At 66.6% G+C, this 115,343-nt stretch carries 91 protein-coding genes, 1 tRNA gene and 17 pseudogenes (2 of these 109 running past the window's edge); 50 read left to right on the plus strand and 59 right to left on the minus strand.

Annotation, left to right across the window (positions count from 1 at the left end):
* From MKCMC460_RS16655 to dop, 10 genes and pseudogenes are all read right to left on the minus strand, one after another.
* Nucleotides 1–1,234: the start of an RNA helicase gene (locus tag MKCMC460_RS16655; RefSeq protein WP_238304582.1), read on the minus strand. It extends 1,520 nt beyond the left edge of the window; 1,234 of the gene's 2,754 nt are visible here — the first part of the coding sequence; it begins with the start codon at nt 1,232–1,234; its stop codon lies off the left edge, out of view.
* A gap of 222 nt (nt 1,235–1,456) precedes the next feature.
* Nucleotides 1,457–2,410: a twin-arginine translocase subunit TatC gene (gene tatC, locus MKCMC460_RS16660; protein ID WP_236983101.1), complete on the minus strand. Its 954-nt coding sequence runs from the start codon at nt 2,408–2,410 to the stop codon at nt 1,457–1,459.
* 20 nt (nt 2,411–2,430) lie between these two features.
* Nucleotides 2,431–2,682, minus strand: a complete 252-nt coding sequence (gene tatA, locus MKCMC460_RS16665; RefSeq protein ID WP_236983097.1) for a Sec-independent protein translocase subunit TatA — start codon at nt 2,680–2,682, stop codon at nt 2,431–2,433.
* A 91-nt stretch (nt 2,683–2,773) separates the two neighbouring features.
* Nucleotides 2,774–3,741 (minus strand): annotated as a pseudogene (locus MKCMC460_RS16670) (helix-turn-helix transcriptional regulator).
* Nucleotides 3,738–4,748: a YafY family protein gene (locus MKCMC460_RS16675; protein ID WP_236983087.1), complete on the minus strand. Its 1,011-nt coding sequence runs from the start codon at nt 4,746–4,748 to the stop codon at nt 3,738–3,740. Before MKCMC460_RS16675 ends, MKCMC460_RS16670 begins: the two are co-directional and overlap by 4 nt.
* 60 nt (nt 4,749–4,808) lie before the next feature.
* Nucleotides 4,809–6,167, minus strand: a complete 1,359-nt coding sequence (gene pafA, locus MKCMC460_RS16680; protein ID WP_236983085.1) for a Pup--protein ligase — start codon at nt 6,165–6,167, stop codon at nt 4,809–4,811.
* 124 nt (nt 6,168–6,291) lie between these two features.
* The gene (gene prcA / locus MKCMC460_RS16685; protein WP_236983083.1) at nt 6,292–7,077 is read right to left on the minus strand and encodes a proteasome subunit alpha; all 786 of its coding nucleotides are present in this window, start codon (nt 7,075–7,077) and stop codon (nt 6,292–6,294) included.
* The gene (prcB, locus tag MKCMC460_RS16690) at nt 7,074–7,940 is read right to left on the minus strand and encodes a proteasome subunit beta (RefSeq protein ID WP_236983081.1); all 867 of its coding nucleotides are present in this window, start codon (nt 7,938–7,940) and stop codon (nt 7,074–7,076) included. The genes prcA and prcB overlap by 4 nt, the downstream gene beginning before the upstream one ends.
* Nucleotides 7,937–8,131 (minus strand): ubiquitin-like protein Pup, encoded by a 195-nt coding sequence (locus tag MKCMC460_RS16695; protein ID WP_065049939.1) that lies wholly within the window; start codon nt 8,129–8,131, stop codon nt 7,937–7,939. Before MKCMC460_RS16695 ends, prcB begins: the two co-directional genes overlap by 4 nt.
* A gap of 114 nt (nt 8,132–8,245) precedes the next feature.
* Nucleotides 8,246–9,742, minus strand: coding sequence for a pup deamidase/depupylase (gene dop, locus MKCMC460_RS16700; RefSeq protein WP_238304583.1), 1,497 nt, complete (start codon nt 9,740–9,742; stop codon nt 8,246–8,248).
* Between dop and MKCMC460_RS31800 the strand changes: the two genes are divergently transcribed.
* Entirely contained in the window at nt 9,737–10,108 is a 372-nt protein-coding gene (locus tag MKCMC460_RS31800; protein WP_370652842.1) for a papain-like cysteine protease family protein, read from the plus strand. The genes dop and MKCMC460_RS31800 overlap by 6 nt on opposite strands.
* Nucleotides 10,109–10,369: 261 nt before the next feature.
* Nucleotides 10,370–11,011: a hypothetical protein gene (locus MKCMC460_RS16705; RefSeq protein ID WP_370652843.1), complete on the plus strand. Its 642-nt coding sequence runs from the start codon at nt 10,370–10,372 to the stop codon at nt 11,009–11,011.
* Between the two features lie 116 nt (nt 11,012–11,127).
* Here the strand turns inward: MKCMC460_RS16705 and arc are convergent, their stop codons facing one another.
* Nucleotides 11,128–12,957, minus strand: coding sequence for a proteasome ATPase (gene arc / locus MKCMC460_RS16710; RefSeq protein WP_236983077.1), 1,830 nt, complete (start codon nt 12,955–12,957; stop codon nt 11,128–11,130).
* 273 nt (nt 12,958–13,230) lie between these two features.
* On the opposite strand from arc, the gene MKCMC460_RS16715 reads away from it, so the two are divergent.
* Both MKCMC460_RS16715 and MKCMC460_RS16720 read left to right on the plus strand, forming a co-directional pair.
* Complete coding sequence (locus tag MKCMC460_RS16715; RefSeq protein ID WP_236983070.1) at nt 13,231–13,842, plus strand: hypothetical protein; 612 nt, start codon at nt 13,231–13,233, stop codon at nt 13,840–13,842.
* Nucleotides 13,842–14,135: a DUF503 domain-containing protein gene (locus MKCMC460_RS16720; RefSeq protein ID WP_236983068.1), complete on the plus strand. Its 294-nt coding sequence runs from the start codon at nt 13,842–13,844 to the stop codon at nt 14,133–14,135. Before MKCMC460_RS16715 ends, MKCMC460_RS16720 begins: the two co-directional genes overlap by 1 nt.
* Here the strand turns inward: MKCMC460_RS16720 and trmI are convergent, their stop codons facing one another.
* The gene (gene trmI / locus MKCMC460_RS16725; RefSeq protein WP_236983066.1) at nt 14,136–14,978 is read right to left on the minus strand and encodes a tRNA (adenine(58)-N(1))-methyltransferase TrmI; all 843 of its coding nucleotides are present in this window, start codon (nt 14,976–14,978) and stop codon (nt 14,136–14,138) included. It lies immediately after the preceding gene.
* Nucleotides 14,979–15,050: 72 nt separating this feature from the next.
* Here trmI and MKCMC460_RS16730 point away from each other — a divergent pair, with 72 nt between their 5' ends.
* Together MKCMC460_RS16730 and MKCMC460_RS16735 are read left to right on the plus strand one after the other, a co-directional pair.
* On the plus strand, nt 15,051–15,911 hold the full coding sequence (locus tag MKCMC460_RS16730) for a RecB family exonuclease (RefSeq protein WP_236983064.1): 861 nt from the start codon (nt 15,051–15,053) through the stop codon (nt 15,909–15,911).
* Between the two features lie 198 nt (nt 15,912–16,109).
* Nucleotides 16,110–16,847 (plus strand): hypothetical protein, encoded by a 738-nt coding sequence (locus MKCMC460_RS16735; protein ID WP_236983062.1) that lies wholly within the window; start codon nt 16,110–16,112, stop codon nt 16,845–16,847.
* A 133-nt stretch (nt 16,848–16,980) separates the two neighbouring features.
* Here the strand turns inward: MKCMC460_RS16735 and MKCMC460_RS16740 are convergent, their stop codons facing one another.
* From MKCMC460_RS16740 to MKCMC460_RS16750, 3 genes are all read right to left on the minus strand, one after another.
* Nucleotides 16,981–17,463 (minus strand): glycine zipper 2TM domain-containing protein, encoded by a 483-nt coding sequence (locus MKCMC460_RS16740; RefSeq protein WP_236983060.1) that lies wholly within the window; start codon nt 17,461–17,463, stop codon nt 16,981–16,983.
* Nucleotides 17,464–17,573: 110 nt separating this feature from the next.
* A complete protein-coding gene (gene hisG / locus MKCMC460_RS16745; RefSeq protein ID WP_236983052.1) occupies nt 17,574–18,425 on the minus strand; it encodes an ATP phosphoribosyltransferase in 852 nt (283 codons plus the stop codon).
* A 2-nt stretch (nt 18,426–18,427) separates the two neighbouring features.
* A complete protein-coding gene (locus tag MKCMC460_RS16750) occupies nt 18,428–18,709 on the minus strand; it encodes a phosphoribosyl-ATP diphosphatase (protein WP_236983050.1) in 282 nt (93 codons plus the stop codon).
* A 122-nt stretch (nt 18,710–18,831) separates the two neighbouring features.
* Here MKCMC460_RS16750 and MKCMC460_RS16755 point away from each other — a divergent pair, with 122 nt between their 5' ends.
* A complete protein-coding gene (locus MKCMC460_RS16755; RefSeq protein WP_238304584.1) occupies nt 18,832–20,271 on the plus strand; it encodes a PPE family protein in 1,440 nt (479 codons plus the stop codon).
* A gap of 18 nt (nt 20,272–20,289) precedes the next feature.
* Here the strand turns inward: MKCMC460_RS16755 and metH are convergent, their stop codons facing one another.
* A complete protein-coding gene (gene metH, locus MKCMC460_RS16760) occupies nt 20,290–24,048 on the minus strand; it encodes a methionine synthase (protein ID WP_238304585.1) in 3,759 nt (1,252 codons plus the stop codon).
* Nucleotides 24,049–24,471: 423 nt separating this feature from the next.
* On the opposite strand from metH, the gene MKCMC460_RS16765 reads away from it, so the two are divergent.
* On the plus strand, nt 24,472–25,323 hold the full coding sequence (locus MKCMC460_RS16765) for a PAC2 family protein (protein ID WP_236984077.1): 852 nt from the start codon (nt 24,472–24,474) through the stop codon (nt 25,321–25,323).
* On the opposite strand, the gene MKCMC460_RS16770 is transcribed toward MKCMC460_RS16765, so the two are convergent.
* From MKCMC460_RS16770 to MKCMC460_RS16810, 9 genes are all read right to left on the minus strand, one after another.
* On the minus strand, nt 25,320–26,498 hold the full coding sequence (locus MKCMC460_RS16770) for an FAD-dependent monooxygenase (RefSeq protein WP_236983048.1): 1,179 nt from the start codon (nt 26,496–26,498) through the stop codon (nt 25,320–25,322). The genes MKCMC460_RS16765 and MKCMC460_RS16770 overlap by 4 nt on opposite strands.
* Before the next feature lie 4 nt (nt 26,499–26,502).
* The gene (locus tag MKCMC460_RS16775; RefSeq protein ID WP_236983046.1) at nt 26,503–27,405 is read right to left on the minus strand and encodes an SDR family oxidoreductase; all 903 of its coding nucleotides are present in this window, start codon (nt 27,403–27,405) and stop codon (nt 26,503–26,505) included.
* A gap of 24 nt (nt 27,406–27,429) precedes the next feature.
* Nucleotides 27,430–28,665, minus strand: a complete 1,236-nt coding sequence (gene mshC, locus MKCMC460_RS16780; RefSeq protein WP_236983044.1) for a cysteine--1-D-myo-inosityl 2-amino-2-deoxy-alpha-D-glucopyranoside ligase — start codon at nt 28,663–28,665, stop codon at nt 27,430–27,432.
* Between the two features lie 148 nt (nt 28,666–28,813).
* Entirely contained in the window at nt 28,814–29,608 is a 795-nt protein-coding gene (locus tag MKCMC460_RS16785) for a 3'(2'),5'-bisphosphate nucleotidase CysQ (protein ID WP_236983042.1), read from the minus strand.
* 31 nt (nt 29,609–29,639) lie between these two features.
* Nucleotides 29,640–30,455: an SCO1664 family protein gene (locus tag MKCMC460_RS16790; protein ID WP_236983040.1), complete on the minus strand. Its 816-nt coding sequence runs from the start codon at nt 30,453–30,455 to the stop codon at nt 29,640–29,642.
* Nucleotides 30,439–31,026, minus strand: a complete 588-nt coding sequence (locus tag MKCMC460_RS16795; protein WP_236983038.1) for a DUF3090 domain-containing protein — start codon at nt 31,024–31,026, stop codon at nt 30,439–30,441. Before MKCMC460_RS16795 ends, MKCMC460_RS16790 begins: the two co-directional genes overlap by 17 nt.
* 66 nt (nt 31,027–31,092) lie before the next feature.
* On the minus strand, nt 31,093–31,812 hold the full coding sequence (locus MKCMC460_RS16800; protein WP_236983036.1) for a histidine phosphatase family protein: 720 nt from the start codon (nt 31,810–31,812) through the stop codon (nt 31,093–31,095).
* Nucleotides 31,809–32,639, minus strand: a complete 831-nt coding sequence (locus tag MKCMC460_RS16805; RefSeq protein WP_236984075.1) for an undecaprenyl-diphosphate phosphatase — start codon at nt 32,637–32,639, stop codon at nt 31,809–31,811. Before MKCMC460_RS16805 ends, MKCMC460_RS16800 begins: the two co-directional genes overlap by 4 nt.
* Nucleotides 32,640–32,710: 71 nt before the next feature.
* Nucleotides 32,711–33,013 (minus strand): hypothetical protein, encoded by a 303-nt coding sequence (locus MKCMC460_RS16810; RefSeq protein WP_236983034.1) that lies wholly within the window; start codon nt 33,011–33,013, stop codon nt 32,711–32,713.
* Between the two features lie 164 nt (nt 33,014–33,177).
* Here MKCMC460_RS16810 and MKCMC460_RS16815 point away from each other — a divergent pair, with 164 nt between their 5' ends.
* From MKCMC460_RS16815 to MKCMC460_RS16835, 6 genes and pseudogenes are all read left to right on the plus strand, one after another.
* A complete protein-coding gene (locus MKCMC460_RS16815) occupies nt 33,178–34,158 on the plus strand; it encodes a YncE family protein (protein ID WP_370652847.1) in 981 nt (326 codons plus the stop codon).
* A gap of 53 nt (nt 34,159–34,211) precedes the next feature.
* Entirely contained in the window at nt 34,212–34,418 is a 207-nt protein-coding gene (locus MKCMC460_RS16820; protein WP_236984071.1) for a DUF5703 family protein, read from the plus strand.
* A 32-nt stretch (nt 34,419–34,450) separates the two neighbouring features.
* Nucleotides 34,451–35,536, plus strand: coding sequence for a quinone-dependent dihydroorotate dehydrogenase (locus MKCMC460_RS16825; RefSeq protein WP_238306013.1), 1,086 nt, complete (start codon nt 34,451–34,453; stop codon nt 35,534–35,536).
* A 469-nt stretch (nt 35,537–36,005) separates the two neighbouring features.
* Nucleotides 36,006–37,466 (plus strand): annotated as a pseudogene (locus MKCMC460_RS31805) (PPE domain-containing protein); the annotation flags it as partial.
* Between the two features lie 606 nt (nt 37,467–38,072).
* A pseudogene (locus MKCMC460_RS31810) lies at nt 38,073–38,678 on the plus strand (PPE family protein); the annotation flags it as partial.
* 691 nt (nt 38,679–39,369) lie between these two features.
* Nucleotides 39,370–44,874: pseudogene (locus tag MKCMC460_RS16835) on the plus strand (beta strand repeat-containing protein); the annotation flags it as partial.
* Nucleotides 44,875–45,014: 140 nt separating this feature from the next.
* On the opposite strand, the pseudogene MKCMC460_RS16840 reads toward MKCMC460_RS16835, so the two are convergent.
* The 3 genes and pseudogenes from MKCMC460_RS16840 to MKCMC460_RS16850 form a co-directional block, all read right to left on the minus strand.
* A pseudogene (locus tag MKCMC460_RS16840) lies at nt 45,015–45,408 on the minus strand (response regulator transcription factor); the annotation flags it as partial.
* A 111-nt stretch (nt 45,409–45,519) separates the two neighbouring features.
* The gene (locus tag MKCMC460_RS16845) at nt 45,520–50,754 is read right to left on the minus strand and encodes a PE family protein (protein WP_238306014.1); all 5,235 of its coding nucleotides are present in this window, start codon (nt 50,752–50,754) and stop codon (nt 45,520–45,522) included.
* Between the two features lie 266 nt (nt 50,755–51,020).
* A complete protein-coding gene (locus MKCMC460_RS16850; protein WP_236983030.1) occupies nt 51,021–51,668 on the minus strand; it encodes a response regulator transcription factor in 648 nt (215 codons plus the stop codon).
* Nucleotides 51,669–51,671: 3 nt separating this feature from the next.
* Here MKCMC460_RS16850 and MKCMC460_RS16855 point away from each other — a divergent pair, with 3 nt between their 5' ends.
* A complete protein-coding gene (locus MKCMC460_RS16855; RefSeq protein WP_236983028.1) occupies nt 51,672–51,884 on the plus strand; it encodes a hypothetical protein in 213 nt (70 codons plus the stop codon).
* 212 nt (nt 51,885–52,096) lie between these two features.
* Here MKCMC460_RS16855 and MKCMC460_RS16860 read toward each other — a convergent pair whose 3' ends face one another.
* Nucleotides 52,097–52,624: a YbhB/YbcL family Raf kinase inhibitor-like protein gene (locus tag MKCMC460_RS16860; protein WP_236983026.1), complete on the minus strand. Its 528-nt coding sequence runs from the start codon at nt 52,622–52,624 to the stop codon at nt 52,097–52,099.
* A 32-nt stretch (nt 52,625–52,656) separates the two neighbouring features.
* Nucleotides 52,657–53,970: a M20/M25/M40 family metallo-hydrolase gene (locus tag MKCMC460_RS16865; RefSeq protein ID WP_236984066.1), complete on the minus strand. Its 1,314-nt coding sequence runs from the start codon at nt 53,968–53,970 to the stop codon at nt 52,657–52,659.
* Between the two features lie 144 nt (nt 53,971–54,114).
* Between MKCMC460_RS16865 and MKCMC460_RS16870 the strand changes: the two genes are divergently transcribed.
* Nucleotides 54,115–54,200 (plus strand) — tRNA-Leu (locus MKCMC460_RS16870).
* Here MKCMC460_RS16870 and MKCMC460_RS16875 read toward each other — a convergent pair.
* The 5 genes from MKCMC460_RS16875 to MKCMC460_RS16895 form a co-directional block, all read right to left on the minus strand.
* Nucleotides 54,182–55,828, minus strand: a complete 1,647-nt coding sequence (locus MKCMC460_RS16875) for a recombinase family protein (RefSeq protein ID WP_238304587.1) — start codon at nt 55,826–55,828, stop codon at nt 54,182–54,184. The genes MKCMC460_RS16870 and MKCMC460_RS16875 overlap by 19 nt on opposite strands.
* A 186-nt stretch (nt 55,829–56,014) precedes the next feature.
* On the minus strand, nt 56,015–57,634 hold the full coding sequence (locus MKCMC460_RS16880) for a replication initiator (RefSeq protein ID WP_238304589.1): 1,620 nt from the start codon (nt 57,632–57,634) through the stop codon (nt 56,015–56,017).
* Nucleotides 57,631–57,828 carry a hypothetical protein gene (locus MKCMC460_RS16885; RefSeq protein WP_236983022.1) on the minus strand — a complete coding sequence of 66 codons (198 nt, stop codon included), beginning with the start codon at nt 57,826–57,828 and terminating at the stop codon, nt 57,631–57,633. The genes MKCMC460_RS16880 and MKCMC460_RS16885 overlap by 4 nt, the downstream gene beginning before the upstream one ends.
* Entirely contained in the window at nt 57,825–59,243 is a 1,419-nt protein-coding gene (locus MKCMC460_RS16890; protein WP_065132523.1) for an FtsK/SpoIIIE domain-containing protein, read from the minus strand. Before MKCMC460_RS16890 ends, MKCMC460_RS16885 begins: the two co-directional genes overlap by 4 nt.
* A gap of 143 nt (nt 59,244–59,386) precedes the next feature.
* The gene (locus tag MKCMC460_RS16895; RefSeq protein WP_236983020.1) at nt 59,387–59,779 is read right to left on the minus strand and encodes a hypothetical protein; all 393 of its coding nucleotides are present in this window, start codon (nt 59,777–59,779) and stop codon (nt 59,387–59,389) included.
* Nucleotides 59,780–60,028: 249 nt separating this feature from the next.
* Here MKCMC460_RS16895 and MKCMC460_RS16900 point away from each other — a divergent pair, with 249 nt between their 5' ends.
* Together MKCMC460_RS16900 and MKCMC460_RS16905 are read left to right on the plus strand one after the other, a co-directional pair.
* On the plus strand, nt 60,029–60,727 hold the full coding sequence (locus MKCMC460_RS16900) for a hypothetical protein (RefSeq protein ID WP_236983018.1): 699 nt from the start codon (nt 60,029–60,031) through the stop codon (nt 60,725–60,727).
* Between the two features lie 32 nt (nt 60,728–60,759).
* On the plus strand, nt 60,760–61,230 hold the full coding sequence (locus MKCMC460_RS16905) for an NUDIX hydrolase (protein WP_236983016.1): 471 nt from the start codon (nt 60,760–60,762) through the stop codon (nt 61,228–61,230).
* A gap of 5 nt (nt 61,231–61,235) precedes the next feature.
* On the opposite strand, the gene MKCMC460_RS16910 is transcribed toward MKCMC460_RS16905, so the two are convergent.
* Entirely contained in the window at nt 61,236–61,799 is a 564-nt protein-coding gene (locus MKCMC460_RS16910) for an HD domain-containing protein (protein WP_236983014.1), read from the minus strand.
* Nucleotides 61,800–62,125: 326 nt separating this feature from the next.
* Here MKCMC460_RS16910 and MKCMC460_RS16915 point away from each other — a divergent pair.
* The 5 genes and pseudogenes from MKCMC460_RS16915 to MKCMC460_RS31815 all read left to right on the plus strand — a co-directional run.
* Nucleotides 62,126–62,425 (plus strand): annotated as a pseudogene (locus tag MKCMC460_RS16915) (copper-transporting ATPase); the annotation flags it as partial.
* 451 nt (nt 62,426–62,876) lie between these two features.
* Complete coding sequence (locus MKCMC460_RS16920) at nt 62,877–63,248, plus strand: helix-turn-helix transcriptional regulator (RefSeq protein WP_236983012.1); 372 nt, start codon at nt 62,877–62,879, stop codon at nt 63,246–63,248.
* Nucleotides 63,249–63,321: 73 nt separating this feature from the next.
* The gene (locus MKCMC460_RS16925; RefSeq protein ID WP_236983010.1) at nt 63,322–63,600 is read left to right on the plus strand and encodes a DUF1490 family protein; all 279 of its coding nucleotides are present in this window, start codon (nt 63,322–63,324) and stop codon (nt 63,598–63,600) included.
* Between the two features lie 101 nt (nt 63,601–63,701).
* Nucleotides 63,702–66,092 carry a cation-translocating P-type ATPase gene (locus MKCMC460_RS16930; protein WP_236983008.1) on the plus strand — a complete coding sequence of 797 codons (2,391 nt, stop codon included), beginning with the start codon at nt 63,702–63,704 and terminating at the stop codon, nt 66,090–66,092.
* The gene (locus MKCMC460_RS31815; protein WP_370653183.1) at nt 66,089–66,163 is read left to right on the plus strand and encodes a group II intron maturase-specific domain-containing protein; all 75 of its coding nucleotides are present in this window, start codon (nt 66,089–66,091) and stop codon (nt 66,161–66,163) included. The genes MKCMC460_RS16930 and MKCMC460_RS31815 overlap by 4 nt, the downstream gene beginning before the upstream one ends.
* 299 nt (nt 66,164–66,462) lie before the next feature.
* Here the strand turns inward: MKCMC460_RS31815 and MKCMC460_RS16935 are convergent, their stop codons facing one another.
* Both MKCMC460_RS16935 and MKCMC460_RS16940 read right to left on the minus strand, forming a co-directional pair.
* Complete coding sequence (locus MKCMC460_RS16935) at nt 66,463–66,867, minus strand: class I SAM-dependent methyltransferase (RefSeq protein ID WP_236983007.1); 405 nt, start codon at nt 66,865–66,867, stop codon at nt 66,463–66,465.
* 226 nt (nt 66,868–67,093) lie between these two features.
* Nucleotides 67,094–67,660 carry a YHS domain-containing protein gene (locus tag MKCMC460_RS16940; RefSeq protein WP_238304590.1) on the minus strand — a complete coding sequence of 189 codons (567 nt, stop codon included), beginning with the start codon at nt 67,658–67,660 and terminating at the stop codon, nt 67,094–67,096.
* Nucleotides 67,661–68,038: 378 nt separating this feature from the next.
* On the opposite strand from MKCMC460_RS16940, the gene MKCMC460_RS16945 reads away from it, so the two are divergent.
* From MKCMC460_RS16945 to MKCMC460_RS16965, 5 genes and pseudogenes are all read left to right on the plus strand, one after another.
* Nucleotides 68,039–68,599 (plus strand): hypothetical protein, encoded by a 561-nt coding sequence (locus MKCMC460_RS16945; RefSeq protein ID WP_236983005.1) that lies wholly within the window; start codon nt 68,039–68,041, stop codon nt 68,597–68,599.
* Nucleotides 68,600–69,147: 548 nt separating this feature from the next.
* Nucleotides 69,148–70,293 (plus strand): NAD(P)/FAD-dependent oxidoreductase, encoded by a 1,146-nt coding sequence (locus MKCMC460_RS16950; protein ID WP_238304591.1) that lies wholly within the window; start codon nt 69,148–69,150, stop codon nt 70,291–70,293.
* 272 nt (nt 70,294–70,565) lie between these two features.
* Entirely contained in the window at nt 70,566–70,835 is a 270-nt protein-coding gene (locus tag MKCMC460_RS16955) for a metal-sensitive transcriptional regulator (RefSeq protein WP_236983001.1), read from the plus strand.
* Nucleotides 70,836–71,168: 333 nt separating this feature from the next.
* Entirely contained in the window at nt 71,169–72,356 is a 1,188-nt protein-coding gene (locus MKCMC460_RS16960) for an NAD(P)/FAD-dependent oxidoreductase (protein ID WP_238304592.1), read from the plus strand.
* A 352-nt stretch (nt 72,357–72,708) separates the two neighbouring features.
* A pseudogene (locus MKCMC460_RS16965) lies at nt 72,709–73,394 on the plus strand (IS256 family transposase); the annotation flags it as partial.
* Nucleotides 73,395–73,597: 203 nt separating this feature from the next.
* On the opposite strand, the gene MKCMC460_RS16970 reads toward MKCMC460_RS16965, so the two are convergent.
* On the minus strand, nt 73,598–74,887 hold the full coding sequence (locus MKCMC460_RS16970) for an IS110 family transposase (protein ID WP_238304593.1): 1,290 nt from the start codon (nt 74,885–74,887) through the stop codon (nt 73,598–73,600).
* Between the two features lie 512 nt (nt 74,888–75,399).
* On the opposite strand from MKCMC460_RS16970, the gene MKCMC460_RS16975 reads away from it, so the two are divergent.
* From MKCMC460_RS16975 to MKCMC460_RS16985, 3 genes are read left to right on the plus strand one after another with little or no spacing between them, the layout of a single operon-like run.
* Nucleotides 75,400–76,014, plus strand: coding sequence for a helix-turn-helix domain-containing protein (locus MKCMC460_RS16975; RefSeq protein WP_238304594.1), 615 nt, complete (start codon nt 75,400–75,402; stop codon nt 76,012–76,014).
* Between the two features lie 42 nt (nt 76,015–76,056).
* Nucleotides 76,057–76,812 (plus strand): reverse transcriptase/maturase family protein, encoded by a 756-nt coding sequence (locus MKCMC460_RS16980; protein WP_238304595.1) that lies wholly within the window; start codon nt 76,057–76,059, stop codon nt 76,810–76,812.
* Nucleotides 76,809–77,492 (plus strand): group II intron maturase-specific domain-containing protein, encoded by a 684-nt coding sequence (locus MKCMC460_RS16985; protein WP_236982993.1) that lies wholly within the window; start codon nt 76,809–76,811, stop codon nt 77,490–77,492. The genes MKCMC460_RS16980 and MKCMC460_RS16985 overlap by 4 nt, the downstream gene beginning before the upstream one ends.
* A gap of 377 nt (nt 77,493–77,869) precedes the next feature.
* Here the strand turns inward: MKCMC460_RS16985 and MKCMC460_RS16990 are convergent, their stop codons facing one another.
* The 3 genes and pseudogenes from MKCMC460_RS16990 to MKCMC460_RS17000 all read right to left on the minus strand — a co-directional run bounded on the left by MKCMC460_RS16990 (nt 77,870) and on the right by MKCMC460_RS17000 (nt 79,987).
* Nucleotides 77,870–79,168 (minus strand): sodium:proton exchanger, encoded by a 1,299-nt coding sequence (locus MKCMC460_RS16990; protein WP_236982991.1) that lies wholly within the window; start codon nt 79,166–79,168, stop codon nt 77,870–77,872.
* A 216-nt stretch (nt 79,169–79,384) separates the two neighbouring features.
* Nucleotides 79,385–79,613 (minus strand): annotated as a pseudogene (locus MKCMC460_RS16995) (cation-transporting P-type ATPase); the annotation flags it as partial.
* Nucleotides 79,610–79,987 (minus strand): ArsR/SmtB family transcription factor, encoded by a 378-nt coding sequence (locus MKCMC460_RS17000; RefSeq protein WP_370652849.1) that lies wholly within the window; start codon nt 79,985–79,987, stop codon nt 79,610–79,612. The pseudogene MKCMC460_RS16995 and the gene MKCMC460_RS17000, both read right to left, overlap by 4 nt.
* Before the next feature lie 105 nt (nt 79,988–80,092).
* Between MKCMC460_RS17000 and MKCMC460_RS17005 the strand changes: the two genes are divergently transcribed.
* From MKCMC460_RS17005 to MKCMC460_RS17020, 4 genes are all read left to right on the plus strand, one after another.
* Entirely contained in the window at nt 80,093–80,575 is a 483-nt protein-coding gene (locus MKCMC460_RS17005; RefSeq protein ID WP_236982989.1) for a class I SAM-dependent methyltransferase, read from the plus strand.
* Nucleotides 80,576–80,725: 150 nt separating this feature from the next.
* A complete protein-coding gene (locus MKCMC460_RS17010) occupies nt 80,726–81,385 on the plus strand; it encodes an isoprenylcysteine carboxylmethyltransferase family protein (protein WP_309297901.1) in 660 nt (219 codons plus the stop codon).
* Nucleotides 81,363–82,067 carry an adenylate/guanylate cyclase domain-containing protein gene (locus MKCMC460_RS17015; RefSeq protein WP_236982987.1) on the plus strand — a complete coding sequence of 235 codons (705 nt, stop codon included), beginning with the start codon at nt 81,363–81,365 and terminating at the stop codon, nt 82,065–82,067. Before MKCMC460_RS17010 ends, MKCMC460_RS17015 begins: the two co-directional genes overlap by 23 nt.
* On the plus strand, nt 82,064–82,699 hold the full coding sequence (locus MKCMC460_RS17020; RefSeq protein ID WP_236982985.1) for a class I SAM-dependent methyltransferase: 636 nt from the start codon (nt 82,064–82,066) through the stop codon (nt 82,697–82,699). Before MKCMC460_RS17015 ends, MKCMC460_RS17020 begins: the two co-directional genes overlap by 4 nt.
* 425 nt (nt 82,700–83,124) lie before the next feature.
* Here MKCMC460_RS17020 and MKCMC460_RS17025 read toward each other — a convergent pair whose 3' ends face one another.
* The 4 genes from MKCMC460_RS17025 to MKCMC460_RS17040 all read right to left on the minus strand — a co-directional run bounded on the left by MKCMC460_RS17025 (nt 83,125) and on the right by MKCMC460_RS17040 (nt 88,335).
* The gene (locus MKCMC460_RS17025) at nt 83,125–85,986 is read right to left on the minus strand and encodes an RND family transporter (RefSeq protein WP_236982983.1); all 2,862 of its coding nucleotides are present in this window, start codon (nt 85,984–85,986) and stop codon (nt 83,125–83,127) included.
* Nucleotides 85,983–86,414, minus strand: coding sequence for an MmpS family transport accessory protein (locus MKCMC460_RS17030; protein ID WP_236984062.1), 432 nt, complete (start codon nt 86,412–86,414; stop codon nt 85,983–85,985). The genes MKCMC460_RS17025 and MKCMC460_RS17030 overlap by 4 nt, the downstream gene beginning before the upstream one ends.
* 661 nt (nt 86,415–87,075) lie before the next feature.
* A complete protein-coding gene (locus MKCMC460_RS17035) occupies nt 87,076–87,351 on the minus strand; it encodes a DUF2892 domain-containing protein (protein WP_309297902.1) in 276 nt (91 codons plus the stop codon).
* 309 nt (nt 87,352–87,660) lie between these two features.
* Nucleotides 87,661–88,335, minus strand: a complete 675-nt coding sequence (locus MKCMC460_RS17040) for a MerR family transcriptional regulator (RefSeq protein WP_236982979.1) — start codon at nt 88,333–88,335, stop codon at nt 87,661–87,663.
* A 510-nt stretch (nt 88,336–88,845) separates the two neighbouring features.
* Between MKCMC460_RS17040 and MKCMC460_RS17045 the strand changes: the two genes are divergently transcribed.
* On the plus strand, nt 88,846–89,280 hold the full coding sequence (locus tag MKCMC460_RS17045; protein WP_236982977.1) for a recombinase family protein: 435 nt from the start codon (nt 88,846–88,848) through the stop codon (nt 89,278–89,280).
* Nucleotides 89,281–89,826: 546 nt separating this feature from the next.
* Here the strand turns inward: MKCMC460_RS17045 and MKCMC460_RS31820 are convergent.
* A pseudogene (locus tag MKCMC460_RS31820) lies at nt 89,827–89,952 on the minus strand (MMPL family transporter); the annotation flags it as partial.
* 111 nt (nt 89,953–90,063) lie between these two features.
* Between MKCMC460_RS31820 and MKCMC460_RS17050 the strand changes: the two are divergent.
* Nucleotides 90,064–91,260 (plus strand): Ig-like domain-containing protein, encoded by a 1,197-nt coding sequence (locus MKCMC460_RS17050; RefSeq protein WP_370653184.1) that lies wholly within the window; start codon nt 90,064–90,066, stop codon nt 91,258–91,260.
* 437 nt (nt 91,261–91,697) lie between these two features.
* On the opposite strand, the gene MKCMC460_RS17055 is transcribed toward MKCMC460_RS17050, so the two are convergent.
* Nucleotides 91,698–91,883: a hypothetical protein gene (locus tag MKCMC460_RS17055; RefSeq protein ID WP_236982975.1), complete on the minus strand. Its 186-nt coding sequence runs from the start codon at nt 91,881–91,883 to the stop codon at nt 91,698–91,700.
* Nucleotides 91,884–92,447: 564 nt separating this feature from the next.
* On the opposite strand from MKCMC460_RS17055, the pseudogene MKCMC460_RS17060 reads away from it, so the two are divergent.
* A pseudogene (locus tag MKCMC460_RS17060) lies at nt 92,448–93,682 on the plus strand (IS110 family transposase).
* A gap of 15 nt (nt 93,683–93,697) precedes the next feature.
* Here the strand turns inward: MKCMC460_RS17060 and MKCMC460_RS17065 are convergent.
* From MKCMC460_RS17065 to MKCMC460_RS17075, 3 genes are all read right to left on the minus strand, one after another.
* The gene (locus MKCMC460_RS17065) at nt 93,698–94,090 is read right to left on the minus strand and encodes a recombinase family protein (RefSeq protein ID WP_236982967.1); all 393 of its coding nucleotides are present in this window, start codon (nt 94,088–94,090) and stop codon (nt 93,698–93,700) included.
* 269 nt (nt 94,091–94,359) lie between these two features.
* On the minus strand, nt 94,360–94,560 hold the full coding sequence (locus MKCMC460_RS17070) for a hypothetical protein (protein ID WP_236982965.1): 201 nt from the start codon (nt 94,558–94,560) through the stop codon (nt 94,360–94,362).
* A gap of 293 nt (nt 94,561–94,853) precedes the next feature.
* Complete coding sequence (locus MKCMC460_RS17075; protein ID WP_236984060.1) at nt 94,854–95,315, minus strand: heavy metal-responsive transcriptional regulator; 462 nt, start codon at nt 95,313–95,315, stop codon at nt 94,854–94,856.
* A gap of 534 nt (nt 95,316–95,849) precedes the next feature.
* Between MKCMC460_RS17075 and MKCMC460_RS17080 the strand changes: the two genes are divergently transcribed.
* A complete protein-coding gene (locus MKCMC460_RS17080) occupies nt 95,850–96,881 on the plus strand; it encodes a DUF732 domain-containing protein (RefSeq protein WP_370652851.1) in 1,032 nt (343 codons plus the stop codon).
* A 249-nt stretch (nt 96,882–97,130) separates the two neighbouring features.
* Here the strand turns inward: MKCMC460_RS17080 and MKCMC460_RS17085 are convergent.
* The 3 genes and pseudogenes from MKCMC460_RS17085 to MKCMC460_RS17095 form a co-directional block, all read right to left on the minus strand.
* Nucleotides 97,131–97,942, minus strand: a pseudogene (locus tag MKCMC460_RS17085) (ExeA family protein).
* Nucleotides 97,939–99,350 (minus strand): annotated as a pseudogene (locus MKCMC460_RS17090) (DDE-type integrase/transposase/recombinase). Before MKCMC460_RS17090 ends, MKCMC460_RS17085 begins: the two co-directional pseudogenes overlap by 4 nt.
* A 49-nt stretch (nt 99,351–99,399) precedes the next feature.
* Nucleotides 99,400–100,026: a hypothetical protein gene (locus tag MKCMC460_RS17095; RefSeq protein WP_236982963.1), complete on the minus strand. Its 627-nt coding sequence runs from the start codon at nt 100,024–100,026 to the stop codon at nt 99,400–99,402.
* Between MKCMC460_RS17095 and MKCMC460_RS17100 the strand changes: the two are divergent.
* From MKCMC460_RS17100 to MKCMC460_RS17120, 5 genes and pseudogenes are all read left to right on the plus strand, one after another.
* A pseudogene (locus MKCMC460_RS17100) lies at nt 99,920–100,247 on the plus strand (PE family protein). The gene MKCMC460_RS17095 and the pseudogene MKCMC460_RS17100 sit on opposite strands and share 107 nt — an antisense overlap.
* 14 nt (nt 100,248–100,261) lie before the next feature.
* Nucleotides 100,262–101,428: pseudogene (locus MKCMC460_RS17105) on the plus strand (PPE family protein); the annotation flags it as partial.
* 739 nt (nt 101,429–102,167) lie between these two features.
* Nucleotides 102,168–103,094 (plus strand): cation diffusion facilitator family transporter, encoded by a 927-nt coding sequence (locus MKCMC460_RS17110; RefSeq protein WP_065136418.1) that lies wholly within the window; start codon nt 102,168–102,170, stop codon nt 103,092–103,094.
* A gap of 277 nt (nt 103,095–103,371) precedes the next feature.
* Nucleotides 103,372–103,791 (plus strand): universal stress protein, encoded by a 420-nt coding sequence (locus tag MKCMC460_RS17115; protein ID WP_238304599.1) that lies wholly within the window; start codon nt 103,372–103,374, stop codon nt 103,789–103,791.
* 700 nt (nt 103,792–104,491) lie between these two features.
* Entirely contained in the window at nt 104,492–105,277 is a 786-nt protein-coding gene (locus MKCMC460_RS17120) for an FHA domain-containing protein (RefSeq protein WP_236982959.1), read from the plus strand.
* 491 nt (nt 105,278–105,768) lie between these two features.
* On the opposite strand, the gene MKCMC460_RS17125 is transcribed toward MKCMC460_RS17120, so the two are convergent.
* Entirely contained in the window at nt 105,769–105,993 is a 225-nt protein-coding gene (locus MKCMC460_RS17125) for a hypothetical protein (protein WP_236982957.1), read from the minus strand.
* Nucleotides 105,994–106,317: 324 nt separating this feature from the next.
* On the opposite strand from MKCMC460_RS17125, the gene MKCMC460_RS17130 reads away from it, so the two are divergent.
* Both MKCMC460_RS17130 and MKCMC460_RS17135 read left to right on the plus strand, forming a co-directional pair.
* Nucleotides 106,318–107,475, plus strand: a complete 1,158-nt coding sequence (locus MKCMC460_RS17130) for an esterase family protein (RefSeq protein ID WP_238304601.1) — start codon at nt 106,318–106,320, stop codon at nt 107,473–107,475.
* Between the two features lie 177 nt (nt 107,476–107,652).
* Nucleotides 107,653–108,041: pseudogene (locus tag MKCMC460_RS17135) on the plus strand (hypothetical protein); the annotation flags it as partial.
* Between the two features lie 9 nt (nt 108,042–108,050).
* On the opposite strand, the gene MKCMC460_RS17140 reads toward MKCMC460_RS17135, so the two are convergent.
* From MKCMC460_RS17140 to MKCMC460_RS17155, 4 genes are all read right to left on the minus strand, one after another.
* Nucleotides 108,051–110,129, minus strand: a complete 2,079-nt coding sequence (locus tag MKCMC460_RS17140) for a recombinase family protein (RefSeq protein WP_238304603.1) — start codon at nt 110,127–110,129, stop codon at nt 108,051–108,053.
* Nucleotides 110,130–110,135: 6 nt separating this feature from the next.
* On the minus strand, nt 110,136–110,429 hold the full coding sequence (locus MKCMC460_RS17145; RefSeq protein ID WP_236982955.1) for a hypothetical protein: 294 nt from the start codon (nt 110,427–110,429) through the stop codon (nt 110,136–110,138).
* Nucleotides 110,413–110,892 carry a helix-turn-helix domain-containing protein gene (locus MKCMC460_RS17150; RefSeq protein ID WP_236982954.1) on the minus strand — a complete coding sequence of 160 codons (480 nt, stop codon included), beginning with the start codon at nt 110,890–110,892 and terminating at the stop codon, nt 110,413–110,415. The genes MKCMC460_RS17145 and MKCMC460_RS17150 overlap by 17 nt, the downstream gene beginning before the upstream one ends.
* 188 nt (nt 110,893–111,080) lie before the next feature.
* Entirely contained in the window at nt 111,081–111,398 is a 318-nt protein-coding gene (locus MKCMC460_RS17155; protein WP_255731185.1) for a DUF5372 family protein, read from the minus strand.
* Nucleotides 111,399–111,469: 71 nt separating this feature from the next.
* On the opposite strand from MKCMC460_RS17155, the gene MKCMC460_RS17160 reads away from it, so the two are divergent.
* The 4 genes and pseudogenes from MKCMC460_RS17160 to MKCMC460_RS17175 form a co-directional block, all read left to right on the plus strand.
* Complete coding sequence (locus MKCMC460_RS17160) at nt 111,470–112,714, plus strand: IS701 family transposase (protein WP_044544439.1); 1,245 nt, start codon at nt 111,470–111,472, stop codon at nt 112,712–112,714.
* Nucleotides 112,715–112,813: 99 nt separating this feature from the next.
* A pseudogene (locus tag MKCMC460_RS17165) lies at nt 112,814–112,948 on the plus strand (IS3 family transposase); the annotation flags it as partial.
* Nucleotides 112,949–113,030: 82 nt separating this feature from the next.
* A complete protein-coding gene (locus tag MKCMC460_RS17170; protein ID WP_238304604.1) occupies nt 113,031–114,038 on the plus strand; it encodes a tyrosine-type recombinase/integrase in 1,008 nt (335 codons plus the stop codon).
* Between the two features lie 941 nt (nt 114,039–114,979).
* Nucleotides 114,980–115,343: pseudogene (locus MKCMC460_RS17175) on the plus strand (tyrosine-type recombinase/integrase); its annotated part runs 134 nt beyond the window's last position; the annotation flags it as partial.

Below are 115,343 nucleotides of genomic sequence, written 5' to 3' on the forward strand. Positions count from 1 at the left end.
TCAGCGGCACATGCTGCTCTCCGTTGAACTTCACCAGCTTCTCCAGCACCACGGTGCGGGCCGGCATGTTGATCCCCAACGCCAGGGTCTCGGTGGCGAACACGGCCTTGACCAGGCCCGCGGTGAACAATTCCTCGACGGTGTGACGGAACGCCGGCAACATCCCGGCGTGGTGGGCGGCCAGGCCACGCAGTAGGCCTTCGCGCCATTCGTAGTAGCCCAGCACCGCCAGGTCGGCGTCGGCCAGGTCGCCGCAGCGATGCTCGATGACCTCCGCGATCTGCGCGCGTTCGGCCTGGGTGGTCAGCTTCAGCGGTGAACGCAGGCACTGCTGGACGGCGGCATCGCAGCCGACGCGGGAGAACACGAACGTGATCGCCGGAAGCAGTCCCGCGGAGTCCAGGGCCGCGATCACGTCCGGGCGCGCCGGTGGCCGGTAGAAGCGGGGGCGCTCGGGCCTGCCCTGATGCCGCCGACGGGGTTGCCAGTCCGTCATCCGGTCGGCTTCGCGGCGATGCGCGATGTGGCGGGTCAGGTCGGGGTTGACGTGCGGTTTTCCCTTGGGGGACGTGGGTTGGGCGCCGTCTCGGCGGTAGTCGAAGAGGTCGAAGAGTCGCTTGCCGACCAGGACGTGTTGCCATAGCGGCACCGGCCGGTGCTCGTCGACGACGACCGTGGTGTCGCCGCGGACGGTCTGGATCCAGCCACCGAACTCCTCGGCGTTACTGACCGTCGCCGACAAGCTCACCAAGCGCACCTCGTCGGGCAGGTGCAGGATGACCTCTTCCCACACCGGGCCTCGCATCCGGTCGGCCAGAAAATGCACCTCGTCCATCACGACATGCGAAAGCCCTTGCAGCGCAGCAGAATCCGCGTAGAGCATGTTGCGCAGCACCTCGGTGGTCATCACCACCACCGGAGCGTCGGCGTTGACCGACAGGTCGCCGGTCAACAGGCCGATCTTGTCCTTGCCGTAGCGGGCGGTGAAGTCGGTGTGCTTTTGATTGCTCAGCGCCTTCAACGGCGTGGTGTAGAAGCACTTGCCGCCACCGGCCAGCGCAAGGTGCACGGCGAATTCGCCGACTATCGTCTTGCCCGCCCCGGTCGGCGCGCAAACCAGCACGCCGTGGCCCTGCTCGAGCGCGGCGCAGGCGCGCCGCTGAAAGTCGTCGAGCTTGAACGACAACTCGGCGGCGAAGCGGGTCAGCTCGGGCGGATCAGGAGACGCCGTCATGCATTCCGTCCTGCGCGAGCGTCCCCAAAACGACGGTCGAGAGGCCGTTTGACCATACATATGGGGACGCTCGCGGCACGGTGGCCCGCGCTCGCGGCACGGTGGTGTGCGCTCGCGGCACGGTGGTGTGCGCCCGCGGCACGGTGGCCCGCACTTGCGGCACGGTGGTATGCGCTCACGACAAGGCGGTATGCGCTCGCGCTCAGCAAACGAGCCACCGGATCAGGTGACGTCGTCATGCGTCACGCCGATCACCGAGGGCGCCGGAATCGGCGAGGGCGGCTCGATCACCGAGGCTTCGTCGTCGGGAATCGCGGCGGCCTCCCGCTTGGCTTTGCGCTTGTCGTGCAGCCGAGCGATCTGGATGGCGAACTCGAGCAGAACCGTCAGTGCCAATCCGAGCGCTGTCATCGAGAACGGATCCGAGCCGGGTGTGAACACCGCCGCAAACAGGAACATCGTGAAGATCAGGCCACGCCGCCAAGCCTTGAGCCGCTCGTAGGTCAGCACACCGACGAAGTTCAGCATCACGATCAGCAGCGGAAATTCGAAGCTGACGCCGAACACCACCAGCAGATTGATCAAGAATCCGAAATAACGGTCGCCGGACAACGCCGTCACCTGGACGTCGCTGCCGACCGTCAACAAGAAGCTCAGCGCCTTGGACAACACCAGGTAAGCCAGCCCCGCGCCCGCCACGAACAAAAACGCCGCCGGGATCACGAACGCGACCGCGAACCGGCGTTCCTTCTTGTACAGACCGGGCGTGACGAACGCCCACAACTCGTAGAACCACACCGGGCAGGCCAGCACCACCCCGGCCGTCATCCCGACCTTGAGCCGCAACATGAACTGGTCGAACGGGGCCGTGGCCAGCAAGCGGCACTGGCCGTCGGCGCTGATGCTGGCGCGCGCCGACTGCGGCAGCGCACAGTACGGATGCCGCAGCCACTCGCCTAGGCTCTCCAGCCCGAAGATCGGGTGCGAATACCAGACGAAGCCGAAACCCGTGGTCACCAGGATCGCAGCGATAGAGATCAACAGCCGGGCACGCAACTCGGTCAGATGGTCGACCAGCGACATCGTCCCGTCGGGGTTGACCCGGCTGCGCCGGTTACGCGGGTCGAGCCGTCTGAGAGGACCTAGAGCGCGCGCTGAGGCCCTGGAACCTTTCACCAGGTCAGGATGACGCCGGACTAGGCCGGCCGCGCCTCGGTGTGACCCTGCTCGGCACCCGTCGGGGGTTCGACGCGCTGCGACTGCACCGGCGTGGGCGACTCGATCGAGGCCTCGGCCTTGTTCTCGCTCTGCATCTCGCGGACTTCGGACTTGAAGATCCGCAACGACTTACCCAACGAACGGGCCGCATCGGGGAGCCGCTTGGCACCGAACAGCACGATCACCACAATGGCCAGGATCACCCAGTGCCACGGTTGAAGACTGCCCACTTTGATTACCTCCAGACGTTGGCCCCGATGTTACCGCAGGACGGGCCCACCCCTGGGACAAGCGAGTCGCGCGCCGCGGCTCAACACGGCATCAGCCGAGCTCAGCGGCCTGGTACGCCGCGAGAGCCGCCTCCGCGGCCCCGCGGACCCGCTGCGCCAGCGACTCCGGCGCCAGCACCGTCACCTCGGCTCCGAAGCCCAGCAACAGCCGCGTCATCCAATCCTCGGAGGCATAGGTCATCGTCACCTCACACGAACCGTCGGGCAGCTCGCGGGCGTCGCGCATCGGGTAGTACTCGAACATCCACGACGCCGACGGCGCCACCCGCAGCGTGGCCGCCGGCAGCGACGGGTCGCCGTCGAATAGCGACGTGTCCGGCGGCGACTGCACCGCCGGTTCCGGTGGTGTGGCGGGTTCGCGCAGGTCGCTGGCATCGACGATGCGGTCGAACCGGAACAGCCGCACCCCTCCGCCTCGCGCGACCACGCCTCCAGATAGCTGTGACCGCCGATCAGCAACACCCGGATCGGGTCGACCGTGCGGGTGGTCAGCGAATCGTGCGAGGCCGCGTAGTAGTCGATGGACAGGGCGTGCTTGTCCCGGACGGCGGCGCGCACGGTGGCGGCCGCGCTGCTCTCCAGCGCAGCCGGTTCGTCGACGGCGGTCGCGGCGTTCTCGTGCCCGACGGCGCCGGCCGCGGCGGCGATCTTGGCGATGGCGCTGCGGGCGGCCTGCGGATCCACCACGCCGGGGATATCCGCCAGCGCCCGCAGTGCCACCAACAAGCCGGTCGCCTCGGGCGAGGTCAACCGCAGCGGCCGGTCGATACCCGCCGAGAACGTCACCTGGACCGTGTCGCCGGAAAACTCGAAATCGATGAGATCGCCGGGCAGATAACCCGGCAGGCCGCACATCCACAGCTGGTTCAGGTCGGCCTCGAGCTGCTTGTCGGACACGCCGAGCTTGGCCGCCGCCTCGGCCTTGGTGATGCGCGGGTTGGCGGTCAGGTACGGCACCATGTTCAGCAGCCGCACCAGCCGATTCGACAGTTCGGTCATGCCGGCGGCTCCCCGATTCCGGCGGCCGCACGCAGCCGGTCCAGCACGTCCTCGCGCAGCGACGGCGGCGCCACGACGATCGCATCCGCACCGTAGCCGGTGACGTCGCGCGCCAACCGGTCGCTGGACCCGATGTCGATCTCGATCACTTCGCCGTCGCGTCCGGCCAGCCGCCGCGGTCCCAGCGACCTGCCAGCGCGGCGCAGCGCGGTGGCCCGCCCGTCGGCAACCCAGACGGTGGCCTGGGCACCCGAGGGCGCTTCGGCCTCGGCTACGGCGGCGGCCACGATCGCGGACAGGTCGAGTCCGTCGGGCACCCTGACTGCGCCGGGTTCCCCGACGGGCTTCACACCGGCGCCGATACGTGAGATCCGGAAGGTGCGGGTGGCGTTGCGGTCCCGGTCATGGCCGACCAGATACCAGCGGCCCTTCTCGGTGATCACCCCCCACGGCTCCACGGTGCGGGTGACATACGGCTCGGCGCGCGACGGCCGGTGCGGGAACTGGACGGCCTGCCGGGATTCGATGGCCGCCAACAGGATTCCCAGCACGTCCTCCGACCCGCGCAGGCCGGGTACCCCCGGCGGCGACGCGATGGCCACCGGCGCGCTTTCGAAGGGGTCGACGTCCACGCCGGCGGCGCGCAGCTTGAGCAGGGCGCCCTGGGTGGCGGTGATCAGTTCGGGCGATTCCCAGAGTTGGGTCGCCACGGCCACTGCGGCCGCCTCCTCCGCGGTCAGCTCGACGGGCGGCAGCGCGTAGGCCTCCCGGTTGATCCGGTACCCCTCGGTGGGGTCCAGTTTCGACACCCGGCCGACCTCCAGCGGGATACCGAGGTCGCGCAACTCGTTCTTGTCGCGTTCGAACATCCGCGAGAACGCCTCGGTGGTGGGGCTCTCGGAGTAGCCGGCCACGCTGGTGCGGATTTTGTCGGCGGTGATGTAGCCGCGCGTCGACAGCAGCGCGATGACGAGGTTCACCAACCGTTCGATCTTCGACGTCGCCACGGGTTCCCACCTTAAAGAATCGCCGCCGAGCGTGAACTCAATGGAGGCGCAAAGCCGGGCTCACATGCTCGCGATCAGCCGCTTGACCCGCTCGTCGACGGCCCGGAACGGGTCCTTGCACAACACCGTGCGCTGCGCCTGGTCGTTGAGCTTGAGGTGCACCCAGTCGACGGTGAAATCCCGGCCGGCAGCCTGAGCTGCGCTGATGAACTCACCGCGCAATCTCGCGCGGGTGGTCTGCGGCGGTGTGTCGACGGCCTCGGCGATCTCCTCGTCGGTGGTCACCCGGGCTGCCAAACCCTTGCGCTGCAGCAGGTCGAAGACGCCGCGGCCGCGCTTGATGTCGTGGTAAGCCAGGTCGAGCTGCGCGATCTTGGGGTCGGACAGCTCCATGTTGTAGCGGTCCTGGTAGCGCTGGAACAGCTTGCGCTTGATCACCCAGTCGATCTCGGTGTCGACCTTCGCGAAGTCCTGGCTCTCGACGGCGTCGAGTTGGCGGCCCCACAGGTCGACGACCTGCTCGATCTGCGCGTTGGGCTCCCGGGTCTGCAGGTGCTCGACGGCGCGGCTGTAGTACTCACGCTGGATGTCCAGGGCGCTGGCCTGCCGCCCGCCGGCCAGCCTGACCGGTCGCCGGCCGGTCGCGTCGTGGCTGACCTCGCGGATGGCGCGGATCGGGTTGTCCAGCGAGAAGTCCCGGAACGCGACGCCGGATTCGATCATCTCCAGCACCAGCGCGGCCGTGCCGACCTTGAGCATGGTGGTGGTCTCGGACATGTTCGAGTCGCCGACGATGACGTGCAGTCGGCGGTACTTCTCGGCGTCGGCGTGCGGCTCGTCGCGGGTGTTGATGATCGGCCGGCTGCGGGTGGTCGCGCTGGAGACGCCTTCCCAGATGTGTTCGGCGCGTTGGGAAAGACAGAAGGTGGCCGCCTTGGGGGTCTGCAGCACCTTGCCGGCGCCGCAGATCAGCTGGCGGGTGACCAGGAACGGCAGCAGCACGTCGGAAATCCGGGAGAACTCGCCGGCGCGCACGATCAGGTAGTTCTCGTGGCAGCCGTACGAGTTGCCCGCCGAGTCGGTGTTGTTCTTGAACAAGTAGATGTCACCACCGATGCCCTCGTCGGCCAGCCGCTGCTCGGCGTCGATCAGCAGGTCCTCGAGGACCCATTCACCGGCACGGTCGTGGGTGACCAGCTGCACCAGGCTGTCGCATTCGGCGGTGGCGTACTCCGGGTGGCTGCCCACGTCGAGGTACAACCGGGCACCGTTGCGGAGGAAAACGTTGGAACTGCGACCCCACGACACGACCCGGCGGAAAAGGTAGCGGGCCACCTCGTCCGGACTGAGTCGACGATGCCCGTGAAAGGTGCAGGTAACACCGAACTCGGTCTCGATGCCCATGATTCGTCGCTGCACCCAATCGAGGGTACAAGTTGTCCACCCGGGACGATGAACAGCCGCGCCCGAACGGGGCAATGAGGTGTCGTGGCCGAATCAGCGGAAGCGGCGCACGGCGGCCGATCCGGTGTGCGGACCGGGTCTAGCTGTCTCCGGAATCCTTCGATTCGCCGGAGTCCGGCGTTTCCCCGTCGGCTGCAGCGGAGTCGCCGGAATCCGTCTCCTGCAACGCCGTTTCCACGGCCGCGCGGGTCAGGCGCTTGAACGCCCGCCGCGGCCGGTTGGCGTCGAGGATCGCGACTTCGAGATTGGCGACCGCGACACTGGACTGGCCGTTGCCACTGGACTCGGGGCTTCCGGCCCGCAGCGCGCCGACCGCGATCTTCAGCGCGTCGGCCAGGTCCGCGGCCTCGGTATAGGACTCCTTGAGCGCGTTGATGATCGGCTCGGTGGTGCCGCCCATCGCCACGTAGTGCGGCTCGTCGGCGATCGACCCGTCGTAGGTGATCCGATAGAGCTCCGGGGGCTTGGTCTCGCCGTAGTGCGCCACCTCGGCCACACACAGCTCCACCTCGTAGGGCTTGGCCTGCTCGGTGAAGATGCTGCCCAGCGCTTGAGCGTAGACGTTGGCCAGCTGGCGGCCGGTGACGTCGCGGCGGTCGTAGGCGTAACCGCGGGTGTCGGCGAACTGGATGCCGGCACGGCGCAGGTTGTCGAACTCGTTGTACTTGCCGGCCGCGGCGAAGCCCACCCGGTCGTAGAGTTCGCTGATCTTCTGCAGTGAGCGCGACGGGTTCTCCGCGACGAACAGCACACCACCGGCGTAGGCCAGGGCCACCACGCTGCGACCGCGGGCAATGCCCTTCCGCGCGAGCTCGCTGCGCTCACGCATCGCCTGTTCGGGCGAGATGAAATACGGGAAACTCACTTCTCACCACCGTCGGGGCCGAAAGTGTCAGCACGCGAACGGCTTTCGATGACATCGCGGGCAAGTTCGGCGATCCGCCGTTCCGGGACGTCCATCGCGCCGTCGGCGTCGATGGTGACCGCGGTCGGATAGATGCCACGGACCAGATCCGGGCCACCGGTCGCGGAGTCGTCGTCGGCGGCGTCGTAGAGCGCCTCCACCGCCACCCGCAGCGCCGAATCGCCGTCGGTGACCTGGGAGTACAACTTCTTCATCGAGGACTTGGCGAAGATCGAACCCGATCCCACCGACTGGTAGCCCTCTTCCTCGATGTTCCAGCCCCCGGCGGCGTCGAAGGAGACGATGCGCCCCGCCGACTCCGGGTCGGCGGCGTGAATGTCGTAACCGACCAGCAGCGGAAGGGCCACCAGACCCTGCATCGCGGCCGGCAGGTTGCCCCGCACCATGATGGCCAGCCGGTTGACCTTGCCCGCAAAAGTCAACGGCACGCCCTCGAGCTTCTCGTAATGTTCCAGCTCCACGGCGTAGAGGCGAGCGAACTCGACGGCGATCGCCGCGGTGCCCGCGATGCCGGTGGCGGTGTAGTCGTCGGTGATGTACACCTTGCGTACGTCGCGCCCTGCGATCATGTTGCCCTGCGTCGAGCGGCGGTCACCGGCGATCAGAACTCCGCCCGGGTACTTGAGCGCGACGATCGTGGTGCCATGCGGCAACTGGTCACCGACCTGGGCGCCACTAATGCTGGCGGGAAGCAACTCCGGCGAGTGACGGCGCAGGAAGTCGGCAAAAGACGACAGGTCTACACCTGAGGATCCGGGAAGTGCTGAGTTGATGGGTAGGCGATCGGGCGACTGCCAGGTCACTGGCCGCCCTTTTGGACGTAAGCCCGCACGAAGTCCTCGGCATTCTCCTCCAGGACGTCGTCGATCTCGTCGAGCAGATCGTCGGTGTCCTCGGTCAGCTTCTCGCGACGTTCCTGACCCGCGGCCGCCGCACCGGTGACGTCGTCGTCATCGCCACCGCCACCGCCGCGTTTGGTCTGCTCCTGCGCCATCGCCGCCTCCTGCTCGTCATACACCTTCGGGCGGGTGTCCATACGCCCGCTGGCTTTTCTCTACCCTACCGGTCGCCCCCGACATTTCGTCGGTCTAACCACGCCTTCGACCAGTCAGCGCGTCAGCTGTTCCACCAGCTCCACCGCGCTGTCCACCGAATCCAGCAACGCCCCGACATGCGCTTTGCTGCCGCGCAGCGGCTCCAACGTCGGGATTCGCACCAGCGAGTCGCCGCCCAGGTCGAAAATCACCGAGTCCCAGCTGGCCGCGGCGATGTCGGCGCCGAACCTGCGCAAACACTCGCCGCGGAAGTACGCGCGCGTGTCGGTCGGCGGCTTGTCCACCGCCTCCAGTACCTGATGCTCGGTGACCAGCCGCTTCATCGAGCCGCGCGCCACCAGGCGGTTGTACAGGCCCTTATCCAGCCGCACATCGGAGTACTGCAGATCGACCAGGTGCAGCCGGGGCGCCGACCAGCTCAGGTTCTCCCGCTGCCGAAAACCTTCGAGCAGCCGCAACTTGGCCGGCCAGTCCAGCAGCTCGGCACACTCCATCGGGTCCCGCTCGAGCAGGTCCAGCACCTGCGCCCAGGTCTCCACCACGTGCGACGCGCGCGGGTCGGGGTCGCGACTGTCGACCAGCTTGGCCACCCGGTCCAGATAAATCCGTTGCAGCGCAAGGCCGGTCAGCTCGCGGCCGTCGGCCAGCGCCACCGTCTGGCGCAGCGACGGGTCGCGGCTGATCGCGTGGACGGCATGCACCGGCCGGGCTAGCGCCAGATCGCTGAGGTCGACCCCCGCCTCGATCAGGTCCAGCGCCAGTGCGGTGGTGCCCAGCTTCAGGTAGGTCGAGGTCTCGGCCAGATTGGCGTCACCGATGATGACGTGCAGCCGGCGGTACCGGTCGGCGTCGGCGTGCGGCTCGTCGCGGGTGTTGATGATGCCGCGCTTGAGCGTGGTCTCCAGCCCGACTTCGACCTCGATGTAGTCGGACCGCTGCGACAACTGGAACCCGGCCTCGTCGCCGGAGGCCCCGATGCCGACCCGACCGGAACCCGTCACCACCTGCCGCGACACCAGAAACGGGGTCAGACCGGCGATGATGGCCGAGAACGGCGTCTGGCGCGACATCAGGTAGTTCTCGTGCGACCCGTAGGAGGCGCCCTTGCCGTCGACGTTGTTCTTGTACAGCTGCAGCTTCGCGGCGCCGGGCACGCTGGCGACGTGCCGGGCGGCGGCCTCCATCACCCGTTCGCCGGCCTTGTCCCAGATCACCGCGTCCATCGGGTCGGTGCATTCGGGCGCGGAGTACTCCGGGTGCGCATGGTCCACATAGAGCCGCGCGCCGTTGGTCAGGATCATGTTGGCCGCGCCGACCTCGTCGGCGTCGACCACCGGCGGCGGGCCGGCCGAGCGGCTCAGGTCGAACCCACGGGCGTCGCGCAGCGGCGACTCGACCTCATAATCCCAGCGGGTCCGCTTGGCGCGTTGGATGCCGGCGGCCGCGGCGTAGGCCAGCACGGCCTGGGTGGAAGTGAGGATCGGGTTGGCGGTCGGGTCTGACGGCGAGGAGATGCCGTACTCGACCTCCGTCCCGATAATCCGTTGCATGGGTTAAAGACTACGGTCCCGCGATCGTCGGCTGAGCCCGGCATCTACCAGTCCTCTTCGCGCAGTCTCCGCACTCGCGTTCCGTCTCGTGCGATCAGCTGGGGGTATCAGGGGCTGGCCGGCTCGGTGCGCGCTGGATATGTCGCTCCGATCTACATCGGCAGCGAAGGGTATCCGCAGCACATCATGGTTGTCACTGGTGTCCAGGGGGATAGTCTGCGAATCTACGATCCCAGTTCCGGACGAATGACCACTGTGCCGCAACAGCAGTTCTCGAACCGGATTTTCTCGAGAGACGAGGCTCGGCCTCCCGAATCACGACCGAACGGGTCCTCGACCCGCACGCCGCAGTCCGCAATCCGGTAAATCGATTGTCTCGTCGAACGGGTATAGCGCAGGGCCTTGCCCAGGGGCCATATCTGGTTGCCAAGTAAGCCTGTTTTTGCTGCGAGACCTGCCGTCAGTGCCCAGGGTGGTGACCCGACGACGGATAGCGCCCCGCCGTCGATCCGTTGACCGACAATCTGCGCGCCACTTCGACCGCCCGCAACCACTACGCCGCGAGGTGGGCGACACGCTATTTGACCCGTGTTGACGCCGGTCAACCCGGTGATTAGGTTCACCCTGGTGTCAGCCCCTCAATCAAATTCCGCGCCGCGCCACGCCGCGGCCGACCTGTCCGGCAAACGCTACGGCGAAGTTCTGCTCGTCACTCCCGGCGAAGCGGGTCCCCAAGCCACCGTCTACAACAGCTTCGGGCTCAACGACTGTCCGGCCGAACTCTGGTCGGCCTTGGACGCCCACGCCATCGCGACCGAAAACGGTGCGGCCACAGCACTTCTCAACGGTCCGCGGTATTGGCTGATGAACCGCATCGAGAAGGCACAACAGGGCATGCAGATGACCAAGACCTTCGGCGGCATCGACATGCTGCTGCAGGCCACCGTGCTGCTGTCGTCGATGAACCCCACGCCCTACACCGTCAACCAGGTGAGCCGCCACACCGTGTTCGTGTTCGACGCCGGCGAGGAGATTTACGAACTGCAGGACCCACACGGGCGGCAGTGGGTGATGCAAACCTGGAGCCAGGTGGTTGATCCGAACCTGTCGCGGGCCGATCTGCCCAAGCTCGGTGAGCGGCTTAACCTTCCGGCGGGATGGTCCTACCGCGCCCGCACGCTCGATACCGAGTTGCGTATCGACACCACCACCCAGGCCGCCCAGGTGCTGCAGGACGAGCTGACCAACAGCTACTCGCTGGTGACTTAAGTTCCTGCGGCTGCAGGAAGAAGACCCCGACGTCGGCGGCCAAGCAAGGTCCTCGCCAGCGAAGCGAAGTCGCGCCGGCACGACCCTCGGTCGGACCGGCGCGACCCTCGCGCCGCTTACAAGTACTGGCCCAGGTTGGACTCGGTGTCGATGGCCCGCGACGCACTCGACGACTTGCCGGTGACCAGGGTGCGGATGTAGACGATCCGTTCACCCTTCTTGCCCGAGATCCGCGCCCAGTCGTCGGGGTTGGTGGTGTTGGGCAGGTCCTCGTTCTCGGCGAACTCGTCGACGATCGAGTCGAGCAGATGCTGGATGCGCAAACCGGGCTGCCCGGTCTCCAGCACCGACTTGATCGCGTTCTTCTTCGCCCGGTCGACCACGTTCTGGATCATCGCCCCGGAGTTGAAGTCCTTGAAGTACATGACTTCCTTGTCACCGTTGGCGTAGGTGACCTCCAGGAAGCGGTTGTCGTCGATCTCGGCGTACATCCGCTCGACGACCTTCTCGATCATCGCCCTGATGCAGGCGCCCCGGTCGCCGTCGAACTCGGCGAGATCGTCGGCGTGCACCGGCAGCGTGTCGACAAGGTACTTGGAGAAGATGTCCTGGGCCGCTTCGGCATCCGGACGCTCGATCTTGATCTTCACGTCCAGCCGGCCGGGCCGCAGGATGGCCGGGTCGATCATGTCCTCGCGGTTGGAGGCGCCGATCACTATGACGTTCTCGAGCCCTTCGACGCCGTCGATCTCCGACAGCAACTGCGGCACCACGGTGGTCTCGACGTCGGAGGAGACGCCGGTGCCGCGGGTGCGGAAGATCGAGTCCATCTCGTCGAAGAACACGATCACCGGAGTGCCTTCGGAAGCCTTCTCCCGGGCGCGCTGGAAGATCAGCCGGATGTGCCGCTCGGTCTCGCCGACGAACTTGTTGAGCAGCTCAGGGCCCTTGATGTTGAGGAAGTAGGACTTGGCCTCACGGGCGTCGTCACCACGCAGGTCCGCCATCTTCTTGGCCAGCGAATTGGCCACCGCCTTGGCGATCAAGGTCTTACCGCAGCCGGGCGGGCCGTAGAGCAGCACACCCTTGGGCGGACGCAACGCGTACTCCCGGTAGAGATCCTTGTGCAAAAACGGCAACTCGACCGCGTCGCGGATCTGCTCGATCTGCCGGGTCAGACCGCCGATGTCGGAGTAGCTGACGTCGGGCACCTCTTCGAGCACCAGGTCCTCGACCTCGGCCTTGGGGATGCGCTCGAAGGCGTAACCGGCCTTGGTGTCGACCAGCAGCGAGTCGCCAGGCCGCAACTTGCGCGGCCGGCTGTCGTCGTTGAGCGCGTCGGGATGCCCTTCGGGCAGATCCTCGGCGACCAGCGGTTCGGCCAGCCAGACAATGCGTTCCTCGTCGGCATGGCCGACGACCAATGCCCGGTGCCCGTCGTTGAGCACCTCACGCAGCGTCGAGATCTCGCCGACCGACTCGTAGGTCCCGGCCTCGACGACGGTCAGGGCCTCGTTGAGCCGGACCGTCTGGCCTTTGCGCAGCGACGCGGTGTCGATGTTGGGCGAGCACGTCAGTCGCATCTTGCGACCCGAGGTGAACACGTCGACAGTCTCGTCCTCATGCGCACCGAGCAGCACCCCGTAACCGCTGGGCGGCTGGCCCAGTCGGTCGACTTCCTCGCGCAGTGCCAGCAGTTGTTGGCGGGCCTCTTTAAGAGTTTCCATTAATTTGGAATTGCGGGCCGCGAGCGAGTCGATTCGAGCTTCTAGTTGATGCACATCGCGCGCCGAGCGCGTCGAGCCTTGGTGTGCGACGGCGTTGTCGAGTTGTTCGCGAAGCACGGCGGCCTCACGCCGCAGCTGTTCCAGTTCTGCAGCATCGTCGCTGGACAGGGGGATATCGCGGGGGTTCTTGAATGCTTCAGAACGCTCTGAGTCACCCATCTTGCGCTCCTTTCCCGCACCAGGAATGGCGTGGCGGATACCTCTAAGCTACCGGCCGACGGCGCTTCATGTGCGCAGTCAAATGCCCTTGAAAAGTTACAAGTTAGGTCACGCTGGTAATCTCGGGTTCTACTCGGGCCGCGCGAAAGGACTTCTGTGACCGCGAAATCCCAAGCCACGGGCGTTCAGACCGTCGCTTCGGCCGATACCGGGGCCGCGAGTGTGACATCCGTTTCATTCCACAGTTTTGCTGTCGGCTGAGCGTGCCGCTGGATGTCGCGAAACCTCTGCGTAACCCTGGGCGCCGCCGTCGTGGTGGCGGTGCTGGCGCTCGCGGGATGCTCGCGTGACACCGCCAAGAAGATGGATTCGGCCCAGACGGCGGTGCCGCCCGCGCCGTCGAGCACCGTAGCCGCCGCGCCCACCGCTCCCCTGCCCGCGCCGGAGATCCTCTCCGATGTGTTGTCACGTCTTGCCGATGCGGCGGTCCCGGGCAACGACAAGCTGAACCTGGTGCAAGGCGCCGGGCCCGAGACGGCCGGCGCGTTGGACAGGTTCACCACCGCCGCGCGCGACGGCGGCTACCTGCCGATGACGTTCGTCGCGAACAACATCGCATGGTCGAGCCAGAACCCGTCGAACGCCACGGCCACCGTCGTCGTCCACACCGCCAATCCGGATCACCGGGAGTTCACTTTCCCGATGGAGTTCACCTCGACGCCGGGCGGCTGGCAGCTGTCCCGGAAGACCGCGGAGATGCTGCTGGCCATGCAGAACGCCGGGACGTTGCCGCCGACGTCACCGCCGGCCGCGCCCGCGCCCAATCCGGCGCCGCCGCCCGGCCCGGAAGCCGGGCCGCCGGCGAGTCCGTCGCCGACGCCCTGATGTGGATCGGCTGGCTCGAGTTCGACGTGCTGCTGGGCGACGTGCGCTCGCTGAAGCAGAAACGCTCGGTGATCAGGCCGGTGGTGGCCGAGCTGCAGCGCAAGTTCAGCGTGTCCGCGGCCGAGACCGGGTCGCATGATCTGCACCGGCGCTCAGGCATCGGTGTCGCGGTGGTGTCGCCCGACCGCGCTCACACCGTCGACGTGCTGGACCGCGCCGAGCGCCTGGTCGCGGCGCATCCGGAGTTCGAGTTGCTGTCGGTTCGGCGAGGTCTGCACCGCAGCGACGACTGATCAGCCGTCGCGGCCGGGACGCTTGCGGCCCAACGGCATCGGCGCCACCGCGCCGGGAGCGAGCCGACGGGTTGCGACCAGAAACGCGGTGTGACCGCGCATCGAATGCTGCGGCCGCACCGCCAGTCCCACTACGTTCCAGCCGCGCTGAATCGTCTCCCACGACCGCGGTTCGGTCCAGCACTGCTGGGCACGCACCGCCTCGACCACCTTCGACAGCTGGGTGACCGTCGCGACGTAGATGATCAGCACGCCACCGGCGACCACCAGCCGCGACACCGCTTCCAGCACCTCCCACGGCGCCAGCATGTCCAGCACGGCCCGGTCGAAGGAGCCGTCCGGCAGCTCGGCATCGGACAGGTCGCCGATGACCAGCTCCCAGTTCGGCGGCAGCTCGCCATGAAAGGTGCTGACGTTGCGGCGGGCGTGCTCGGCGTGGTCGGCGCGTACCTCGTACGAGGTAACCCGGCCCTGCGGGCCGACCGCGCGCAGCAGCGACAGTGTCAGCGCGCCGGAGCCCGCGCCCGCCTCGAGCACCCGGGCGCCGGGAAAGATGTCGCCCTCGTGCACGATCTGGGCCGCGTCCTTGGGGTAGATCACCTGCGGGCCGCGCGGCATGGACATCACGTAATCGACCAGCAGCGGGCGCAGCACTAGGAACATGGCGCCGTTGCTGGACTTGACCACGCTGCCTTCGTCGAGCCCGATCAGCGTGTCGTGGGCGATGCGACCGCGGTGGGTGTGAAATTCGCTGCCGGGCGTCAGCGTGATCGTGTAGTGGCGGCCCTTGGCGTCGGTGAGCTGCACACGCTCACCGACAATGAACGGACCGGTCGCTGACACGGCGTACAGCGTGCCAGCCGACGCGCCGCGGCCCTTCTTCGGGTTGTCGGTGCGCAGTCATAGGCTGCGAATATGACCGATCAGCTGGCGCCGCCCCCGCCGGCTGCTGCCAGCCCGCGACCTGCCCTGTCGCCGTCGCGGGCCGCCGACTTCAAGCAGTGCCCGCTGCTGTACCGGTTCCGGGCCATCGACCGGTTGCCCGAGGCCCCCTCGACGGCACAGCTGCGCGGGTCGCTGGTGCACGCCGCGCTGGAGCGGCTGTACGGGCTGCCGGCGGCGCAGCGGGTTCGCGATACCGCCTGCGCGCTGGTGGAACCCGCCTGGGAGCAGGTTGTCGCCGCTGAGGCCGAACTCGCCGCAGAGTTGGGCCCCGAGCAGCGTCTTCAGCTGATCGACGAGGCCCGTGCGCTGCTGCGCGGTTACTACCGGCTCGAGGACCCGACCCGCTTCGACCCGCAGTGCTGCGAGCAGCGGGTGGAGGTCGAGTTGGCCGACGGCACGCTGCTGCGCGGCTACATCGACCGGATCGACGTCGCGGCCACCGGCGAATTGCGGGTCGTCGACTACAAGACCGGCAAGGCGCCACCGGAGACGCGTGCGGCCGCTGAGTTCAGAGCCATGTTCCAGATGAAGTTCTATGCCGTGGCGCTGCTGCGTTCGCGCGGTGTGCTGCCCGCCCGGCTGCGACTGATCTACCTCGCCGACCGTCAGGTGTTGGATTACACCCCCGATCATGACGAGCTGCTGCGCTTCGAGAAGACCCTGACGGCGATGTGGCGCGCGATCCAATCCGCCGGTGCGACCGGCGATTTCCGGCCCAACCCGTCGCGACTGTGCGATTGGTGCCCGCACCAGGCGCACTGCCCGGCATTCGGCGGTACGCCGCCGCCGTACCCGGGCTGGCCGGCGTGTCGCAGCGAACCGGCGGCATGACCGGCAGCTACTCCTGATCCAGCGACGTTAGCCCAACGGCCACACCCGCGGACCGAACGCCAAGTCCGGCAACAGAATCATTGACACCGCGCCTCGCCGCCGCCTAATCTTTGAGACACCTCATCTCAAATAATTGCGATTGAGGTGCGAGCGATCATCCAGAGACCGCCCAGCTCGACTGGTGAAGGAAGCTCAGCAATGTACGACGGAGTACAGACGCTCACCGCCATCGACCAACACAAGCTCGGGATTTTGGCGCTGTGCTCGCTGGCGATGGTCTGCAACTACACCTGGTTCTTCGCCTCCTACGTGATTGCGCGCCGCGAAAAGACGTATTCGATACCGATCTTCTGCACCCTGTTCTGGTTCGCCGGCGACGGCTCGTTCGTCGCCCACTACCACACCTGGTTCACCACCTACCACCACTGGTACGTCGAATTATTTTGGGTCGCTTTGCTTTTCACCGTCACCTTCGAGGTCGCCTTCATTGTGCAGGCGATCCAGTACGGCAGGACAGAGTTGCTGCCTTCGGCGAACCCGCGCCAGTTCGCCGCGCTGATCGTGGCCGGAGCCGCCGCGGCGATTGTCATCTGGAACGCCCTTAGCCATGCGATGGGTGATCCGCTCGCGGTGACGTACTTCTCCGTCGCCAACGCCGCCTTACCCGTGATGTACGTCGGCGTCCTGATGCGCCGCCGCAGCAGCGCCGGAACCGCCCCCATCGTCTGGTGGGGTTACCTCGGGATGATCACCTTCTGGTTCATCGCCCTCGCCGTGTTCTTCGGACCCGAGTTCCGCTCATTCTGGTACCTGGCGTTGTGGGCACTGTGCACGATCGCGGGAACCGGTGTGCTGATCGCGGTCAAACGGCTGCCCAAGACGCAGCGGCAACCCACAACACTGTCCAGCGCACCGGTAGGCACCACCGCCGGTTAGCTCGTCCAGCTGCCGGATCGGTCCTCGACGAAGACCGCCCGCGTCACATCTTTTCCCGCGCTCCGCCCCCGCGGTCCCGTCCGCGGCTACCGGTCCGATAGCGGCGAAAGCTCCTGCAGCACAGCGTCTTGGGTCACAGCGCGGCTGCCGCCACGACGATGGCGACGGCGCCCAACACCGCGACCGCGTCCTCCAGCAGTGCGATCGGCAGATCGTGGCCGCCGTTCCTGACGACGAGCGCCCGCCGGGCCTGGAAACCGCCCACGGTGCCCAGTACGGCACCGATGATGCCGGCCCCCAGCGCCGCCCACTTGTGCCCCCACGCAGTGCCGATCACCGCCCCGGCGAAGCCGCCGATGATGAGCCGGACCAGAAACACCGGCGTCGCGGTGCGCGGCGGTGTCTTGGGCAGTTTGTCGTTGACCAGTTCGGCGACGGCGAGCAGGCTGAAAATCACCACGGTGACGATGTTGCCCACCCAGGACGCCCACGTTCCGGTCATGTTGAGCCAGCTGAGGAACACCGCCCACGCGACCGCGGCGGGGGCCGTCAGGGACCGCAGCCCCGCCACGACCCCGATCAGCAATGCCAGCAGCAGGACAAGAACTTGCGTCACAGCAATCCCTCCTGGGACAGACGTACTCCCCTGGCGACGATGGCGGGAAAGCCCGCGGCCTACCGCAGTTCCCAGCGGGACGCTAACACAGCTAAGCCCGCGGTCGACGGTCAGAATCTGCAGAACCTGATGTCGGAGGCCAGGATCGCCTTGGCTCCGATGACGGCCAGCCGGTCCATGATGCCGTTGACGTCGCGGCGCGGCACCAGCGCCCGGACCGCGACCCAATCCGGATCGGCCAGCGGCGCGATGGTCGGCGACTCCAATCCGGGGGTGATGGCGGTGGCCTGGTCCAGCGCCGAGCGTGGGCAGTCGTAGTCGAGCATCAGGTACTGCTGGCCGAACACCACGCCCTGAACGCGGGCAATTAGCTGATCCCGGGCCGCGGCCGCCTGGCCGCCGGGCTCAGCCCGCTCGATGAGCACGGCCTCGGAGTCGCACAGCGGCTCCCCGAAGGCCACCAGGTTGTGCAGGCTCAGCGTGCGTCCCGAACCCACCACATCGGCGATGGCGTCGGCGACACCGAGCTGCACCGAAATCTCCACCGCTCCGTCGAGTCTGATCACCGTCGCGCCGACGCCCCTGGCGGCCAGATCCTTACGAACCAGGTTGGGGTAGGCGGTGGCTATCCGCTTGCCGGCCAGGTCCTCGACCGTCCAGTCCCGTCCGGCCGGCGCGGCGTACCGGAACCGGGACGAGCCGAAGCCCAGCGCCAGGCGTTCGCGCACCGGGGCGTCGGAATCCAGCGCCAGATCGCGGCCGGTGATGCCGAAGTCGAGTTCGCCGGAGCCGACGTAGATGGCGATGTCTTTGGGCCGCAGGAAGAAGAACTCGACGTTGTTGACCGGGTCGATGACGGTGAGGTCCTTGGGGTCGGTGCGGCGCCGGTAGCCGGCCTCGGACAGGATCTCGGTGGCCGGTTCGCTCAACGCGCCCTTGTTGGGCACCGCGACACGCAACATGCTCACAGCTTCCGGTAGACGTCGTCGAGGGACAGGCCGCGCGCGATCATCAGCACCTGCGTCCAGTAGAGCAATTGGCTGATCTCCTCGGCCAGCGCCTCGTCGGGTTCGTGCTCGGCGGCCAGCCACACCTCGCCGGCCTCTTCCAGGATCTTCTTGCCCAGGGCGTGCACCCCGGCATCCAGCGCCGCAACGGTGGCGCTGCCGGCCGGCCGGGTGCGCGCGCGTTCGCCCAGTTCGGCGAAAAGATCGTCGAAGGTCTTCACGGCCAGCGATTGTTCCATGCGAGCGCGAGAGAAGTCACAACAGTTTCTTCGGCGTATTCATAACAACTTCAAAAGATTAGGCTAACCTAATGCCGGTTTGGCCAGACTAGCTGGCTTTTATGGCTCGAAGGACTCAGCCGATGATGACCGGTCCCGTGTGGTTCGCGCTGCCGCCCGAGGTGCACTCGACGCTGCTGTCCACTGGCTCAGGCCCCGGTCCATTGCTGGCAGCAGCCGACGCCTGGCACGCGCTCGCCGCCGAATACACCTCCACCGCCGCGGACCTCGAAGGCGTGCTCGGCGCCGTTGCGGCGGGCGCGTGGGCGGGCCCGACCGCGGCGCAGTTCGTCGCGGCCCATCAGCCGTATCTGTATTGGCTGACCCAGGCCGCAACGGTGTCCGCTGCGGCGGCCGCCGCAGCAGAGACCGTGGCCGCCGGTTACACCTGCGCACTCGCCGAGATGCCGACCCTGGTCGAACTGGCGGCCAACCATGCCGTGCACGGCGCCCTGGTGGCCACCAACTTCTTCGGCATCAACACCGTCCCCATCGCGCTGAACGAGGCGGACTACCTGCGGATGTGGGTCCAGGCCGCGACGACCATGAGCGTCTACCAGACCGTCGCAGAGACCAGCCTGGCGGCGGCTACGGCGACGTTGGGCACCGCACCACAGATCGTCACCACCCAGGCAGCGCCGGCCGCCGACACCGGCAGCATCTCTGGCGACCCGACCGAAATCATCCTCGACGCGCTGAACTATCTGGTCACCCTGATGCGCAACCTGGCCGCCCAATACCTGACGGGACCGCTGGGCGACTTCGTCGTGCAAGCGCTGGACTCGTTGCTGTCGTTCATGACCACCGAGATCTTCATGATCCTGGCGTACTCGATCATCGACCCGGTCATCTACATCTTCCCGTTCGCTCCCGCGCTGGCCCCGCTCTTCGCGCCGGTCGGCTTGATCGGGCTGGCCGGGTTAGCCGGGTTGGAGGCGAGCACCGAGTTGCCGCTCGCCGTCGCCGCCACAGCGCCCACCGAGCAGCTGACGCCCGCCGTCACCGGGGTGACGCTGGCCGGCACCGGCGCCGGCGGACCGGCCGCGGCACCGGCCGGAGCCCCCGGATCGTCGGCCGGCGCGCCGGCACCGGCGGCCCCCGCCGCCGGCGGCGTGCAAGTGTTCTATGCGGTTGGCGGCGACCCCGACGGTGAAGGATTCACGCCTACATTCGGGGCCAGAGCCGCCGCCGCCGTCGGTGCGGCGGCGGCGGCGCCAGCGGCCGCACCGCTGTCCAGCGCCGCCGAGGCCAGAGCCAAGCGCCGAGCACGGGTGCGCCAGCACAGCCACAAATATCAGTTCGCCTACCTCGACGAAGAGGTCGACGGACCGCCCGACATGCCCGAGCCCGACGACGTCGCAGCCTCGGCCTCCGGGGCGGGGCCGCAGGGCTTCGTCGGCACGCTGCGCAGAGCAGACGTACCAGCGCTCGGGCTCACACGGCTGCCCGGCGCCGAATTCACCGACGGCCCGCAGGAGCCAATGCTGCCGAACACCTGGACACCCGGCGACGAAGGCCGGTAGCGGCGCACCGACGTCGGCTCAGTCCTCCGGGTTGTAGCCGAGGTTGGGGGCGAGCCAGCGCTCGGCTTCGGCCAGCGTCCAGCCTTTGCGCTTGGCGTAGTCGGCGACCTGGTCCTGGGCCAGCCGGCCGACCACGAAGTATTGCGACTGCGGATGCGAAAAGTACCATCCGCTGACGGCGGCACCGGGCCACATCGCCATCGACTCGGTCAACTCGATGCCGGTCCGCTTGGTAACGTCCAGCAACTTAAAGAGCGTCACCTTCTCGGTGTGCTCCGGGCAGGCCGGGTAGCCGGGGGCAGGACGGATCCCCCGGTACTTCTCGCCAATCAGGTCCTCGTTGTCCAACTGCTCGTCCGGCTGGAATCCCCAGAACTCCTTGCGGACCCGCTGGTGCATCCGTTCGGCGAACGCCTCGGCCAGCCGATCGGCGATCGATTCCAGCAGGATCGCGCTGTAGTCGTCGTTGTCCGCCTTGAACTCCGCGATCTTTTCCGCGCTGCCGAGTCCCGCGGTGACGGCGAAGGCGCCGACGTAGTCGGCCAGACCGGTGGCCTTCGGCGCGATGAAGTCGCCGAGACTCCGGTTGGGGATGCCGTCGCGGTGCTCGCCCTGCTGGCGCAGGTTGTACAGCGTGGTGAGCACCTCGGTCCGGGTGTCGTCGGTGTAGACCTCGATGTCGTCACCGACCGCGTTGGCCGGGAAGAACCCGATCACCCCGTTGGCCGTCAGCCACTTCTCCTTGATCAGGGTGTCCAGCATTTCCTGGGCGTCGTCGTACAGCTTGCGCGCGGCCTCCCCCGAGACCGGGTTGTTGAGGATGTCGGGGAAGCGGCCCTTCATCTCCCAGGCGTTGAAGAACGGCTGCCAGTCGATGTACTCCCGCAACTCGGCGAGGTCGTAGTCGTGAAAATCCCGCACGCCGAGACCCTGGGCGGGCACCGGCGGCGGGTAGCCGTCCCACTCGATCGGCGTCCGGTTGGCGCGTGCCTTCGCCAGCGTCAGCGTCGGGCGCTCGTTCTTCTGAGCGTGCCGTTCGCGCAGCGCTGCGTAGTCCTTCTCGGTGGCCTCCAGCAACGCGGGACGCTGCTTGTCGTCGAGCAGCGCGGCGGCGACGGGCACCGAGCGCGACGCGTCCTTGACCCACACCACCGGACCGCTGCGGCGCGGCGCCACCTTCACCGCCGTGTGGGCACGCGAGGTGGTCGCACCACCGATCAGCAGCGGGATCTGCAGTCCCTGGCGTTCCATCTCGACGGCGAAGTTGACCATCTCGTCCAGCGACGGGGTGATGAGCCCGGACAGCCCGATGATGTCGGCGTCGTATTCCTCAGCCGCGGCCAGGATTTTCTCGGCGGGCACCATCACACCGAGGTCGATCACCTCGAAGTTGTTGCACTGCAGCACGACCCCGACAATGTTCTTGCCGATGTCGTGCACGTCGCCCTTGACGGTCGCCATGATGATCGTGCCGTTGGTGTCCTTACCGGCTGCCGCGCCGGACTGCTCTTTCTCCTTCTCGATGAACGGCAGCAGGTACGCCACGGCCTTCTTCATCACCCGGGCCGACTTCACCACCTGAGGCAAGAACATCTTGCCGGAGCCGAACAGGTCGCCGACGACGTTCATGCCGTCCATCAGCGGGCCCTCGATCACTTCGATCGGGCGCCCGCCCGCAGCGGCGATCTCGGCCCGCAACTCCTCGGTGTCGTCGTCCACGTGGGCGTCGATGCCCTTGACCAGTGCGTGGGTGATCCGCTCGCGCACCGGCAGGGATCGCCACTCGGCGGCCTTCGGGTCCTCGCTCTTCTCGGTCCTATTGAATCGCTCGGCGATCTCCAGGAGTCGCTCGGCCGCATCCTCGCGGCGGTTCAGCACGACGTCCTCGATGCGGTCCCGCAGCTCGGGGTCGATGGAGTCGTAGGGCACCAGCGCGCCGGCGTTGACGATGCCCATATCCAGGCCGGCCTTGATGGCGTGGAACAGGAACACCGCGTGGATCGCCTCGCGGACCGGGTTGTTGCCGCGGAACGAGAACGACACGTTCGAGATGCCGCCGGAGATGTGCACGCCCGGCAGATTTTCCTTGATCCAGGCGCAGGCCTCGATGAAGTCGATGCCGTACGTGGCGTGCTCCTCGATGCCGGTCGCCAGCGCGAAGCAGTTCGGGTCGAAAATGATGTCCTCGGGCGGGAAGCCGACCTGTTCGGTCAGAATGCGGTAGGCGCGCCCACAGATCTCCTTGCGGCGCTCCAGGTTGTCGGCCTGCCCCTGCTCGTCGAAGGCCATCACGACCACGGCGGCACCGTACTTGCGGCACAACCGTGCCTCGCGAACGAACTTCTCCTCGCCCTCCTTCATGGAGATCGAGTTGACGATCGGCTTGCCCTGCACGTTCTTCAGGCCCGCCTCGATGACCTCCCACTTGGAGGAGTCGATCATCACCGGGACGCGGCTGATGTCGGGCTCGGCCGCGATCAGCTTGGTGAACCGGTCCATCGCGGCGACGCCGTCGATCATGCCCTCGTCCATGTTGATGTCGATGACCTGGGCGCCGACCTCGACCTGCTGCAGGGCCACCGACAGCGCGGTGTCGTAGTCCTGCGCCTTGATCAGGTTGCGGAACCGGGCCGAGCCGGTGATGTTGGTGCGCTCACCAATGTTGACGAACAGCGAATCCTCGGTGATGTTGAGCGGCTCGAGTCCCGCGAGCCGGGTCGCCACCGGGATCTGCGGCACCCAGCGCGGCGGCTTACCTTCGACGACCTTGGCGATCTCGGCGATGTGCGGAGGCGCCGTCCCGCAGCACCCACCGACCAGGTTCACCAGGCCGGCGTCGGCGAACTCGGCGATATAAGAGGCCTGCCGCTCCGGGGACTCGTCGTACTCACCGAAGGCGTTGGGCAGTCCGGCATTCGGGTAGCAGGAGACGAAGGTGTCCGCGATCCGCGACACCTCGGCGATGTACGGCCTCATCTCCGGCGCGCCCAGGGCGCAGTTGAGGCCGACCGCGATCGGTTTGGCGTGCCGGATCGAGTTCCAGAACGCCTCGGTGACCTGCCCGGACAACGTCCGCCCGGAGGCGTCGGTGATGGTGCCCGAGATGATCACCGGCCAGCGCCGCCCGCGGTCCTCGAACAGCGTCTCCACGGCGAACACCGCCGCCTTGGCGTTCAGCGAGTCGAAGATGGTCTCGATGATGAGCAGATCGGCGCCACCGTCCACCAGGCCGTTGGCGGCTTCCAGGTAGGCGGCCACCAGCTGGTCGTAGGAGACGTTGCGGGCCCCGGGGTCGTTGACGTCGGGCGAGATCGACGCGGTCCGCGTGGTCGGGCCGATGGCGCCGGCGACATAGCGGGGCTTGTCGGTGGTGCTGAACTCGTCGGCGGCTTTACGGGCCAGCGCAGCCCCGGCGTAGTTCAGCTCGTAGCTCAGGTCCGCCATGTCGTAATCAGACAGCGAGATCGCGTTCGCGTTGAACGTGTTGGTCTCCAGGATGTCCGCACCCGCCTCGAGGTACTCGCGGTGGATCCCGGAGATGATCTGCGGCTGCGTCAGCGTGAGCAGGTCGTTGTTGCCCTGCAACGCGGTCGGCCACTCGGTGAACCGGTCGCCGCGGTAGCCGGCCTCGTCCGGCCGGTCGCGCTGGATCGCGGTGCCCATCGCCCCATCGATCACCAGAATCCGCTCGCGCAGGGCCGCGGAAAGTTCGTCGGTGCAGTCCGGACGGATGTTCGGCTCAAAACTTTCGGGGGCGCTCACATGCAATCCTTCCATCGCGGAAGGCGTCCTTGGATCTGCCGAGCGTGGCGGATACCAGGGGGACCAGGACCCCCCAAAAAATCCGTTGCAACGCCTCTCGACCAGACGAGTTTACGTCGTCACCCGAACCCTGGACGCCAAGCTTGACCCGATCCGGCCGGCGATCGCGGTGCCCACCGAGCGCCGGCGCGCGGATCTGGTCGGCAATGACTTAATTACCCAGGTTAACCAGATTGCAGCCAACCGTATTTCGTCTGGGCCTTTCGGTCGCCTCCCGCCAGCGGCCTCAAAATGCCGCTCGCAGGGTCGTTTGGCCGTACATCTGGGGACGCTCGACGCACGGAGGCGAGAACCGCACGTCTGCGTCGTAACCGGAGCGCCACGCCGTAGGCTGGCCGGGTGAACTCGCCGGATCGCGGGCAGGATGATGCCCAACGGCTGCCGCAACTGCAGAACACCGTCGTAGTGGCGGCATTCGAGGGCTGGAACGACGCCGGCGACGCCGCCAGCGACGCCGTGGCACACCTGTTCGACATCTGGGACGCGCTGCCGATCGTGGAGATCGACGACGAGGCCTACTACGACTACCAGGTCAATCGCCCGGTGATCCGCCAAGTCGACGGCGTCACCCGGGAACTGGAATGGCCGGCCATGCGGATCTCACACTGCCGCCCGCCCGACAGCGACCGCGACGTCGTGCTGATGTCCGGCGTCGAACCCAACATGCGCTGGCGCACCTTCTGCGACGAACTGCTGGGCATCATCGACAAACTCAACGTCGACACCGTGGTGATCCTGGGCGCGCTGCTGGCCGACACCCCGCACACCCGGCCGGTACCGGTCTCGGGTGCGGCCTACTCGTCGGACTCGGCTCGGCTGTTCGGACTGGAGGAAACCCGCTACGAGGGCCCCACCGGCATAGCCGGCGTCTTCCAGTACGCGTGCGTGGCCGCGGGCATCCCGGCCGTGACGTTCTGGGCGGCGGTGCCGCACTACGTCTCGCACCCGCCCAACCCCAAGGCGACCGTGGCGCTGCTGCGCCGCGTCGAGGAAGTACTCGACGTCGAGGTTCCGCTGGCCGACCTGCCCGCGCAAGCCGAGGCGTGGGAGCAGGAGATCACCGAGATGGCCGCCGACGACCAGGAGCTGGCCGAATACGTGCAGTCACTCGAACAGCACGGCGACGCGTCCGTCGACGTCAACGAGGTACTGGGCCAGATCGACGGTGACGCACTGGCCGCCGAGTTCGAGCGCTACCTCAAACGCCGCCGCCCCGGCTTCGGCCGCTAACCCGGTTCCGAAGTTCCCCGGCGCAGCGTCGCGATGACCGTGGTCGGCTCACCGGCCAACGCCGTGGTGATGAACCGATTGACCAGCGGGCGCCAGCTGAACCGCAGGGCGGCCCGGCGCGACGTGGGCACCGTCCAGCAGCCGACCTCGCGGGCGGCTTTCTGCTTGTCCTCGACCACCCAGCGCCAGAGTTTCTCGTAGAAGTCCAGCGCCCGCTCGACCGAGGACGTCAGACGCAGCTGTTCGGCGAGCACGTAGGCGCCGGCCACCGCCAGCGACGCGCCGTGCGGGGCGAGCGGCGAGACCGCGGCCGCGGCGTCGCCGAGCAGCACCACCCGACCCTTGCTCCACCGCGGCATCACGACCTGGGCGGCTGCCTGGTAGTACATCTCCCCGGCCGGTGGGCACCGGTTCAATATTTCCGGCACCAGCCAACCCACGTCGGCGAACCGGTCCCGCACCGCGGCACGCGGATCCGCGGGCAATTCCGGACCTGCGGCGGCGAACGTCGCCAGCACGGCAGCGCGGCCGTCGGGCAGAAAAAGCAGATCCATCTGCCGCTCGACGGTGTCGGTCAGCACGATCTGCTCGGTGTCGGCTTGGCGGCCGACGTCGGAGGCGTCGCAGACAAAAGCCGCGTAATGGAATCCGAGATAGCGCAGGTATTGCGACTCGGGTCCGAACACCAGGCTCCGCACCCTCGAGTGGCTGCCGTCGGCGCCGATCAGCACGTCGGCCGCCAGCTCCTCCCCGGTTTCCAGCGTCACCGAGACACCGTCGTCGCGGTCCGTCACCGCCGACAGCGACGCGCCGTAACGCACGTCGACGCCGTCGGGCAGGTTGCCCCGCAACGCTTTCGCCAAATCGGATCGCAGCAGGCTGGACACCCGGCCGCCGAGGGCCTTGGCGATCTGGTTGTAGGGCAGGTCGGCCCGGCGGCGGCCCTGCTGGTCGACCAGGGTGGCCTCGTCGATGCGGTAGGACCCGTCCTTAATCGCAGGCAGGACGCCGACCGCTTCGGCGGCTTCGTAACCGGGGCCGTAGAAGTCGATCAGGTAGCCGCGTTCGTCGGGACCCGGGGCGCGCTCGAGCAACACCACTTCGGCGCCCATGCTCGACATGCGTTCGGCGGCGGCCAGCCCGGCGATCCCGGCGCCGCAGATAATCACCCGCACGGGGTCACGAACCCGACGGCTTCTCCAGGGCGTGGGTGTAGGCGCTGGTGAACCGGCCGAGCGCGGCCACGTCGTCATCCATCCTGGAAATCACCCCACCCGCGGACTTGAGCACCTGCGCTTCGCCGATTCGGCTGGACAGCACCGGCTTGAGCCAGCGCAGGGCCGCAACCCAGCCCGGGCAGTACACCCGCGTCCGGCGTTCTTCGATGCCCTTGACGAACGCCGCCGCGCACTTGTTCACCGAGGTGGTCTTGCCCAGCGGCGGCGGCAGCTTGGCCAGCATCTCGCCGAACGCGGGCAGATCCGCCTTGGTGTCACGCACCAGCGCGGTGTCAATCCAGGACATGTGGGCCGAGCCGACGCTGACCCCCAGATGCGCGACCTCCAACCGCAGCGCGTTGGCCAGATGCTCGTTGCCGGCCTTGGACATGTCGTAGGGCGCCATTCCGGGAGCGGCGGCGAACGCCGCCAGCGAGGAGACGATCAACACGTAGCCGCGGCGGTCGATGATGGCCGGCAAGGTGGCGCGCACCGTGTAGAAGACGCCGAGCAGGTTGACGTCGATGACCCGCTTGACCGCCTCGGGGTCGACGTTGAGCACCGAGCCATAGCTGGCGATGCCCGCATTGGCCACCACCACGTCGATGCCGCCGAACTTTGCCACGGCCTGGTCAGCGGCGGCCTGCATGGCGGCCAGATCACGTACATCGGCCACCACCGTCAGCACGCGCCCGTCGCCGCCGAGTTCGGCGCCGATCGACTTCAGCTCCGCCTCACCCAGGTCGGTCAGGACGAGCTTGGCGCCCTTGTTATGCAGCCGGCGGGCGACCTCCGCGCCGATACCGCGGCCGGCGCCCGTGATGAATACGACTTTGTCCTGCACGTTCTGCTGCACCCTCGCCATGGCCGAAAACGTACCACCGCGCCGCTACAGACCCACTCCCAGCAGGGCGTCGACCGCGGCGGCCACCAACCTGGGCGCCGCCTCGTCGTGACCGCCGTACTCCAGTGCATCGGTGGCCCAACCATCCAGTGCGGCAAGCGATTTAGGGGTGTCGAGATCGTCGGCAAGGTACTGGCGAACCCGGGTGAGGACGTCGGCGGCGTCCGGGCCGGCCGGCAACGCGGTCGCCGCGCGCCAGTGCTGCAGACGGCGCTGGGCGTCGTCGAGCACCTGTTGACTCCACGAGCGGTCGGCCCGGTAATGCCCGGCCAGCAGACCGAGCCGCACCGCCGCCGGGTCGACGCCCTGGGCGCGCAGTGTGGAGACCAGGACGAGGTTGCCGCGGCTCTTCGACATCTTGTGCCCGTCCCAGCCGATCATCCCGGCGTGCACGTAGTGGCGCGCGAATCTGCGCGCGCCGGTGACACATTCAGCGTGCGCGGCGGTGAATTCGTGGTGCGGGAAAATCAGGTCGCTGCCGCCACCCTGGATGTCGAGCTCGCTGTGGATACGGCTCAGCGCGATCGCCGCACATTCGACATGCCAGCCGGGTCTTCCCGGCCCGAACGGCGACGGCCAGGACGGCTCGCCGGGGCGGTTGGCCCGCCACAGCAACGCGTCGAGTTCGTCGGTCTTACCGGCGCGTTGCGGGTCGCCGCCGCGCTGTGCGAACAACGCCAGCATGGTGTCGCGGTCGTAGCCGGACTCGTAGCCGAACTGCACGGTGGCGTCGGCGCGGTAGTAGACGTCCGGGTACTTTCCCTCGACCACGTAGGCGGCCCCGGACGCCACCATCTTCTCGATGAGCTCCACGATCTCGGCGACGGCTTCGGTGGCCCCGACGTAGTCACGTGGCGGCAGCACCCGCAGCGCCGTCATGTCGGTGCGGAAAAGTTCGACCTCACGGTCGCCCAGTTCGCGCCAGTCGACGCCGTCGCGGTCGGCGCGTTCGAACAGCGGGTCGTCGACGTCGGTGACGTTCTGGACGTACTGCACGTCGTGACCGAGGTCGAGCCAGAGCCGGTGGATCAGGTCGAACGCGAGATAGGTGGCGGCGTGACCCAGATGCGTGGCGTCATACGGGGTGATGCCGCAGACGTACATGTTCGCGGTGCGACCGGCTGTCACCGGGCGGACCTGGCGGTCGGCGGTGTCGTAAAGCCGTAGCTCGGGGCCGCGTCCGGGCAGATCCGGGACCGGCGGAGAAGACCACGACCGCATGCCGATGACTTTAGAGCGTGGCGACGATGCAGCACGCGCCGCGTGCTGAGGAGGAGCCGCGCAGTCGAACCCCGCGTGGCGACGATGCAGCACGCGCCGCGTGCTGAGGAGGAGCCGCGCAGTCAGGCCCGGCTGGCGACGGGACTGCTCACCACCACGCCTGCCGGATGGCGTCCAGCAGGATCGGCGCCAGTTCGCTGCGACACATGAGCAGGTCCGGCAGGTAAGGATCGAGCTGGTTGTACATCAGCGGCGAGCCGTCCAGCCGCGACGCATGCATGCCGGCGGCCAGCACCACCCCGGCCGGCGCCGCCGAATCCCATTCCCATTGGCCGCCGGCGTGCAGGTAGGCGTCGGCGACGCCGTCGACCACCGCCATCGCCTTGGCGCCCGCCGACCCGATCCGCAGCAGTTCGATGTCCACCAGATGCCGCATCCGGTACAGGATGGCCGGCGGGCGGGTGGCGCTGGCGGCGATCCGGATGACGCCTGGTGTACCACCGGACGCGGCTTGCGCGGCCCGCGCGGACACCGTATCGCTGCGGTAGACGATGTTGCCGCGGGCCGGCAGGGAGACGGCCGCGTCGGTGATCTGGTGCCGGCCGTTCGACGGGCGCTGCCACAGCGCAATGTGGACCGCCCAGTCGTCACGACCGCGGGTGGAGAACTCGCGAGTGCCGTCCAGCGGGTCGATGATCCACACCCGGTCGGACTTCAGCCGAACCAGGTCGTCGTGAGCTTCCTCACTGAGCACCGCATCCCCGGGCCGCGCGGCCGCCAACCGGCGCAAAATCAGCGAGTTCGCGCGTCGGTCTCCGGCGTCGCCCAGCTCCCACGGATAGTCGAAACCGACCTCCTCGCGCACCGCGAGCAGCAATTCCCCCGCCTCCGCGGCCAATTCGGCAGCCAGCGCGGCGTCCGTCAGGTCAGCAGCGGGATTCACCGACCCAGTATCGCCGACACGGCGCCGCGGCTCAGAACGCCGGCCAGGGAATCGGGCGGTGCCGGTTGGGCGAGGGCATCACCGGGTTGTCCAGCAAGGAGTGCGCGCGCCGGGTCAGCGCCGCGATTTCAGTGCTGGTGATCCGGCCGTGCAGTTCCTCGGCCAGCGGACCCCGCAGCGCTTCCACCAGCCCGGCGACCGCCTCCATGGTCGGGTCGTCGATCGGCTTTCCCGCCCACCCCCACAGCACGGTCCGCAGCTTGTCCTGCACGTGCAGGCTCACCCCGTGGTCCACCCCGTACACGCGGCCGTCGACGTCGCAAAGGATGTGCCCGCCCTTGCGGTCGGCGTTGTTGATGAGGATGTCGAACACCGCCATGCGCCGCAGCCGGATGTCGTCGGCGTGCATCAGCACCACCTCGTCGCCGGCGTAGTCGTAGGCCCGCAGCACCGGCAGATAGCCGGGCTGCGGCTTGCCGCTGGGAAACAGGTCGACCAGGTCGGGCCCGGGCCGGGGTTCGGAATCGACCGCGTCACCGGGTTGCTGCACCCACTGCTGCAGCATGCCGGGCCCCGCCGGGCCGTGGCGAATGATGGTGTACGGCACAATGTTCCAGCCCAGCGACTGCGACACCAGGTAGGCGCTCAGCTCGCGGCCGGCCAGCGTGCCGTCGGGGAAGTCCCACAGCGGCTGCTCACCGGAGACCGGTTTGTACACGCAGTGCACGGTCACCGACCCCAGCGCCGCTTCGCACAGAAAAGTGGCGTTGCTCGCCGAGCGGATCCGTCCCAGGACCGTCAGCTCGCCGTGCTGCAGCGCCTCGAGTTCGTCATTCCTCGGGTTCATCGGTGGACCCGAAGAGCGCGTCGCGCCGGTAGCCGTTGGTGCGGGCGCAGATGTGGCCCTCGGGATCCAGGGGCTCGTCGCATAGCGGACATGGCGGTCGTCCGGCCGAGATGACGCGGTTGGACCGGGTGGCGAACTGGCGTGCCGACTCCGGGGTGAGGAAAACCCGCACCGCGTCGGGCCCTTCGTCGGTGTCGTCGAGCACCACCGACGCGTCGAACTCGGCGTCGGTGACGGCCAGCAGTTCGACCACCACCGTCTGCGCCTCGGAGTCCCAGCCCAGCCCCATCGTGCCGACCCGGAACTCGGCGTCGACCGGCATGATCAGCGGGCTCAGGTCGTCGACCTCGGCGGGCTCGGGCGGGACCGGGGTGCCGAACCGTCGGTTGACCTCGAGCAGCAGCGCGCCGATACGTTCGGCCAGCACCGCAACCTGCTGCTTCTCCAACACCACCGAGACCACCCGGGAATCGTGGGCCGCCTGAATGTAGAACGTGCGGTTGCCGGGCTGCCCGACGGTCCCGGCGACGAAACGGTCGGGTGTGCGGAATACGTGAATTGCGCGGGCCATGGCTCTTCCAAAATACCGTGCAGACAGCCGCACCGGCGCCTCGTATGCGCGGCTACCGCCGCGCGGTTAGTCGGTGGAGCCGCCGACCACTGCGTCGCCGGCGGACGGTTCGGTGGTTTCACCCGCTGCTTTGGCCTCCGGCAACGGCGCGGGCGCGGCGCGTAGCCCCGCCGACAACCGCGCCCCGGTGTGGTTGACGTGTAGCACGAACGGTCGCAGCGGGGTGTAGCGCACCACGCTTACCGACGCGGGATCGGCGTTGACCCGCTGGAAGCTGTCCAGGTGCATGCCGTAGGCGTCGGCGATGACGGCCTTGATCACGTCACCGTGGGTGCAGGCGATCCACAGCACGTCCGCGCCGTGCTGCTCGCTGAGCCGCCTGTCGTGCTCGCGGACGGCGGCCACCGCGCGGGACTGCACCTGCGCCAGGCCCTCGCCGCCGGGGAACACCGCCGCGCTGGGATGGGCCTGCACCACCCGCCAAAGCGGCTCGCTGACCAACTCCCCCAGCTTGCGCCCGGTCCACTCGCCGTAGTCGACCTCGGCGATGCGTTCGTCGATCAGCGGCTCCAAGCACAGCGCCTCGGCCAGCGGCTGCACGGTGCGACGGCAGCGCAGCAGCGGCGAGGTCACCACGGCCCGGATCGGCAGGTCACCGATGCGGTCGATCAACCCGAGCGCCTGGTCGCGCCCCTTGTCGTCGAGGTCGACGCCTTCGGAGCGGCCGGCCAGGGTGCCCGCGGTGTTCGAGGTGGACCGGCCGTGGCGCAACAGCAGCACGGTCATGTGGCGGCGACCGTCCCGGTGGCCAGCAGGATCAGTACGGCCGTACCGGCCAGCACCCGGTAGCCGACGAACCAGTACATGTTGTGGCGCAACAGAAAATGTAGGAACCAGGAAACCGCGGCCAGGCCGATGACGAATGCGATCAGCATGGACGCGACCAGCTGTGGACCGGTGGCACTCATGCCCTCGGTGACCGGGTGGAAGGCGTCCGGCAGGGAGAACAGCCCGGAGGCGAAGACGGCCGGGATGGCCAGCAGGAAGCCGAAGCGGGCGGCCAGTTCGCGTTCCAGGCCGAGGAACAGCCCGGCGCTGATGGTCGATCCGGACCGCGACACACCGGGAACCAGCGCCAGACATTGGGCGCTGCCGACGACGGCGGCGTCGCGCCAGTTGAGGCGCTCGACGTCGCGAGTCTGCCGGCCGAGGTACTCGGCCAGCGCGATGACCGCCGAGAAGACCACCATCGCCGTCGCGACCACCCACAGGTTGCGCACGCCGGAGCGGATCTCCTCTTTGAAGAACAGACCCAGTACGCAGATCGGGATGGTCCCGATGATGACGTACCAGCCGAGCCGGTAGTCGGTGTTGCGCTGTGATCTCACCGCCAGGCCGTGAAACCAGGCCCGGGCGATGCGCACGATGTCGCGGGCGAAGTAGACCAGTACGGCGGCCTCGGTCCCGAGCTGGCTGACCGCGGTGAACGACGCGCCGGCGTCGGCGTGGAAGAACACCCGGGACACGATCGCCAGGTGCCCTGACGAGGAGACCGGCAAGAATTCCGTCAGGCCCTGCACCACGGACAGCACGACGACTTGCGTCCAGGACATCGGGGTAACCGCAGACACGACGACGACCGTACCTGGTGTACGGGACGGTTACCGGACGCGCGTGGTGGCGCTCAGCGCGGAACGGGGACGGCGTGGGCGACGGAGTCGCGTACCGCGGCGGCTAGGCTGCGCTCGTCGGTGAGGTCGATGTCACGGACGCCGCGCACGGATCGCGCGACGACGTCTTCGTCCTGCGGGACGGGCCCGGACAGCCGGGGCCGGTAAATTTCGACGATCAGCGAATGGTGCTCGATGTGGAAAGCGAAACTGCGCCCATCTCCCACTTCGCCGTATCCGCTGGCGAAGATCCCCGTGCACATGTCTTCGATGGCGAACTCAGCGTTCGCGATATGCCGGTCGACGATGACGGTCATGGCGCGAGAATACCCGCGCCGTACCACTTTATGCGCCCAACATGACAAATTGAGCGCGCTGGCGTTCCTTAGAATTTCGTTTGTGCCGCCCGACGATCGGAAGCTGACAGTTGCTGCTTGACTATGCGAGCCGGGGTTTTCTGCGCTGCGCCGCTGTCGCGTGTTTGCTGACGGGCGCGGCCGGGCTGGCCGGGTGCTCGGCGAATCCGCTGGTCGCCACTCCCCCGACGATCCAAACCGCGCAACCCGCCGTTTCGCCGCCCAGCCTGAACCCGGCCGGCACGGTGCAACCGCTGGGCGGGCACCCCCAGAGCGCATTCTTCGACGTCGGCACCCACCAACTGGTGGTGCTGTGCCCGGGAACCGACCCGGCGGCCCCGGCCAGTCTCGCCGTGCTCGGCGCGCAGACCGCGCCGCGCGTCGTTCCGCTGCCCGGGCCCACCGCGGCCATCACCGGCGACGGCAACGGCCGGGCTTTCGTGGCGGTGCGCGGCGGCTACCTGGCGGTCGAGTTGGCCGACGCCAAGACCACCGCGGTCACCGTGTCCGCACAGACGGACTTCACCGCGATCGCACGCCGCGCCGATGGGCGGCTGGTGCTCGGCACCGCCGACGGCGCGGTGTACACGCTGGGCGCCGACAGTTCGGTGGCCAGCCGGAACAAGATCTTCGCCCGCGTCGATGCGCTTGCGACACAAGGGAATACGACCATCGTGTTGGACCGCGGCCAGACGTCGGTGACGACGATCGGCGCCGACGGCCGGGCCGAGCAGGCGCTGCGGGCCGGCGAGGGCGCGACCACGCTGGCCGCCGATCCGCTGGGCCGGGTGCTGGTCGCCGACACCCGGGGCGGCCAGTTGCTGGTCTACGGGGTGGACCCGCTGATCCTGCGCCAGGCCTTTCCGGTGCGGCAGGCGCCGTACGGGCTGGCCGGGTCCACCAGGCTGGCGTGGGTGTCCCTGACCGCGTCCAACGTGGTCGTTGGTTACGATCTGAGCACCGGAATCCCCGTGGAAAAGGTGCGTTACCCGACCGTGCAGCAACCCAACTCGCTGGCCTTCGACGAGACCTCGAACACCCTGTACGTGGTGTCGGGGTCCGGCGCGGGTGTGCAGGTCATCGCCGACGCGGCGGGCAAGCCTTGACCAGCGGGACCACGCCACGGTGGAGTCGGCTGCCCGCGGGGTGGGACGCCGACATGTCCGACGAGTACGAGTGGGCGCCGCTGCGCCTACCCCCGGAGGTGACCCGCCTGAGCGCCTCCACCCGGCTGTCCATCGAGGCCGAGTACCGCGGCTGGGAGCTGACCCGGGTGCGGCTGTACACCGATGGAAGCAGACGAGTGTTGTTGCGCCGTAAGAAAACCCGACTGGACAACCGAGTTCCCGACCAGCCGGAGCCGTGACGGTGGGCCGACCGGGCGAAGGCGGGCATCCGATATACGGCCTGCTACGGAAGGCGTTGTTCGCGGTACCGGCCGAGCGCGTGCACACCCTGGTGTTCGGTGCGCTGCGTGCTGCCACGTCCACCGCGCCGGCGCGCCGGACGCTGAGCAGGCGGCTGGGACCGACCGACCCGATCCTGGCCAGCACCGTATTCGGGGTCCGGTTTCCCGGACCGCTCGGGCTGGCGGCCGGATTCGACAAGGACGGTACCGGGCTTTCCATTTGGGGTGCAATGGGTTTCGGCTATGCGGAAATTGGCACCGTCACCGCCCACCCGCAGCCCGGGAACCCGGCACCGCGGCTGTTCCGGCTGCCCGACGACCGCGCCCTGCTCAACCGGATGGGCTTCAACAACAACGGCGCCGGCGCGCTGGCCGCCCGGCTGGCCCAGCACGTCCCCGACGTGCCGATCGGGGCGAACATCGGCAAGACCAAGAAGACGCCCGCCGCCGACGCCGTCGCCGACTACCGCGCCAGCGCCCGGCTGCTGGCTCCCCTGGTGTCCTACCTGGTGGTCAACGTGAGCTCGCCGAACACTCCGGGACTGCGCGATCTGCAGGCGGTGGAGTCGCTGCGGCCGATCCTGGCGGCCGTGCTCGCCGAAGCGGGGACGACCCCCGTGCTAGTGAAGATCGCACCCGACCTCGCCGACCCCGAAATCGACGAAATCGCCGACCTGGCCGTGCAACTCGGGCTGGCCGGCATCGTGGCCACCAACACCACCATCTCGCGCGACGGGCTGCGCACGCCGGGGGTTGAGGCGCTCGGCGCCGGCGGCATCTCCGGCCCGCCCGTCGCGCGTCGTTCGCTGCAGGTGCTGCACCGGCTGTATCAGCGGGTCGGCGACCGGTTGGTGCTGATCAGTGTCGGGGGCATCGAGACCGCCGACGACGCCTGGGAGCGCATCACCGCCGGCGCGTCGCTGCTGCAGGGGTACACCGGCTTCATCTACGGCGGAGGACTGTGGGCCAAGGACATTCACGACGGGATCGCTCGCCGGCTGCACGAGGGCGGATTCGCTTCGCTGACCGACGCGGTGGGCTCGGCGGTGCGCAACCGGCAGACCCCGCCGGGCTAGCGTCCCGGTTTTGTTCGCCAGCACTTTCCTGCTATCAATCCCATTGACCGCCATCTCTTTCGGCTTCACCCGACGCGTTGGGTGTGTCGAATGACCAATCTACTGAACACATTTGCCTACCGACGGCCCACCATCCCTCGGACCGGTGGTGGATCTTCGGGTTGAACTTTCCTCCCCCCATAGGGGGAGGCAATCACGCCTGCGTGGCCGCTGACACAGCGGCGCGATCGTCTCCATAATTGCTGGAACGCATTGCAGGAGAAGCGCTTTCGCATGCGTTTCGGATGTCCGTGATAGCCCTCGGCCAGTGCGACCCGGCTCAACCCCGGCGTTCGAAGGTGGTTGCGCATCGCCGAAATTCCACTATGAATTGCGGTGGATTCCTCTCGACGCGGCCCAGTATCCGTCCGATCAGCCACAGCCACCCGCAGCAGCACCTCGGGCAGCTGTTTGAAATCAGGGAGATGCGATGGATTTTGCGCGGCTGCCGCCCGAGCTCAATTCGCGGCAGATGCTGGCCGGCGCCGGGCCCGGTCCGATGCTGGCAGCCGCGACGGCCTGGCGGGGCCTGGCCGCCGAGTTGGGTTCCTCCGCGCGGTCGTTCTCCGCACTGACCTCCGCGCTGGCTGCTTCGTCGTGGCAGGGTTCGGCCGCGGCCGCGATGCTGACCGCGGCGGCCCCCTACTCCAAGTGGCTGAGCTCGGCGGCCGAGCAAGCCGAGCAGGCCGCGACCCAAGCCCAGTTGGCGGCGGCAGCGTTCGAGGCGGCGCAAACCGCGACCGTGCATCCGGCCGCCATCTCCGCCAACCGGTCCCGCCTGATCGGGCTCGTAATGTCCAACGTGCTGGGCCAGAACTGGCCCGCGATCGCCGCGGTGGAGACCGAGTACGAGCAGATGTGGGCACAAGACGTCGCCACCATGTTCGGCTACCACGCCGAGTCCTCGGCGATCGCCTCGACGATCACCCAGTTTCGCCGGTTCTACGCCGGGCCGGTCACCCCCAACAACCAGTCGCCGGCCGCAGCCGCAGGCGATCCGTTCCCCCGGTTCCGTTCGGCCATCAACAACTTGGCCACCAAGTTGGGGTCGGTGAACGTCGGCTCCGTCGACATCGGACTGGGCAACATCGGCGACTTCAACTTCGGCATCGGCAACATCGGCGACTTCAACTTCGGCATCGGCAACATCGGCAGCCAAAACCTCGGCAGCGCCAACATCGGTAACACGAACATCGGCTCGGGAAACATCGGCAGCAGCAATCTGGGTTTGGGCAACGACGGATTCGGCAACCTCGGTTTGGGCAGCCTCGGCAATGCCAACATCGGCTCCGGAAATTTCGGCAGCCTCAACCACGGTCTATGGAATTCCGGCACCGGCAACATCGGCTTCGCCAACTCGGGAAATTCGAATCTCGGCTTCGCCAACACCGGAAACAACAATATCGGCATCGGCTTGAGCGGCAACGATCAAATCGGCATCGGTCTGCTGAACACAGAAAATTTCGGCCTGTTCAACTCCGGCACCGGCAACATCGGGCTGTTCAACTCCGGCACCGGCAACATCGGATTCTTCAACTCGGGCAACGGAAATGTCGGCATCGGCAACGCCGGCTCCGGGAACTGGGGCTTCGGCAACCCGGGCATGGGAAACACCGGGATCGCCAATACCGGCAATGTCAACACCGGCATTCTCAACGCGGGCATCGGCAATACCGGTTTAGCCAACACGGGCAGCTACAACAGTGGCTTTCTTAATGCGGGCAGCACCAACTCCGGCAACTACAACGCCGGCGCCTACAACACCGGTGGGTTCAACCCCGGAAATTACAACACCGGCCACCTCAACACCGGCAACGTCAACACCGGCGCATTCAACAGCGGGAATTACAACAACGGATTCTTCGTCAGCGGCGACAACCAAGGGCAGATCAGCCTGCACGTGGGGATCGACATTCCGAGCATCTCCATCGACACCTCGTCCATCAAGCCGCTGAATCAGACCTGGGTACTCGGCGGCCAAGTACACAACATCCCGGCGTTCACCTTCGAGGAAACGTCCCTGAACGGCGATTTCTACGTCGGTCCCGTCTACGTGTACCCGTCCACGTTCACCGAGCCGATAATCACCATTGCCCTCGGCGGGCCGTCAACGGTCTTCGGAGTGGCGCTCGAGGGCATGCTGCAGGGCGGCACCATCGAGATCATCAATATCCCCGGCGGGCCGGGCTTCGGGAATTCGACGACGGCACCCTCGTCGGGGTTCTTCAATTCCGGGACCGGCAGCTCCTCGGGGTTCTTCAACGCCGGGGCCAGCGCCTCGGGCTGGCAGAACGTCGCGCTGGGCAGCGTCTCGGGGTTCCGCAACGTGGGCGCCCTGCAATCGGGACTGCTCAACTGGGGCAACACCGTCTCCGGGTTCTTCAACACCAGTACCACCGACCTGGCGACCCCCGCCTACCTGTCCGGACTGGCCAACACCGGCACCCACCTGACCGGGCTGCTGCACCACGCCGGCACCATCAGCAACCTCGGCCTGGCCAACCTGGGCAGCGCCAACCTGGGCCTGGGCAACCTGGGCGACCACAACTTCGGCCTGGGCAACCACGGTGACCACAACTGGGGCGCCGCCAACCTCGGCGTCCTCAACCAGGGCATCGCCAATACCGGCACCGGCAACATCGGCTTTGCCAACGCCGGCAACTCCAACCTGGGCTTCGCCAACACCGGCAACAACAACATCGGCATCGGCCTGACCGGCAACGACCCAATCGGCATCGGCGCCCTGAACTCCGGCGCCGGCAACATCGGCCTGTTCAACTCCGGGACCGGCAACGTCGGGTTCTTCAACACCGGTGACGGCAACTGGGGTGTCGGGAACAGCGGCAAGTACAACACCGGGTTCTTCAACTCCGGTGTCGCCAACAGCGGGTTGTTCAACGCCGGCAACGCCAACACCGGCCTGCTCAATCCCGGCAACTACAACTCCGGCAACTTCAACGCCGGGAACTTCAACAGCGGCAGCTTCAACCCCGGCAACACCAACACGGGCAGCTTCAACACCGGCAACACCAACACCGGCCTGTTCAACAGCGGCAACGTCAACACCGGCCTGTTCAACACCGGCAACATGAACAACGGCCTATTCTGGCGCGGCGACAACCAGGGCCAATACGGCGCCCACTACGCCATCACCATGCCGGAGATCTCCCTGGATCTGACGGCCACCATCCCGGTCAACATCCCGCTCAGTATCGACTTCACCACGACGGTCTTCAGCGGGATCACCATCGACGACATCCCGTTCGGCACCACAACCCAGATCGGCCCCATTCCGGTGTTGAGCGGCACCATCAACTCCCTGACCATCCCACCGCTGTACATCAACGGCCCGGCACCGCACATTCAGGTCGGACAGGCGGACGGCTCCACGACCATCGTCATCCCGATCCACGCCAGCCTGGGGCCGGCCCAGTGGACGTTGATCGACTTCGGCGGCGCGACCGGCTACGGGAACTCCTCCGGGCGTCCGTCGTCGGGGTTCTTCAATTCCGGGACGGGCAGTTCCTCGGGGTTCTTCAATGCCGGCGCCAACGCCTCGGGCTGGCAGAACGCCTCGCTGGGCGGGGTCTCGGGGATCCGCAACGCCGGCGCCCTGCAATCGGGACTGCTCAACTGGGGCAACACCGTCTCGGGCATCTTCAACACCAGCACCACCGACCTGAGCACCCCGGCCTACCTGTCCGGACTGGCCAACACCGGCACCCACCTGGCCGGACTGCTGCACCACCCCGCCCCTGATGACCAACCTCGGCCTGGCCAACCTGGGCACCGCCAACCTCGGCCTGGGCAACCTCGGCGACCACAACTTCGGCCTGGCCAACCACGGCAACCACAACTGGGGCATCGCCAACCTCGGCGAGCACAACTGGGGCGCCGCCAACCTGGGCCTCCTCAACCACGGCCTGGCCAACACCGGCACCAACAACATCGGCCTGGCCAACACCGGCAACTCCAACCTGGGCCTGGCCAACACCGGCAACAACAACATCGGCATCGGCCTGACCGGCAACGACCAAATCGGCATCGGCGCCCTGAACTCCGGCACCGGCAACATCGGCCTGTTCAACTCCGGCACCAACAACATCGGCTTCTTCAACACCGGCGAAAACAACATCGGCCTGTTCAACACCGGCACCGCCAACTGGGGCATCGCCAACACCGGCACCCTCAACACCGGACTGTTCAACTCCGGATCCACCAACACCGGACTACTCAACCCCGGCAACCTCAACACCGGCCTGCTCAACCCCGGCAACTACAACTCCGGCAACTTCAACACCGGCCACTTCAACACCGGCAGCTTCAACACCGGCAACACCAACACCGGCCTGTTCAACACCGGCAACACCAACACCGGCCTGTTCAACAGCGGCAACGTCAACACCGGCCTGTTCAACACCGGCAACATGAACAACGGCCTACTCTGGCGCGGCGAATATGGCGGGCTCTACGGCTTCAACTACACGATGTCGATTCCGGACACCGCGATCCCGTTCGATGCGAGCATCTCCGTTCCGATCAATATTCCGATCAGCATGTCCTTGGGTACGGTGACGCTTCAGGGCTTCACCATTCCCAAATACACCGCCGAAATCAACGTTCTCGGGACCGGCAGCACGGAATTCATCAGTGTCGGCCCGGTGAAATTCGGGAACGTGACGCTGGCCCTGCCGTCGATTGACACCGTCATCGGCGGGCCGGATATCGCGTTGAGCCTGGCCGGCGGTGGCGGCATCGGCCCGATCAAGATCCCGGTCATCGACCTGGGCGGGGCGCCCGGCTACGGAAACTCGACCACCAACCCGTCGTCGGGGTTCTTCAACTCCGGCGCCGGCGGCTCGTCGGGTTTCGGCAACGTCGGCGCCCACAACTCCGGCTTCCTCAACCTGGGCACCGGCGGTACCGGAGTGTCGGGTTACAAGAACGTCGGCGACCTGGTGTCCGGAGTGAAGAACGTCGGCAACACCGTGTCGGGATGGTTCAACACCAGCGCCGTGGACCTGGCGACGGCAGCCCATGTCTCCGGTTTCGGCAACGTCGGCAGCAACGTTTCCGGAATGCTCAGCGGCTTCGCGATCTCGAACCTGGGTCTGGGCAACGCCGGCAGCTTCAACGTCGGCAACGGCAACCTCGGCGCCTACAATTTCGGCAGCGCAAACATCGGCGGCCAGAACTTCGGCTTCGCCAACATCGGCGATCTCAACGTCGGAATCGCCAACCACGGCAACCACAATTGGGGACTGGCCAACCTCGGCGACGCGAACATCGGCTCCGGCAATCTCGGCAGCCTCAACCGCGGCCTGTGGAACTTCGGCACCGGCAACATCGGCCTGGCCAACGCCGGCAACTCCAACCTGGGCCTGGCCAACACCGGCAACAACAACATCGGCATCGGCCTGACCGGGAACGACCAAATCGGCATCGGCGCCCTGAACTCCGGACACGGCAACATCGGCCTGTTCAACTCCGGCAACAACAACATCGGCTTCTTCAATTCCGGCGACGGCAACATCGGGATCGGCAATGCCGGATCCGGTAACTGGGGCATCGGCAACGCCGGCGTCGCCAACATCGGCGTCGCCAACCCCGGCAGCGCCAACTGGGGTATGTGGAACCCCGGAGCCGGCAACACCGGCATGCTCAACCCGGGATCGTTCAACACCGGCTTGACGAACACCGGAATCGCCAACACCGGAATCGGCAACGTCGGAGACTACAACTCGGGGCTGTACAACACCGGCAGCTTCAACACCGGCAACTTCAACACCGGCGACTACAACACCGGTGGATTCAACTCGGGCGACTCCAACACCGGCCACTTCAACAGCGGCAATGTCAACACCGGAGCATTCAACACCGGCAGCTACAACAACGGATTCTTCTGGCGCGGCGATTATCAGGGACTGCATGGCTTCCGTGTCGGAATACACATTCCCGAATTCACGCTCATCGATTCCAGTTTCGCGATACCGGTCAACATCCCGCTCAGCAGCGACATGACCAGCCTCGTCCTCTACCCCATCACCATCGCGCCATTCACGATTTCCGGCCTCGACTCGTCGTATTTGAGCATCACCTTCGACGGCATCTTCATCCCAGCGATCACCGCCCTGCTGCCCTCGATCAACACCCAGATCGGCGGACCCGACACGACGATTCCGATCACCATCCGCGGCGGCGTGGGACCCATCGACATCAACTTCATCGATATCCCGGCGGCACCCGGTTTCGGAAACTCGACGACGGCTCCGTCGTCGGGGTTCTTCAATTCCGGGACGGGCAGTTCCTCGGGGTTCTTCAATGCCGGCGCCAACGCCTCGGGCTGGCAGAACGCCTCGCTGGGCGGGGTCTCGGGGATCCGCAACGCCGGCGCCCTGCAATCGGGACTGCTCAACTGGGGCAACACCGTCTCGGGCATCTTCAACACCAGCACCACCGACCTGAGCACCCCGGCCTACCTGTCCGGACTGGCCAACACCGGCACCCACCTGGCCGGACTGCTGCACCACCCCGCCCCCCTGATGACCAACCTCGGCCTGGCCAACCTGGGCACCGCCAACCTCGGCCTGGGCAACCTCGGCGACCACAACTTCGGCCTGGCCAACCACGGCAACCACAACTGGGGCATCGCCAACCTCGGCGAGCACAACTGGGGCGCCGCCAACCTGGGCCTCCTCAACCACGGCCTGGCCAACACCGGCACCAACAACATCGGCCTGGCCAACACCGGCAACTCCAACCTGGGCCTGGCCAACACCGGCAACAACAACATCGGCATCGGCCTGACCGGCAACGACCAAATCGGCATCGGCGCCCTGAACTCCGGCACCGGCAACATCGGCCTGTTCAACTCCGGCACCAACAACATCGGCTTCTTCAACACCGGCGAAAACAACATCGGCCTGTTCAACACCGGCACCGCCAACTGGGGCATCGCCAACACCGGCACCCTCAACACCGGACTGTTCAACTCCGGATCCACCAACACCGGACTACTCAACCCCGGCAACCTCAACACCGGCCTGCTCAACCCCGGCAACTACAACTCCGGCAACTTCAACACCGGCCACTTCAACACCGGCAGCTTCAACACCGGCAACACCAACACCGGCCTGTTCAACACCGGCAACACCAACACCGGCCTGTTCAACAGCGGCAACGTCAACACCGGCCTGTTCAACACCGGCAACATGAACAACGGCCTACTCTGGCGCGGCGACAACCAGGGCCAATACGGCATTTACTACGCCATCACCATCCCCGAGATCCAGGCGTACCTGAATTTCGCGATGCCGGTGAACATCCCGATCACCGTGAGTATCACCGACATCCAGATCAACCCGCTCAAGATCCCGACCATCACGTTCAGCGGTCTGGACAGCGGCCTCGGCGGCGACGTAGCGGGTTCGCTCGGCCCGATCAACATCTACGGCGAGAATCCCGGCGATCCCATCTTCATCCACTTCGGCGACCAACCCCTGCTGAAGCTCAACATCGGCAACCCGGACGGCTCCACCGTGGTAACCATCGGCGGCACAGCGGGTTTGGGCCCGATCACCATCCCGCTCATCGACCTGGGCGGGGCGCCCGGCTATGGAAACTCGACCACCAACCCGTCGTCGGGGTTCTTCAACTCCGGCGCCGGCGGCGTGTCGGGCTTCGGAAATTTCGGCGCCAACATCTCGGGCTGGCAGAACGCCGCGACGGGCTTCGGCGGCGTCTCGGGCTTCCGCAATGTCGGTGCCCAGCAGTCCGGACTGCTCAACTGGGGCAACACCCTGTCCGGGGTCTACAACACCAGCGGCACCGACCTGAGCACCCCGGCTCACCTGTCCGGGCTGCTGAACACGGGTACCAACCTCGCGGGCGTTCTGCACACCGCAACCACGATCACCAACCTCGGCCTGGCCAACCTCGGCCACCTCAACGCGGGGTTCGGCAACCTCGGCAGCTTCAACTTGGGCAGCGCCAATCTTGGCGCCCTCAACCTGGGCAGCGGCAACCTCGGGTTCGGCAATATCGGGTTCGCCAACATCGGCGACGGCAACGTCGGGCTCGCCAACTCCGGGGTTCAGAACATCGGCTTGGCCAACGTCGGCAACTCCAACCTCGGTTTCGCCAACACCGGCAACAACAACATCGGCATCGGCCTGAGCGGCAACGACCAAATCGGCATCGGCGCCCTGAACTCCGGACACGGCAACATCGGCCTGTTCAACTCCGGCAACAACAACATCGGCTTCTTCAACTCCGGCGACGGCAACTGGGGTATCGGCAACAGCGGCGACTACAACACCGGGTTGTTCAACGCCGGCATCGCCAACACCGGACTGCTCAACACCGGGGTCGCCAACACCGGCATCGGCAACGTCGGCAGCTACAACACCGGCAGCTACAACCGCGGCGACGGCAACACCGGCAGCTTCAACACGGGCAGTCACAACAGCGGCTGGCTCAATGCCGGCGACTACAACACCGGCGTTTTCAACTCCGGGAACTCCAACACCGGACTGGCCAACTCCGGCGACGTCAACACCGGCGCCTTCATCTCGGGCAACTACAGCAACGGGCTGTTGTGGCGAGGGGATAACCAGGGCCAGATCTCGCTGGGATACTCCTCGACCATTCCCGAAATCCCTTGGCACTACGACGTGGTCGGCAACATCGAGATACCCGTCACCGGCGAGCTCAGCGAGATCAGCATCGGCGACATCAACGTCGGCGACATCCCGCTCAAGATCAACTTGGAGCAGGTGGTCTGCTACCCGATCATCGAATACCCGTTCTACCGCTGCGACACCATCACCATCCCGGTGTACAACGACCCGATCGCCGGCTGGACGATAAACGAAAGAACCCTGGTGCCTGCGACGACCATCGACGAGGTGCTGTCGAACAGCTTTGTGACGTCGGACAGCGGCCACCTGGGGCCGTACTCGTTCGGCTTCGAAATATCTTCGGGCCCAGGGTTTTTCAACTCGACCGATCAGCCGTCATCCGGGTTCTTCAACTCTGGGGGCGGCGGCGCGTCCGGCTTCTTCAACTCCGGCGACGGGCCGATGTCGGGCCTGGCGAACGAGTTCGCGAACAACTCCGGCCTGCACAACTCGGGCGGTCCGGGCAACTCCGGCTACCTCAACGAGGGCGAACTCGAATCGGGTCTGGCCAATGTCGGCAACACCATCTCCGGCTTGTTCAACACCGGCCCGCTGGACCTCACCCAGGCGGCGTTCGACTCGGGGCTGGCGAACGTCGGAGTCAACCTGTCCGGATTCTTCAACAACTTCACGCTGCCGCACAGATTCAGGCAGTGACAAGGCGCCGACCCGGGGCCGCGCTGCTCCGGTAGCGGCGGGTGTGGCAGGCGACGGTGTCAAGTGGCGAGCGCAGGCTGCGCGCCGCCGTCGGCATCCTCGCCACCCCGGGCACACGCGAGCACCGCGTTCACGATCTCGTCGCTGTCGGCGTCCTTGGTCAGGAACCCCGCCGCCCCCTGGTCCAGCGCGGTGGAAACCAGATGGGAGTCATCGAAGGCGCTCAACAGCAGCACACGGGTGGGCAGTCCGTCGCAGCTGACGGCATGGGCTACCGCAACGCCGTCCAGCCCGGGCATCCGATAGTCGAGCAGCGCGACGGCGGGCCGGTGTTCGCGGACGGCTTCCAGCGCAGCGCGGCCGTCGGCGGCCTCGGCGACCAACCTCCACCCGCCCGCTGGATGTCAGGGCGCGCACAATGCCGAGCCGCACCACCGGATGGTCGTCGGCGACGACGACGGTGACACGCTTGGCAATCCCGGCCACCGGCCGCCCCATATCCTCTACACCCCAACTCGGCTGCCGCCGATCGATATTGACGTGGGCTATCGGGAATGCAACGCGGTCGGCTCACGCTCGCTGCCCGCCGGACCGCTCGACCCGCAGGTACTAAATGGGAGATCCCCCCGCGCCGCCGGTCCCTGCTGACCCGCCTGCGCCGCCCTTTCCGCCGGTTCCTCCGCTATGACCGCCGCCGGAAAAGCCGGAACCGCCGGAGGTACCGGCCTTACCGCTACTGTGGCTCTGGCCGCCGGTGCCACCGTCACCGCCGACACCGCCGACGCCCCCCGTCCCACCGTCACCGCGCACCGAGTTGCCGCCGGTACCGCCGGTACCGCCGACCGCGCCGTCACCACCCTGACCGCCCCATCCGCGGCTGTTTTTGTTGCCGTCACCGCCCCCGCCGTCGCCGCCGCCGCCGCCGGTGCCGCCCGCTCCACCGACACCGCCGGCGCCGCCGTCGCCGAGCTCACCGGCACCGTTCCCGCCGGTCCCGGCGGCACCGGCGGTGCCTCCTGCGCCGCCGACACCGCCGGCGCCGCTGACGCTGCCATTTCCGCCGGTGCCCCCGGTGCCGCCGGCGCCGCCCTGGCCGCCGGTTCCGCCGTCGCCGTTACCGTCGCCACCTACGCCGCCGTTACCGGCGTCGCCGCCGACTCCGCCTTTGCCGCCCCGGGCACCGTCGCCGCCCGCCTTGGCGGTGTTGGTTCCGCCGGAACCGCCGTCGCCGCCTTGGCCACCGGCACCGCCCTGACCGCCCTGGCCGCCGCCGACCCCGTTGATGCCGGCACCGCCGTCACCACCGAGACCGCCCTTGCCGCCGCGACCGCCCTGATCACCCACGGTGGGCGTATCACTGGTGACACCGTTCTGGCCGGTACCGCCCTTGCCGCCGGCACCCCCGGTACCGCCCTTGCCGCCGGCGCCGATCGACCCGTCCGGGCCACCGTCTGCGCCCTTGCCTGCCGCTCCGGCAGTACCTGCGGTGCCGCCTTTGCCGCCGTCGGCGCCGTTACCGGCGGTCGCGGTGCTGGCGCCACCGGCGCCCCCAGTGCCGCCCTGACCGCCGACACCGCCCTGACCACCCTGGCCACCGCCGACACCGTTGATCCCGGCACCGCCGTCACCGCCCTGGCCACCTGCTCCGGCCCGGCCGCCTTGGCCGCCGGGGGTGGGCGAAGTCCCGGATACACCCGCTTGCCCGGTGCCGCCGGTGCCGCCGACACCTCCGACACCGCCCTTGCCGCCTTTGCCGATCGACCCGTCCGGGCCGCCGTCGCTGCCCTTGCCCGCGGCTCCGGCAGTACCACCGGTGCCGCCCTGGCCGCCGTCGGCACCGGTACCGGCGGTCGCCGTGCTGGCACCGCCCGCGCCCCCGGTACCGCCCCGGCCGCCGACACCGCCCAGACCACCCTGGCCGCCGCCGACCCCGTTGAGGCCGGCACCGCCATCGCCACCCTGGCCGCCGGCGCCCCCACCGCCGCCTTGACCACCCGCTGTCGGCGTGGTGCTCGAGGTGCCCGCTTGCCCGGTGCCACCGTCGCCGCCGAGACCTCCGACCCCGCCGCTTCCGCCGCGGCCGATCGTGCCGACCGCGCCACCGTCGCTGCCCTTGCCGGCCACTCCGGCAGTGCCGCCGGTGCCGCCCTTGCCGCCCTGGGCGCCGGCACCGGCAATCGATGTGTTGGAGCCTCCGGTGCCGCCGCCGCCACCTTCGCCGCCGACTCCACCCCGACCGCCCTGGCCGCCGCCGACACCGTTGATTCCGGCGCCGCCGTCGCCGCCCTGGCCGCCGACACCCCCACCGCCGCCTTGGCTCCCGGCGGTCGGCGAATCACCCGACGTGCCCGCCAGACCAGTGCTCCCGTTGCCGCCGGTGCCGCCGATACCACCGGTGCCGCCGGTGCCGTTCGCCCCGGCCGCACCGCCGTGGGGGCTGACACCCCCGGCACCCGCCACACCGCCGGTGCCGCCCTTGCCGCCGGCGGCCCCGTTGCCGGCGGTGCCGCCGGTGTTCGTGCCGCCGACCCCGCCGATGCCGCCCTGACCCCCGTTGCCGCCCTGGCCGCCATCGCCGCCACCGACGCCGTTGATGCCTGCCCCGGCGTCGCCACCTCGACCACCGGCCCCACCGGCGCCGCCCTGGTTGCCCGCGGTCGGTGCGCTGCCAGACGTCCCGTCCCGTCCAGCGGCGCCGTTGCCGCCATTGCCGCCGGTGCCGCCGGTGCCACCCTTGCCGTTGGCCCCGGCCGTACCACCGTCGGTTCCGACGCCACCCGCGCCGGCCACGCCGCCGAGGCCACCGTCACCACCGGCCCGGCCGGCAGCACCGTCGGTGCCGGTATTGGAACCACCGTCGCCGCCGTTGCCGCCTCGACCACCGTTGCCGCCCTGGCCGCCGTTGCCGCCGCCCGCGCCGTCGACGCCCGCTCCCCCGGCTCCGCCTCGGCCTCCGTCGCCGCCGCGGCTGCCCGTTTGACCCGGGGTCGGCGAGGTGCTCGTCGTCCCGGCCTTTCCGGCGGCTCCGTTGCCCCCGGCGCCGCCGTTGCCGCCGTCACCACCGGCACCGATCAGACCGCGAACACCGCCGTCGACCGCCGCACCTCCGGCACCGGCCGCGCCACCCGCACCTCCTTCGCCGCCGTTCGCGCCGGCCCCGGTCCCGGTGTTGGAACCGCCGGCGCCGGCATTGCCACCTTGCCCACCGATGCCGCCCTGACCGCCGTCGCCACCGCCGGAACCAGCGAGGCCGACACCGCCGTCACCGCCCCGACCGGCTGCGCCACCCGCGGCGCCGTCGTATCCCACGGCCGGCGTTGCACCGTCTCGACCGGCTGCGCCGGTACCGCCTGCGCCGCCGTTGCCGCCGGTCCCGCCGTTGCCGGCGACGCCGCGAGCACCTCCGCTACCGCCGGTACCGGCAGCGCCGGCCACTCCGCCGTTGCCGCCCTTGCCGCCCTTGCCGCCGACTCCGGCGTTGCCGGTCCCGTCGTCGTTGTAGCCGCGACCACCGTCGCCGCCGCTGCCGCCCAGCCCCCCGGAACCGCCGGAACCGTTGGTCGCGCCCGACACGGCATCGCCGCCGGCACCACCCTGGCCGCCGACACCGCCCTGGCCGGCGTTGCCGCCGTTCGTGACGCCCGCGGCCCCTTGCCCGCCCTGGCCACCGGCGCCGCCATTGCCGGCCGTGTGGCCACTGATGGTGGTAGCGCCGCCTTTTCCTCCTGTGCCGCCGGCACCGCCCAGCCCGCCGGTGCCGTACCCGGCACCGGTGTCGGGTACGGGACCGGCACCCGGAGCGCCGCCCCTACCGCCCGTTCCACCGGTGCCGCCGGCGCCGCCGGTTCCGGCGTTGTCGGTGCCGTCATCGGCGTATCCGGCGCCGCCATCGCCGCCGGTGCCGCCGCGGCCGCCCATGCCCCCTGCGCCCCTGATCGCGCCGCTGGCGGCGTTGCCGCCCGTGCCGCCCTGGCCGCCTTGGCCGCCTTGGCCGCCGAGGTCGGCGGCCGCGCCTGCACCGCCCTGGCCACCCTGGCCGCCGGCTCCGCCTTTGCCTGCGAGGTGGGAGGCGATGTTGCTGTCGCCACCGTTACCGCCTGCGCCGCCGTTGCCGCCGGTGCCCGCCGCGCCACCGGTGCCGCCGTGACCCCCAGTACCGACCGCACCGCCGGCTCCTCCGGCGCCGCCGGCTCCGCCGTTGCCGCCATTCGTGGCGTTGTTACCGCCGACGTCGGGGTAGCCGTTGCCGCCTCGGCCGCCCTGACCACCGGTGCCACCGGCTCCGCCGCTGCCGTTGATGCCGCCGTCGGATTTCCCGCCCGCGCCGCCGGCCCCGCCCATACCGCCGGCGCCGCCGACGTTGCCGTTGCGGCTCGAGTCCGTGGCCGCGCTGCCGGCGCCACCCTTGCCGCCGTCACCGCCCACACCGCCGCCGCCGCCCTGGCCGGCTGCCCCGGCCGCACCACCGTCACGGCCCACGCCGCCCGCGCCGGCCTTGCCTCCGGCTCCCCCGTCGCCACCGTCGCCACCGCCCCCGCTGGCCGTGCCGAGATTGTCTCCACCAGTTCCGCCGGCCCCGCCCCGGCCACCGGTGCCGCCCTGGCCGCCGTCGCCGCCCCCGACTCCGTTGATCCCGGCACCACCAGCGCCGCCCCTGCCGCCACTACCGCCGAGTCCACCGTTACTGCCGTCGCCCGGCTGCGTACCGGTCACGCCGGGCATGCCCTGCCCACCGTCGCCGCCGGTACCGCCGGTGCCGCCGGTGCCACCCCGGCCCATGCTGCCCGCGTTGCCACCGAAGCCGCCGGAGGCACCACCAGCACCCGCCGCGCCTCCGGCGCCGCCGGCCCCGCCCGTTCCACCCGGTTGGTCGGCGGTCACGCTGGCGCCGCCGGTGCCTCCGGCACCGCCGTGGCCGCCGACACCACCCTGACCGCCGTCGCCGGCCAGGCCGATCCGGGCGTGCCCGCCGGCTCCGCCCGCTCCGGCCGCGCCGCCGGCCGACCCGGGACCGCCACTCCCGCCGTAGACCCCGTCCACCCCCGCCCCGCCGGCTCCACCGTCGCCGCCCGCACCACCGTGGCCACCGGACCCGACCAGACCACCGGTGCCGCCGGCACCACCCGCCCCGCCGGTGCCACCGGCCACACCTACCGTCCCGGGGGCGCCGACACCACCGGCGCCGCCGGCACCGCCGTTGCCGAACAGCACCGCGTCGCCGCCCCGACCGCCGGCGGCACCGAGGCCCCCGGTCCCGCCATTGCCACCGGAGCCAAGCAGCCAGCCGCCACTTCCGCCGGCACCACCGACCCCGCCTGTTGCGCCGGTGCCGCCCCGGCCGCCGTTGCCGATCAGGCCCGCCGATCCACCCGGGCCACCGGCGGCCCCGGGATCACTGCTGTTGCCGCCGTTGCCGCCATTGCCCAGCAAGATCCCGCCGGCCCCGCCGGCCTGCCCCTGCGCCCCGCTGGCACCGTCGGCGCCGTTACCGATCAACGGACGGCCCAGGAGCGCTTCGGTGGGTGCGTTCACGACGTCGAGCAGCAGCTGCAGCGGCGCCACATTGAGCGCTTCAGCAGATGCGTACGCCGCCGAACTTGACGTGAGGTTGCGGATGAAGTCGTCGTGAAACGCTTCCAGTTGAGCGCTCACAGTCTGGTAAGCCCGGCCGTGTTCGGCGAACAGGGCGGCGATCGCCGCCGAAACCTCGTCGCCGCCCGCGGCTAACAGGCTGCTGGTCGGCGCCGCCGCCAGCACGTTTGCGCAGCGAAGGCCAGAGCCGATACCTGCCACCTGCGCGGCCGCCGCCGCGAGTGCTTCGTGGCCGACGACGACATAAGACATGGCTGCGATCCCCTTGACCTGAGTGGCGCGGTGCCCGGCCGCAGCCCCTCCGGTCACCCTCACGCACCACGGGGGTCGCCGCCCTCGTCCAGAAGCCTGATTTGAGTGATGAAATTTTCTCCACCGACAGGGGGAGGCAGCGGGCAGCGGATCGATCCCGGGGCCGGGGGGTGGCGGACGTCGGGTTCAGATCGGCTGCGTTAAAAAATTGGTCGCGCGCAGATTCGGGCGGCGGTCAGTGCGGTTCCGAGGGCCCGACGCGGCGGTCAGTCCAGCAGGCGGCGCCGCATCGCCTCGGCCACCGCAGCACCGCGGTCGGCAACCCCGAGTTTCTCGTAGAGGCTGCGCGTGTGCGTCTTAACGGTGCTACGCGCCAGGTGCAGGCGGTCCGCGATCTGGGGGACCGACAAGCCATCCGCCATCATCGTGATCACCTGGGTTTCACGCTCGGTGAGCGCGGCCATCGTTCCCCTGCCCCGTCGCTTGACTTCGCCGGCAAGTCCGCCGGCGACGGCGGCGGGCAGGTACGAGCCGCCGCCGGCGCACGTCAGCACCGCGCGCGCGATTTCGTCGCTGTCGGATTCCTTGGTCAGGTAGCCCGAAGCCCCCTCGGCCAGCGCCTTGTAGACGATCTGGCTGTCGTCGAACGCGCTGAGCAACAGCACGCTGGTGGGCAACCTGTCTCGGTTGATGGCGCGGGTGACCTCGATGCCGTTCAGCTCGGGCATCCGATAGTCCAGCAGGGCGACCGCCGGCTGATGCCCTCGGACCGCTTCCAGCGCCGCGCGGCCGTCCGCCACCTCCGCGACGACCGTCAGCTGACCGCTGGAATTCAGCGCCGTAGCCAGACCCCGGCGCGTCACGGGATGATCGTCGGCGATCACCACCGTCACCCGCTTGGCGGCATCAGCCATGAAGTGCTCCATGCTTCTCGCAACTTCAGCTACGGAATAGATAACGGGTTGACGGGTTTCCCGGTGCAGCCGGCGCCCGGGTCGTCGGCCGTCGCCAACCCAATGGTCTGCTGGCTTGCCGACGCGAACGCCATGGCGGTGATCCCCTTTGTGCTGAACCGGATTCCGGGTGTCTTCGCCGATAACTGTGCCGCGATTCGCGCCGGGTGGCGCTAGGGCAAAGGTTCGATTCGGGGGATGAACATTCCTCCCCCTATCGAGGGAGGCGCAGCGCCGCGCGCAGGACCGCACCGGCGTGCGAAATGCTTTGTGCCGCACAATAATTCGGATCGCAGCGCGGGCGCCGGCCCTAACGTCGGAGGGCCGGCTTCAATCGTGGTTGTCAGCGGTGCACAGTGCCGGGACCGGTCATAGCCGCACGCCCGGGATTACGTCTGCTCGTACGTGGCGTGGATGACGGCGCGGGCGATGGCGTGCTGAAACAGGTTGAAGCCCAGGTAGGCCGGACTGGCATCCTCGGCGAGGTCGAGCTTGTCGACGTCCACCGCGTGCACGGCGACGTAGTAGCGGTGCGGGCCGTGCCCGGGCGGCGGGGCGGCGCCGATGTAGCGGCGCATCCCGGCGTCGTTGACCAACGTGAGGGCTCCCCCGGGCAGGTCGCTGCCGTCGCCGGCGCCGGCCGGCAACTCGGTGACGTCGGCGGGCAGGTTGGCCACCGCCCAGTGCCAGAACCCGGACGCCGTGGGCGCGTCCGGGTCGTACACCGTGACCGCGAAGCTGCGGGTCTCCGCCGGGAAGTCCGACCAGCTCAGCTGCGGGCTGACGTCCTCGCCGCCGGCGCCCATGATCCCGCTGACCTGGGGCTTGGCCAGCGGTTGCCCGTCGGTGATCGACTCCGAGGTCAAGGTGAACGACGGCAGCTCGGGCAGCGCGTCGTAGGGGTTGGGCACGGTCATGGTCAATCCTCTCGTGTGATCAAGGGTCGGGATCAGCAGTGGGTCAAGAAGTGGGCCAGCACCTCGGTGCCGAACCGCAGCGCCTCGATGGGTACCCGCTCGTCGACGCCGTGGAACAGCGACGAGAAATCCAGTTCCGGCGGCAGCCGCAGCGGGCTGAACCCGAAGCAGCGAATCCCCAAGCGCGCGAAGGACTTTGCGTCAGTACCGCCGGAGAGCATGTAGGGCACGGTGCGCCCGTCGGGGTCCACCGAGAGCACCGCGGCGTTCATCGCGTCGACCAGGTCGCCGTCGAAGGACGTTTCGTAGGAATCCAGGCTGCGGATCCATTCGCGGGTGATGTCGGGACCGATCACCGCATCTACCTCGGCCTCGAATGCCGCCAGGCGCCCGGGCAGCACCCGGCAGTCGATCACCGCCTCGGCCGTCGCCGGGACCACGTTGGCCTTGTAGCCGGCGTTGAGCATGGTCGGGTTGGCGGTGTCGTGCAGCACCGCCTTGAGCATGCGAGACATCGGGCCCAGCTTGTCGATCATCCCGTCCAGGTCCGGGGACGTGGTGTCGAAGGTCAGGCCGGTCTCCTCGCTGACGGCGGCCAGGAACTGCGCGACGGTGTCGGTGCAGACCAGCGGGAACCGGTGGCGGCCCAATCGGGCCACGGCTTCGGCGACGGCGGTGACCGCGTTGTTGTCGTGCACCATCGACCCGTGCCCGGCGCGGCCGCGGGCGGTCAGCCGCATCCATTGGATGCCCTTCTCGGCGGTCTCGATCAGATACAGGCGGCGCTCACCGCCGTCGTGGCGCGGCACCGTCAGCGAGAAGCCGCCGACCTCGCCGATCGCTTCGGTCACTCCGTCGAACAGTTCGGGCTGATGGTCCACCAGCCATTGCGCCCCGTATTTGCCGCCGTTCTCCTCGTCGGCAACGAACGCGAAGACCAGGTCGCGCGGCGGCACGATGCCGGCCCGCTTGAAGTGGCGGGCCAGCACCAGCGTCATGCCGACCATGTCCTTCATGTCGACCGCGCCGCGGCCCCACACGTAGCCGTCGGCGATGGCACCGGAGAACGGATGCACGCTCCAGTCGGACGGTTCGGCGGGCACCACGTCGAGGTGGCCGTGGATCATCAGGGCGCCGCGGGTGGGATCGGCGCCGGGCAGGCGGGCGAACACGTTGCCGCGACCGGGCGCCCCGGACTCCACGTAGTGGGTGGCGTAGCCGACCTCGGCGAGCTGCTCAGCGATCCATTGCGCGCACAAGGCCTCGCCCTTGGTGGTTTCGAGTTCGCCGGTGTTGGAGGTGTCGAAGCGGATCAGCTTGCTCACCACCTCGGCCACGTCATCCATCGGACCGTCGGGGTCCCCGGTCGCCGGGCGTTGAGGGGTCACAGTCACCTTTCCTACCACTACCGACGGGCCACGGGTCGGGCCAGCCCGATTGGGCCGACGCGAACCGATCCGATAGCCTTAGCTGCCAACTCAGTTGGCCTTGTCCGAGTGGCGGAATGGCAGACGCGCTAGCTTGAGGTGCTAGTGCCCTACTAATGGGCGTGGGGGTTCAAGTCCCCCCTCGGACACATCCGGCGACACGACTCAGGTCGGCCGTTGCCGTGACTCGTCGCATGTAGGGATCGTAGTCAAGACGCAAACCTAGGCTTGCGTACACAAGTGCGCGTTCCGCCCCCGTTGCCGCACCAAGCACGGCTGACAGCCCACCCAACTCCGTGACCAATTCGCTGATCTGTGCGGCAGACATGACGCGGGGCCGCTCCGCTCGCTCAAGACGGGCCCTCAGCTCGTCGCGCTCAGCGGTGCGGCGACGCAATGCAGCAGTCAAATCCTCAACGGCCACACCAGACTCCACGGCGGTAACCAAAGCAGCAACCTTGCCATTCGCCGCGCTGAGCTGGCGCTGCAAGGCGGCGTAGCCAGTTCCTGGTGCCGGGTCCGCGTCCTGCCCGCGTGCGAGGTCTTCCGGATCGGCCAGGGTGGCGATCCATTCGTCAAGTCGCGCTGTCACCTCGTCTTCACGGAGATAGACAGTGCGCGGGTGATCACTCAGGTCTGCAGGCACAGAACGCGACTTACCCAGCTCACAACGGTAGAGGATGCGGGTTGTTCGCTTCCCGACGCGAGCGGCGCCCTGCATCCGCCGTCCACACGCGGCGCAGAACAGCAGTCCGCGCAGCGCATACGGCACCGTCGATTCTCTGCTGCAGACGAGACCGGGACCCCGCCGCGCCTGCGTCCGAAGACGAACAGCCTGCGCCAGTTCGTCAGGGATCAGCGCTTCGTGGGTGCGGCGGTCCGGTGCGATCCAGTCTGCCTCATCACGCCACCGCATACGTGTCTCATACCCCGCGGCGACATCGTCAGGGTTGACCAGGACCTCGTACTTCTCCTGCTTGCCCCAAACGCGGACACCGCGATATGTCGGGTTGTCGAGTATCGCGCGGATCGCCGAATGAGACCAACCTCGCGGGTCACGGTGACGATTCCGCACCGGGTCATACTGGCTCGGTGACGGCACGCCATCGTCGGTGAGCCGTTGCGCAATGTAGCGGAGGCCAGCACCATCGGCGTACATGCGGTAGATCCGCTCGACGATCGGAGAAGTCTCGGGGTCGGGTTCGAGGCGGTGAAGCCGCTGCCCGAGATTTGCCTTAGCAAGGTTCGGGTGCGGACCGGCATCAACGAGCCGGTAACCATACGGTGGTCGGCCACCGAGATATCTGCTCGTGTCCTGCGCGAGTGCCGACATCGCCGCACGAACACGCATCTGGATTCGCGCCCGCTCTCCCTTGCTCATACCGCCGAAAAGCGTCATCACAAGGTCATGCGCCTCGGAGCCGGGATCGACCGCTCCGCCGACCTCGGGCACCCACAGGCCGACCCCATAGTGCGTGAGCACCGGGAAAGTGAGCGCGAACTGCGGCCCGTAGAACGCACGGGCGGGTTCCCCGATCACCACGGCATCGAAGCCGCGGTCACGAGAAGCGACATCAACAAGCAGACGTGATGCCTCCGGCCTGCGCTTCCACGGCAGCGAGCGGCTCTGTCCCACATCGAAGTAGTCAGCGGCGAGGACTCCGCCATGCGGAGTGATCAGGTCGACGGCCCGGCGCCTCTGCCAGCTGCGGCTCGCCTCCGGGTCTTGAGCGTCCTCGGTGCTCACTCGGCCGTAGAAGGCGAACCTCAGGCTCACGCCACTTCCCTCCCTGATCCGAGCGTCCGGTCCCGCACAGCCATTATGACGTGTACCAGCGCGCGGTTGGCCTCGCGCGGAAGTCGACAGTGGTCGGGCAAGACAATTTCAACACCCCCCTCTGACATGGTCGGCGCATCGATTCGAGCGCCACACTCGGGGCGAGCACGTGCTGTTCGGGACTTGTCAGTCATCGCGCCCCCCTGGCGGATCCCATTGTTGCTCGCGGGCTTGGCGACGGGCTTCCACCAGTCCGATGCGGCGGGTGTGGATCCGTTGGAGGGCCGCGGAGTAGACGAGGGTGCGGTCGCCGGGGGTGGCGTGTCCGGCGTGGTCGAACTCCCACCACACGTCGTCGCTTTGCTCGGTTAGATCGAGTGGCGAATGGTGTTGTGGTGAAAAGTCTTTGCCTGCTTGGTGTCGGGCCCAGGTGGCGCGGATGGCGCGTAGCGCGCCCATGGTGACCGAGTAGCGGCGGGATTTGGTGGTGACATGTCCCCGGTAGCCCAGAGTATGTAGCCAGCGACCGATCCCTGCCAAGGCATCGATACCGAGGGTGTGGGCTTGGTCTGCTACGTGGGCGATGGTGGTCAGGATCGCCCGGACGTGGTCGGTGACGTCGAGGTCCGCGATGGCTTCAGCGGATAGGCGGCGGGCGGCGATACCGAAGTCTTGCAGGGATTTGGTGACGTATTTGGCCAGGTATCCGGAGATGCGCCGTGACGACATCCGGCTGATGGCCACGGCTGTGTCTGATTCTGTTGGGGCCGCACAGTTTTCGGCCCTCAGTGGTTGGGTATCGATCTGTGTGCCGAACCGGACCACCAGCGGCGCAGCGTCGCCAGACTCGTTGGGGTTGTCGGCTTGGCGGTTGGTGTCGGGGTTGGGAACGTCGAGGGTGACGGCGCGGGCGGCCTGCTGGATAAGGGCGGCGAGTTTGGCGGCAGACATCGGCGGCTCCCAGGCAGGGCCGGTTGCCGAACGTGCCTCCCCACCGCCACATGTGGCGGTGGGACCGTGATCGTTGTGGTCACGTGAGCCAGCGGTGGCGGTACCGGTGGGGTCGTCGGGTGGATCGAGCCGGATGAGAGCGTGGATGTGGGGGATGGCACGGGCCTGCATTTCGACGACCTTGACGAAACTGGCTTTCACCGAACTCGGTTCGATGCCAGCAGCTTTGAGGTGTTTGGCGAGGTTGCGTCGTAGGGCGATGGTGAAACGCCGCCATAGTTCGGGCAGGTGCCAGGTGAACAGGACGTGCCCGAGGTAGTCGTAGCACTCGGCGCACAGCGGTTGCCCGACCGTGGGATCGGTGCCGTCATGCATGGTGCTGCACCATAGGGGTTTTCCGTGCGGGCATCGCTTGTAGCCACCCATCGTCCTGTGGTCACGGCAGACGCTGCCTCTGCTGCCATGGACGGAGCCAAAGCTGGGCGCGGTCAATGTGACGAATACCTGGGGACGGTCGGCCACGGCGGGGCTCATGTTGTGGCGGCCTCCGGTGGTTCCTGCGGCGACGAGTTGCCAAGTGTCGCGGGCGTACAGGTCTGAGCAGGAGGGACAGACGGCGGCGCGGCGGTTGTTGCACCGCACCCATACGATTCTTTTGCGACCGTAGTCGTCGGTGCCGACGAGTTGGATGGGGTTGACGCAGAACCCGACCGATTCGGTGCGCCGCCACCAGGCGTCGAATCCCGGAGAGCAAGCGCGGCGCACCATCTGGGTGATCACGCGGTGGTGGTCGATGTCGGCGGGAAGACCCGGCAGTGTGATTGCCGGGCTCCCTGCCTCGTGGACGGCGCTCACTGGTGCCCCGCACGGTTGCCGCTGTCGCCGGCTGTGCCGGTGGTGTTCTCGCTGTCGGCCTCGCTAGCCCGGGATGAGCGGGTGCACCGCGCGTGGAAGTCGTGGCCGGGTGAGGCGCCGCGGATCGCCTGATCGATGGCCGGGGAACCCGGTGCCAGCCAGTCGGTCAGCGAGGTCGATGCGAGGATACTCACCGGTGCCCCTGGTTGCTGGCGCGACGGGCCGGTGGGGCGAAATTGTCTGCAAGCCAGGCGATGTCGGTGTCGGTGACATGAAACGCCCGCACTCGCGCTACGGCGGTGTTGCCTTCGGTGAGCACATAACCCACGCCCGGCGTGGTGTCGGGAATTTCTTCGCAGCGTGCGCCCTGCTGGTGGGCCGCCGTGGACAGGATCATCGCGGTTTGGGTGGCTTCGGTCATGCGCAGCCCGACCCGAACCGGGAACAGTTGGCGCAGCGCGACGACGTCTTTGGAGGGGTCTTGCACGGCGGCGATCACACTGACTCCGACCGCGCGGCCTTGGGCCAGCCACAATCCGAGGAGTTGGTCGACTTCGGCGCGTTGTTTGCGATCGGCATAGGCGGTCAGGGTGGCCAACTCATCGACCAGCAGCACGATATGGGGTTCGGCGCGGGTGGGCCGATGACAGCGGGTGGTTCCGCGCAACCGCTGGGCTCGGCCCACCATGGTGGCCGTCGTGTCGCGCAACACCGCCAGAATCGAATCGCTGTCATAGGCGAAGCGGTCGAACAAGGCTTGGCCGGCAGCGAATTCCATACCGCCCTTGGGGTCCAGACAGCGCACGGCGATCAGGCCGGCTTTGATGCCCGGTGCGAGTCCGGCCACCAGGGACCACAGCACTGAGCCCTTGCCGGCGCCGGTGGCCCCACCGACCAGGATGTGGCGGCCGAACAGCGGCAGCGACCACGGGCTGCCCTGCTCGGTAGTCCCCACGGGCACGTTGGCCAGCCGCACCACGCGAGTGTCGGGGCACGGACGCGCCAGCGGGATGGGAGCGGCCAGGGCGTCGTGGTGGCGGACGCGAATCACGATGTCGCGGCCCCGGCCCGTGGCCACCGGCCCGGGTTGAATCGTCACATGGTGGGCGCCGAACGCTGCGGCCAGGCCGTCGACTTGCGCCTGCCAGGTTTTGACAGATTGCCCGACCAGTAGCCGCACTACCAAGGTGTCGACCGCCGCGCCGATGCGCACCGAGGACAAATCGGGCACCAGCGGGTCGGCGTCGGGTTTGCCGCGCGGGGAGATGGTCAGGCCGTGGTGTTCGCAGATGGTGCGCCAGCGTCGCCGATACACGAGATACGTGCGCCGATAATCAGCGACCGGCTTGCCGATCAGCCGCTGATAGGAGTCCGGCTCACCCAACCGCCACCCCCATACGCCAACCGCCCACACCGTGGTCAGCACGCAGGCCCAACGCAAGCCGCCCAAGACGCCGGTGACCGCGAAGACGGTCAAAACGGTCGCGATGTCCGGCCAGCGCAGCGCAAACCGGAACATCCCGATGCTGGTGGCCTTGACTACGCCGACCAGCAGCTCGCCGACCCAATCCTCATCGGATGAATTACTGACCTTGCTCTTTGGAGGCATAATGCCTTGTTCCCTTCGCTGCAGACGCCGCCTGGGCACGCTCGTCGCCGACATGCCCGGGAACGCCGAATCTTGTTTGCATACAAAGCTTTTGTGAAGCAGGCGCCAGGCCTGGTGAGGCTTATGGCTTGGCGCCCGCTCCGCTACGCGTTGTTGCCGGTCTGCTTGGCTGCGGGGGCGGATTGCGAGCTACCGCCGGCGGCGGTGGGACGTGGCCCAAGTACGCCCGACTGAGCACCAGCTGGCCGGATTGAGGTTGCCCGGAACGCGACTCCCGAGCGATCACCCTGTGACCACGGGATCGCCACCAAAGCTTCGACCGCGACGGGCTCGCCCACTTTGACATTGGGTTCGCCGGCCACCGTGACGGCGAGTATCTCCCCGCCGTCCTGGTCGAGGGCCATGAGCTGGACTTGCCAGAGCACCAGGCCCGTTTCTTTGTCGATCCGCGGTGCACCGGTTTCGTGCACGGTCCGCTGCTCAGCTTCGCGCGTGCAGAAGAACTGCGCTGCAGTCGTGTCGATTCGAAGACGCATTTGTTTGATCCCTTCTGGAACGGTACGGCCGCTCGTCGGCAGTGACTCCCACTTCAGCCCGGCATCTGAGACATCGAAACCGCATCTCGGCGGCATCTGTGGACATCTGCATGGCAGACTTCGGACAGCGGGCGACATCGTGCGGGACACCGATGTCATCACAGGTAGGGAGCCAACCGGGTGGGTAACCAGGACACACCGAAGCCGAACCGCCAACTGCGTGCTCAGATCGAGCGCACAAGGCTAGGCGTGCAAGAACTAGCGGATCTAATCGCCGTCGACGCCAAGACTGTCGAGCGGTGGCTGTCGGGCGAAACCGCGCCCTACCCTCAGAATGCTCGCCGCACCGCCGAGGTGCTCGATTGCGACCCGGCCGACCTGTGGCCCGATCTATTCCCGATCATGACGCCGCCGAGCGCCGGCACCGTCGCCGTCAGCGTGTACAGCAGCCGAGCCGACGTCCCGATCACCGTCTGGAAGCAGTTATTCGAAGACGCCGCCGAACATCTTGACATCCTGGTCTACGGCGGCACATTCCTGTTTGACGGCCTTCCCCGCTTCACCAAGATGCTCGCCGCCGCGACCGAACGCGGCGTGGCGGTCCGCTTCATCATCGGTGACCCCGAGTGCGCCACAGTAATGCAGCGTGGCGCGGAAGAAGGCATCGGAGCCGCCCTGGCGGCACGTTGCCGGATGACATTGACACGCCTGCAACCACTCTCGGACACTTCGGGACTGGAGATCCGCACCCACACCGCACCGCTGTACACGTCAATGTTCCGCGCCGATGACACGCTTATCGCCAACCCGCACCTTTACGGTGCCCCGGCTAGCGACAATCCCGCCATCGTGATCAAGCGCGACGACGCACCAGACCTATGGAACGACCATCGACTCGCCTTCGAACGGGTCTGGAACACCGCACGTCCTATCCAAGCTCACCCATAACCAGCCGGACCCGTTCACACCAGGGGAACCAGATGGCCCGAATCGACTACTACAACGATCCCGATGCGCCTCCCGCCAACAGTGTGGTGCCCTCCACCACAGCCGTCGTAACCGACGAGCAAGCTCGCATCCTGCTCATCAAACGCCGCGATAACGACCTATGGGCACTGCCCGGGGGCGGAATGGACTTAGGCGAATCGATCGTGGAAACCGCGGTGCGTGAAGTCAAGGAAGAAACCGGCCTTGATGTCGAAGTCACTGGCCTGATCGGCGTCTACACCAACCCGCGCCACGTCATGGCTTACACTGATGGCGAAGTGCGCCAACAATTTTCGCTATGCTTCACCACACGACTCATCGGTGGCGAGCTGCACATCGATTCCGAGAGCACCAACATCGCCTGGGCACGCGCACAAGATATTGAGTCGCTGAGCATGCATCCGTCGATGCGGCTACGCATCCAGCACTACCTCGAACAGCGGCCAACCCCATACCTGGGTTAGCGAGATCATTCCGCGCCGGAAGTTGCCTGTTGCGCGAGGACCTCCACACGAGCAGCCGCGGCAAGCAATGTCGGCGCGGAGCGCTCGATCGCACGGTGCACCGGATCCTCAGCGGGATACCGCGACAGGATTTCGCTGATCCGACCGTCGGGGCGCATCGGCGAACCGTCCGGGCCGGTCGTCATGTCTGCACAGGTCAATAAGTCCAGCAAAAAATCCGGTGGCTGCGGGAACTCCCCCAACACGTCCGACAAGCCACGTTCCCGCGCTTCGAACACCGCGCCCGTGTGATACGCCACCAGCGACACCACCAGCGGCGGGAAATTCTCCGCCCGAACAAACGCAGCGCCATCTACCGGATGAAAACCGGTCGCACACAGCGACGGCGCGTATCCGACATCGTGCAGCCAGGCCGCGGCAATCAGCGCGTCGGCCTCCAACGGATCGATGCGCGAGACCAACCGCTCCGCGGCAGCCGCCACACCACGCACATGCGCCAACCGCGTCGCCAACGGCTCCAGCCGCGCTTCTGCGACCACGCGGGCACGCTCCGCCAGCACACCAGCCATCAAGCTAGCCTACCCAGCACTCGCCGACCGTCTATTCAGCATCGGCCAGCTCATGCCCGGCGGGCCAACACAGCCGCCGTGGCGGCTCCCGTCCGCTTGGCGCTCCCGTCCGCCGCCACGGACCCAATAGCCTCGCCGGACACTGGACCAGCGGAAACTGCCAGACGCCCGGCGAGCGTGTGAGAGCTTTCAGCCAGGAGGTGCCGCAGCCATGCCCCGCATGCCGCGACCACAGTGTTCTCGGGCCGCGCAGTTGATCGGCATGGCGCCGGCGAAGGCCGCGAGGAAAAAGGGCCCCGACCTGCGATGTGAGAACTTTCTTTACTGCTATCGAGACCGCCGATGTCGCGTTGGCCAACGACAACCTGCAACGCCTGCTCGACGTGTCTGACCTGGGTGCACGCGCGGGCAAGGTCATCGGCCAGAACTACGCCATGTCGATCGCGGTCAACGCCGCCGGGCTGCTGATCGGTGCCTGCGGTGCACTGTCCCCGGTGCTCGCCGCGATCCTGCACAACGCATCCTCGATCGCGGTAGTCACCAACAGCTCTCGGCTGATCCGCTACCACCTGGCCGGTAGCTCCTCGCGTAAGGCGGGCCGTGGTGTCCGCCGAGAATCAGAGTGATCATTGGCGCCACAACTCGTTTCCTGCGCACGCCAGCTGCGGCTACGGTCAGGCCGAAACATCCGCGGCAGATAGCTTGATGCGCTCGCCGGCCAATCAACAACCGCGCCGCCGACGGTCGTCACCCCACTTTTGGCATCGCGGGAACGCCGACAGAGTCGGCGACCGTGGCAGATGCAATATCGAGTGATTCGCCGTCCGACGAGCCGGCCAGCGTTGCGGGCCGGTGTGAACCGCGCGTCGATGAACGGGGTGCCGCCGCCCGCAGGTCGGCCATCGGGAACATATTCCACCCGGCGGAGATATCGACCGGGGGCCTCGGACTGCAGCTGCTGACCGGCGTCGCGGCCCCATCGCCCCTGGCGCCCGCTGAAATCCACGCCAGCGCGGAGGGTCGAATGCGACAATCAGCACTTGCTGTCATGTCAGTTTCGGCTGTACTGTTCCGGTTGTGCTGACGTGTGAGACGCGGGAATCGGCGCTGGCCCGGCTGGGTCGGGCGCTGGCCGATCCGTCGCGGTGCCGGATTCTTGTGGCGCTGCTGGATGGGGTTTGCTATCCCGGCCAGCTGGCGTCGCACCTGGGGTTGACCCGATCGAATGTGTCCAATCATTTGTCGTGTCTGCGGGCCTGCGGGCTGGTCATCGCAACCTATGAGGGCCGCCAAGTTCGGTATGCGCTGGCCGACAGTCACCTCACCCGTGCCTTGGGCGAGTTGGTGCAGGTCGTTCTCGCGGTGGATACCGATCAGCCCTGCCCCGCCGAGCAAGCCCCGCTCGCGGGGGCGGTCGAGATGACAGGTAATCGAACAGGTAATCGATGAGCAGCAACGAATCCGGCGAACAGCGGGCCGGCTGAATTTCGCTGACAGTACACCACGGCAGGAAGGTTTAGCGATGCTTGAATTGTTGGGTAAGGCGGCCGGGACGGTGTTCACCGGGCTGGTCGGGGTGAGCGCCTATGAGGTGGTGAAGAAGGCGGTGGGCGCGGCTCCGGTTCACCGCGCCGCGGTGACCGCTACGGAGTGGGGTCTGCGGGGAACCCGGCGCGCGGAGGTGGCGGCCGAGTCGGCCCGTTTGAAGGTCGCCGATGTGGTGGCCGAGGCCCGCGAGCGCATCGGCGACGAGGCCCCCCTGCCGGTTGCCACCCAGCGCGAGGACGACGACTGCTGCTGACAAGCAGACTGTCCACACTTCGTCCCACGGTGGTCTTTTGGACGCGCGGGGCGAGTGGGATGAAACAAAGATCGCTCGGCTCAAACCACAACTACGGAGGCATGATGCTGACCACTGCTCCTCACCCCGATGCCGGGGGCAAGCTGACCGTTGTATCCGCCGCCGGGGGGCGGATGCGTGTGCACGCTAGCGGGTTTCGGTTCGACGCGGTGCGGGCCGTCGCGATCGAGGACACGGTCGCCACGGTGACAGGTGTGCAGGCCGTGCATGCCTATCCGCGAACGGAATCAGTAGTGATCTGGCATTCGCCGGCGGGCTGCGACACCGCTGCCATCCTGTCGGCGATCGCCGATGCCGAGCGGATCCCTGCAACGTCGGTGCCCGCGCGTGCCCCGCACTCGGCTGAGGTCGGCAAGCCCGGTGTAGTGCAGAAGATCTTCGACTGGACCGCGCGAACGCGGTCGGGTCAGCGCGGTGCTGACCTCGCTGGTGCCGGGGGTGGCGGGGCCGCACAACGAGCCGCGAAGCTCAGTGATGGCTGCTGCGACCACGATGACGAGCGCGAGCCACAGCGGCTCTGGCAAGTCGTCAGGCTGCGGCGGGCCGCGTTGTCCGGGGCGCTGCTGACCGCCGCGGCGGTTACTGCGTGGGTGACTCCCCTTGGGCCGGTCGCACTGGGCCTGAAGATCCTAGCGCTGGCGGTGGGCGCCTCGACGTTCGTGCCCTCCAGTCTCAAGCGAGTGGCCCAGGGCCGCATCGGTGTCGGCACCCTGATGACCATCGCGGCGGCCGGCGCTGTGGCACTGGGTCAGGTCGGCGAGGCCACCATGCTGGCATTTCTGTTTTCGATCAGCGAGGGCTTGGAAGAGTACGCGGTGGCGCGCACCCGCCGCGGTTTGCGCGCCCTGCTCTCGCTGGTGCCCGAGCAGGCCACGGTGCTGCGAGAGGGCACTGAAACCCTTGTCACCGCTGCCGAATTGCGGGTGGGGGATCACATGATCGTCAAACCCGGAGAACGCCTGGCCACCGATGGCGTCATTCGTGCCGGGCGCAGCGCCCTGGACGTCTCGGCGATCACCGGCGAATCGGTACCCGTCGAGGCCGGGCCCGGTGACGAAGTATTCGCCGGGTCGATCAACGGCTCCGGGGTGCTGCAGGTGGAGGTCACCGCCACCGCAGAGGACAACTCGCTGGCACGCATCGTGCACATCGTGGAAGCCGAACAGGCCCGCAAAGGTGCCAGCCAGCGACTGGCCGACCGTATCGCACGTCCGCTGGTGCCGGGCATCATGATCGCCGGGGCGCTGATCGCCGGGACTGGCAGCGTCTTCGGCAGTCCGGCGGTCTGGATTGAACGCGCTCTGGTAGTGCTGGTCGCGGCCTCCCCGTGCGCGCTGGCCATCGCCGTGCCGGTGTCTGTCGTGGCGGCCATCGGCGCCGCCTCCAAGCTAGGCGTCCTCATCAAGGGCGGGGCCGCGCTGGAAGCCTTGGGCACCATCGGCGGGCTCGCCCTGGACAAAACCGGCACGTTGACCGCCAACCGGCCCGCCGTCATCGACGTCGCTACCACCAACGGCGCCACCCGTGAGGAAGTGCTGGCGGTGGCGGCCGCGCTGGAGGCCCGCAGCGAACACCCCCTCGCCGCGGCCATCCTCGCCGCAACCCACGCGCCGATCGCCGCCGCCAGCGACGTGCACGCCATCCCCGGGGCAGGGCTGACCGGCCACCTCGACGGGCATACCCTCCGACTGGGACGCCCCGGCTGGCTCGACACTGCCGAGCTCGCCGATCGTGTGGCGCGCATGCAACAAGCCGGGGCCACAGCGGTTCTCGTCGAACGCGACGAGCAACTGCTCGGTGCCATCGCCGTGCGCGACGAATTACGCCCTGAAGCCACCGAAGTTATCGGCAGGCTACGTGCGGAAGGCTACCAGGTGGCGATGCTCACCGGCGACAACCACGCCACCGCCGCCGCCCTGGCCGATCAAGCCGGAATCGCGCACGTCTATGCCGAACTGCGCCCCGAGGACAAAGCGCGCCTGGTCGGACAGCTGCGAGCTCAGCGACCCACCGCGATGGTCGGCGACGGCGTCAACGACGCTCCAGCTCTGGCCGCCGCCGACCTGGGAATCGCCATGGGCGCCATGGGCACCGACGTCGCCATCGAAACCGCCGACGTTGCGCTGATGGGCCAAGACCTGCGGCACCTGCCCCAAGCGCTAGAACACGCCCGCCGGTCCCGACGGATCATGCTGCAAAACGTCGGACTATCGCTGGGCATTATCACGGTGCTGATGCCGCTGGCGTTGTTCGGGACCCTGGGCCTAGCCGCGGTCGTGTTCGTGCACGAGCTCACCGAGGTCATCGTCATCGCCAACGGTGTGCGCGCCGGCCGCATCACAGCCCTCAACCACAGCAGTACGGGCAGAATGCCCGCCGGGCAGCTCACCGGCTACCCACCGAGACAACGTCGTGCGGTATCCGCGGTATGATCGCGGATTTGAACTCGATCCTGCGCGGCTGGGGTAACTACTTTCGCACCGGTTCTGACTACCAATGGTGATCAGAGGGTATGTATCCGTTGATCGCGGAACACGGTTGGTGGCGATGGAACCGTGCAGCGGCGCTCGATGTCGACATCGGCATGGGCGCTGTAACGTGTCGTGCTCGTCGATGAAGGGTTGGACCCCAGACGACCCAGCCGGAATCACCGCGCTCGACTTGGTCGGTTGGGAGTTGTTCGCTGTTGGTTTGAGTAGAGACCGAGCGGGCTTGAGGACCTTGTCGAGCCCCTGTGGACCCGCGTGCATGTCGGCTGGCGGCGCTGCCCGGTGGCCACGTGGTGCCGGTTGGTGCGGTGTTTCAGGTATGGGCTTGGAGGACCTGGAATGGTGTTGTCCAACTGGTTGATGGTTCGTGGCCGGTGATGGTCAGGTGGTGGGCGGTGAATTCGTCGGCGAGGCCGGTGCCGAGGACGTCGCGGGCATGGGGGCGTTCGGTTAGGCGCAGGTAGGCGTTGAACGCCGGTCGGGCGGTGGGTGGTTGGTCAAGGTCGATGGCCACGACGCGCCCGCCTGGGCGTAGCACTCGGACTGTTTCGTCGATAGCTTGATGGCGGCTGTCGGTGGGTAGTTCGTGCCATCCGAAGACGCTCATGACAACGTCGAATGTGTTGTCGGGGAATGGGAGTGCGGCGGCGTCACCCTCGTGCAGAGTCATGTTGTGAATCCCGGCGCGGTCGAGTTGGGGTCGGCCGATGGCGAGCATCGCCGGGGAGATGTCGAGGGAGTCGATGATTGTGTCGGGGAGAGGGTGGCGAGCAGCCGGGCCGCGTAGCCGGTGCCGCCGCAGAGTTCTAGCACACGCCCGGGGCGCTGGGCGGCGACGTGTTGCGCGAGACGGTCGTGGGGCTTGCCGGGGATGAAGCGGTTTCCGGCCTCGAATATCGGGCCCGCGAGGAAGAATTTGAGCCGGTTGCGAGTCCAGCGTGGTGTCATGACTGTGTTTCCTGTTCTGTTCTGCCGTGTTGTGGTTGGCCGGTGTACCGAGTTGGTACGGCGGTGAATCGGTGGGCGCATGTGGTTGAGCAGAACCGCCAGTCACGATCGTGGTGGCGCAGTCGGGTGGGTGCGGTGGCCGGGTCGATGCGCATGCCGCAGACCGGGTCGAGTGGGTGGCGGGCCACGGCGAGGGCCACCCTGTGTGTCTTGTCCGGGCCAAGGTTGCAGTTAATCGGCTGCTGTTGCTGGTATTTGCCACGTAATTCGGGACGATGAGCGTTTCGTCTGTTCGCAGTTACCTTGCATTTTCGGGCCACGGTACGGGCTACCAAGGATCGCCAGCCCAGAGACGCAAACGGCGTGCCGAGGAATAGGACAACCATTCCCGCAGCCATCATGGCCTGACCGAGAGTTACCAGGTGCGCCAGCCGCGCCGAAGTTGCCGACCGGGTGGCCATCGTCGGACTCGCCGAGGACTCCTGTTTCATCCCAAGTCCGAACAGCTGCCGAAAATCCTGTTGAGGCCCCGACTCGGCCGACAGGAAAACCAGCTCATCCATTGATGCCATTGATACCGCCGGGCGTGCCGCCCGGCCCGCCGACGCCGCCTTTGCCGCCAATGCCGCCGGTCGTGCCGCCGTTGCCGCCCAGCCAATCCGCGCCACATCCCGCGCCGCCGCCGCGACCACATCCGGTGCAACTACCACAGATGGCATGAGCCCGCCTCCACTGATCAAAAGGCCGACAACGGCGTATCAGCCGTACAACTCGGAAGCTACCCACAGAAGTCTTTCTCTAGCTCAAGTTTGATCCAAAGAAAGCTCAACTTAGTCCCTGCGACAAGTAATCCTCATCAATACTCGCATCCCTTCGGGATCCCTGTCGCCAAACCGATCTGCATTCTAGAACTGCACTCTAATTTGTGGATCCCGCAACTATTGGTTCTCAACTACACCGCCGCGGTAAAAGACTCTGGACAGCCCTTTTCCGAATCTCTTGATAACCTGGCTAGACACAGGCTGATTCTCAAGGACCACGCAGGGTTGACAGTGGTCGGGACCGTGAACCCTAAACTATGTGGCCGGCTGAGAAATCTGTTTACCATCATGAACATTTTTGGCTGCGCAAATATCCTTTCGCCATCATTTATTCCCAGACAAACTGCGCACATGCAATTTGCTCAATACGACGACCGTTGCCAGCATTTCGGTGAAAGTCAGAATACTCATCATCAACACTGCGACCGGGTCCGTGAGCGCTTCTTCGGGCCACCGCTAGTCGTACGCGAATGGGGTGTAACATTTGCAAAGCTGAATGGGCTGGCAACAAGCGCGGAAACGCGTGAGCAAGCCATTGCGACCGGGCACCCGCTGGGCGCGCTCGCCGCGCTCATCGCCACTCCAGCTAAACGCGCTGAACGCCTCCTCGATCCAAACACCCGAAAACGCGACGATCAATGTGTTGGTGAATCTCATGGCGGGCCCGCCCGCGGACCGTAGGCATCAGGCTGCATTCGCCCTTCGGCGGGATTCGTGTACCCCCGACCGAGATGACGGTAGGCCTGCCTGGTCATGGCTAGGTTTCCCCGGGGTAGGACATATCCATTATTCTGCGCCGTGAGAGCTCGACCCGGTCGAGCACCGTCGGGGTCGCCTTAGCTTAGCAGCTGAGCGAAACTGGTCCTCGATCGGCGGCTAATAGGGACGGTGTGCTGCGCGGACGCGGCTCGGTTTCGACGTCGAAGGAACAGAACAGGTTGCCGTAGACGTTGATCTGGTCGTGCTGGGCGCCGGACGGCGCGATTTCCGCGCTTGGTCAGGGACCGGATGCGCGCTCCGTTGCTGAGGAGACCCCTTGGCTGGGCTGCACCGCCGGACTCGCCGGCGCCACCAACAGCGCTGTGCTCACCGCGGCGAGCTGCTGGGGGTCGAGCGATTCTGGTCGACGGCCAAACTGCCATCCGCAGTGTTTGTATGAGCGGGTTCCGGGCAATACTGAACGCGAGGAACGAGAGCTCTGGGCCGACCCGGGCCGGGGAGGGGATGTAATGACGCCGCACGTGCTGGTTCTAGGAGCCGGATTCGGGGGGCTTGAACTTGCCACTAGGCTGTCGGAGTCACTTGCCGGCCAGGTGCGGGTGACGCTGCTGGATGGCAACGATTCCTTCTCCTTCGGTTTCTCTAAGCTGGATGTGCTGCTGGGCAAACGTGACCAGGACGAGGTGCGGCTGCCGTATGCGGCGTTCGCCAGACCTGGTGTCGAGTTCCGCCGGGAAGTGATTACCAGGATCGACCCGGAAAATCGCCACGTGCGCACCGAAGCAGGTTCCTATGAGGCCGACGTCCTTGTCGTTGCCCTCGGTGCGGAGTACGACCCGGCGGCCACCCCCGGTTTCACCGAGGATGGCTACGAGTACTATTCGCTGGCCGGGGCTGAGCGCCTGCGCGGCGCGCTGAGGACCTTCGAGGGCGGCAACGTGGTGATCAGTGTGCTCGGCGAGCCGTACAAGTGTCCGCCGGCGCCCTTCGAGGCCGCATTTCTGCTTGAGGACTACTTCACTGGCCGGGGTCTGCGTGATCAGGTGAGCATCACTGTGACCGGCTACATGGGGGCGCCGGTGCCGGTCGCGAAGGAGGTTTCCGAGCCGATCCTTGAGCACTTGAATTCGCGGGGAATCACCTTCGTCGGAAAGCGGACGGTGTGCCGGCTGGACACTGACAGTAAGATCGCCCAATTCGTCGAGGGCGGGGGGCTGCCTTACGATTTGTTCATTGGTATCCCGGTGCACCGAGTTCCGACGGTCGTCGCAGAGTCCGGCCTGGCGCCGGAGGGATGGATTCCCGTGGACAAGACCAACTTGGCCACTGGGTTTCCCGGCGTATATGCGCTTGGTGATGTGGCTGCGGCATATACTGCCAAGGCGGGCACATTCGCCGAACGCGCCGCTCAGTTCGTCGCCGACGACATCGCTGCCAACCTGCGGGGGACACCCCCGCCTGGCGCGTATGACGGGGCGGGCGACTGCTTTATGGAGTTCGGCCGCGGCGAGGTCGCCAAGATGCACGCCGACTTCCTCAGCGGCCCGAACCCAACTGGGGTGCTGCTCGGCCCGTCAGCTCAATTTGCAGCCGAGAAAGCCGACTTCGCCCGCAGCCGCCAAGAGCGCTGGTTCACCGGACTGGCATCAGCTTAGAAGCAGAGCAGTCTTGCGCGTGATCGCCGCTGTGGGAATTCGATAGTGCCCGTCGATCGCACGCCTTCCAGGTAGAAGCGCTGCACCCGGTGCGTGGTCTCGATGGCCTCGGCCGAGCGGATTTTGTGCTCGCCACGACGCTACAATACTAGTACCCGTAGGGGTATATTCCCCCCGCTCGGTTAACGGCTCGATGCGCTAGTGGACGGTGTTGTTCTATACCCCTAGGGGTAAGGTACAATGGGGACAGCCAGGAATAGCGAAGGGAAGCAATGGTTGACGACGAGGACCGAATCATGCCGGTGCTGAACCGGCTGCGGCGCGCCCAGGGACAACTCGCCGGCGTGATCGCCATGATCGAACAGGGCCGCGAGTGCAAGGACGTGGTGACCCAGCTCGCAGCGGTTTCGCGTGCCCTTGACCGCGCCGGATTCAAAATCGTGGCATTGGGCCTTCGGGACTGTATCAGCGGTAGCGGCCCGGGCGGCGCGCCACCACTGACGGAGGCCGAACTGGAAAAGCTGTTCCTGGCCCTGGCGTGAGGTTGCGTGATCGCCGCGACGCCCGACCAGCAAAATACTGCTACATCCAGGCGGCAGTAGCGATGTCATTGGCTCACGGCACCAAGCAAGCTTCACCGTCGTTGGGGAAACGCTCGCGCGGAACAACAGGTTTCGCCGATCAAACCGTGCCACCCGTCACCCAATCGGGGCACAAGCACGCCAGGCCGTGGCGTCGGGTGCCGAGACTGCGAACAGTAAAAGCCCCCACTGGCCAACGACGCCGGGGACATCAACCCAAACGGCCCCCGCGGGTTCTTCTCTGCGCGGGGCCAGATCAGCTAATCAGTACACAGCGAGGAAGGTGCAGCAACGATGACGAAAAAACTTGTGATACTCGGCGCGGGCATCGGAGGACTGACTGCCATCCACGAACTGAGACAACGCAACATGCTCAACAGCGGCGATCTCGAGGTCATTCTGATCGACCCGGATTTCACTCATTTTCAAGGCTTCACATTGCCCTGGATTATGCGTGGCTGGAGGACCGCCCAGCAGGCCGCGCTCACACCAAGTGAGCAGACGCTCAACGGTGTGCACACCATCACCGGCACCGTCACGACCATCGATACCCAGCGCAAAAAGGTGCTAGGCGACCACTTTGACACCAACTACGACGCACTCATCGTCGCGGTCGGAGCCAGAAACAACCCGGGCAGAGTTCCCGGGCTTGCCGAAGCAGTCGATGCGGGAGTCGCCCACCACTTCTACAGCATCTCCGATGCGGATCAGGCGCGCCGCGCGCTAACCGATTTCGCCGGCGGCAACATCGCTGTACTTATTCCCTCATTACCGTATCGCTGCCCTGTGGCACCCTACGAGGGCGCGATGCTCGCCCATGACTACCTTATCGAGCACGGAAAGAGAACGGCCACCCAGATCGACATCTTCACGGTGGAACCTCAGCCGATGCCCTCAGCGGGCACCGGCCCGGGCCGAAAGCTGATGGTCTTGCTCGGCGATGCTCAAATCGGCTTTTATCCGAACATGCAATGCCGAAGCGTTGACGCGGCCGCCCGGATGATTCGCTTCGAGGGCGCTGCCACCGCCCCGTTTGACCTGCTCCTGTTCGTCCCACCCCACGAACCCGCCTTTGGGCTGGGTGGCCCGGGATGGATCACCGTCGATCCTGAAACGCTAGCCACCCAACACGAAGGCGTTTGGGCCGTAGGGGATGTCACCAGCATCACCACCCCCAGCGGCCGCCCACTGCCCAAAGCGGCGATCATGGCCAAAGGCCACGCGAAAACAGCTGTTGGCGGCGCACTAAAACACCTCGGCCTCGCATCCTCCGATACCGCCGCATTCGACGGCCACGGATACTGTTTCATCGACACAGGCAACCACGAATCCGCCCGCGGAATCGGCGACTTCTATGCACTCCCCGAACCCGAGGTCGAACTCGTCCAGCCATCGAAAGAGCTACACCAGCTCAAACAACAAGAAGAACGCGAGTGGATCGACCTCTGGGCCGCACAACCGCACGACCGAGACACAAGTTAAATACCGCAACCCATGTCCCCCAAGTGGTGGTGCTGGTGGATGTGGCCCTGGCGAGTCCGGGTTTACGCCAGTGTCGGCGGACATGAAAAACTGCCCACTGGCGGACACGAAAGTGCCCAGTAGCGGCCAATAGGAACTGCCCACCGGCGGACACGAAAGTGCCCGCAGGCGGCCATGAATCTGCCCAGACCTGTTTGATGCCGTGCGGCGCGTCAGCGCTGTGGCGGCTCCTGGGTTGCGTCCCGTGAAGCGGTGTAAGTGGCGGCGGCGTGTCGGTCGCTGAATATGAAGGGCCATCGCGTGAGTCTCTGTAGTGAAACCGCCAAGAATCACTACCGAGAGGAACATCGCGATGGCCCTGGATCAGTCTGCCTTGTTGGAGGTGCTTGATGCACTGCGCAATGCCGATGCCAGTGATCGGATCAGGCAAGCCGCGGAGACGATCTATCAGGCGTTGATCGATGCGGAGTTGACCGCGGTGATCGGCGCCGGCCCGCACGAGCGGACCGAGTCGCGGACCAATCAGCGCAATGGGTCGCGGCCGCGCACGGTCAGCACCACGGCCGGGGATTTGGAGTTGCGGATCCCGAAACTGCGCACGGGCTCGTTCTTTCCGGCGTTGTTGGAGCGGCGCCGCCGGGTGGACCAGTGCCTGTTTGCCGTGGTGATGGAGGCCTACCTGCACGGCACCTCGACCCGTAAGGTCGACGACTTGGTCAAAGCGCTGGGCGCCGACACAGGGATCTCCAAAAGCGAGGTCCCGCGCATCTGCGCCGACCTGGACACCGAGGTCGCCGCGTTTCGCGACCGACCTCTCGGTGATCAGCGGTTCCCGTATGTGTTCCTCGACGCCACTATTGCAAGGCCCGGGTCAATCACCGGGTGGTGTCCCAAGCCGTGGTGATCGCCACCGGGGTCGCTGCCGACGGGCGCCGTGAAGTCCTGGGCTTCGACGTCGGCGACAGCGAGGACGGCGCGTTCTGGACAGCGTTTCTGCGGTCCCTGAAATCGCGCGGCCTCTCAGGAGTACAGCTGATATGTAGGCCAGTCGTGTCAATAGGCAGGTGAAAGCCGCCCCGGCGAATGTCGGGGCGGCTTTCGTTTGATCAGTGTCAGCCGGGTTGTTGGCGGTCGTTGGTCAACGACGGTGGTGTCAGACTGACCCGAAAATCGGATGGTGAGTGGGCAGCCGAAGGCACCCGACGGGAGCCGGGTCATGTTGTGGCGTTGTCGATTTAGTGTCAGGCCGCGTTGTCGGTGATGACCGCTTTACCGTCCCGGATGGCGATGTGCTGGCCGGTGAGCGCTTGGAGTTGGGTGGCGAGGTCGCGGGCACGGCGGTGTTTGTTGATCCGGGATTCGTAGTAGCCGGGTCCGAGGTCGCAGAATCGGGCTTGTGGATCGGAGAGCAGGTGATAGATGACGGTCAGCACCGAGTTGCCGGTGGCCACGATCGCCTTCTGCTTGCCGCGGCGTCGCGCCAGGCGCCGATAACGGGTGCCCAGGAAGGTGTCGGCGCGGGAGTTGGCGAACGCGATGCGGCCAAGAGTGCCGGCCAGCCACGGGTTGCCTTTGCCGCGGCCCTTGCTCATCGACTTACCGGCCGACTCGTGGGTCTGCGGGCAGAACTTGGCCCACGACACCAGATGCGCGGCCGTTGGGAACCGGGTCATGTCGACCCCAGTCTCAGCGATGAGTTCGGCGGCGGCAACGGTGTTCACGCCGACAATGTCAGCGAGCCGGGCTGCCTGTCGGGAGAAAGGGTCGATCGCCTCCTCGATCCGGGCGTCGAGTGTGGCGATCTGCGCGCCGATCCGGTCGCTGTTATCAAGCATCATCCTCAGAATCGTCGCGTGGTGGTCGGTGAAGAATCCGCGTAGCGCCTCTTCGAGCTGGTCGGTCTTCTTCCGCGCACCGCTTTTGGCCAGCCGGGCCAGCGTCCGCGGATCCCGCTCTCCGGCGATCAGGGCTTCCATCATCACCCGCCCGGATACGCCGTGCAGGTCCGAGAGCACCGACGAGATTTTGATCTGGGCGTCCTCGAGCAGCTTCTCAACCCGTTGCTGCTCACGGGTGCGATCCTGCACCAGAGCCCGACGGTAGCGCGTGAGGTCGCGTAGCCGACGGATCTCGGGCGGCTGCACCAGTGACGGGCGGCACATCCCACGCTCGGCGACTTTGGCCAGCCAGACCGCGTCGGCCCGGTCTGTCTTCGCCCGACCTGGCACATTCTTCACCTCGCGGGCGTTGACCAGCCAGCAGTCAAACCCCTCGGCCTCCAGAAGGTAGTACACGCCCTTCCAATAGGTGCTGGTCGATTCCATCACCACCCGCTGCACCTGCCAGTGCCGCAACCAGCCCGCCAACGCCAACAGCTGTGCGGTCGTCGTACCGTAGCTGCGCAGCTCCTGCATTCGTCTGCCGGCCCGTTGTGCTTGCGGCACCCGCACACACGCCTCCAGAACAGCCTTGCCCAGATCCAGCGCCGCGACCCGCTCCACTAGCAGTTCGACATCATCGACCTCGTCCATAACGAAAATCCTTCCCGGGAAACCGATTACATGAGCGCGGCCGCCCGCAGGAACCGAACAGGGATAGAAAAGAGTCGGACCCTCGTGCTCATGGCAACAATGCGCAGCCCCACCATCGGCTCCCCGGATCAAACTGATATACGGGCTCACCAGCGCCAAGAATGATCGACCTCGGCGAGCGACCGCACCCGATTTTCCCGCATGCGCGGGCGTCCCCGGAAGGGGACCACACAACTGATATGCGCGGGTTGGATACCGCAAGACGATGGTTCGGCGCGAACGGTGGCTGCTCTCTAGAACCGGGCGTCAGATAGAAATCGGGGTGAATTTCGTTGTGGCTCATAGCTGTAACGCAGATCCGGTTCGCCTACCTCGCCGTCGACCGGCTGGCTCCGATCAAGCTCAGTGGTGGCGCTTAGCTCAGGGTCGCCAGTGACCAGCACCAGCCGGCCAGCTCGCGTGCGACGGCGAAGGCCCGGGACACGCTGCCGCCGCTACCCGGTCGACCGGAATTGGAAAAACTCGCCGCCGACCTGCCCGGGCTCTGGCACGCGCCCACCACCAGCAACAAGGACCGCAAACGGCTGCTACGCACCGTGATTGCCGACATCACCCTGCTCCCCGAACCCAACCACGGCCAAGCGCGGATCGGGATCCGTTGGCACACAGGCGCCATCGACGAGATCACCGTCGCCCGCATCGCCCATCCCGGCACCGCCAAACGCAGCCCTTCACCAGCCGTGGCGATGGTGACCCGCCTGGGACCCACCACCCCCACCGCCGAGTTGGCCGCGCTGCTCAACACCGCCGGGCTGACCACCGGCACCGGAGCCCCGTTCGACGTCAAGGCCGTGCAGTGGATCCGGCACGCCTACCACATCCCTGCCCCGAACCCTTACGCCGAAGGACAGATCAGCGCCGCCGACGCCGCACAACGGCTCGCCGTCAGCACCGGCACCGTCTACAACTGGATAAAGACCGGTAAGCTCGCCGCCCACCGCGGAACCGGGAACCGGCTCTGCATCCCCTGGAACGAGCACATCGAATCTGAATGCCGTTGCCGCATCGCCGAATCCGGCCACCTCAACCCATCGGCCCACTACATCAGATCCCGAACTCGGGCCTGAAACGCCGCACGATGTCGGTGCCGGCTGGCATCATATTGGGCAATGAAGTCGACCAGCCTCCAGCCCCCATCACCGAATCCGATCCCTACACGCGACTGCAGGAAGGGGCAATATGAAGCATCCGTCCCGGTACTGCGGGACCGGGTGCAACAGGCCCGAGTCGCCAACGCGCTGGAGCCCGAGTGGGAGGCGCGGTTTGAGCCGCGTTCGTACGGGTTTCGGCCTGGGCGTGGCTGTCATGACGCGATCGAGGCGATCTACTGGACGCTCAAAGGCCAACCGGCCAAGCGGCAATGGATCCTCGACGCCGACCTGTCAGCGGCGTTCGACTGCATCGACCACGAGCGTCTACTCACCCATCTCGGCACCTTCCCCGCCAGGGGAATGATCGCCGGGTGGCTAGCCGCCGGTGTGATCGAGCGGGGCCGATTCGCCCCAACCGAGCAGGGTACTCCGCAAGGTGGGGTGATCAGCCCGATGCTTCTCAATATTGCGCTGCACGGGATGGAAGAAGCCGCCGGTGTCCGCTATCTGCGTCGCGACACCTATGGGGTCGAGACCAGGGCGGATTCGCCGGTGCTGGTGCGCTACGCCGATGACTTCGTCGTCATGTGTCACACCAGAAACCAGGCCGAGCAGGTCTGGCGCCGGCTCGGTGAGTGGCTGCTCCCACGAGGCCTTACGTTGAACGAGACAAAACGCACATCGTTCACGTTGATCAAGGTTTCGACTTCCTGGGATTCAACATCCGCAACTATCGCGGCAAGCTGCTCATCAAACCCAGCCCGGCGGCGATGAAGCGGGTCCGGCAGCGACTCGCTGCTGAAGTGCGCTCCCTGCGGGGAGCCAACGCCGAAGCAGTGATCCGGCGGCTCACCCCGATCATCCGGGGCTGGTCCGCCTACTACCGGAACGCGGTCTCCAAAGAGGCGTTCGCCACGCTCGATCATCACCTGTGGCAGCACCTCTACCGGTGGGCGCTGCGCTCCCACCAGAACAAGCCGAGACACTGGGTCGTCAACAGGTATTTCGGTAAGTTCAACCCGTCCAGACAGGACCGGTGGGTCTTCGGTGACCGCGACAGCGGCATCTACCTGCGCCAGTTCGTCTGGACCAAGATCGTCCGCCACCGACTGGTCATGGGCACCGCGTCGCCAGACGACCCGGCCCTGGACCAGTACTGGGAGGATCGGCGCCGCAAGACGTACTCGCTCCTGGGTGGAGTCACCGCGTCGCTGCTGCTTCGGCAGCAGGGACGCTGCCCCGCCTGCGATACGTTCCTGCTGTCCGCCGACCACGGTCCGCAGAGCCCACAGGAATGGGGCCAGTGGACCAGCACCCTCACGCGAGCACTCCGCAAGAGCGCCGTTGTGATGGATGCAACCCAAGGCGACCATCCGACCGCACACCGCCTCATGCACGCCCACTGCCGACAACGGGAACACCGAAATAGGCAGCGGGTCCAGCCGATTCAGTAGAGAGACGCCCTCGGGGCTTGCTTGAGCCGGATGCGGTGAAAGTCGCACGTCCGGTTCTGAGGGGCCCGGGCGCAGCAATGTGTCCGGGCTACCCGACAAGTGTCACACACAACTCTCCTACGCTCGGCGGTCTTCGACCACGAGCATCTCGTGTCGTGGCCCACTTGACCCAGAAAGTAGCGGCAACGCGTTCTCGCGCTGGCGTTCGGCGCTCTGTCACAGTGCAAGACGTCCAAGGACGCGCAGGTCTATCGCCGTCGCGTATATCGTATGGTCACAACGCGGTCCCCAAACACGAGGCTGGGCGTGCCGGGCGCTTTACCGTCGAAGCCAGAGCACGCGTGACGGTCCGTTACCACGTCCAACAGGGAACCCGGTCAGGGCGACCTTGGCTCTGATGCGTCCCGCTGCGGGTTGCGCAGCGCCGAGGTCACGAGCGGTCGAACGTCGCGACGTTGAGCGAGGAAAAACACCACGGCCACCCCGGCATAGATAACCGAGATGATGTAGCGGGCCTGCTCGTCGGGAAGAACAAACTGGGCGAGGAACAGACCGAGCAGCAACAGGGCCTTGGCCCCGGTCAGGCGCAGGTTGATCAGCACCGCGATACCGAGCACCGTCTGGGCGGTGGTGAGCACGAACTCCTCGGTCTGGCGTGCGTCGAGCGGCAGGCCCGCTGCGTGACCGCCGCCTAGGTAGTAGGCGATCGGCAGGCACGCCACCAGCAGGGTCCATTGGTTGAGCTTGGCGGCCAGCAGGGCGCCCATGCCGTCATCAGCGCGGCCACGCAGCGCGAATGTGATCGCCACCAGGACCTCCGGGGATTCCGAAGCGATCGGCGCCAGCCACTGCACCAGCAGGAACCGGTCAATACCCAACTCGCTGCCCGCTTCCACCAACGCCTCACCGAAGGGCTCGGCGGCCGACAGGATCACCACCGCGGCGGCCGCGAATAGCAGCACCACCAGCACCCGTCGGCGAACCCGGGGCTGGGCGGCCACGGTGGCCGCCACGCCGGTCAACTCCTCCTCCGACTCGGCGCTACCGCGAATCCTCCACAGATAGCCGGCGAACAGACCTCCGAGGACCGCCGCGTCATACCAGGCCAGCCGCCCGGTCAATGGAATGATCAGCGCATATAGGGTGGCCGCGCCCAAAAACAGCAACTCCACCCGGCGGTGGCCGGCCACGACCACCCCACCGCTCAGCCAACCAGTGGGCTGTCCAGTTGTGTCGCCCGGGTCCTGGGCGGGGCGTCGGCGGACCGCCCAGATCGCGGTGAAGACCAGCAGTGGCCACGCCACACCGATAAGCAGGCGGTTGGCGCCGGTCATGTTGGCGGTGGCATAAGCGGCGAATTCCGGGCGGTGCCCGGCGCTGTAGGCGAAGAAGATGTCCACCGCGTACTCGGGAAGGATCGCCACCAGCGCCAGCAACGCCAACGCGAGGCTGCCGGAAATGTCGGCGCGGGCCGCCTCGGCTGCCCACATCAACAACGCCACCGACGCCAACACCGCCGCACCGAACACCACCACCGCGATCGGCGCAGGCAACGCCGTACCCGTGACGCGCAACACGACCGCGGGCGCGGCCACCAGCAGGGCGGCCATGACCCGCCCGATTGCGGTACGCCCCGAGACGGCGTCGCCGCTATCGGGCTGGTCAGGATTGGCCACGATGATGCTCCTCCGGCAATGGGTTTAGCAGGCTGGAACGGAGGCTGAGGCTGACCGATCCGATCCGCGCGATGAGCGCAACCAACGCCGTCCGCTGTGGCGCGCAGCATGACGGCATCGCCGATCGTTTTGACCGGCAGACCCCCGGTGGCCGTGAGCGGCGGGCCAGGTCGGCGCGGCGGGCCGCGAGCCGGGCGGCCTGGTAGTCGCCGCAGATGTGGACGGCACGAACGTCCACGCCCCGATCGCCAACGCGACCGCATACAAGCCCAGCTGAACCGGGTGGGGTCCGCCGGTCCAGCCGACCGCATAGCCGGCCAGCAAGGACCACGCCAGCGGCTGCGGCGGCGCGCAGTTCGCTGACCTCCCAAAGTCGTTCGGGTTCCTGCTCGGTCTCGTCGCCGGGGCCGTCCTCTTCGCCGCCGCAGCCGCACGTCTCGCTCATCGCGCTTCTTTCCGCTCAGGGGGGTGGCCGTAGGTGGGGCACAGGGCGACCGCGCTGCCGGTGGCCTCCAGCACCGCCTCAGCGGCCCGGAACATCTGCATCAGCTCCTCACAGATCAGCCGGTATACCGAGGCGCGGCCCTGCGGCCGGTAATCGACCAATCCGCAGTCGCGCAGGCACGCTAGATGCGCCGACACCGTCGACTGGGCCAACCCCAACTCGCTGGTCAGATCCACCACCCGGGCCTCGCCGACCGCCAGCCGGCGCAGAATCGCCAGCCGCGTCGCATCCGAGAGGCTGTGAAACAACGCCGTCGCCGCATCCAAGTTCACCGCCGTAGGAGCGGTATCGACCGAACCACTTTTCATCGTCACACAACGATGATAACGTCGAACACTATTGATCGGTCAAATCGGGCATCATCGTTAGGCATCGATGCAAAGTGCGGTCGGCCGGGTTGATCGGAAGAGGAGCTGGCGATGTTGATGAACCGAGCCGAGGTCGGGGTGGTGCACTCGCCGCCGTGGCGGTGGCTGGAACGTGGCTACGTCGTGCCGGTCCTGCAACGGTTCGGTGGCCGGCTACCGCCGGGCACTGTCGCGGCCGAGATAGGGTGCGGGTCGGGATACGGCTGTCAGCTGATCCTGGAGCAGTTCGGCGCCGCCCGCGTCGACGCCGTCGATCTGGATTCGGCGATGATCAACCGGGCGTCGCGGCGGCTGGCCCGATACGGGGATCGGGTCCGGCTGGCCCACGGCAGCGCCACCGACCTGCGGGCCGCCGTGGGCGCGGGCGACGGCGCCTACGGCGCGGTGTTCGACTTCGGGATCATCCACCATATCCCCGGCTGGCGTAGTGCGATCGGTGAGGCCGCCCGGGTCCTGGGCCCGGGCGGGGCGGTTCTATTTCGCCGAGGTCACCGCCCATGCCCTGGCCCGACCCACCTACCGGCGGCTGTTTGACCACCCCACCGAGGACCGGTTCAGCGCCGAGGAGTTCCTCGACGCCCTAGCCGACCACGGGCTGGTGGTGCTCGGGTCGGCCACCCGCATCAGCGGCGACTACCTGCTCGGGGCGGCCGCCAAACCCCTTCCAAGCCAGGAGTGACTCCCATGGTGATGCCGATCGTCGTGCTGGCGTTGTTCGTCTCGATGATGCTGATCATCGGCGCGTGCCGGCGCTGGATCCAGCTGCGCCGCACTGGCGACAGCGGCAACCGGCGCAGCCTGCGTCCCGACGGGTCCCTGGAATGGTGGGCCCTGGCCATCACCGACCTGGGCTATCTGCTGGTCGGGTTCGGGGCCCCGCTGGCCGCGATCGCCGGTATGCCGACGATCGGCGTTCTGGAGCATCCCCTGCTGCGCGGTGCCGGTATCGGGGTCGCGGTGATCGGTATCGCCGTGACCTTGGTCGCCCAGCTCGGGCTGGGCGCGTCCTGGCGAATCGGTGTCGACGAAACCGAACGCACCACCCTGGTCACCACCGGTTCGTTCGCGATCGCGCGCAACCCGATCTTCACCGCGGTCATCCTCACGCTGACTGGACTGGTGTTGATGGTGCCCAACCCCATCGCGGTCGCCGGTCTGATCATCGCTGTGGCCGGGATCGAGGTGCAGGTGCGCGGTGTTGAGGAGCCCTACCTGCACCGCGTTCACGGCCGCGCCTACACCGACTACACCGCCCGGGTCGGGCGCTTCCTACCCGGACTGGGCCGCCTCACACCCGGCCACCGCCCACGGGAGTCCACACATGGTCGTCAACAACGGAACTGACCAGCGCACAGTCGAGGCGACATTCGCGTTCGTTGACCTGGCCGGATACAGCGTCCTCACCGAGATCTGCGGCGACCACGAAGCCGCCCGGCTGGCGGCCCGCCTCGCCGAGCTGGCCCGCACCGCGCTGCACCCGGATGTCTGCCTGGTCAAGACGATCGGTGACGCTGTCATGCTCGCCGCCGCCACACCCGAACAGATGGTGGCCACCATCGGTGAATTAGCCGACCTGGTGGCCGACGAGGACGGTTTTCTGGCGCTGCGCGCCGGTATTCACCACGGCAGCGCAATTCATCAGGGCAGTGACTATTACGGGCATGCCGTCAACATCGCCGCCCGCGTCACCGCGCTCGCCGGCGCCGGCCAAGCCGTCATCACCGAACCCATCCGCGAGACCGCCGCCAAGCTCGGACGCACCCCACAACCGTTGGGCCCCACACCGTTACGCAACATCACCACACCCGTCGAGCTCTATACGGTGGCGCTCACCGCGGCCCGCTACCCGCGCGACCCCGTCTGCGGCATGCGCATCGACCCGGCCACCGCACCCACCCGCCTGCGCCACAACGATCACGACTGGTGGTTCTGCTCAACCGAATGCGCCCACCGATTCACCGCCGCACCTACCCACTACACCCGCCAACCACACCGCGGCAGACTAGAACAGGAAACACGGTCATGACACGGCGCTGGACCCGCAACCGGGTCAAGTTCTTCCTCGCCGGCCCCATATTCGCGGCCGGCAACCGCTTCATCCCGGGCAAACCGCACGACCGTCTCGCGCAACGCGTCGCCGCCCAGCACCCGCAGCGCGTGCTGGAACTCTGCGGCGGCACCGGCTACGCCGCCCGACGGCTCGCTGCCCGGCTCCCCGACACGATCATCGACTCCCTCGACATCTCTCCGGAAATGCTCGCCATCGGCCGACGCCAACTGGCACACCAAGGTATCCAGAACGTGACTCTGCACGAAGGTGACGCCGCCGCACTCCCGTTCCCCGACAACACATTCGACGTTGTCATGAGCGTCTTCGGATGGCACGAACTGCCCACCGACATCCGCGACCAAGCCATCGACGAAACCATCCGCGTGCTACGCCCGGGAGGCCGGGTCGTGGCCGTCGACCTCGACCAACCACCCACCGCCCAACCCGCGTTCAACGCCTACCTGCGCCTAACCGAACGCCCACACGCCCGCGACGTCCTCGGCACCGGCCTCGCCGACGAGTTCACCGCCCACCACCTCACCATCACTAGTCACGAACCATCAACAAGTTGGACAACACCATTCCAGGTCCTCGAAGCACATACCTGAACCACCGCACCAACCGTCCCACCGGCCAGCGCCGCCAGCCGACATGCACGGGGTTCCAAACGAGTTCGACAAGTCCTCAAGCCCCGGTCTCTACTCAGCCAACAGCGACAGCTCCCAACGGACCAAGTCCAGCGCAGTGATCACCGCTGGGTCATCCGGGTTCAACCCTTCATCGATGAGCGCAGCACGCTCCACAGCATCCGTGCTGAATTCGACCCCGGGTGCCGCCCCGCGCTTCCCACCAACTCGAACTGTGTTGCGCGATCATCGGATACACCCTCCGACCTCACCTACAGAAAACCGCAACCGGGAACGCAAACGATCAGACTGTTCCCAATTAGGCCAGATCACTCCGCCGTCCCTCACCGGGAACAGTAATAAACAGCCCGATCGACCCCCAGATAATAGCCGCGGCATCCGCGTCCTCACCCAGTGGTAGGGAACGCAGCCAGCTGGCGCGGTCCGAAGGGCCGCAGCATCTGGCTGGCCGGGCGCGGGCGCACTCGCAGTGGCCACCAGAACCAGCGTCCGAGCAGCGCCGCGATCGAGGGCGTCATCAAGGAGCGCACGATCAGGGTGTCGAACAGTAGGCCGAGGCCAATCGTGGTGCCGGCCTGGCCGATTGAGCTCAGGTCACTGGCGGCCATGGACATCATGGTGAAGGCGAAGACTAGGCCCGCCGCAGTGACGACTCCGCCTGTTTCGCCCATGGCGCGGATGATGCCCGTCTTTAGCCCCGCGCCGATCTCCTCTTGGAACCGCGAGACGAGCAGCAGGTTGTAGTCGGATCCGACCGCGAGCAGGATGATCAACCCGAACACCGGCGCGATCCAGTTCAAATCCAGGCCGAAGAGGTGCTGCCACACCAGCACTGACAGCCCGAAGGCAGCGCCCAGTGACAGCAGCACCGTGCCGACGATCACCAAGGACGCGACCAGAGCGCGGGTGATGATCACCATCACGGCGAAGATCAGCGTCAGCGCCGCGATTCCCACGATCAGCAGGTCGTATTGGGAGCCTGACTGGATGTCGCGGTAGATGGCCGCCGTCCCGGCGAGGTAGAACCTGGCGTCGGTCAGGGCCGTTCCCTTCACCGCTTGATGCGCGGCGCCCAGTTCCGGCTTGACCGCGGAAATGCCCGCCGGAGTTGCCGGATCGGTGTCGTGGGTGATGATGAAGCGCGCCGCCTTGCCGTCCGGCGACAGGAAAAGTCTCAGGCCGCGCTGGAAGTCGGGATTACTGAATGCTTCCGGCGGCAAGTAGAAGTAGTCGCCACTCCTGGAGGCGTCGAAAGCCTGACCCATCGCGCTAGCCGTATCGGTCATCTGGTCCATTTGCGTGACCAGACCCGAGAAGCTGCTGTGCATCGTGAGCAGCGTTCCCTGCATGGACGTCGCGACGGCGATGATCGGCGGGAACTGGGCGAGCATCTGGGGCACTATCGCGTCGATATTGTTCATGTCCTTGATCAGCGTGCCCATGTTGTCGCTGAACTTGTCCACACCGTCGATCGCCTCGAACACCGACCTGGTCGCCCAGCAGACGGGGATGTTGACACAGTGTTGTTCCCAGTACAAATAGCTGCGCAACGGTCGCGCGAAATCGTCGAAGTCCGCCAGATGGTCTCTCATCTCGTCCAGCGTGGCTTGCATCGCGCGCATATCGCCGACCATGTGATGGGTGGTGTTGCTCATCTGGGCCAGCAAACCTTGCATCCGCTGCATCGAGCCGATGATGGCACCGAGATCGTCGCTCATCGTGAGCATGTCGGCCATCCGGTCCTTCATGAACTGCAGGTTTTCTTGGATCGGAATCGATTGGGCACTGATCTGGAAAGGTATTGACGTGTGCTCGATCGGCCCGCCCAATGGCCGGGTGATGCTTTGCACCATCGCGATTCCCGGCGATCGGAAGACATCTTTGGCAAGCCTGTCCAGGATGATCATGTCGCCGGGATTCCGCATGTCGTGATCACTCTCGATCATGAGGATGTCGGGATTCATGGTGGCGGAACTGAAATGGCGCTCTGCGGCCGCATATCCGACGTTCGATGGCAGGGTGCGGGGTATGTAGAAGCGGTCGTTGTAGCTGAGCTTCATGCTCGGCATGATCAGGATGCCGACCACGGCGATGGCCAGCGAGGCGGCAAACACCGGGCCGGGCCAGCGCACGGTAGCGGTGCCGACGCGCCGCCACGCGCGTGTCTTGATCATCTGTCTCGGGTCGAGCAAACCAAACCCAGTGGCCACGGCGACAACGGCCGGCGCCGCGGTCAGCGCCCCCGCGACAACGACGATCAGTCCCAGCGCAGACGGAATGCCGAGTGCCTTGAAGTACGACAGTCGCGCCAGGTGGAGGCAGAAGGTAGCCCCCGCGATCGTCAACCCCGAGCCCAAGATGATGTGAAAGGTCCCGCGGAACATGGTGTAATAGGCCGCTTCTCGATCCTGACCGGCCTGACGAGCCTCGTGGTACCGACCGATCAGAAAGATCGCATAATCGGTCCCCGCCGCGATCGCCAAGGAGGACAGCATGGCGACGACGAACGTCGAAAACCCCAACAGGTCGTAGTTGCCGAGAAGCGCGACGAGCCCTCGGGCCGTGCCCATCTCGAAACCAACCATGACCAGAACCAGAAGCACCGTGCTGATGGAACGATAGGCGATAAACAGCATGATCATGATGACCACACCCGTCACGCCCATCATTTTGAACATGCTTTTATCGGCGGCTTCGTTCATGTCGGTGGTCAGTGCCGCCGGACCGGTGACATAAACCTTGAGCCCTTTGGGCGGCGCTGACTTGTCGACGATGTCCCGGACCGCTTCGACGGACTCGTTGCCCAGGGTGCTGCCCTGGTTGCCGGCCAGATTGAGTTGGACGTAAGCGGCTTTGCCGTCCCGGCTCTGCACGCCAGCGGCGGTGAGTGGATCTCCCCACACGTTCTGGACATGCTGCACGTGCTTGGGGTCGGCCAGCAGCTTTTTCACCAAGCCGTCGTAGTAGCGGTGCGCCTCCTCGCCGAGTTGTTTGTCGCTCTCCAGGACGATCATCGCGATGCTGTCGGAGTCCGACTCGTGAAACGTTGCGCCGATGCGCTTGGCGGCGATCATCGCCGGCGCGTCTTGCGGCGACATGGTCACCGCGTGGTTGCGTGCGACCGACTCAATCGGCGGCACAAGCACGTTCAGGGCGAGGGTCAGCAGCAGCCATGCCACGAGGATCGGCACCGCGAACCTGCGGACGAACCGCATGAATTTTGGACGGGCCTCGCTACCGGTGTTCATGCGGCCTTCACCAGGCAGGAAGTCTGGGCGTGGTGCCCGGCCGAGGATCGTTCGTTTTTGACTTCACCGTTGACGGTGATGCGGCACCCGATGTGGTCGCTGTTGCCCTGTGCCACCACGTTGGCAATAACCGCCGGCACCGTCGTCGTCATCGCGTACGTCCAGGGCAAGCTGGTGAACTCTGCCTGCTCCGGCTGGGCGTTCTCATTCAAATAGCTCACGCTGCCCGATGTGTCGTCGGGCCCGTAAACCTCGTATATCACCCGCTTGACATGGGATGGCTCGAGTGGTTCGGCACTGCTGGCGGTCGCAGTAAAGATCTCGTCAGAGCCGAAAACGCCGCGCAGCCGACTGACGGCGACACCACCGAGAAAAACTGCCACTACGACGACAAGGGTTACCCAAGCCCGTTTGAGGATGCTGAGAATTGGAGTGTCCCTTCGCTCGTGGCCCGCCCTTGTCAGTAAGTCGTTGTCTATGCCTTACGTCGCTGCGTCGGACGGCTCGTTGAACTTGTGGTAGAGGAGCTTTCCGGTGGGCAGACCGCCATTGGCCTAGCGCAGCAGTTCCGCGTTGGTGGCCCCGGTAAATCCGCGCCAAACCCGGGGAAAGCCACATCCGCACCCGATCAGATCTGAAGTCCGCAGCCCACATCAAGGCCTCCCTTAATACCCGGCTGGGTATAGCTACTCTGAAGGGTACAACACGGCATAGCAGCCTGGGGCGCAGCCCTACTACCGGCTCTCGCCGCATGGCTGAGCCATCCGCCAGTCCGCGGTACCCGGGCGAAAAAAATACCCATCAAATGCGCCGATCCACCTATATACCCCCTGGGTGTTGTCGACAATGTTCACAGGTACCCCCGGGCAACAGATCCTCATGTCGCGGTGGCTTGCAGCGGGGGTGCCGCGGCGCGGGACACGCCGCTATGAGGTGTTGCGCGCCTACTTCATCGAGGATGTCTCTGCTGCAGAGATCGCCGACCGGTTCGGCTACTCCACCGCCCCGGTGCATCAGAGGGCACCCTGCTACCGGCCGGCGGGCGTGCGCCTCTTTGTGAGCTCCGGCGCTCACCGCGGTGCTGATCGCTCACACATCAGGATCGATCTTTGGTGGACATTCAGCCGTGCTCGGGACGCCTAGGCGATGCAGCAGCACGCTCATCGGACACCAGCCCCTCACCGCGTTGAGTATCAAGTTCGCGCCAACAAATGCCGTGAAGATCCGCCAGCGACTTGAAAACCTGCGCCCAAGGGCCAAGCTGGTGAGCACGAAAGCGCCGGCCATCAGGCCAGTAATCCGCTCGATGGGCCACCCTTGCGGCTTAGGCATCCCCGAATTCCCCACGCTCATTTGACACCTCATCTAGCTGGTCCTGCACCATAATCGCTCCTACTTTGTCTCGACGGGTTGCCCGCGCCGATGACGCCGGGCTATCAAATTGAAGTCCCCGCTGGTGGCCAGGAGACCCTCCCGACTCTACGTTAACCAAGATATACCCGTCCGGGTATGGGTGTCGGTGCCTTATGTCGCTACCTGCGCCCAGTGAAGCCGTTTGGCTGCGTGTTGCGGACTCAGTCAGCGTTGGTCACCCGACGAGGACATCAGGTCGCCGACCCCGCGGTTTCAGTCTCGGTTCCAAAGAACCGAGCGTGATCGGATGGATCCTGTCTCTCAACAAATTCCAGCATGGTTATGTCCGAGATTTGGGGACGTGATCCGTCCACGAACTCGGACGCAACCTTTAATCTGAACCGGCGTGTGTCCGCGAAATATTGCTGGCACCGTTGGGGGCCCAGCCAGTATGTATCGCAGTCCCCAAATGACGTGTCTGGCGCCCGGTCTCGGCGGCGGCCAAATGGATTCCGCGGCGTTCGCCCCCGGGATGACGATGAACTCCGCCCCCGGGATGACGTGAACTCCGCCGGACCTTGCGATCCATAGCCTAGGCTTCCTCGATGATTGGGCAGACGATGCCGGCTGTTCGTCGGTGCAAGCAGCGGCTCGACTCCGAGTGGCGGCGAGGGTTTCGCGGAGAGCGTGCAGCTCGGCAATGGCGGTGTCAACCTCGGCAATGCGGGCGTCGAGGACGCAGACCGCGTCGCAAGGCGGGATGCCGCCATTGCGGATCGCGAGGACTTCGCGGATGTTCTCCAGATGTAGGCCAAGGCTGCGGGCCCGGCGGATGAAGGTCAGCAGCTCGACGTCGCGCTCGTCGTAGAGCCGGTAGCCGGCCGCGGTCCGCTCGGTGGCGGGCAGTAGCCCCTTGGCCTCGTACATCCGCAGGGCCTTGCGCGTCAGGCCCGCGGCGTTGGCGGCCTGTCCGATGGTCAATCCCTGCGGCGCCATAATCGAAATCTCCTCTCACCCCATTGTTGACCTTGCCCCAAGGGATGGGTTCTACCGTCGGGGACGTCCAGAAAACCGACGAAACAGGTGATGAGCATGCCGTTCCGCGAGGGAGAGCTCTACCGGTGTCCGGACAGCGATTGCGGCTGCGAGCTAACCGTGACCAAGGCGGCGCCGCCGACATGCACTGGCCAGCACGCTCCGAGCTGCTGCTGTGGCAAGACCATGGTCAAAAAGGCCGGCTAGGGCGCGCACCGGGGATGACCCGGTCGATCAGCCATTGCGCCGGCTCCGCCGAGACGGCAGGTCGAGGTGGTCGATGATCCACCCTGTCACGATCCCTCAAACCGCATCGTTTTACAGCACCACCTTGGTGTATCCAGGACGTTTAGGTAACGATCGTTCGCGCGACGGTCTGCCAGCCTGTGCGTTTGCGCTGGACAAATATGTAACGCTTGCCGTGGCCGCGCCACCGTCACGCTGTCGGTGGTTGGCGATACGGTCCGGCCCATGCGGATCGGCTATGACCGGGGTCTCCACCGCGACCAGCATCCCGAGGCTCAACGCGATGCGCTCACCGCGGCGGGCTGTGATAGATCTTCCTGGATAAGGCTTCGGGCAAGCTGGCCCGCCCGGCCGGAGCTCGACAAAGCTTTGCTGTCGGCCAACCGCACCGGCGACCAACTCGTTATCACCAAGCTTGATCGGCTGGGCCGTTCGTTGGCGCATCTAATCGAGCTGTCGGCCACGCTGCAGGCCCGCGGAGTGGATTTGGTGGTGCTCGATCAGGGCATCGACACCACCACCGCGCTGAGACGGATGTTTTTCCACATCCTGGGCGCCATCGCCGAATTCGAGCACGCCTTGATGTCGCACCATGGACGGCCTGGCCGCTGCGCGGGCCCGCGGCCGCACCGGCGGGCAAAAGCCCAAACTTGGGCCTAGGCAGGTCAAGCTGGCTCGGCAGATGTATGACGAGCTCGGCCAAGACGGGAACCATCGCTACACCGTCGCCGAGATCGCCGCCGAGTTCGGCGTCAACCGACCACCATCTACCGCGACCTGAGCAAGCTTCCAGCTCCCGGCGGCATCACGTGACCCCTTGGCCGGGCTCGGCGCATCCCGAATTACCCGCACAAGCCGATCGGGCTGCTGGGCCCGATCCTGGCCTGGCATGGCCGCGAACGCTGCTGGCCCGGCGCGCGAACGCCGTACAACGCCGGCGGGTGGCCTACCGGCATGGGCAAGACGAGATCGTGGATCTGCAGATCGAGCGGCAACGCGCGCTTGATCGGCACCTTAGCCGCGACCGAAGCCGCGAGCACAGTTTCGATTGCGGCCGCGAAGGGAAGTCCGACAACAGCGTGTAGCTGGCTCGGGCGTTGCCGCGCTGGTGGTGGCCACCAAGGACCAGCGTCCAGGCGCCGCCTTAGAATGGCGTCATCCAGGAGCGGACGAGCAGGGTGTCGAACAGCAGGCCAGGGCTAATCGTGCTGCCGGGTTGGTGACGTACACCTGGAGTCCTGTGGGCGACGCTGAGTCGTCGACGATCTCGCGGACCGCTTTGATCGACTCGGTGCCCACGGTGCTGCTGCCCTGCTTGCCGGCCACATTGAGTGGGCGGCGCCGGTGATAACGAAGATGAGAAAGGACAGGAGGCATCTGGTGCCTATCGGTCGACGAACTCGCATGGGCCTCCTCGCGGTCGCCGTGATCAGCGTGATTGTGATGGCCGTTGTGGCCGTGGTGGTGATCGGGCGAGGCGATGGCCACAACGGTGCGCTGCCCACCGAGGCGGCCCCGCGCCGTGAAACGCCTGCAGTCATCACCGTCACCCCAGGCCTTAACGCGGTGAACGTCGACCCGCTGGGCGCGGTCACGGTGAGCGCGGCCACCGGCATTCTGACCGAGGTGCAGATGGTCAATGACCAGAACACGCAGGTGCCGGGTGTCATGACTCCCGACAATCTAGTGTGGAAGCCCAGTGTGCCGCTGGGTTACGGCCGCACCTACACCATTACCGTGGCCAGTCGCGGGCCGACGGGAACTCCCGCGTCGCAGATGTCCAGGTTCACCACGCTCATACCCAGTAATCAGGCCGCGGTGTCGCTGACCACCACCTCGGGTGCGGCGCTGCATGACGGCGGCATCTACGGGGTGGGAACGGTCATTGTCGCCCACTTTGACGAACCCATCACCGATCGCGCGGCCGCGCAGCGCCGACTGACCGTGACGACCGCTCCGGCCGTCGACGGCTCCTGGTATTGGGTCGATGACCAAAACGCCCATTGGCGCCCGGAGCACTACTACGCGGCGGGCACGAAAATCACCGTGGCGGCCAACATTTATGGCGCGCCGCTAGGTAGCGGACTGTACGGCCAAGCGGACAAGCAGACGTCGTTCAGCATCGGTGATGCGCATGTGTCTATCGCCGACGACAACACTAAACAGGTCAACGTTTACGACAACGGCGTTTTGGTGCGCACCATGCCCACCTCGATGGGTATGGGCGGCACCGAAACCGTCGCCGGCCAAACCCTCACGTTTTGGACCCCACCCGGGGTCTACACGGTGATGGATAAGGCCAATCCGGTCGTGATGGATTCGTCGACCTACGGCTTGCCCGTCAATTCCCGCCTCGGCTACCGCGAGACCATCAACTACGCCACCCGCATCAGCCCCGACGGCATCTATCTGCACCAACTCGACAGCACCGTGTGGGCCCAAGGCAACACCGATACTTCCCATGGCTGTCTGAACCTGAACGGCGACAACGCCCAATGGTTCTTCGGCTTTTCCCAACCCGGCGACATCGTCGAGGTCCGCAACACCGGCGGCCCGCCACTGTCGTTGCCGAACAACGGTGACTGGAGTGTGCCGTGGACGCAATGGCAGGCCGGTAGCGCCCTTAGAGCTTTGCCCTAGCCTGAGCCGGAGATATCGAAGGCCCACGCTGTTCGGCCCTGGGGTGATCGATCCGCGAGGTTGGGGCCGGGTCACGACGACTTCACACGCTTTTCTTCCGCTGCCTTTTTGTAGGGAAGCGAAAGTAGATCAGATCTCGTCTCACTCGAGGGTTTGGGTTTGCGGTCCGCGCGCACGGTTCTCCCGTCGGTGCCGGTCGTACGCGGCGCCGACGTCGCTGCCGAATACCTGGTCGCAGCCGAAGACACCGCTGGCCACAACAGAACGTCCTTCCAGCCTGCCCGGTACACTGGCGGAAGGCCGAACCGGGTTGTTTCCGGTTTTCTTTTCGGCATCCGCTTTGGCCTGTTCGGCTCGTGCAGTGCCCGGCTGAGCCCACGCTGGCTGCAAACAGATCTGCGATCAGAGAGCTAACCGTCGCAACGGATCAGCACCGTTCACGCCGCTAACTTTCTGAGCATCACCACCAAGGAGTTCTGCGAATGCTTGACCGCTGTACCGCCCACATCGTCCGCTGCCCGCAGCACCGGAAGAACGCCGCCTGCGCAGCGAAGTTTCCGGCCTTGGGGGCGCGGACCATACAGGAAGCGCTCGACCAGATCAAGCAACTGGTAGCCACCCACGCCGCTGACGACTCCCACAGCCTACCGGGGCACAAGGGCAGGCCTGCCGCACCACCAAGTCCGGCTCGACGGATCACACCTCGGTGGCGGACACGCTGCTGACGTGAGGGAAGGGAAGCACCGCAGCGCTGATCGCGTCCACCAGGGGCGGCGCCAGCCCCAGCTCGTGGTGTCTCATTTCTACTTAGAAGCGAACAGCCGCTGATCTTGGTGGAGGCCGCGGATCTCGTCGGGTGTTCGTCCCTCGCGGCCATGCTGTGGCAATGCCTTTCCCATTTCGGGACCGTGATGAGTCCTCAGACAAGACCGAGCGTGTCGCGTCGGGGTCGCGAGGTCGTCTTTGGGTGGGATTGGCGTCGTGGTTCAAGCCCCTCGCACGGAGGCAACGTCTCAGTCTTTACGGGCGCTGAAGCCCTCAACGAAGACCGATGCCGTGCGGGTCGCTGGGATCGCGAACAGCTCATCGGAGGGAAGGCCATCGAGCCTCGTAAGTAGAGCGCTGCACATCCTGCTGGGGTTTCTGACCAGCACCAACACCCGCTATAGGTCGGAGGTAATTCCAACGTGAAACTCTTCTGCGGCATCGACTGGGCCGAGGCGCACCACGACGTCGCCATCATCGACGCCGACGGTCACTTGGTGGCCAAGAAACGCATCACCGATGATCCGGCCGGGTTCGCCGAGCTCGTCGAGGTGCTCACCGCCGCCGGCGACGGGGCCGAAGACCCCATTCCGGTGGCAATCGAAACCCCGCGCGGACTGCTGGTCAGTGCGCTGCGCGCGACCGGTCGGGCGGTGTACGCGATCAACCCGCTCGCGGTGGCCCGCTACCGAGAGCGTCACTCGGTGGCACGGTCGAAGTCCGATCACGCCGATGCCATGACCCTGGCCCACATCTTGCGTGTCGATGCCCATCTGCACCGCCAGCTGCCCAAGGACAGTGAACTGTGCCAGGCCATAGCGGTCCTGGCCCGCGCCCATCAGGACGCGATCTGGGCACGGACCAAGGCGCACCACCAATTACGGTCGGTGCTGCGGGAGTTCTATCCCACCTTCCTGGCCGTGTTCACGGATCGGTTCGCCCTGGGAATCAGCAGCCCGGAGGTCCGCGCCGTGCTGGGGATCGCGCCGACACCGGCGGCCGCGGCCAAGCTGTCGGTGAGCCGGATCGCGGCGGCACTGCGCCGGGCCGGTCGCAGCCGCAACATCGACCCGACCGCAGTCGAGCTCAAGGCAGCGCTGCGCAAACCTCAACTGCGCCAACCACTTGTGGTTGAGACGGCGATGGGACGCCAGACTCTGGCGCTGCTGGCGGCGCTGAACACCGCCTGCGCGAGTGTCATGGACCTTGGTCAGGCCGCTGCCGAGGCCTTTCAGCAGCATCCGGACTACGCCGTGATCACCAGCTTCCCGGGTCTGGCTGACTCCACTGGCGCCCGGGTGCTTGCCGAGATCGGCGATGACCGGGGCCGGTTCGTCGATGCCCGGGCGTTGAAGGCTTACGCCGGATCCGCGCCGGTTACCCGCGCCTCGGGGCGCTCCATCTGCATCAGTCACCGTCGCATCAAGAACGACCGGTTGGCCAACACCGGGTGGGTCTGGGCGTTCGCCGCCGCCACGCACTTGCGAACCCGCCCGCCTGCACTACCGACGTCGCCGAGAACACGGTGACCGGCATGCCGCGGCCAAACCGGCACCTGTTCAACAAGCTCCTGGGTCAGCTCTACCATTGCCTGCAACAAGGGAGTGCCTTCGACGAGGTCAAGGCGTTCCCGCAGACGGTCGACGCGGCTGCCTAGAAGACGCGAAAACTTTTACGCATCAACTGGTTTCGTCGCAGATTGATCGGTGCGGATGTGGCGGTAGATCGTCATGGGGCTGACCGAGCAGGATGCGGCGATCTCGGCCATGGTGAATTGGCGGGAGTCATACATCCGTTGAGCCTTGCCGATCAGGGCCGGTGTCATCTTGGGGGTGCGACCCCCTCGTCGCCCGCGGGCGCGGGCCGCGGCCAAGCCGGCGTGGGTGCGTTCCTGGATCAGTGCGGCTTCGTATTCGGCCATCAGGGCGAACATGCCGAAGACTAGGGCGCCGTGGGCGGTGGTGGTGTCGACCAGTCCGTTGGCGTGGTCGGTGTAGACCTTCAGGCAGCCGGCCCCGTCGAGGGCGTCGAGTTGCAGCTGCGGGTTCTGGTCTGCGCTAGACACCCGCGCGTATCCGATCTTGGCCCCCGGTCGGACTCTATCGAATCCCGTCTCGCGCGAGGCGTTGCGTGAGCGTGTTTTCGTGACGAGCTTCGATAGCCCGCGACCTGCGGGGATCCGTCACGCTGTCACCAACGCCAATGGGTCTATCGCAACCGATCCTTTGCGATAGCCCACGCCAAAGTCGCTGCCGCCTATTGACTCTTAGCCTGATCGGAGGTCTTGTCCCGCACGACTCCGATCGCCGCGCTCACAACGTCTGCCGTGCTTCGCTAGTAGGCGATCGTGGCTTTTGGTGTAGACGATCGCGTACGCAGCCCGTCGCCGGTGAGCCGGTAGCGATTCTTAGTAAGGCAGGCTAAGGCAAGGCTAAGGCGGGCCAGGTCGTAGCTGGCTTGGTTCATGGTGTAGGTCATGCCGCCGAGCAGTCCGGTCATCAAGGCGCGCAGGCTCTTATTGGTGATGCCGGTCACGGCGAGCATTGTCGTGCACAGGGCGCCCGGCCAAGGCCTGGACTCGAGGGGCGCCGAACCGTAAAGCCGGGGCCCCTCCTGCCATCCCCGGTGAGGGTGGGCTGTGTGATCCGCTCAAAGCGAAGCCAGGGACTGGAGTTGTGAGGAGCCCCACCGGGGGATCACTGCGTGCCGAAACGGGCTTTAAAGTCGTGCCAGGACAATCCGCCCGAGGGCCCCGGCCGGCCGTAGCTGAATAGCTTGGGAGCGAACAGCTTTCGCTACTCAGCTCGATACACGTGACGTACCGTCCGCTACGTGGCACATGGCCGGTTTGGGTCGTGGGAGTCGCTGAACTCGCTGGCGGCGGGCGCGTCGGAGTCGGATTCTAAAATCCAGCAGACCGTGGAATCGTCGTGTTCGGTGGCCGCTTCACGCGATGCGCGGTCGAGAAGGGTTTGCAGGTGGCCTTCGAGGGCGACGAGTTCGGCGATCTGCGCTCGGACCTGGTCGAGGCGGGTGTTGAGGACCTGCCGAACGTGCCCGCACGGCACCTCGCCACGATCGTGGATCGCCAAGACCTGGCGCACCTTTTGCAGGGTCAGTCCGGCCGCTTGGCCGCGACGGATAAACTGGAGCCGATCCACGATCTCGGGTCCATAGTCGCGATACCCGGATGCGCGGCGTGGGGGTTGCGGCAGCAGGCCCGAATCCTCGTAGAAGCGAATGGTCTTGGTGCTGGTGTTGGCGAGTTTCGCCAGCTCGCCAATGCGCATGTAACACTCCTTGACCTTCCAGCGTACTGGAAGGATAACACTTGATTTGGTGTTAGGTGGCGGCCATAGGGCGCGGCCAGCATCGGAGGTAATCGCGGTGAGCATAGTGGTCGTTTCGGTATCCGAAATCTGTTGCCAGGCCTGCAAGGCCGCGATTGAGGGCGTGCTGTGCCCGCTCGTCGAGGCCCCTAACTGCGGCACAGTGCCCGTTCGAGTCAAGCGCATCAGCACCCGAGGCCCGAAGCGGCGCGACTGCGAAGCGACACAGCACCAGACACACCGCGACACTCATTTCGCCTGCTCCTGGTGCCCGCGACCCGCCTCAACCAGCTTTAACCGCTGGATTGCGCGCCTGCGGAAAGCGATCAGGAAATGATGACAGATCTTCGACGCCGAGGCGTGCTTGCAGTCCTCAACCTGGCGGCTGGCGCCGCGCTGACCGTCACAGTGCGACCAATCACCACGCGAACCCGACGGCCTTAGAGAACGGAAACCACTGTCATGTTCACCGGCACCGCTAGCCGCGCGGGAGCCATGGCTACCGCCACCGTGATACTCATCGGCGCCGCAATCCTGGGCGGCAGCCCAGCAGCGGCCGACCCGAACCAGGACGACCAGTTTCTGGCATTGCTTGATCAACATGGCATACCCGCCCTCGCGAACGCGCCAAGCCTGATCGCCACAGCCCATCAAGTTTGTGGCCGGCTCGACGGCGGTATGCCGGTGGATGGAGTCGTCGAGTCGATGACGACCTTTGCGGTCAACAATGACCCGAGCCTGCGCCGATACCCTCGTGACCGCCTCACGCGCACCTTCTCCCGCTTCGTCACTGCGGCCGTGCAGGTCTACTGCCCGTTCCACCAGGACAAAATCGCTTCTTTCAGCGCTACTCGCGTTCCGCGAATACATGAACCCACACACCTGTTCGCTACGTACACGCACAACGTAATCACCTCGGACTGCGATTTGTGGGACCGACCGCCGGTTTCGGACATGATCAACACCCAGGCGGCATGGCAGCAACGCACACCCACCAGTGCGGTGCGGCTACCGCACTCGATCGTCGGCGGCGTCATCGTTGCGAGCCACAACTGGGGCGACCGATCGGACTGCAACGCGCCTAGCGATGTGCTCGCTCCGCTGATCGAAGCCATTCCCGCAGGGGAGACGATCGCGCCGAAGCCGCCGCAGATTCCGGCGCCACCGGCGAACATCCTCATACCACCACGGGCGCCCGCGCCGTCGCAGCCACCAAAGCAGCAGCCGCCGCCTGTGCCTCAGCAGCCGCCGTTTCCGCCGCAGGAGCCCCCACCTCCACCCCAGGAGCCCCCACCTCCACCCCAGGAGCCCCCACCTCCACCCCAGGAGCCGCCCCCACCACAACAGGTGGAACCTCCCGTTGTTGCTCCTCAGCCGGGGGGTGCTGCTGGCGGTGGTGGCGTCGGTGGCGACGGCGCCGGCAGCGGTGGCGGCGGCGGCGGTGGTGGCGCCAACGGCGGTCGCGGCCCGGCGGAGCCGTCGCCCACGCGACCCATGCCGCCAGGCATTATCAGGATCGCACCATGAGACAAGAACCGAGCCGCCGGCCGTCGGCCAAGCCTGCCGCTTAACGTGGGGTGGCTGGCTGGCCGGCATCCGGTGGCCCGATCCAGTAGCGGTGTTTGGTGCACACGTATTGGTGGTGCGGCAATAGTGTTGCCCGGCATTCAGCATGAGCATGATGGCGGCGTTGGCGGTGAGGATGTGGGGGCATGAAATGACCCCGCCGGGCGATGTCCGGCGGGGTCGGTGGTGTTCAGGGTGTCGGGTTGGTGTCTAGTCTGCCGTGACTTCGGCGACGGCGGTGCGGGTGGAGGATTCGTCGACGATGGCTTTGTTGGCGCCGAACGCGGCGACGAGGGCTTGGAGTGCGAGGTTGTTGACCGCGCGGGGGTAGCCGCGGCTGGTCTGGTGGATCAAGCCGACGGCGTCGTCGGAGAACAGTGTGTCGTCGCGTCCGGCCAGCTTGAGGTGGTGGCGTAGGTAGCTGGTGGTTTCTTTGTCGGTCATGGGCGGCATCGTGTAGCGCAGCCCGATGCGCTGGTCGAGCGCGGAGAGCACGCCGAGTTTCATCCGCCACCGCAGGGTGGGTTGGCCGACGAGCAGGCAGGCGAACGGGCTCGACGAATCGAGATCGTGGTTGGTGAGCAAGCGGATGGCCTCTAATTGGTCGTGGCCGAGGAGGTGGGCCTCCTCGACCACGACGGTGGCGACTCTTCCCCTTTCGGCGTGTTCGGCGGCCAGTGCGTCGGCGGCTTGGGGAGCCAGGGTGGCGTGGTGGGTCAGGGGTTGGCCGCCCAGGGAGGCGACGATGCGGTGGTGGATGCCGCGCACGCCGACGGTGGGGTCGGGCAGGTAGATGATGCTGTGGCGGCTGCGGTCCAGGGCGGCCAGCGCGGCACGCACGGCCACGGTCTTGCCTGCGCCGACTTCGCCGGTGATCACACCGATGCGCCGTTCGGCGATGCACCAGCCGATGCGGGCGACTGCTTCGTTGTGGGCGCTGTGGCGGTGCAACATCCCCGGGCCAGATCGCGGCCAAAAGGCGTGCGGGAAAAGCCAAAGTAGGAGATCAGGTTGGGCATCATTTCGGTTGGGCCTCCTGGCCGGTGAGCAGGTCGAGCTGTCCGGGGATCTCCCCGCTGGCCTCGGCGGCTGCGGTGAGGGCGGCGTAGTTGACGCCGCGGGCCAGTTCGGCCGCGTGCGCGGTCTCGATCAGCTGCGCGTAGTCGATCCCGGACGGTTGGGTTGGCGCGGTGGGGGTTTCGGGTTTGGCCTTGGGATGGGAATGGCGGCTGATGTGGTGCGGGATCGCCAGCCCCATCGGCACGCCCGCCAGGCGGACCTCGATGCGGGTCAGGTCGAACGGGTCGAACACCAACTCGACCTTGCGTCCGACCAGTGCCGGGTCGACTTCATAGGAATTGCCTTGTAGTGCCACGGTGGCGGTCTTGCTCACGCGCCGGTGCGCCTCCCACAGGAACGCCTCGGTGAGCGCTTCGGGGGCGGGCAGGGCGACCGGCCCAGGGGCGCACCAGCGCTGCAGCGGGGTTTGCCCGGTTTCGGAATGGATCGTGCGGTGATAGACCGTTTCGGTCCAGGCCGCGAGAAGCCGATTCAACTCGTCCAGGTCGGTCACATGATGGCGGCCGATAGTGTCGGGTTCGCCGGTGATCTCAACCAAAAACTGATCGCGCACGGTCCTGAAAAACCGTTCTATCTTGCCCCGGCCCTCCGGCCGGTATGGCGTCGAATGAACAAGGCGCACACCAAGTTTAGCGCACGCGCGTAACAGCCACGCATCGACGAACGCTGAGCCGCGGTCGACGTAGATCGCCTTGGGGACACCGCGGGAGGCCAGCGCTGGGCGCAGCGCGGCGGCCAGTCGCACCGTGTCCCCGGCATAGCCCCACCGGTAGCCGGGCAGCAGCGGGAATGATCGTCCAAAAACGCGAACAAGTACGTCTTGCGGGCAGCAATTCGTATGCCGTGCAACGCATCCCCAGTCCACAGGTCGTGGGGGTGTTCGGCCTCGAACCGCCCGAACACCGGCGCCGACCCGGCCGTTGCGACGGTGAGGCCGAGCCGGTGGAAGTTGCGTTGCAGGGTGCGTTCGTCGGGTGCCCAGCCCAGCTGGGTCCGCAGGATCCGGCGGATCGCCGCGGCGGTGCGCTGCGGATTCTCCCGCCGCAGTGCCACCGCCAGCTCCAGCACCTCGGCCGGGGTGCGCGGGGTGCACTGACGCGCGTTGGGCACCAGCGCGTCGAACCCGCCGGCACGCCAGTCGCGGATCCAGCGATCAATACTCTGGCGGCTGATGCGCACCCGCTGCCCGAACGGGTCGGTGTGCTCGCGCGATGCCAGCTCGCGCACCATCTTGCCGCGTTGTTTAGTGGAATGCGCCGCATCGGCGGCCTCCCGGATCAACTGGTACCGGAAAAGCCCGATCGCCCGGGCCCGCTCGGCCCGCACCTTCACCTCATCATCCCCGACCACCGGCGGTCCTCCCTTAGCTGTCTTTTCAAACACATGACAGCGGAAAGGTTTACGGCGTGATCGGCACCAGCGGCAGGGTCGACTCGTGTTGCACTGGCCTCTCGGGCCAGCCCGGCGCCAACAACCGCCCACCTGACACCGCCACCGCGGCCTCGGCCAGCGACACCTCAGACACCACGAACCGGCGCCCAATGGCCGCGGCGAGCGCGGCGATCGCCGTCATCGCGTCTGCGAACCCGCCCCCGGCAGCCTCAGGCATAACCGGGTCGGCATCCACCGCACGCAGCCACACCGTGAACACCGACCGCACCGCTTCGGCCCGCGCACCGAAGCGACGCAGCCAGCCCCGCACCGTCTCCGGCGGGCGCGACAGCTCGGCGGCGATCCGACGAAAACCCACCCGGCGCACCGCCCTGGCCACCAACGCCGCCACGATCACCGCACCCACATCGGCGCGGCGCAGCAGCACCGTCAAAGGCAACAACACATGCGTCACCCCACAGCCGGTGCACCGCGACCGGCGAGGACACAACCACACCGGCCCGTCCGCACCTCGAAGCTCTCGCGGCCTGGCCCGCCCCCAACCCGCCAGCACCCCACCACACGCCGGGCAGCTCAACTCACCCGCGGCCAACCTGCGCTCGACTCGATCGACATCCGTCTCTACGGTGACCACTGCGCCTCCAAGCGCAACAGACGGCCCTCCCGCAGCTCCTGCCAGAGACACCTGACGCGGTGTCGGCGCTGACCGCGACGCAGTTCGCCGCGCACGCGAGCCTCTACCAGGAGGTCAGCGCCCACGCCGCGGCGATGCATGACCAATTCACTGTCGCGATGGGCGCCAGTGCTGGCGCGTATGCGGCCACCGAGGCCGCCAACGCGGCCGCAGCGGGCTAAGGAGAAGTGCAGCAATGGATTTCGGGGCGCTACCGCCGGAGCTCAACTCCGCGCGAATGTATGCCGGTCCCGGCTCGGGGTCGATGCTGGCCGCTGCGGCGGCCTGGGACGGGCTGGCCGCCGAATTGGGTTCCGCGGCCAGCTTCTACCGCTCGGTGATCGCAGGTCTGACCGGTGGGCCGTGGCTGGGACCGGCGTCGGTGTCAATGGCCGCTGCGGCCGCCCCCTACGTGGCGTGGATGACCACCACCGCCGCCCCGGCTGAACAGACGGGCACCCAGGCCAGGGCCGCGGCCACCGCCTATGAGGCGGCATTTGCGATGACGGTGCCGGCGCCGGCGATCGCGGCCAACCGCAGCCTGCTGACGTCGCTGATCGCCACCAACATGCTCGGGCAAAACACGCCGGCGATCGCGGCCACCGAAGCCCACTACGCGGCGATGTGGGCCCAAGATGCCGCCGCGATGTATGGCTACGCCGGCGCCTCGGCGAGTGCTGCGACATTGACCCCGTTCAGCCCGCCGCAGCCCACTACCAACCCGGCCGGGCTGGCCGCGCAAGGCGCCGCGGTCGCCCAAGCCACCGGCACCGCCGCCAGCACCAACACCCAGGCGGTCCTGTCCCAGGTGATCGCCACGGTGCCCACGGCGCTGCAGCAGCTCGCCTCGCCGCTGTCGTCCGCATCGTCCACCGGGTCCACACCGTCGCTGGCGTCGCTGGGTTCGTCGCTGAGTACCGTCAATCCGGTCTTGTCCAATACAAGCCGGATCGGGTAGATTTCCAGTGCGCTGCTCTCGAATGCGAACCAGGTGAAGTCGTTGATGCCGGGGATTAGCGCGGCCACCGATACGGCTTCGGGATCGGGCCTGGCCAGCGGGCTCGGTCCGGGCGCACTGGGGTCCTTTGGCTCGGCAGGACTGAGCGGAGCAGCGGGTTCAGCGGGGGTGGGTCGCGCGGCCGCGGTCGGTGCGTTGTCGGTGCCGCAGACCTGGGTCGCGGCGGCGCCGGCGGTCAGCCCCGCGGCGGCGACACTGCCCGAGATCAGTTCGGGTGCCGCCCCGGCAGCCACGGGAAGCGATCCGCCCAGCCTGCTGGGCGCGCCGCTGGCGGGCACGGCCGAGCGCACCGGAGGCAACATGGGCAATACCGTCGGCCCTGATCCCCCGGTTCATGCCCCGCCTGACGGTGGTACCACCAGCGACCATCGGCTAACGGCATCGGCAGCGCCCGGCTTCCCGCTTTCGCGGAAGTCGCGAGGGAGGCTTGATCCTGCAAATCGGAGAACAATACAAGCCGACGTCTCGGTGGGAACGGGCAAGTGCGTGGCCGAGTCGCGTGAGCGTGTCGGTGCCGATGAATCGGGACGTGCGTTGTGGATATATCGGTAGTCGAATCCCAGGCCGGTGACCCGGCGGCGGCGCCGAGCAGCTAAACATGCATCCGCAGCCGTTGCGCAACGGGATTCGGCATTCTGAGACCGACGCCGGTAACGTCGCAGGACACGCCGACTACGGCATGATCGAGGGGAATCGCCGTCTGGTCCTCGACAACGTTGTCCGATTCGGACCGGTCTGCCTTCTTTCTGAGGCCAAGCCCACGGCGATATCCCTCGGATGGCCGCAATGCCGCGCCGGGGTGCCCGGCCGATCCGGAGTTTGACTAGTCAGGGAGTCAATGTCGAGTCGCGCGGCCGGCGGCAGGCGTAGCGAGCTCGGCGCGGGACTGGAACGACGGCGAGGACTCCTAGTATTCGCACATGCATATGAGCTAATGTTTGTATCGGGGGTTCGTGATCCGAAATCTGTCGCGTCCTCCCCGTGACCAGACGCAACGCCACCACGGTGGCAGACGCGAACGAGCCGAACGGGTGGAGGGTTCTGCAGCGTGGGACATGAGGACGGGCACGTTCACAGCCATGAGGTGTCCGCGGACGCGGATCGGCGGTGGCTGGCCATCGCGTTGGTGTTGATTGTCGGGTTCATGGCCGCCGAGGTGGTCGTCGGTGTGCTGGCGCATTCGTTGGCGTTGATCTCCGACGCCGGCCACATGCTCACCGATGCGGGCTCGATTGTGCTGGCCTTGGTGGCCATCCGGCTGGCCGCGCGGCCCGCCGAGGGCCGATACACCTACGGTTTCAAACGGGTGGAGATTCTCTCGGCGCAGGCCAACGGGATCACGTTGTTGCTGCTGGCGGTCTGGTTTGTCTACGAATCGGTGCGCCGGTTGATCGACCCACCACAGGTCTCGGGACCGTTGGTGCTGTTCACCGCCCTGGTGGGGATCGTGATCAATATTGCGGCGGCGTGGAGTATTAGCCGCGCCAACCGCAGCAGCCTCAACGTCCAGGGGGCGTTCCAACACATTCTCAACGACCTGTATGCGTTTATCGGAACCGCGATCGCTGGTGCGGTGGTGTGGGTCACTGGATTTGCCCGTGCGGACGCAATCGCCGCGCTGCTGGTAGCGGCGTTGATGGCGCGCGCCGGGTGGACGCTGGTGCGCGAGTCGGGCCGCATCTTTTTAGAAGCGGCCCCTGCTGAGGCGGATCCGAGGGTCATCGGGCAGCGCATCGCTGCCATCGACACAGTCATTGAGGTGCACGATCTGCACGTTTGGCAAATTACGTCGGGTCAGTTGTCGCTGTCGGCGCACGTGCTGGTCGGCGATGTCGACTGCCACGCTACGCGAGATGCCATTGAAAACCTCCTGCTCGCCGAGTATCACCTCGACCACACCACCTTGCAGGTCGACCACGCGGGCGCGGCCGCAGCCGGCGGTCAGGGCCGCGACGAGCATTGCGCCGCACCGCACGGACCGGTTCACCGCTCCCCAGAACAGCCGGACTGATACGGACATCGTGTCGGAGTGGTGGGTTGACATGGCAGCGCTTGGCCGCGAGCGGTAGGAGGGTGGTGAAGGCGCGGGAGGGCAGCGCGGTCGATGTGTCTTCACCAATCGACTACAGAGGGCGTGTTGACACCTCGTCACAGTGGCTCATGATTACACCCGCCACGGACACGAGGCGAGCACCAAAGCCATGGGGTGGCACCGAACAGTCGGACACTTGTCTACCCCACCCGGCATCATTAACCGAACAAGACGAAACAAAACGAATTGAGGTGCTATGGCCGCCATCGTCGTTGGAATCGACGGCTCCCCCGCATCCGGCAAGGCGCTGCGTTGGGCCCTGGATGAAGCGCGCCTGCGCGGGGCGGTGGTGCGGGCCGTCTATGCTTGGACGTTTCCTTTCCAGGGCGGCGAGATCGCCCACCTCGCCGCCCAAGCCGCCCATGGCGCGTTGCAGCAGGAGGCCGAGCAGTTATCTCAGACCGCTGTTCGTGCAGCGTTGGGAGCTGACGCCGACGCCGTGGAGCGCGTCGTCGAGGAGGCATCCCCGGTGCGGGCGCTGACCGCGGCGGCACGCGACGCCGACCTGCTGGTCGTGGGTTCCCGCGGCCGTGGCGGGTTCACAGGTCTATTGCTAGGTTCGGTAAGCACCCAATGCGCCCAGCACGCCCCGTGCCCTGTCGTGATCATCCGATAATGACGCGGGCCCCCCTACACCGCGATGCAACGCAACATGGCCCGTGACTCGGTGTTCAACGGTTTGGCAACGTAAGTGACCGTCAACTTGCGTATGGCACCGATGTCGGCAGAATTTGACTACAGTAGTACACGATGGCTCATCCGAGGGGAACTTATTCAATGATTGCGAAAACCATTATCAACGGAGCACTGATCGTCTCTTGCCTTCTCGGGTTTGCGCCGGCAATCGCCACTGAAACCCCATCCTTCGGTGTCCTTGCCTGCAGGGGCGACTGTCGGGAACCACATGCACCTGGCAGCCCTGCCCTCGACAAAGAAATAGAACTCGGGGTCCTGGACGGTCTCTCCTATATGCCGACCAGGCCTTTGGGTGGAAACTCTCACTTCAACTGACAACAGCCCACAGTTATGCCGTTCCGCCGCAATTGCTCGTTCTTCCAGCAATGCAGCGTCAGCAATGGGCGTGCAACGAAGTCCACTACTGCTTGGCTACTCCCCCACCCGGACCATTCCGGCCCATCACGGCTCACCGATGGGAACTGGCGAAAATGGGCACTGGCGAATCATAGTTGTAGATACGTGCCGATCGCAGCCGGGCACGCGTATCGCATCACGGCGGCCGACCCTATGATCCAGCCGACTTCCGGTGTGCCGAATGCCACTGGGCTGATCGCCGTAGCGCGCCTGGAGGGCAAATAGTGAGCGAGGGAAAACTACTACCGCCGCTGACCGTCTGGCTTGCCTCGGCGATGTACACCTTTTATTGCGGTGAGGTCACCGTTGGTCGCCACCGCGATTGCGACATCTGGCTGCATGACGGCCAACCAGCTGTTCGTCAGCTGGTTTCGCGCATCCACGCGATTCTGCGATTCGACGGCACGCAGTGGCGAGTGGTCGACACCAGCCGGTACGGCGTGTTTCTCGGCGGTGTTCGCGTCGGACCGCTCGCCATCCGCGACCGACAAACCGTCACGCTAGGAAGTCCGCAAGGACCGCGGCTAACCTTCGGAGTGGGCAACCGCTTCGCAGCATCAATACCGCCGAGCTTGCCCACGCTCAAACGGATTGCCCCGACGATCACCTACGGCAGGGCTCAGGCTGCCAGTACGGCGCCATTCACGCGGCCGCAGCCGTGTTGGGAACAACTAGAAGTCGACCGGCTCGCCCACACGATGGGCCCGCCGCCGCCACAAAGCTTAGTGGCGCCGGAAACGGTGGGTCGCGACGTGACCAATGAACTCGTTGTCGACGACGCTTTCGCATCGCGCGTACACGCGGTGTTGGAGTCGACCACGGCGGGTCTGGAAATACGCGACGTGAACAGCGCAAACGCCACGTCCGTCAACGGCGTACCCGCAACTCGCGCACTCTTGCGCGAGGGTGGCAACGTCACCGTCGGCAAGACCAACTTGGTGGTGACGGGCGCCACCCTAAGACCGCAGCGACGCCCGCCAGCGGGAACCGCATTACCGCGGTGGCGCTAACGTGTCGGCGTACTCGTGGTGGCCGTGCGATTCGGTACCGATCAACGGGCTTCGATTGCTAACCACTCGCACGGAAAGCGCGCTAAAGAAACCAGGCATTCCCGGGTGTGGACTTTGGTCCAACCCTTTTGTTGCGAGGACCCATTCGGTGGCACCCAGGGTGCTCGCTCAGCCTCTGGGTCGTCGCAGCCATCCTCTGCCGCAGCCGACGTGCAAGACCTCCATGGACACCCGATTTTCGAGTAAATATCTTAGGGAAGATCGGACAAACCACCCATCCCGCGGTCAAACTGTTCGCACCGGTCTCGCGGTTGCGGCGTGGCCGATCACCCGGTGTTGGCGGCGTGACGTTGACTACCCAAGATCACGCGCGAGGATGATTGACTGGCCGCGATGAGGGCATCGATATGTGGTTCTGCGGCTCCGAGTGCCGACCAAACCGTGGTTGACCCACCACTGGGTCGACGCTGGGATCGTGATGGCGCGCGTGGTCAACGATCAGGGCGGTCCGCGGCAAATCGCCGCGCTAGCGTCGCAATGTCCACCGCCTGCAGGTACCGGACGCGCCGTGCCTTTTTCGCGATGATCACGGCGGCCACATCTGCGATGGCCAACGCGGCAAACGCCTCCATCCAGTCGCACGAAACCGAAGGCGTCGCGCCGGTGAAAATCATCGGCGGCGAAACCGCGTCTGCGTTAGCCGCCGCCGTGATCATTCCCGCGCTGATGCGGTCACGGGCCCGGCTTTCTAGAACAAGGTCGGATCGATCAGAAGGCGATGGGCGGCTTCACGGCATTGCGACCCCCACCTCCGGGCATCTCGGCCTGCGCGCATCTGGCCACGGCGATTCTCCGGCGCGTTCGTCGTGGCGGATTGGACCGCGGTAATGTTGAACTGGTCGTTATTCTCCGGCGTGTTGCCGGTCGCGCTGCGTATCGCTGCTATCGGGCTTGCCGGGTTGCTGCTGGCACAGGTGGTGGGGGCGCGCCGCAGTGGGCGGGCTAAGGCAGTACTACTCGCATTGTGCCTCCTCGTTGCGGTGGCTACCACAGCGACCGTCGTCTATCTGGTACGTAATGTGTGGAAGTTGTTTCCCGACCGACTGCAGCCGGCGATCTACATGTGGGCCAGCGCGGCGGTGTTCGCGATGGTTATCGTCATTGCTGGTGTGTTGTTTGCGCCTTCGGGTCGGCGGCGCGCGGGCGCGGGTATAATTTCAGCGGCCGTGGTCGTGGCGGCCTGCGTCAACGAGATCAATATGATGTTTGGCGCCTATCCCACCCTGGCCGACGCGCTGGAAATGCGCCGCTTCGACTACATCGCAATATCTGACGTCGCAACTCGGCCGCGGCTGCTGGCCGATGTGAGCCCGGTCGCGGCGCATTGGTTGCCGCCGCCCGGGCTGCCGTCACGCGGAAAACTATCCTGGGCGCCGATCCCCGCACTGGTGTCGGGATTCTCCGCCCGCAACGCTCAACTGTATTTGCCGCCCGCATACTTCGCTGACCCGCGGCCTCAGCTGCCGGTCCTGATTCTGGTCCCCGGACAGCCCGGAAGACCGCAAGATTGGCTGGCCGGCGGAAGACTTGTGCAAACCATGGATGCGTTCGCCAACGCCAACCGCGGCCTGGCGCCGGTGGTGGTAGTAGTCGACGGCACCGGAAGCCCCTTCCGTAACCCGCTGTGCACCGATTCGCGCCTAGGAAACGCTGCTACCTATCTTGCGCGCGACGTGCCGGCCTGGATCAGGGCCAACTTGACCGTCGATACCGAGCCGCGAGCGTGGGCCATCGGCGGGGCCTCATACGGTGGAACCTGCGCGTTGCAGATGGCCACTAACTACCCCGAGGTGTACCCGACCTTCCTCGACATCGCCGGGGGTGGCGAACCTACCCTGGGCGACCGGGCCCGCACAGTGGCCGAGGCGTTCGGTGGGGACCAGGCAGCGTTTCGTCGGATAAACCCACTTGAGCTGCTGCGCGACCATCGCTACCCCGCCAGCGCGGGGGCCATCGTTATCGGCGTTGATGACCGCGAGACCAAAAGTGAGGTCCGCAGGGTCTACGACGTCGCGACGTCGGCCGGAATGAACACTACCTATCTCGAAGTACCGGGAGGGCACGACTGGCGCGCGTTCTCGGCCGCTTTTGCCCGCGAACTGGCCTGGCTCGGACACCCGATGGGGCTCACCCAGTAACACCCTTTTGCGACCTGCAACCTGACTTGGCTCACTTCTGATGGTTCATGATTTTGTGGCGCGTTGACCTGCTGTTTTCGGGGTGATGCGGTGCGGATTTGCGCACTAATTGTGGGTCGTAGTCTGCGTTGGTGGCCTATATCCGCACCGGTGAAGACGGCCTCGGGCGCGCTGGCGGTGCAGATCGTGTGGTCCTCGCGGCGGGGGTCGCGCCAGATCGAGCACATCGGTTCGGCCCACGGCGAGGCGGGGCTGGCGGCGTTGAAGGCCGCGGCGGCCGAGCGGTTGGCAGCGGGGCAGGCCGTTCTGGATCTGGGGGTAGTCGCGCCGCCGGGGTCTGAGCCGTTGCCGATTGTCTCCTCGCAGATGCGTCACCTGTGGGATGCGCTGTGCTCGGCGTATCGGATTCTGGGATTCGAGTCAGCAACTGTCGGCGGCAACTGAATACTGACCACTGCGCGGCTTGCCGACAGCTGGTCAGTTTTCGGTTGCCGTTGACAGCAACCAAGGGCGACAAAGTGTTTCGCGATCTGGTGTTGGCCCGGATCATCGAACCGTCCAGCAAAGGCTTGGCTTCATAGTGCACCTCCTGTTGTGGGTTGGGTGGGAACTCGTTTTCTCAGCGGGCTGCCTTGTCGGGCGGTGAGGTTGGGGTGTCCGGGGATGGGTGGTTCGTAGAGCCGTTCGTTCTTGTCGTTTGCCTTGTGGGAGTTGAGGATCCCGGCCTTGGTCCAGCTCTTGACGGTGCTGCGGTGCACTTCGAGGCGCTGGGCGAGTTGGGTTGCGGTGAGCAGGCCTTGGGCGCGGAGCCGGTCGGCGTGGCTGGGCAAATCGTACTTGTGGCGCACGTGAACGACGATGCCGGCGGTGAACGGCTTGTTCTCGCCGGAGCGGTGTCCGGCGGCGTTGAGCGCTTCGGCGGCCTCGGCGTCGGTGTGGGTGTCCAGGAGCCGGTCGAGTGCTGCGACGGTGTCGGGGCGGGTCTGGCGGGCCTGCCAAGATGTCGGTGGTATTGCAATGGCGAGGCTGTGAGTCTGTCCGCCGCGTAGACGTATGTGCAGGTGGATGCGATCGGTCTTGTGCAGGGTGACGTCGTTGACCAGGAGGCGGGCCATGCGTTTGCGGTCGCGCTGGGGGGTGTGCGGGTTGGCCCAGAGGGCGGGGAAATCGGTTGCCAGTGAATGGATTTGCTGTTTCACGTGGTCGGTGAGGGTGGCTGTTGGGGCGGCGGTGATGCGGTCGTAGTCGTCGCGGGCTGCCTGTAGGGCGCGTAGCGCGTCGTTCCAATCGGCTTCGAGGCTGTCGGCGACCAGCCGGTTGTCGGGGTCGACGGCCAGGTAGCGGCGGCGGGCCAGGTCGGCGCGGTGGCGGGCGCGTTCGACGGCTTGTCGGCGCAGCGCGTCGGCTTCGGCGGCGCGGCTGTCGAGTTCGGCCTGCACGGTCAGGGCGACCTCGAGCGCATGCGGGGTGAGGGTGTCGAGCAGCAGGGTGCCGACGGCGTCGTCGATGACTGCGCCGGGGATGGTTTGGCAGCGGGCGGTGCCGTCTTGGATGCAGCGGTTCATGCATTGGTAGTCGGGGACCTCGACGCCGCGGCGGGTGTGGTAGCGCACCGTCATGCGCCGTCCGCAGCGCCCGCAGATCGCCAGGCCCTGCAGCAGTGCGGTGCCCTCGCGGGCGGGGCCGGCGGCGCGGTCTTGGCCGTGCGCGGTGGCGTTGGCCAGCAGCAGCCGCTGGTTGGTTTCGTACTGCTGCCAGCTGATGTAGCCGGGGTGGGCGTCGGGGAACAGCGCGATCCACTGCTCGCGCGGCAGGGAGCGGAAGGTTTTCTTGCCGTTGGTGCTGATGCGTTCGCGGCGGCGGCCGTAAGCGAACGCGCCGGCGTAGCGGGGATTGTGCAGGGTGCGCAGCACCCGCCAGTGCTGCAGCGGCATCCAGGCCAGCTCACCCTTGTGGGCCCCGGTGCGTACCCGCACCGGGAACAGCAGCCCGTCGGCATTGAACTGCTGCACGATCGCGCGTGCGGAGCCGGTGCGGGCAAACAGGGTGAACACGTGCCGGATGGCTTGTTGCACACCGGTATCGGGGTCGAGCACGATGCGCCCGGCAGGGTCGTAGACTAGCCCGACCGGCAGGGGCATGCGCAGTTCGCCGCGGCGCGCCTTGGACAGTTGCCCGCCGATGAGGCGGGCCCGGATGAAGTGCAGTTCGGCCTCGCTCATGGTGCCCTTGAGCCCCAGCAGCAGCCGGTCGTTGAAGTCGGTCGGGTCATAGAGCCCGTCCTCGTCGCAGATCAGCGTTGCGGCCATGGCGCAGATCTCCAGCAGTCGGTGCCAGTCAGCGTTGTTGCGGGCCAGCCGGGAGACCTCCAGGCCCAACACGATCCCGGCGCGGCCCATGCCGACCTCGGCGACCAGGCGCTGGAATCCTTCCCGGTCGGCTGCCGAGGCGCCGGACTGGCCCTGGTCGGTGTCAATGGTGACGATCCGCTCGGCGTCCCAGCCCAGCGCGATCGCCTTCTGCCGCAACGCGTACTGGCGGGTGGCGGATTCGGTGTTGGTCAGCACCTGGCGCAGCGTGGACTGGCGCACATACAGGTAGGCGGTGCGGGCCAGGTGCGCACCGGTCACCTTCGCCGCGGTCTGCTCGCTCACCGCCGGTTATCCCCGCGTCGCGACAGCCAGTGCCATCGACGCCAGCAGCCCGACCAGTTCGGCGTCGGCGTTTCCGGCGATGGGCGACCCAGCCCGGGCCGGCGTGGGCGGCGAGACCGTCGGGACGCTCGTTTGCCGCACCCGCAGCCATGCGGCGACCCCGCGCTGCTGCAGCACCGCCAGCCCCAGCCGCCATCCGTCGGTGTCGCCGCAAAGCGCTCGGCGGCGCAGCTGCTCATACCCGTCCACGACGTCGGATCCATCACCGCCGGTATCGTCGATGTCATTGCCCGTCTCCACTTTTGGAACTTTCAGCGCGAGCCAGCGCCCGCTCCACCGATCGCGGGTGCACGCTGATCGCAAACTTCGCGGCGATCGCGGCGGCCAGCTGCGCCGAAACCATGCCTGGATCCTGCTCGCGTAGCTGCTGCACATACGCGATGACCTCGTCGGTGAGCTTGTGCGCGCGCCGCGGGCCGGGCTTGGCCGGCACCAGCCCACCCAGCCCCTCGCGGTCCACCGCTGCGGCGGCCTCGTAGTACGACGGCCGGGAGAACCCGAACGCAGCCGCCGCGGCCGTGACCGGCGCGCGGTCGACCCGCACCCGCCGCACCATCTCGTATTTGACCTGCACCACATCCCGGGCATCGAAGAACTCTGAGGACCCGAACTGTTCATCCTCCACCGCCTCCGGGCGAGGATTCAGAGTCCGTGTCTCGGCCAGCGCCGCCACCTTCGCATCCGGCTCCCGCTTCCGCGCCACAACCACCTCCCTAACTTTGATGTAAGCATGATTATGCCGTCTTATGCGGCCGAATCGGTGTTCGACACGCCCGAGGCATAGCCAAATCGCCTTTATACAACCTGTGACGGCGCGATTACGCCAAGTCCAAGTGGAGGGCCGACAACTCCGGCGGCATAATCTGATTAACAATAGCGGCATAATCGTCTTTACAGTCGGTCGTCGGACAGGCCGTCGATCAACCGCCGCAGTTCAACCAGATCGGCGAACCGGAACGGGCACCGACCCGTGGCCATCGTGACGAACGCGTCCGGCCCGGCCGCATCCGTCCAGCCCACTGGCAGCGAGAACTGCCGGCCGTCCCCGTCGAGGAAGAACACCCGATCCTCCGACCACGTCTGCCGAACCGCAAGGAACACGAACTCGCGACCAAATACTGCAGCCGTAGATCGTGGTTGGTGTGGTTTGGGCGTGTCTGCGCTGGTCAGGGCGGTGACCGCGGCATTGTTCGGAGTTTGTGAAGACATCTGAATTGGCCGCGGTCGCCGCGGTTCATAGCGTAGACCTGGATCGGTGGTTGTCTGAGTTTTCAGCGGTGATTGATCGGATCGCGCCGCGTTTCGCCCGATATGAGCCGCTGCGTCATGCCGGTGAGCTGATGGCCGGGATGGTCTCTGGGTTGGACAGAAAGAATTGCTGGACCATCGCCGAGCACCGCGGTGCGGCCACCCCCGATGGGCTGCAACACCTGTTGGGACGGGCCAGCTGGGATGCTGATGCCGTGCGCGATGATCTGCGTGATTACGTCATCGACGCCTTCTGTGATCGCGGCGCGATCCTGGTCGTTGACGAGACCGGCGACATCAAGAAAGGCACCCACAGTGTCGGGGTGCAACGCCAATACTCGGGTACGGCTGGGCGTATCGAGAACTCACAAGTCGCGGTGTATCTGACCTACGCCGCCCCGCGTGGACACGCGCTGATCGATCGGGCGCTGTATCTGCCCAAATCGTGGACCCAGGACTCGGATCGCTGCGCTGATGCCGGAATCCCCTCTGATAAGCGGGGTTTCGCTACCAAGCCTGCCCTGGCTATCACGCTGATCGACCGTGCTGTGGCCGCCGAAGTTCCTGCGGCGTGGGTGGCCGGCGACGAAGTTTATGGCGCCGACCCCCAACTGCGGGCGGCCGTTCGCGGCCACCGGCTGGGCTATGTGCTGGGGGTCGCGGCCAACCGACGTGTGCCCACCCACGCCGGTGCGATCCGCGTCGATGCCCTCCCGGCGCTGATACCGGCACACGCCTGGCAGAAACACTCCGCCGGCGATGGAGCCCACGGTCCCCGGCTGTATTCCTGGGCCTGGTTTCGCCTGCTGGCCGAAGACGACACCGATACTGGTGTGCACCATTTGCTGATCCGGCGCAACGACACCACCGGCGAGCACGCCTACCTACGCTGCTACAGCCCCAAACCCGTGCCGCTGCGCGCCCTGGTGCAGGTTGCCGGCCAGCGTTGGCGCATCGAGGAATCCTTCCAAGCAGCCAAAGGCCTGGTTGGAATCGACCAGCACCAGGTCCGGCGCTGGAAATCCTGGCACCGCTGGACCACCCTGGCCATGCTCGCCCACGCCTTCCTGGCCGTGGCCACCGCAATCGAACGCGACACCACACCCACACCCACCGGGCTGATCACGTTGACCGTCAACGAATTCCGCCGACTCTTCGACGCCCTACTACTGACCACAAACCGCACCATCACCAGCCTGCTGGCCTGGTCACGATGGCGACGACAACACCAATACCGAGCCCGCCAATCCCACTACCGACGACGAGAAAACCAATGATCACGATCTACGGCTGCAGTACAAACCACGGATGAAACGGGTGCGTCACCCGAACAATTCGCTGATCACCTACCGGATCAAGCGCAGTTGACGACGCGGGATAACGCGTTGGCCGAGACCACGATCGGACTCTACAAGAACGAGTGCATCCGGGCGGATTCGCCGTTTCGCCGCGGCCCGCTGAACGCACTGGGCGATGTCGAGTACATCACCGCCGACTACGTCGCCTGGTTTGGATATGCGGGTGATCCTCGGCGTGTCTTCTGTGATGCGGCCGGGCCAGCGCCGATGCTGTGGTCGGGAGGTTGTCGTGTGCGTGCCGTGCCTGGTTCGACCGGCCGGTGGCGGCGTCCCGCGACTGGGTCATCAACTGCTCGACGACTATCTCGGCACCGTGGCCTCTCGAGCGCGTCCGAATACGGTGCTGGCCACTGCGTTCGATTTGAAGGTGTTCTTTTTGGTGGTGGGCAAGGCGCCGGAGGATGTCGACATTGCGGACGTGTTGTCGTTCATCGTCACGCAGCGCCAGCCGCGCCGCGGCGCGGAAGTGGTGCGGATCGAAGACGGTGAAGCGGGCCTGTCGGCGCGCACGATCAAGCGGCGCCTGGCCTCGGTCACTGGGTTGTTCGAGTACCTGATCGTTCGTGGTGTCGTTGCCAGAAACCCCGTGCCCCGTGGGTTGTCGACTCGCACCCCGAGCCGTGCGGTGCGTGGGGTGCCGCTGATCCGCACGCCACGCACGCTGCCGCGGGTCATCGACCCGGGCGAGGTAGACGCCTTGATGGCTGCGCTTCGCACGCGTCGGGACCGGGCGATGGTGGAGGCGATGCTGCTGGGCGGGCTGCGGCGCTGCGAGGTGCTCGGGCTGCGGTTGGGTGACGTGCGGCCCGGTGAGAAGCGGTTGTTCATCGCTGAGGGTAAGGGCGGCCATCAGCGGATCGTGCCGGTATCAGCTCGGTTCTTCACCACCCTGGCCGACTATTTGCAGACCGAACGCCCGCCCCACTGCGCGGCAGATCAGGTGTTCGTGGTGCTCAAGGGCCAGCGCCGTGGACGGCCGTTGAGCGCAGCCGGGCTTGACGAGATCATCGCTGGCGCCCGCCGGCGCGCCGGTATCGCCCATCTGACCTGTCATCAGTTGCGGCATACCTGTTTCACACGCCTACGTGAGGCCGGGATGGCATTGGAGGCGATCCAGGCCCAGGCCGGCCATCGCTCCATCGAATCCACCCGCGTCTACCTGCATTTGGCCAACGATTGGCTTGCCGGCGAATACCGGCGGGCGGTCGAGGCGATCGACGCCCAAGCTGTGCAGGCGCCGTGACGCCCGCGCCGCTGTCGCTGGCCGTAGACGACGCGTCGATCGTCGAAGACTATCTGGCCGCGATGCGGGCCGCAGGACGCAAGACGGGACGATCGACCACCCAGGCCGCGCATACCTGCCAGACCAAAATCGCCCGTGCCGGCGGCTGGGGCGGGCTCACCGCGGACCAGCAGCTCGACGCGGTCGCCAAGGCACGATCGTTTACCTCCTGGCTGATGGTCACCGGGCGCATCATCGTCGATGCCGAACTGCTCAGCTGCAGCGATCTGCGGCCGGGCATCCCGGCCCGCGGGTTCTGCGCCGCGGACTATCACTGGTTCGTCGAAAACTGTTCGAGGATCGGTGTTTCCAACAGCGATACCGCGGCGCAGTGGAACATCCTGGCGAAGATCGCCGCGATCACCGGTAGGTCGCCGTGCGCGGTCACCGATGAGCACTTCGATGCCGCCCGCATCGCGATGACCACCGCCTACGCCCGTCGCGGCAAGCCCAGCGCAGGGCGCAACGTGGCGTCGGTCTTTCACCGCTTGCGGCTGACGCTGTTCCACGCCGGCCAGATCTCCACATTGCGGCCGCCGACAACTAGCCCGCCGGTCTCGGTGACCGGATGGGCAACGGTGGCAACGAGATTCGCAGAGTCCGCGCAGCGCTATGTCGCCCAGGTCACGCTGAGTCTGCGACCGAGCACCGTCAAGGCCATCGAGCACGATCTGCGCGAGTTCGGCACCTGGCTGGCCGACACCCACCCCGAGGTGGGCAGCTGCGCCGACCTGCACCGTGAACACATCGAAGCGTTCAAGACGTGGCTGTGCACCCATCCCCGGCCGACCACGCGCAAGCCGCTCAACCGGGTCAGCATCAAGAACGCGCTGATCAATCTGCACTGCTTTTTCACTCGGATTACCGAATGGGGCTACCCGAACCCGCCGGTGCGGCCGCTGATGTTCCCTGGGGACCTCCCGATCATCGACAAACCGCTGCCGCGCTTCCTCGATGACGCCGCTGCGGCCAAGCTACTGCGCGCCACCCGCGCCGACCCGGACCCGTTGTCTCGGTTGATCGTCGAGCTGCTTGCCCGCACTGGGATCCGCCGCAGCGAGCTGCTGGCCCTCACTGCCGATGCGGTCGTGCAGATCGGCTCGGCTTACTGGCTGCGGATCCCGATCGGCAAACTGCACAATGACCGCTACATCCCGCTGCACCCGCAACTCAAAGAGCTGCTCGACGACTGGATCAGCCACCACCGACCCACCGGACTGCGCACCAATCGCCTTCTGCTCGAACATAACCGGCCCATCAGCTCCC

This window comes from Mycobacterium sp. 20KCMC460 (assembly GCF_022179425.1).
Taxonomy (GTDB): Bacteria; Actinomycetota; Actinomycetes; order Mycobacteriales; family Mycobacteriaceae; genus Mycobacterium; species Mycobacterium kiyosense.

Coding starts and splice junctions, on each gene's coding strand:
- MKCMC460_RS16755 (WP_238304584.1), top strand. CDS start 18,832: ATGATGACCGGTCCCGTGTGGTTCGCGCTGCCGCCCGAGGTGCACTCG.
- MKCMC460_RS16810 (WP_236983034.1), bottom strand. CDS start 33,013: ATGACCGTCATCGTCGACCGGCATATCGCGAACGCTGAGTTCGCCATC.
- MKCMC460_RS17080 (WP_370652851.1), top strand. CDS start 95,850: ATGGCTACCGCCACCGTGATACTCATCGGCGCCGCAATCCTGGGCGGC.
- dop (WP_238304583.1), bottom strand. CDS start 9,742: ATGCAACGGATTATCGGGACGGAGGTCGAGTACGGCATCTCCTCGCCG.
- MKCMC460_RS17015 (WP_236982987.1), top strand. CDS start 81,363: ATGGTCGTCAACAACGGAACTGACCAGCGCACAGTCGAGGCGACATTC.
- metH (WP_238304585.1), bottom strand. CDS start 24,048: ATGGAAGGATTGCATGTGAGCGCCCCCGAAAGTTTTGAGCCGAACATC.
- MKCMC460_RS16850 (WP_236983030.1), bottom strand. CDS start 51,668: ATGGCTGATGCCGCCAAGCGGGTGACGGTGGTGATCGCCGACGATCAT.
- MKCMC460_RS16865 (WP_236984066.1), bottom strand. CDS start 53,970: ATGGATGACGTGGCCGAGGTGGTGAGCAAGCTGATCCGCTTCGACACC.
- MKCMC460_RS16935 (WP_236983007.1), bottom strand. CDS start 66,867: ATGCTCGCCATCGGCCGACCCCAACTCGACCGCGCCGGGATTCACAAC.
- mshC (WP_236983044.1), bottom strand. CDS start 28,665: ATGCGGTCGTGGTCTTCTCCGCCGGTCCCGGATCTGCCCGGACGCGGC.
- MKCMC460_RS16805 (WP_236984075.1), bottom strand. CDS start 32,639: ATGTCCTGGACGCAAGTCGTCGTGCTGTCCGTGGTGCAGGGCCTGACG.
- MKCMC460_RS16795 (WP_236983038.1), bottom strand. CDS start 31,026: ATGGCCCGCGCAATTCACGTATTCCGCACACCCGACCGTTTCGTCGCC.
- MKCMC460_RS16895 (WP_236983020.1), bottom strand. CDS start 59,779: ATGCGTCTTCGAATCGACACGACTGCAGCGCAGTTCTTCTGCACGCGC.
- MKCMC460_RS16775 (WP_236983046.1), bottom strand. CDS start 27,405: ATGGCGAGGGTGCAGCAGAACGTGCAGGACAAAGTCGTATTCATCACG.
- MKCMC460_RS16735 (WP_236983062.1), top strand. CDS start 16,110: ATGTACGACGGAGTACAGACGCTCACCGCCATCGACCAACACAAGCTC.
- MKCMC460_RS17045 (WP_236982977.1), top strand. CDS start 88,846: ATGCGGATCGGCTATGACCGGGGTCTCCACCGCGACCAGCATCCCGAG.
- MKCMC460_RS17035 (WP_309297902.1), bottom strand. CDS start 87,351: ATGAGGTGTCAAATGAGCGTGGGGAATTCGGGGATGCCTAAGCCGCAA.
- MKCMC460_RS16950 (WP_238304591.1), top strand. CDS start 69,148: ATGACGCCGCACGTGCTGGTTCTAGGAGCCGGATTCGGGGGGCTTGAA.
- MKCMC460_RS17155 (WP_255731185.1), bottom strand. CDS start 111,398: ATGTCTTCACAAACTCCGAACAATGCCGCGGTCACCGCCCTGACCAGC.
- MKCMC460_RS16845 (WP_238306014.1), bottom strand. CDS start 50,754: ATGTCTTATGTCGTCGTCGGCCACGAAGCACTCGCGGCGGCGGCCGCG.
- MKCMC460_RS17040 (WP_236982979.1), bottom strand. CDS start 88,335: ATGGCGCCGCAGGGATTGACCATCGGACAGGCCGCCAACGCCGCGGGC.
- MKCMC460_RS17025 (WP_236982983.1), bottom strand. CDS start 85,986: ATGAACACCGGTAGCGAGGCCCGTCCAAAATTCATGCGGTTCGTCCGC.
- MKCMC460_RS16800 (WP_236983036.1), bottom strand. CDS start 31,812: ATGACCGTGCTGCTGTTGCGCCACGGCCGGTCCACCTCGAACACCGCG.
- MKCMC460_RS17115 (WP_238304599.1), top strand. CDS start 103,372: ATGGCCGCCATCGTCGTTGGAATCGACGGCTCCCCCGCATCCGGCAAG.
- MKCMC460_RS16720 (WP_236983068.1), top strand. CDS start 13,842: ATGTGGATCGGCTGGCTCGAGTTCGACGTGCTGCTGGGCGACGTGCGC.
- MKCMC460_RS17020 (WP_236982985.1), top strand. CDS start 82,064: ATGACACGGCGCTGGACCCGCAACCGGGTCAAGTTCTTCCTCGCCGGC.
- MKCMC460_RS17005 (WP_236982989.1), top strand. CDS start 80,093: ATGTTGATGAACCGAGCCGAGGTCGGGGTGGTGCACTCGCCGCCGTGG.
- MKCMC460_RS16905 (WP_236983016.1), top strand. CDS start 60,760: ATGGCCCGAATCGACTACTACAACGATCCCGATGCGCCTCCCGCCAAC.
- MKCMC460_RS16980 (WP_238304595.1), top strand. CDS start 76,057: ATGAAGTCGACCAGCCTCCAGCCCCCATCACCGAATCCGATCCCTACA.
- MKCMC460_RS16695 (WP_065049939.1), bottom strand. CDS start 8,131: ATGGCGCAGGAGCAGACCAAACGCGGCGGTGGCGGTGGCGATGACGAC.
- MKCMC460_RS16790 (WP_236983040.1), bottom strand. CDS start 30,455: ATGAACCCGAGGAATGACGAACTCGAGGCGCTGCAGCACGGCGAGCTG.
- MKCMC460_RS17050 (WP_370653184.1), top strand. CDS start 90,064: ATGGCCGTTGTGGCCGTGGTGGTGATCGGGCGAGGCGATGGCCACAAC.
- MKCMC460_RS16860 (WP_236983026.1), bottom strand. CDS start 52,624: ATGACCGTGCCCAACCCCTACGACGCGCTGCCCGAGCTGCCGTCGTTC.
- MKCMC460_RS17010 (WP_309297901.1), top strand. CDS start 80,726: ATGGTGATGCCGATCGTCGTGCTGGCGTTGTTCGTCTCGATGATGCTG.
- MKCMC460_RS16955 (WP_236983001.1), top strand. CDS start 70,566: ATGGTTGACGACGAGGACCGAATCATGCCGGTGCTGAACCGGCTGCGG.
- MKCMC460_RS16730 (WP_236983064.1), top strand. CDS start 15,051: ATGACCGATCAGCTGGCGCCGCCCCCGCCGGCTGCTGCCAGCCCGCGA.
- MKCMC460_RS16910 (WP_236983014.1), bottom strand. CDS start 61,799: ATGGCTGGTGTGCTGGCGGAGCGTGCCCGCGTGGTCGCAGAAGCGCGG.
- MKCMC460_RS16985 (WP_236982993.1), top strand. CDS start 76,809: ATGAAGCGGGTCCGGCAGCGACTCGCTGCTGAAGTGCGCTCCCTGCGG.
- MKCMC460_RS16890 (WP_065132523.1), bottom strand. CDS start 59,243: ATGCCTCCAAAGAGCAAGGTCAGTAATTCATCCGATGAGGATTGGGTC.
- MKCMC460_RS16820 (WP_236984071.1), top strand. CDS start 34,212: ATGTCCGACGAGTACGAGTGGGCGCCGCTGCGCCTACCCCCGGAGGTG.
- MKCMC460_RS17125 (WP_236982957.1), bottom strand. CDS start 105,993: ATGATCACGGCGGCGGCTAACGCAGACGCGGTTTCGCCGCCGATGATT.
- MKCMC460_RS16940 (WP_238304590.1), bottom strand. CDS start 67,660: ATGGATGAGCTGGTTTTCCTGTCGGCCGAGTCGGGGCCTCAACAGGAT.
- MKCMC460_RS16930 (WP_236983008.1), top strand. CDS start 63,702: ATGATGCTGACCACTGCTCCTCACCCCGATGCCGGGGGCAAGCTGACC.
- MKCMC460_RS16750 (WP_236983050.1), bottom strand. CDS start 18,709: ATGGAACAATCGCTGGCCGTGAAGACCTTCGACGATCTTTTCGCCGAA.
- MKCMC460_RS17075 (WP_236984060.1), bottom strand. CDS start 95,315: ATGCGCATTGGCGAGCTGGCGAAACTCGCCAACACCAGCACCAAGACC.
- MKCMC460_RS16960 (WP_238304592.1), top strand. CDS start 71,169: ATGACGAAAAAACTTGTGATACTCGGCGCGGGCATCGGAGGACTGACT.
- hisG (WP_236983052.1), bottom strand. CDS start 18,425: ATGTTGCGTGTCGCGGTGCCCAACAAGGGCGCGTTGAGCGAACCGGCC.
- arc (WP_236983077.1), bottom strand. CDS start 12,957: ATGGGTGACTCAGAGCGTTCTGAAGCATTCAAGAACCCCCGCGATATC.
- MKCMC460_RS16970 (WP_238304593.1), bottom strand. CDS start 74,887: ATGGACGAGGTCGATGATGTCGAACTGCTAGTGGAGCGGGTCGCGGCG.
- MKCMC460_RS16715 (WP_236983070.1), top strand. CDS start 13,231: ATGTCGCGAAACCTCTGCGTAACCCTGGGCGCCGCCGTCGTGGTGGCG.
- MKCMC460_RS16925 (WP_236983010.1), top strand. CDS start 63,322: ATGCTTGAATTGTTGGGTAAGGCGGCCGGGACGGTGTTCACCGGGCTG.